This window comes from Salmonella sp. SSDFZ54 (assembly GCF_004010735.1).
Lineage (GTDB): Bacteria > Pseudomonadota > Gammaproteobacteria > Enterobacterales > Enterobacteriaceae > Salmonella > Salmonella enterica.
This window is the reverse complement of sequence record NZ_CP034819.1, coordinates 2,878,433-2,993,775: the sequence shown is the minus strand read 5'-3', so window position 1 is coordinate 2,993,775 and position 115,343 is coordinate 2,878,433. Positions and strand designations below refer to the sequence as shown.

At 53.2% G+C, this 115,343-nt stretch carries 103 protein-coding genes (2 of these 103 running past the window's edge); 46 read left to right on the top strand and 57 right to left on the bottom strand.

Features of this window, described 5'->3' with window-relative positions:
- The 15 genes from rnhB to rpsB all read right to left on the bottom strand — a co-directional run.
- A protein-coding gene (gene rnhB, locus EOS97_RS14780; RefSeq protein WP_000569412.1) for a ribonuclease HII crosses the window boundary here: on the bottom strand, window positions 1–230 show its beginning. The gene continues 367 nt to the left of window position 1, outside the view; only the first 230 of its 597 coding nucleotides appear in the window; its start codon is at window positions 228–230; the stop codon falls past the left edge of the window.
- Window positions 227–1,375 (bottom strand): lipid-A-disaccharide synthase, encoded by a 1,149-nt coding sequence (gene lpxB / locus EOS97_RS14775; RefSeq protein ID WP_000741216.1) that lies wholly within the window; start codon window positions 1,373–1,375, stop codon window positions 227–229. Before lpxB ends, rnhB begins: the two co-directional genes overlap by 4 nt.
- Complete coding sequence (gene lpxA, locus EOS97_RS14770) at window positions 1,375–2,163, bottom strand: acyl-ACP--UDP-N-acetylglucosamine O-acyltransferase (protein ID WP_000565950.1); 789 nt, start codon at window positions 2,161–2,163, stop codon at window positions 1,375–1,377. Before lpxA ends, lpxB begins: the two co-directional genes overlap by 1 nt.
- A 3-nt stretch (window positions 2,164–2,166) precedes the next feature.
- Window positions 2,167–2,622 (bottom strand): 3-hydroxyacyl-ACP dehydratase FabZ, encoded by a 456-nt coding sequence (gene fabZ, locus EOS97_RS14765; protein WP_000210741.1) that lies wholly within the window; start codon window positions 2,620–2,622, stop codon window positions 2,167–2,169.
- Window positions 2,623–2,727: 105 nt separating this feature from the next.
- Window positions 2,728–3,753, bottom strand: coding sequence for a UDP-3-O-(3-hydroxymyristoyl)glucosamine N-acyltransferase (gene lpxD, locus EOS97_RS14760; RefSeq protein WP_001139265.1), 1,026 nt, complete (start codon window positions 3,751–3,753; stop codon window positions 2,728–2,730).
- Window positions 3,754–3,756: 3 nt separating this feature from the next.
- Window positions 3,757–4,242 (bottom strand): molecular chaperone Skp, encoded by a 486-nt coding sequence (gene skp, locus EOS97_RS14755; protein WP_000758966.1) that lies wholly within the window; start codon window positions 4,240–4,242, stop codon window positions 3,757–3,759.
- 122 nt (window positions 4,243–4,364) lie between these two features.
- Window positions 4,365–6,776 (bottom strand): outer membrane protein assembly factor BamA, encoded by a 2,412-nt coding sequence (gene bamA / locus EOS97_RS14750; RefSeq protein WP_001240922.1) that lies wholly within the window; start codon window positions 6,774–6,776, stop codon window positions 4,365–4,367.
- A gap of 31 nt (window positions 6,777–6,807) precedes the next feature.
- Complete coding sequence (gene rseP, locus EOS97_RS14745; RefSeq protein ID WP_000949017.1) at window positions 6,808–8,160, bottom strand: sigma E protease regulator RseP; 1,353 nt, start codon at window positions 8,158–8,160, stop codon at window positions 6,808–6,810.
- Window positions 8,161–8,171: 11 nt separating this feature from the next.
- Complete coding sequence (cdsA, locus tag EOS97_RS14740) at window positions 8,172–9,029, bottom strand: phosphatidate cytidylyltransferase (RefSeq protein WP_000922422.1); 858 nt, start codon at window positions 9,027–9,029, stop codon at window positions 8,172–8,174.
- A gap of 12 nt (window positions 9,030–9,041) precedes the next feature.
- Entirely contained in the window at window positions 9,042–9,800 is a 759-nt protein-coding gene (gene ispU, locus EOS97_RS14735) for a (2E,6E)-farnesyl-diphosphate-specific ditrans,polycis-undecaprenyl-diphosphate synthase (RefSeq protein ID WP_000947413.1), read from the bottom strand.
- A 312-nt stretch (window positions 9,801–10,112) separates the two neighbouring features.
- Window positions 10,113–11,309 carry a 1-deoxy-D-xylulose-5-phosphate reductoisomerase gene (gene ispC / locus EOS97_RS14730; RefSeq protein ID WP_000811905.1) on the bottom strand — a complete coding sequence of 399 codons (1,197 nt, stop codon included), beginning with the start codon at window positions 11,307–11,309 and terminating at the stop codon, window positions 10,113–10,115.
- Between the two features lie 141 nt (window positions 11,310–11,450).
- On the bottom strand, window positions 11,451–12,008 hold the full coding sequence (gene frr / locus EOS97_RS14725) for a ribosome recycling factor (RefSeq protein WP_000622423.1): 558 nt from the start codon (window positions 12,006–12,008) through the stop codon (window positions 11,451–11,453).
- 146 nt (window positions 12,009–12,154) lie between these two features.
- Complete coding sequence (gene pyrH / locus EOS97_RS14720; protein ID WP_000224567.1) at window positions 12,155–12,880, bottom strand: UMP kinase; 726 nt, start codon at window positions 12,878–12,880, stop codon at window positions 12,155–12,157.
- Window positions 12,881–13,024: 144 nt separating this feature from the next.
- Window positions 13,025–13,876, bottom strand: coding sequence for a translation elongation factor Ts (gene tsf, locus EOS97_RS14715; RefSeq protein WP_000808106.1), 852 nt, complete (start codon window positions 13,874–13,876; stop codon window positions 13,025–13,027).
- A 257-nt stretch (window positions 13,877–14,133) separates the two neighbouring features.
- Entirely contained in the window at window positions 14,134–14,859 is a 726-nt protein-coding gene (rpsB, locus tag EOS97_RS14710) for a 30S ribosomal protein S2 (protein ID WP_000246886.1), read from the bottom strand.
- Between the two features lie 450 nt (window positions 14,860–15,309).
- Here rpsB and map point away from each other — a divergent pair, with 450 nt between their 5' ends.
- The 3 genes from map (at window position 15,310) to dapD (ending at window position 19,868) form a co-directional block, all read left to right on the top strand.
- Entirely contained in the window at window positions 15,310–16,104 is a 795-nt protein-coding gene (gene map, locus EOS97_RS14705) for a type I methionyl aminopeptidase (RefSeq protein WP_001018214.1), read from the top strand.
- A 237-nt stretch (window positions 16,105–16,341) separates the two neighbouring features.
- Entirely contained in the window at window positions 16,342–19,014 is a 2,673-nt protein-coding gene (glnD, locus tag EOS97_RS14700; protein WP_001094519.1) for a bifunctional uridylyltransferase/uridylyl-removing protein GlnD, read from the top strand.
- A 29-nt stretch (window positions 19,015–19,043) separates the two neighbouring features.
- Window positions 19,044–19,868 carry a 2,3,4,5-tetrahydropyridine-2,6-dicarboxylate N-succinyltransferase gene (gene dapD, locus EOS97_RS14695; protein WP_001186676.1) on the top strand — a complete coding sequence of 275 codons (825 nt, stop codon included), beginning with the start codon at window positions 19,044–19,046 and terminating at the stop codon, window positions 19,866–19,868.
- Window positions 19,869–19,904: 36 nt separating this feature from the next.
- Here dapD and EOS97_RS14690 read toward each other — a convergent pair whose 3' ends face one another.
- Window positions 19,905–21,206 (bottom strand): MFS transporter, encoded by a 1,302-nt coding sequence (locus EOS97_RS14690; protein WP_000017186.1) that lies wholly within the window; start codon window positions 21,204–21,206, stop codon window positions 19,905–19,907.
- A gap of 246 nt (window positions 21,207–21,452) precedes the next feature.
- On the opposite strand from EOS97_RS14690, the gene EOS97_RS14685 reads away from it, so the two are divergent.
- Entirely contained in the window at window positions 21,453–21,839 is a 387-nt protein-coding gene (locus tag EOS97_RS14685) for a DUF3461 family protein (protein ID WP_000272193.1), read from the top strand.
- 88 nt (window positions 21,840–21,927) lie between these two features.
- Here EOS97_RS14685 and cdaR read toward each other — a convergent pair whose 3' ends face one another.
- From cdaR to dgt, 3 genes are all read right to left on the bottom strand, one after another.
- Complete coding sequence (cdaR, locus tag EOS97_RS14680; protein ID WP_000929420.1) at window positions 21,928–23,085, bottom strand: DNA-binding transcriptional regulator CdaR; 1,158 nt, start codon at window positions 23,083–23,085, stop codon at window positions 21,928–21,930.
- Between the two features lie 152 nt (window positions 23,086–23,237).
- On the bottom strand, window positions 23,238–24,665 hold the full coding sequence (gene degP / locus EOS97_RS14675; RefSeq protein ID WP_000753958.1) for a serine endoprotease DegP: 1,428 nt from the start codon (window positions 24,663–24,665) through the stop codon (window positions 23,238–23,240).
- A 129-nt stretch (window positions 24,666–24,794) separates the two neighbouring features.
- The gene (gene dgt / locus EOS97_RS14670; protein WP_000146444.1) at window positions 24,795–26,312 is read right to left on the bottom strand and encodes a dGTPase; all 1,518 of its coding nucleotides are present in this window, start codon (window positions 26,310–26,312) and stop codon (window positions 24,795–24,797) included.
- Between the two features lie 84 nt (window positions 26,313–26,396).
- Here dgt and mtnN point away from each other — a divergent pair, with 84 nt between their 5' ends.
- The 3 genes from mtnN to EOS97_RS14655 are packed head-to-tail and all read left to right on the top strand — an operon-like array spanning window position 26,397 to window position 28,548.
- Window positions 26,397–27,095, top strand: coding sequence for a 5'-methylthioadenosine/S-adenosylhomocysteine nucleosidase (gene mtnN, locus EOS97_RS14665; RefSeq protein WP_000689822.1), 699 nt, complete (start codon window positions 26,397–26,399; stop codon window positions 27,093–27,095).
- Window positions 27,088–27,888, top strand: coding sequence for a vitamin B12 ABC transporter substrate-binding protein BtuF (gene btuF, locus EOS97_RS14660; RefSeq protein WP_001118838.1), 801 nt, complete (start codon window positions 27,088–27,090; stop codon window positions 27,886–27,888). The genes mtnN and btuF overlap by 8 nt, the downstream gene beginning before the upstream one ends.
- Window positions 27,889–27,924: 36 nt before the next feature.
- Complete coding sequence (locus EOS97_RS14655) at window positions 27,925–28,548, top strand: TRIC cation channel family protein (RefSeq protein ID WP_000964234.1); 624 nt, start codon at window positions 27,925–27,927, stop codon at window positions 28,546–28,548.
- 100 nt (window positions 28,549–28,648) lie between these two features.
- Here the strand turns inward: EOS97_RS14655 and erpA are convergent, their stop codons facing one another.
- Together erpA and clcA are read right to left on the bottom strand one after the other, a co-directional pair.
- A complete protein-coding gene (gene erpA / locus EOS97_RS14650) occupies window positions 28,649–28,993 on the bottom strand; it encodes an iron-sulfur cluster insertion protein ErpA (protein ID WP_001278668.1) in 345 nt (114 codons plus the stop codon).
- Between the two features lie 81 nt (window positions 28,994–29,074).
- Window positions 29,075–30,496: a H(+)/Cl(-) exchange transporter ClcA gene (gene clcA / locus EOS97_RS14645; protein ID WP_000845428.1), complete on the bottom strand. Its 1,422-nt coding sequence runs from the start codon at window positions 30,494–30,496 to the stop codon at window positions 29,075–29,077.
- Window positions 30,497–30,665: 169 nt separating this feature from the next.
- Between clcA and hemL the strand changes: the two genes are divergently transcribed.
- Entirely contained in the window at window positions 30,666–31,946 is a 1,281-nt protein-coding gene (hemL, locus tag EOS97_RS14640) for a glutamate-1-semialdehyde 2,1-aminomutase (protein WP_000045249.1), read from the top strand.
- A gap of 98 nt (window positions 31,947–32,044) precedes the next feature.
- On the opposite strand, the gene stfH is transcribed toward hemL, so the two are convergent.
- From stfH to hrpB, 13 genes are all read right to left on the bottom strand, one after another.
- Complete coding sequence (stfH, locus tag EOS97_RS14635; protein WP_023165784.1) at window positions 32,045–32,884, bottom strand: fimbrial adhesin StfH; 840 nt, start codon at window positions 32,882–32,884, stop codon at window positions 32,045–32,047.
- Complete coding sequence (locus tag EOS97_RS14630; protein ID WP_001129322.1) at window positions 32,884–33,414, bottom strand: fimbrial protein; 531 nt, start codon at window positions 33,412–33,414, stop codon at window positions 32,884–32,886. Before EOS97_RS14630 ends, stfH begins: the two co-directional genes overlap by 1 nt.
- The gene (gene stfF / locus EOS97_RS14625; protein ID WP_000725047.1) at window positions 33,414–33,890 is read right to left on the bottom strand and encodes a fimbrial minor subunit StfF; all 477 of its coding nucleotides are present in this window, start codon (window positions 33,888–33,890) and stop codon (window positions 33,414–33,416) included. The genes EOS97_RS14630 and stfF overlap by 1 nt, the downstream gene beginning before the upstream one ends.
- Entirely contained in the window at window positions 33,887–34,399 is a 513-nt protein-coding gene (locus EOS97_RS14620) for a fimbrial protein (protein ID WP_001250311.1), read from the bottom strand. The genes stfF and EOS97_RS14620 overlap by 4 nt, the downstream gene beginning before the upstream one ends.
- A gap of 18 nt (window positions 34,400–34,417) precedes the next feature.
- Window positions 34,418–35,170: a fimbrial chaperone StfD gene (gene stfD / locus EOS97_RS14615; RefSeq protein WP_000982730.1), complete on the bottom strand. Its 753-nt coding sequence runs from the start codon at window positions 35,168–35,170 to the stop codon at window positions 34,418–34,420.
- Between the two features lie 17 nt (window positions 35,171–35,187).
- Window positions 35,188–37,845, bottom strand: a complete 2,658-nt coding sequence (locus EOS97_RS14610; protein WP_000951664.1) for a fimbrial biogenesis outer membrane usher protein — start codon at window positions 37,843–37,845, stop codon at window positions 35,188–35,190.
- A gap of 85 nt (window positions 37,846–37,930) precedes the next feature.
- A complete protein-coding gene (gene stfA / locus EOS97_RS14605; RefSeq protein WP_001090554.1) occupies window positions 37,931–38,491 on the bottom strand; it encodes a fimbrial major subunit StfA in 561 nt (186 codons plus the stop codon).
- A gap of 938 nt (window positions 38,492–39,429) precedes the next feature.
- The gene (fhuB, locus tag EOS97_RS14595; protein WP_001805118.1) at window positions 39,430–41,457 is read right to left on the bottom strand and encodes a Fe(3+)-hydroxamate ABC transporter permease FhuB; all 2,028 of its coding nucleotides are present in this window, start codon (window positions 41,455–41,457) and stop codon (window positions 39,430–39,432) included.
- A 14-nt stretch (window positions 41,458–41,471) separates the two neighbouring features.
- Entirely contained in the window at window positions 41,472–42,362 is an 891-nt protein-coding gene (gene fhuD / locus EOS97_RS14590; protein WP_001205346.1) for a Fe(3+)-hydroxamate ABC transporter substrate-binding protein FhuD, read from the bottom strand.
- Entirely contained in the window at window positions 42,362–43,159 is a 798-nt protein-coding gene (gene fhuC / locus EOS97_RS14585; protein ID WP_001157198.1) for a Fe3+-hydroxamate ABC transporter ATP-binding protein FhuC, read from the bottom strand. Before fhuC ends, fhuD begins: the two co-directional genes overlap by 1 nt.
- 48 nt (window positions 43,160–43,207) lie before the next feature.
- Window positions 43,208–45,397, bottom strand: a complete 2,190-nt coding sequence (fhuA, locus tag EOS97_RS14580; protein ID WP_000113206.1) for a ferrichrome porin FhuA — start codon at window positions 45,395–45,397, stop codon at window positions 43,208–43,210.
- A gap of 292 nt (window positions 45,398–45,689) precedes the next feature.
- Window positions 45,690–48,212, bottom strand: coding sequence for a bifunctional glycosyl transferase/transpeptidase (mrcB, locus tag EOS97_RS14575; RefSeq protein WP_000918127.1), 2,523 nt, complete (start codon window positions 48,210–48,212; stop codon window positions 45,690–45,692).
- A 140-nt stretch (window positions 48,213–48,352) separates the two neighbouring features.
- Window positions 48,353–50,782 carry an ATP-dependent helicase HrpB gene (gene hrpB / locus EOS97_RS14570; RefSeq protein ID WP_164848158.1) on the bottom strand — a complete coding sequence of 810 codons (2,430 nt, stop codon included), beginning with the start codon at window positions 50,780–50,782 and terminating at the stop codon, window positions 48,353–48,355.
- A 72-nt stretch (window positions 50,783–50,854) separates the two neighbouring features.
- Between hrpB and thpR the strand changes: the two genes are divergently transcribed.
- The 16 genes from thpR to EOS97_RS14490 all read left to right on the top strand — a co-directional run bounded on the left by thpR (window position 50,855) and on the right by EOS97_RS14490 (window position 65,377).
- Window positions 50,855–51,385, top strand: a complete 531-nt coding sequence (gene thpR / locus EOS97_RS14565; RefSeq protein WP_001294175.1) for an RNA 2',3'-cyclic phosphodiesterase — start codon at window positions 50,855–50,857, stop codon at window positions 51,383–51,385.
- Window positions 51,386–51,401: 16 nt separating this feature from the next.
- Window positions 51,402–52,106: a DNA/RNA nuclease SfsA gene (gene sfsA / locus EOS97_RS14560; RefSeq protein WP_000899408.1), complete on the top strand. Its 705-nt coding sequence runs from the start codon at window positions 51,402–51,404 to the stop codon at window positions 52,104–52,106.
- Window positions 52,107–52,282: 176 nt separating this feature from the next.
- Window positions 52,283–52,738 (top strand): RNA polymerase-binding protein DksA, encoded by a 456-nt coding sequence (gene dksA / locus EOS97_RS14555; RefSeq protein ID WP_001155232.1) that lies wholly within the window; start codon window positions 52,283–52,285, stop codon window positions 52,736–52,738.
- Window positions 52,739–52,806: 68 nt separating this feature from the next.
- Window positions 52,807–53,703, top strand: a complete 897-nt coding sequence (gene gluQRS / locus EOS97_RS14550) for a tRNA glutamyl-Q(34) synthetase GluQRS (RefSeq protein WP_000132297.1) — start codon at window positions 52,807–52,809, stop codon at window positions 53,701–53,703.
- 161 nt (window positions 53,704–53,864) lie between these two features.
- Window positions 53,865–55,262 carry a polynucleotide adenylyltransferase PcnB gene (pcnB, locus tag EOS97_RS14545; protein ID WP_204355897.1) on the top strand — a complete coding sequence of 466 codons (1,398 nt, stop codon included), beginning with the start codon at window positions 53,865–53,867 and terminating at the stop codon, window positions 55,260–55,262.
- The gene (folK, locus tag EOS97_RS14540; protein WP_000150777.1) at window positions 55,259–55,738 is read left to right on the top strand and encodes a 2-amino-4-hydroxy-6-hydroxymethyldihydropteridine diphosphokinase; all 480 of its coding nucleotides are present in this window, start codon (window positions 55,259–55,261) and stop codon (window positions 55,736–55,738) included. The genes pcnB and folK overlap by 4 nt, the downstream gene beginning before the upstream one ends.
- 120 nt (window positions 55,739–55,858) lie before the next feature.
- Window positions 55,859–56,650: a 3-methyl-2-oxobutanoate hydroxymethyltransferase gene (panB, locus tag EOS97_RS14535; protein WP_000805488.1), complete on the top strand. Its 792-nt coding sequence runs from the start codon at window positions 55,859–55,861 to the stop codon at window positions 56,648–56,650.
- 125 nt (window positions 56,651–56,775) lie between these two features.
- On the top strand, window positions 56,776–57,630 hold the full coding sequence (gene panC, locus EOS97_RS14530; RefSeq protein ID WP_000905350.1) for a pantoate--beta-alanine ligase: 855 nt from the start codon (window positions 56,776–56,778) through the stop codon (window positions 57,628–57,630).
- Window positions 57,631–57,724: 94 nt separating this feature from the next.
- Entirely contained in the window at window positions 57,725–58,105 is a 381-nt protein-coding gene (panD, locus tag EOS97_RS14525) for an aspartate 1-decarboxylase (RefSeq protein WP_000621526.1), read from the top strand.
- A gap of 280 nt (window positions 58,106–58,385) precedes the next feature.
- Complete coding sequence (locus EOS97_RS14520) at window positions 58,386–58,991, top strand: fimbrial protein (RefSeq protein ID WP_023165785.1); 606 nt, start codon at window positions 58,386–58,388, stop codon at window positions 58,989–58,991.
- A gap of 86 nt (window positions 58,992–59,077) precedes the next feature.
- Window positions 59,078–59,830, top strand: a complete 753-nt coding sequence (locus EOS97_RS14515; RefSeq protein ID WP_000248430.1) for a fimbrial chaperone — start codon at window positions 59,078–59,080, stop codon at window positions 59,828–59,830.
- A gap of 67 nt (window positions 59,831–59,897) precedes the next feature.
- Window positions 59,898–62,495 (top strand): outer membrane usher protein, encoded by a 2,598-nt coding sequence (locus EOS97_RS14510; protein ID WP_000898836.1) that lies wholly within the window; start codon window positions 59,898–59,900, stop codon window positions 62,493–62,495.
- Window positions 62,496–62,517: 22 nt separating this feature from the next.
- Window positions 62,518–63,102, top strand: coding sequence for a fimbrial protein (locus EOS97_RS14505; RefSeq protein WP_001267119.1), 585 nt, complete (start codon window positions 62,518–62,520; stop codon window positions 63,100–63,102).
- 26 nt (window positions 63,103–63,128) lie between these two features.
- Window positions 63,129–63,686 carry a fimbrial protein gene (locus tag EOS97_RS14500; protein WP_000673424.1) on the top strand — a complete coding sequence of 186 codons (558 nt, stop codon included), beginning with the start codon at window positions 63,129–63,131 and terminating at the stop codon, window positions 63,684–63,686.
- A gap of 18 nt (window positions 63,687–63,704) precedes the next feature.
- Window positions 63,705–64,304, top strand: coding sequence for a fimbrial-like protein (locus tag EOS97_RS14495; protein ID WP_001186619.1), 600 nt, complete (start codon window positions 63,705–63,707; stop codon window positions 64,302–64,304).
- An 8-nt stretch (window positions 64,305–64,312) separates the two neighbouring features.
- Complete coding sequence (locus EOS97_RS14490) at window positions 64,313–65,377, top strand: fimbrial protein StkG (protein ID WP_001804770.1); 1,065 nt, start codon at window positions 64,313–64,315, stop codon at window positions 65,375–65,377.
- A 1-nt stretch (window position 65,378) separates the two neighbouring features.
- Here the strand turns inward: EOS97_RS14490 and EOS97_RS14485 are convergent, their stop codons facing one another.
- Both EOS97_RS14485 and EOS97_RS14480 read right to left on the bottom strand, forming a co-directional pair.
- On the bottom strand, window positions 65,379–66,608 hold the full coding sequence (locus EOS97_RS14485; protein ID WP_000245316.1) for a polysaccharide deacetylase family protein: 1,230 nt from the start codon (window positions 66,606–66,608) through the stop codon (window positions 65,379–65,381).
- Between the two features lie 61 nt (window positions 66,609–66,669).
- The gene (locus EOS97_RS14480) at window positions 66,670–67,110 is read right to left on the bottom strand and encodes a PTS sugar transporter subunit IIA (RefSeq protein WP_000901958.1); all 441 of its coding nucleotides are present in this window, start codon (window positions 67,108–67,110) and stop codon (window positions 66,670–66,672) included.
- A 369-nt stretch (window positions 67,111–67,479) separates the two neighbouring features.
- Here EOS97_RS14480 and EOS97_RS14475 point away from each other — a divergent pair, with 369 nt between their 5' ends.
- From EOS97_RS14475 to EOS97_RS14460, 4 genes are read left to right on the top strand one after another with little or no spacing between them, the layout of a single operon-like run.
- Window positions 67,480–68,013, top strand: a complete 534-nt coding sequence (locus tag EOS97_RS14475; protein WP_000779122.1) for a fimbrial protein — start codon at window positions 67,480–67,482, stop codon at window positions 68,011–68,013.
- A 47-nt stretch (window positions 68,014–68,060) separates the two neighbouring features.
- On the top strand, window positions 68,061–68,744 hold the full coding sequence (gene stiB, locus EOS97_RS14470) for a fimbrial biogenesis chaperone StiB (RefSeq protein WP_001086407.1): 684 nt from the start codon (window positions 68,061–68,063) through the stop codon (window positions 68,742–68,744).
- 26 nt (window positions 68,745–68,770) lie between these two features.
- Window positions 68,771–71,317, top strand: coding sequence for a fimbrial outer membrane usher protein (locus EOS97_RS14465; protein ID WP_127836164.1), 2,547 nt, complete (start codon window positions 68,771–68,773; stop codon window positions 71,315–71,317).
- An 8-nt stretch (window positions 71,318–71,325) separates the two neighbouring features.
- Entirely contained in the window at window positions 71,326–72,405 is a 1,080-nt protein-coding gene (locus tag EOS97_RS14460) for a fimbrial protein (protein ID WP_000794033.1), read from the top strand.
- Window positions 72,406–72,517: 112 nt separating this feature from the next.
- On the opposite strand, the gene EOS97_RS14455 is transcribed toward EOS97_RS14460, so the two are convergent.
- A complete protein-coding gene (locus tag EOS97_RS14455) occupies window positions 72,518–73,288 on the bottom strand; it encodes an ABC transporter permease (RefSeq protein ID WP_000983418.1) in 771 nt (256 codons plus the stop codon).
- The gene (locus EOS97_RS14450) at window positions 73,285–74,211 is read right to left on the bottom strand and encodes an ABC transporter ATP-binding protein (RefSeq protein WP_000150619.1); all 927 of its coding nucleotides are present in this window, start codon (window positions 74,209–74,211) and stop codon (window positions 73,285–73,287) included. Before EOS97_RS14450 ends, EOS97_RS14455 begins: the two co-directional genes overlap by 4 nt.
- A 108-nt stretch (window positions 74,212–74,319) precedes the next feature.
- Between EOS97_RS14450 and can the strand changes: the two genes are divergently transcribed.
- Entirely contained in the window at window positions 74,320–74,982 is a 663-nt protein-coding gene (gene can / locus EOS97_RS14445; protein WP_000651590.1) for a carbonate dehydratase, read from the top strand.
- A 57-nt stretch (window positions 74,983–75,039) separates the two neighbouring features.
- On the opposite strand, the gene hpt is transcribed toward can, so the two are convergent.
- Entirely contained in the window at window positions 75,040–75,576 is a 537-nt protein-coding gene (hpt, locus tag EOS97_RS14440) for a hypoxanthine phosphoribosyltransferase (protein ID WP_000683342.1), read from the bottom strand.
- Between the two features lie 205 nt (window positions 75,577–75,781).
- On the opposite strand from hpt, the gene EOS97_RS14435 reads away from it, so the two are divergent.
- Window positions 75,782–78,172, top strand: a complete 2,391-nt coding sequence (locus EOS97_RS14435) for a glucose/quinate/shikimate family membrane-bound PQQ-dependent dehydrogenase (RefSeq protein ID WP_127836163.1) — start codon at window positions 75,782–75,784, stop codon at window positions 78,170–78,172.
- A gap of 77 nt (window positions 78,173–78,249) precedes the next feature.
- Here the strand turns inward: EOS97_RS14435 and cueO are convergent, their stop codons facing one another.
- Complete coding sequence (gene cueO / locus EOS97_RS14430; protein WP_000946049.1) at window positions 78,250–79,860, bottom strand: multicopper oxidase CueO; 1,611 nt, start codon at window positions 79,858–79,860, stop codon at window positions 78,250–78,252.
- Window positions 79,861–80,061: 201 nt separating this feature from the next.
- On the opposite strand from cueO, the gene EOS97_RS14425 reads away from it, so the two are divergent.
- The 3 genes from EOS97_RS14425 (at window position 80,062) to speD (ending at window position 82,191) form a co-directional block, all read left to right on the top strand.
- Complete coding sequence (locus tag EOS97_RS14425) at window positions 80,062–80,409, top strand: YacC family pilotin-like protein (RefSeq protein ID WP_000846613.1); 348 nt, start codon at window positions 80,062–80,064, stop codon at window positions 80,407–80,409.
- Window positions 80,410–80,515: 106 nt separating this feature from the next.
- Entirely contained in the window at window positions 80,516–81,376 is an 861-nt protein-coding gene (gene speE, locus EOS97_RS14420) for a polyamine aminopropyltransferase (protein WP_000829968.1), read from the top strand.
- Between the two features lie 20 nt (window positions 81,377–81,396).
- Window positions 81,397–82,191: an adenosylmethionine decarboxylase gene (gene speD / locus EOS97_RS14415; RefSeq protein WP_000734276.1), complete on the top strand. Its 795-nt coding sequence runs from the start codon at window positions 81,397–81,399 to the stop codon at window positions 82,189–82,191.
- Window positions 82,192–82,220: 29 nt separating this feature from the next.
- Here the strand turns inward: speD and EOS97_RS14410 are convergent, their stop codons facing one another.
- From EOS97_RS14410 to yacL, 5 genes are all read right to left on the bottom strand, one after another.
- Window positions 82,221–82,988 (bottom strand): DeoR/GlpR family DNA-binding transcription regulator, encoded by a 768-nt coding sequence (locus tag EOS97_RS14410; RefSeq protein ID WP_000678254.1) that lies wholly within the window; start codon window positions 82,986–82,988, stop codon window positions 82,221–82,223.
- A gap of 9 nt (window positions 82,989–82,997) precedes the next feature.
- Complete coding sequence (locus tag EOS97_RS14405; protein WP_000448752.1) at window positions 82,998–83,981, bottom strand: D-threonate 4-phosphate dehydrogenase; 984 nt, start codon at window positions 83,979–83,981, stop codon at window positions 82,998–83,000.
- Window positions 83,971–85,242, bottom strand: coding sequence for a D-threonate kinase (locus tag EOS97_RS14400; RefSeq protein ID WP_000782187.1), 1,272 nt, complete (start codon window positions 85,240–85,242; stop codon window positions 83,971–83,973). Before EOS97_RS14400 ends, EOS97_RS14405 begins: the two co-directional genes overlap by 11 nt.
- A complete protein-coding gene (locus EOS97_RS14395; RefSeq protein ID WP_001022089.1) occupies window positions 85,239–86,192 on the bottom strand; it encodes a 2-keto-3-deoxygluconate permease 1 in 954 nt (317 codons plus the stop codon). Before EOS97_RS14395 ends, EOS97_RS14400 begins: the two co-directional genes overlap by 4 nt.
- A 234-nt stretch (window positions 86,193–86,426) precedes the next feature.
- The gene (gene yacL / locus EOS97_RS14390) at window positions 86,427–86,789 is read right to left on the bottom strand and encodes a protein YacL (protein WP_000384308.1); all 363 of its coding nucleotides are present in this window, start codon (window positions 86,787–86,789) and stop codon (window positions 86,427–86,429) included.
- 270 nt (window positions 86,790–87,059) lie between these two features.
- Here yacL and EOS97_RS14385 point away from each other — a divergent pair, with 270 nt between their 5' ends.
- A complete protein-coding gene (locus EOS97_RS14385; protein WP_001101535.1) occupies window positions 87,060–87,383 on the top strand; it encodes a low molecular weight protein tyrosine phosphatase family protein in 324 nt (107 codons plus the stop codon).
- A gap of 416 nt (window positions 87,384–87,799) precedes the next feature.
- Entirely contained in the window at window positions 87,800–88,264 is a 465-nt protein-coding gene (locus EOS97_RS14380) for a membrane protein (protein ID WP_000110433.1), read from the top strand.
- A 39-nt stretch (window positions 88,265–88,303) separates the two neighbouring features.
- Here EOS97_RS14380 and EOS97_RS14375 read toward each other — a convergent pair whose 3' ends face one another.
- Together EOS97_RS14375 and EOS97_RS14370 are read right to left on the bottom strand one after the other, a co-directional pair.
- Window positions 88,304–88,483: a hypothetical protein gene (locus tag EOS97_RS14375; protein WP_001239175.1), complete on the bottom strand. Its 180-nt coding sequence runs from the start codon at window positions 88,481–88,483 to the stop codon at window positions 88,304–88,306.
- Window position 88,484: 1 nt separating this feature from the next.
- Window positions 88,485–89,561, bottom strand: coding sequence for a DUF4431 domain-containing protein (locus EOS97_RS14370; protein ID WP_001805149.1), 1,077 nt, complete (start codon window positions 89,559–89,561; stop codon window positions 88,485–88,487).
- Window positions 89,562–89,692: 131 nt separating this feature from the next.
- On the opposite strand from EOS97_RS14370, the gene EOS97_RS14365 reads away from it, so the two are divergent.
- Window positions 89,693–90,625: a DUF4424 family protein gene (locus EOS97_RS14365; protein WP_000716799.1), complete on the top strand. Its 933-nt coding sequence runs from the start codon at window positions 89,693–89,695 to the stop codon at window positions 90,623–90,625.
- Window positions 90,626–90,639: 14 nt separating this feature from the next.
- Here EOS97_RS14365 and EOS97_RS14360 read toward each other — a convergent pair whose 3' ends face one another.
- Window positions 90,640–90,981 (bottom strand): hypothetical protein, encoded by a 342-nt coding sequence (locus EOS97_RS14360; RefSeq protein ID WP_001230267.1) that lies wholly within the window; start codon window positions 90,979–90,981, stop codon window positions 90,640–90,642.
- On the bottom strand, window positions 90,982–92,004 hold the full coding sequence (locus EOS97_RS14355) for a DUF4431 domain-containing protein (protein ID WP_223195066.1): 1,023 nt from the start codon (window positions 92,002–92,004) through the stop codon (window positions 90,982–90,984).
- A gap of 138 nt (window positions 92,005–92,142) precedes the next feature.
- Here EOS97_RS14355 and EOS97_RS14350 point away from each other — a divergent pair, with 138 nt between their 5' ends.
- On the top strand, window positions 92,143–93,114 hold the full coding sequence (locus EOS97_RS14350; protein ID WP_000220796.1) for a DUF4424 family protein: 972 nt from the start codon (window positions 92,143–92,145) through the stop codon (window positions 93,112–93,114).
- A gap of 31 nt (window positions 93,115–93,145) precedes the next feature.
- Here the strand turns inward: EOS97_RS14350 and acnB are convergent, their stop codons facing one another.
- Window positions 93,146–95,743 (bottom strand): bifunctional aconitate hydratase 2/2-methylisocitrate dehydratase, encoded by a 2,598-nt coding sequence (acnB, locus tag EOS97_RS14345; RefSeq protein ID WP_000888948.1) that lies wholly within the window; start codon window positions 95,741–95,743, stop codon window positions 93,146–93,148.
- A gap of 388 nt (window positions 95,744–96,131) precedes the next feature.
- Between acnB and EOS97_RS14340 the strand changes: the two genes are divergently transcribed.
- Entirely contained in the window at window positions 96,132–97,760 is a 1,629-nt protein-coding gene (locus EOS97_RS14340; RefSeq protein WP_023165786.1) for a DUF3300 domain-containing protein, read from the top strand.
- A gap of 12 nt (window positions 97,761–97,772) precedes the next feature.
- Window positions 97,773–98,564: a DUF2950 family protein gene (locus EOS97_RS14335; protein ID WP_000757452.1), complete on the top strand. Its 792-nt coding sequence runs from the start codon at window positions 97,773–97,775 to the stop codon at window positions 98,562–98,564.
- Between the two features lie 37 nt (window positions 98,565–98,601).
- On the opposite strand, the gene EOS97_RS14330 is transcribed toward EOS97_RS14335, so the two are convergent.
- The 5 genes from EOS97_RS14330 to pdhR all read right to left on the bottom strand — a co-directional run bounded on the left by EOS97_RS14330 (window position 98,602) and on the right by pdhR (window position 106,292).
- Entirely contained in the window at window positions 98,602–98,886 is a 285-nt protein-coding gene (locus tag EOS97_RS14330; protein WP_000765363.1) for an outer membrane protein, read from the bottom strand.
- A 288-nt stretch (window positions 98,887–99,174) separates the two neighbouring features.
- On the bottom strand, window positions 99,175–100,599 hold the full coding sequence (lpdA, locus tag EOS97_RS14325; protein WP_001537804.1) for a dihydrolipoyl dehydrogenase: 1,425 nt from the start codon (window positions 100,597–100,599) through the stop codon (window positions 99,175–99,177).
- A gap of 201 nt (window positions 100,600–100,800) precedes the next feature.
- Window positions 100,801–102,690: a pyruvate dehydrogenase complex dihydrolipoyllysine-residue acetyltransferase gene (gene aceF / locus EOS97_RS14320; RefSeq protein ID WP_000963591.1), complete on the bottom strand. Its 1,890-nt coding sequence runs from the start codon at window positions 102,688–102,690 to the stop codon at window positions 100,801–100,803.
- 14 nt (window positions 102,691–102,704) lie between these two features.
- Complete coding sequence (aceE, locus tag EOS97_RS14315; RefSeq protein WP_000003841.1) at window positions 102,705–105,368, bottom strand: pyruvate dehydrogenase (acetyl-transferring), homodimeric type; 2,664 nt, start codon at window positions 105,366–105,368, stop codon at window positions 102,705–102,707.
- A 159-nt stretch (window positions 105,369–105,527) separates the two neighbouring features.
- Window positions 105,528–106,292 carry a pyruvate dehydrogenase complex transcriptional repressor PdhR gene (gene pdhR, locus EOS97_RS14310; protein ID WP_000331771.1) on the bottom strand — a complete coding sequence of 255 codons (765 nt, stop codon included), beginning with the start codon at window positions 106,290–106,292 and terminating at the stop codon, window positions 105,528–105,530.
- A 562-nt stretch (window positions 106,293–106,854) separates the two neighbouring features.
- On the opposite strand from pdhR, the gene aroP reads away from it, so the two are divergent.
- The 3 genes from aroP (at window position 106,855) to EOS97_RS14295 (ending at window position 110,748) form a co-directional block, all read left to right on the top strand.
- On the top strand, window positions 106,855–108,228 hold the full coding sequence (aroP, locus tag EOS97_RS14305) for an aromatic amino acid transporter AroP (protein WP_001539002.1): 1,374 nt from the start codon (window positions 106,855–106,857) through the stop codon (window positions 108,226–108,228).
- 163 nt (window positions 108,229–108,391) lie between these two features.
- Window positions 108,392–109,798, top strand: coding sequence for a glycoside-pentoside-hexuronide (GPH):cation symporter (locus EOS97_RS14300; RefSeq protein WP_000357539.1), 1,407 nt, complete (start codon window positions 108,392–108,394; stop codon window positions 109,796–109,798).
- On the top strand, window positions 109,798–110,748 hold the full coding sequence (locus EOS97_RS14295) for a family 43 glycosylhydrolase (RefSeq protein WP_000024767.1): 951 nt from the start codon (window positions 109,798–109,800) through the stop codon (window positions 110,746–110,748). Before EOS97_RS14300 ends, EOS97_RS14295 begins: the two co-directional genes overlap by 1 nt.
- A 91-nt stretch (window positions 110,749–110,839) precedes the next feature.
- Here the strand turns inward: EOS97_RS14295 and ampE are convergent, their stop codons facing one another.
- Window positions 110,840–111,694, bottom strand: a complete 855-nt coding sequence (ampE, locus tag EOS97_RS14290) for a beta-lactamase regulator AmpE (RefSeq protein ID WP_000172039.1) — start codon at window positions 111,692–111,694, stop codon at window positions 110,840–110,842.
- Window positions 111,691–112,254 carry a 1,6-anhydro-N-acetylmuramyl-L-alanine amidase AmpD gene (ampD, locus tag EOS97_RS14285; RefSeq protein ID WP_000936326.1) on the bottom strand — a complete coding sequence of 188 codons (564 nt, stop codon included), beginning with the start codon at window positions 112,252–112,254 and terminating at the stop codon, window positions 111,691–111,693. Before ampD ends, ampE begins: the two co-directional genes overlap by 4 nt.
- Window positions 112,255–112,341: 87 nt before the next feature.
- Between ampD and nadC the strand changes: the two genes are divergently transcribed.
- The 4 genes from nadC to hofC all read left to right on the top strand — a co-directional run.
- Complete coding sequence (gene nadC / locus EOS97_RS14280) at window positions 112,342–113,235, top strand: carboxylating nicotinate-nucleotide diphosphorylase (protein WP_001135136.1); 894 nt, start codon at window positions 112,342–112,344, stop codon at window positions 113,233–113,235.
- A gap of 221 nt (window positions 113,236–113,456) precedes the next feature.
- Window positions 113,457–113,894, top strand: coding sequence for a prepilin peptidase-dependent pilin (gene ppdD / locus EOS97_RS14270; RefSeq protein WP_000414988.1), 438 nt, complete (start codon window positions 113,457–113,459; stop codon window positions 113,892–113,894).
- A gap of 9 nt (window positions 113,895–113,903) precedes the next feature.
- Window positions 113,904–115,289, top strand: coding sequence for a type II secretion system protein GspE (gspE, locus tag EOS97_RS14265; protein ID WP_000650599.1), 1,386 nt, complete (start codon window positions 113,904–113,906; stop codon window positions 115,287–115,289).
- On the top strand, window positions 115,279–115,343 hold the 5' end (the start) of the coding sequence (gene hofC / locus EOS97_RS14260) for a protein transport protein HofC (protein ID WP_000114092.1). It continues 1,138 nt past the right edge of the window; only the first 65 of its 1,203 coding nucleotides appear in the window; it begins with the start codon at window positions 115,279–115,281; its stop codon lies off the right edge, out of view. The genes gspE and hofC overlap by 11 nt, the downstream gene beginning before the upstream one ends.

The window sequence follows — 115,343 nt, the reverse complement described above, 5'->3', positions numbered from 1 at the left end:
TCATGCGCTTCCGCGCGTCCCAGACTCCAGCTTAACGCCTTTTCTTTAATCTCGTCATACAATGACAGACGACGCTTTTCAGACAATTTTTTGGAATCATTCAGACCGACGATCGGACGAGCCGGATCGAGGATCACGGCGGCGGTCACTACGGCGCCCACCAGCGGGCCACGGCCCACTTCATCCACACCCGCCACTAAATGGGTGTGTGGATAAACAAATTCGATCATTGCGCTAACTCCAGGACGGCATCTGCCGCCTGCTCATCGGCATTACAGCGGATCTGCTGATGCAGTTCACGGAAGGTGTCGTGCATCGCATGGCTGGTTTTACCGTTCGCCAGTAGCGGCAACAGCGCTTCGGCGAGTTTTTGCGGTTCGCACTCTTCCTGCAACAGCTCTTTGACTAATTCTCTTCCCGCCAGCAGGTTAGGCAAAGACACATACTCCGTTTTCACCAGACGTTTCGCCAGCCAGAAAGTGAAGGGCTTCATACGATATCCCACTACCATCGGGCATTTTGCCAGCATACACTCCAGCGCCGCCGTACCCGAGGCCAGCAGAGCCGCGTCGCTGGCGATCATCGCCTCGCGCGCCATGCCGTCCAGCAAATGAACGGCGAGATCCGGCGCAACCTCCGCTTTAATTTTTTCAAACTGCTCGCGGCGTTTCGCGTTCACCAGAGGCACGACCACTTCCAGATCGGGATAGCGCTGTCGCAGCAATTGTGCGGTTTTCAGGAAGTCGGCGCTGAGCATTTCCACTTCCGCGCCACGGCTGCCTGGCAGTAGCGCCAGACAATGGGCGTCATGCGGGATACCCAGCACGTCGCGCGCCGCATTTTTATCCGGGTCCAGCGGCATGGCATCCGCCATGGTGTGACCGATAAAGCGGCACGGGACGTTAAATTTATCGTAAAACGCTTTTTCGAAAGGCAGAAAAGCCAGCACCATATGGGTGGATCTGCCTATTTTGAAAACGCGTTTCTGTCGCCAGGCCCAAACGGACGGGCTGACATAATGAATGGTCTTAATCCCTTGTTTTTTCAGATTACCTTCGAGGGTAATATTGAAATCAGGGGCGTCAATCCCGACAAAGACATCGGGCTTGAGTTCGGTAAAACGGCGGGTCAGATCGGCGCGGATATGCAACAAACGGCGTAAACGTCCGAGCACTTCAACAATGCCCATGACCGCCAGTTCTTCCATTTCGTACCAGGCTTCACACCCTTCGGCCTGCATACGCGGCCCCGCAACGCCCACAAAACGGGCGTTGGGTACGCGCGCTTTCAGCGCACGAATTAAGCCTGCGCCAAGAATATCGCCGGACGTTTCACCGGCGACCAGGGCAATCGTTAAAGGACGCTGTGCCGCCATTAACGAATCGGACCACGCGTTGAACGCTCAAAGAACTCGGTAAACGCCTTCACTTCCGGATGCTTTTCAGCAAGTTCAGCGATTTCCAGCTTCGCTTCGTCGAGCGTTTTACCACTGCGGTACAACAGTTTGTAGGCATTACGAATCGCCACCAGCCCTTCACGGCTAAAGCCGCGACGCTTCAGCCCTTCGATATTTACCCCGAACGGCGTCGCATGGTTACCCTGCGCAATCACATACGGAGGGACATCCTGCGCCACGCCGGAGCAGCCGCCGACCATCACATGCGCACCGATAATGCAGAATTGATGAACTGCCGTCATACCGCCGATGATCGCAAAATCATCGACTGATACGTGCCCCGCCAGCGTGGCGTTGTTGGCGAGGATACAGCGATTACCTACCGTACAATCATGTGCGACATGCGCATTGATCATCAGCAGGTTATCGCTACCCACCTTCGTCAACCCACCGCCCTGCACTGTACCACGATGAATGGTGACGCTTTCGCGGATGCGGTTACGATCGCCAATTTCCACACGGGTCGGCTCACCCGCATATTTCAGATCCTGGTTCACTTCACCGATGGAGGCAAACTGATAAATCTCGTTGTCGCGGCCGATTTTGGTTTGACCATTCACGACCACATGAGACTTCAGTACGGTTCCCTCACCAATTTCGACCTGCGGCCCAACAATACAAAAGGGACCAATGTGGGCATTAGCGCCAATTACAGCGCCGTCTTCCACAATGGCGGTAGGATGAATAAAGGCGGATTTATCAATCACGAATCAGGCCTCCCGGCTACGAGCACACATCATGGTTGCTTCGCACACAACTTTACCGTCGACCAGCGCAACCCCTTTAAAGCGGGTCAGGCCACGGCGCGTTTTCTCGAAAGTGACTTCCATGATCATCTGATCGCCTGGCACCACCGGACGCTTAAAGCGCGCTTCATCAATACCCGCGAAATAATACAGTTCGCCAGGTTCCAGTTTACCAACGCTTTTAAACGCCAGAATACCGGTTGCCTGCGCCATCGCTTCCAGAATCAGCACGCCTGGCAAAATCGGTTTGCCCGGGAAGTGTCCCTGGAAAAACGGCTCGTTGACGGAGACATTTTTCACCGCACGCAGAAAACGACCTTCTTCAAAGTCCAGCACGCGATCGACCAGTAAAAACGGAAAACGGTGCGGCAGAAGCTCTAAAATCTCTTCAATCTGCAGAGTATGAGTGTTAGTAGTCAAAATACTCTTCCTGTCCAAATATACAAAAAGGCAATAATAACACGGCCTGCCGCAATCGTATGAATGTGACAGGCCGGAAAAGAATGGCAACTACAAGGCGGAACGTTAGTCTTGTTGATTAACCTTGCGCTCAATCGCTTTGAGACGCTTGCTCATATCATCAATGTTCATCACCAGTGCAGCAGTTTTACGCCATACTTTGTTGGGTTGCAGCGGAATGCCTGAGGAGTAGACGCCCGGTTCCGTGATGGGACGCATCACCATACCCATGCCAGTTACCGTGACTTTGTCGCATATTTCCATATGCCCATTGATCACGCTGGCGCCGCCAATCATGCAGTAACGGCCAATCTTCAGGCTACCCGCCATAATGACGCCACCGGCAACTGCCGTATTGTCGCCAATCACGACGTTATGTGCAATCTGGCACTGATTATCAATAATCACGCCATTGCCAATAACAGTATCATCCAACGCGCCACGGTCAATGGTGGTACAAGCGCCGATCTCGACACGATCGCCAATAATGACCCGGCCCAGTTGTGGGATCTTCACCCAGTTGCCACGATCGTTAGCGTAGCCAAAACCGTCCGCGCCGATCACCGTACTGGACTGGATCAGGCAATTCTCACCGATCTGAATGTCGTGGTAAATCGTTACGTTCGCCCACAAGCGTGAACCCGCCCCGATTTTGCTATTTTTTCCGACGAAACAGCCTGCGCCGATAACCACGTTATCGCCCAGTTGTACGCCAGATTCAATCACCGCATTCGCGCCGACTGAAACATTGCTACCCAGCGTTGCCGTCGCATCAATCACGGCGCTTGGCGCGATATTCTGCGCGGGCTGCGGCGTAGTATCTAAAATTTGCGCCATGCGCGCGTAGGTCAGGTAGGGATTTTTAACTACCAGCGCCGCGCTCTTGGCAAAAGGAAGATCGTCCTGCGTCATGACAACCGCAGAAGCCTGGCATAAACCTAAGTGTTCACGGTACTTAGGATTTACCATAAACGTAATGTGGCCTGTTGTTGCAGATTGCATGGACGCAACGCCGGTGATGACGATATCGCCATCACCGTGTAATTCTGCATCCAACTGTTCTGCTAAGTCAGCCAGTCGAATTGAAGGCATTACTTATTTAACCTGTTTCAGTACGTCAGCGGTGATGTCTTTCACATCGCTGCTGTTGTAAGCAACGGTGTTTGCGTCTACCACCAGATCGATACTCTGGTCGTTAGCCACTTTTTTCACCGCAGTCTGGATACGAGTCACCAGTTTGTTGCGTTCTTCGTTGGAACGACGAGCGCGATCTTTCTCAAAAGCCTGCGCTTTTTGTGCGAAAGTCTGGCGCTGAGACATCACGTCTTTTTCCAGCTTAGTACGATCGCTACCTGCTTTCATGGATTGCAGACGCTGCATTTTAGATTGCAGATCGGTTTCCATTTTTTGCAGTTCAGCCGCACGGCCTTTAAATTCGTTTTCCAGTGTATTGGATACACCCGTCTTCTGCGCAACCTGTTGGAACAGATTACCCATGTTGACGATTGCAATTTTGTCAGCAGCCTGTGCGGACGTTACCATCGCCAAACCAAGACCTGCAGCTAATAACCACTTTTTCACAATAAACTCCTTACCATCCCATTTGCACCCGAAGGTACAGCTCTTTGCGTGGCCTGGCGATCCCTGGGGGCATCGCCAAAAGTCATCGCTACACTACCAATGCATTCCTTTGCAGTGAACAATTACCAGGTTTTACCAATGTTAAACTGGAACTGCTCGGCTTTGTCTCCATCGTACTTTTTAAACGGCTGGGCGTAGGAGAAGACCAACGGCCCCAATGGGGACATCCATTGTAATGCGATACCCGCGGACATACGGATGTTGCCTGGATCGCTGTAATCCGGTACATCTGACGGCGCAGATGACGGATCCCAGTTCGTATCCCAAACGGTACCCATATCCCAGAAGAAGGAGGTACGAACCGAGTTGGCATACTTTTCGCTGATGAACGGCGTCGGGGTAATAAATTCCAGGCTGGCGACAGCCATGGCATTACCACCTACCGCATCATCTGATTTACAGCCTGATTCCTGAGTACAGTCTTCGTAATCATCATTATCGTCCCAACTAGTGTGGGCGCCATTTTTATAGACCGCTTTCGGGCCGATAGTATTCGACTGGAAACCACGCACGGTACTGGAACCACCGGCATAGAAGTTCTCATAGAACGGCATTTCCTTGCCGCCTAAACCATCGCCATAACCCCAACGAGTACGCCCCAGAACCACCCACTTGTGATCGTTATCGATAGGCACATAGGTCGCGGTATCCAGCGACACTTTGTAGTATTCGTTGTCGGAACCTGGGATCGTCACCTTACCCGTCAGGTTGACTCGCGAGCCGTCCGTCGGGAAATAACCACGGTCAAGCTTGTTATAGGTCCAGCCGTAGTTAAAGGTGAAGTCGTCGGCAGCAAAATCGCTGGCATCAGGGTCGCCCATCGATTCAAGATAACGATCCATCGCGATCTGCGGCTGCATGTTGGACAGTTTGTTATGGACATAACCCAGACCAGCACGCAACGTGTTGTACTCATTGATGGGGAAGCCAAGCGTCACATCCGTACCGTAACTCTTGTTGGTATAGTCGGACAGGTCGGCATCATCCGCTTCAAAGTCGTTATAGAAGATACGACCACCGAGGCTCACGCCGTCAACGGTAAAGTATGGGTTAGTAACGGACAGTTCGCTGTAGGTCTGGTAGTCGTTTTTGGTACCGTTAATCCCCACGGAATAACCGGTACCTAACCAGTTGTCCTGCTGAACGCCGGCCTGGAAGCTAACGCCGCTTTCTGTACCGTAACCGATACCGAAGTTAAAGCTACCGGTGTTGCGCTCTTTAACCTTGTACACCACATCAACCTGATCCGGGCTACCCGGAACGCGCTGCGTGTCGGTGTCGACGGTTTCAAAGAAGCCGAGACGGTTCAGACGCTCTTTCCCCTGGTCAACCAGGTCGCTGCCCAGCCACGCCCCTTCCATCTGGCGCATTTCACGGCGCAGAACGGAATCTTTTGAGGTATCGTTGCCTTCAAAGCGGATCTTACGCACGTAGAAACGGTTGCCCGCATCGACGTTCACGCGCAGTTTTACGGTTTTGTCAGCATCGTTAATTTCAGGCTGTGACTGCACGCGCGGATAGGCGTAACCATAGCGACCCAGAAGCTTTTTGATGTCATCTTCCATTTTGGTCACTTTGGTGCCGTTATAGAGCTCGCCCGGTTCAATTTTCGTCAGTTTCTCAATTTCAGCGGAATGTCCGGCCAGGTTACCGCTCACCTGAACCCCGGAAAGCTTGTACTGATCGCCTTCTGTGATATTGACGGTGATGTAGATCCCTTTCTTATCCGGCGTCAGACTCACTTGCGTGGAGTCAATATTGAAACGCGCGTAGCCGCGATCCAGATAGTAGCTGCGCAAGGTTTCAAGGTCGCCCGCCAGCTTCTGTTTCTGGTATTTACGATCGCCGACGACGTTCCACCACGGCACTTCGTCACGCAACTGGAAATGAGAAATGAGTTCTTCGGTGCTAAAGGCATGGTTACCGACGATGTTGATCTGTTGGATCTTCGCCGATACGCCCTCCTGGAACACCAGTTTAAGATCAACACGGTTGCGCGGCAGCGGCGTGACGACCGCCTTAACGCTGGCGCTGTATTTACCTACGCTATAGTAAAAGTCTTCCAGACCTTTTTCGATATCAGACAGCGTGGTGCGATCCAGAGACTCGCCAACACGTACGCCAGACGCTTCGAGGTTTTGCTTGAGCATGTCATCTTTCACCGACTTGTTCCCGGAGAAAGTGATGCTGGCAATGGTCGGACGTTCTTTTACCTGAACCAGAAGGGTATTACCATCGCGCAGGACGCGGACGTCCTCAAAGTTGCCGGTGGCGAACAGAGCGCGAATGGTGTTACTGATATCTTCATCATTAACCGTGTCGCCTGTGCGCACCGGCATACTGAGGAGAGCCGCACCAACGGCGACTCGCTGCAGGCCTTCGAAATGAATGTCCTTCACTACGAACCCTTCAGCACCGTATACGGTGGCGCTGCTGAACAGCAGCGACGCTATGAGCAACTTTTTCATCGCCATCGTTATTATGCGTTCTTCCTAACTAACTCTCTTACAACCGAGAGAAATCATTGAAAAGTGCAAGCCCCATTAACAACACCAGCAAAATCGAGCCAATGCGATAACTAAAGTCTTGAACCCGCTCGGATACCGGCCCGCCCTTAAGCTTTTCAATCGCCAGGAACAGCAGATGACCCCCGTCAAGAACGGGCAGCGGAAACAGGTTAATTATCCCTAAGTTCACGCTGATTAGCGCAAGGAACATCAGGTAATAAATCACCCCGAACTCCGCTGACATCCCAGCCCCCTGAGCGATAGAAATCGGCCCACTGAGGTTGTTCAGTTTCACATCACCGGTTATCAATTTACCCAGCATACTGACCGTCAGCTTCATCAACTGCCACGTCTTATCCGTGGCTTCGAGGATGGCGCTAAAAGGCCCATACTGGCGTATAGTCTTGTACTCTTCCGGCAGAGGAATAATTTTAGGCACCACGCCTGCAAACCCTTCCGCCTTTCCGTTAACCGATTTCGTATCCGGCGTTAACGTCAACGACAAGGCGCTCCCCTGCCTTTCAATCTCTAACGCTAACGGCTTACCGGGATTATCGCGTACAAACGTCACGAATTTCATCCACTGCGTTAACGGCTGACCATCGACTTTAACGATCCTGTCGCCCGCTTGCAAACCCGCTTTACTGGCTGCGGAATTCGCCTGCACTTCTGACAGTACCGGTTCAATCTGTGGCCCGCGGGGCCGAATCCCTAAAGAAGATACAGGATCTTGCTTATCAGGCTCAAATGCCCAGTGACGTAAATCAAGCGTTTTGTCCTGCCGCTGGTCGCTACCAAACGGCGCGACGCTCACCGTCGTCTGCTGATCACCAATTTTGGACACCAGTTGTAAACGCACGGCATCCCAATCAGGGGTTTCGATACCATCAACGGCTTTAAGTTCCGTACCAGGCGCAATTTGCGCCTGCGCAGCAATCGAGTTGGGCGTTATTTCGCCAATGACCGGACGAACGCCAGGGACGCCGATGATAAAGACCAGCCAGTAAGCAAAGATAGCAAAAATGAAGTTCGCAACCGGACCTGCGGCAATAATTGCGGCGCGCTGGCCCACCGTTTTGTTATTGAAGGCGTGACGACGCAATTCCGGCGCTACCGGTTCGGCGCGTTCATCCAGCATTTTGACGTAGCCGCCCAGCGGGATCAGGGCGATGACATACTCGGTGCCGTACCGATCGGTACGACGCCAGAGCGCTTTGCCAAAACCGATGGAAAAGCGCTCAACTCGCACACCGCAGCGCCGGGCAACCCAGAAATGACCAAATTCATGCACAGTGATCAGCACGCCCAGTGCGATGATGAATGCAGCCAGATTCCAGAGAATACTCAGCATAAAACCTTCCGTTAGAGCGTCCTGAACACCAGTAACAACAGGCAAGCAAAGACCGGTACGGCAGCCGTCAGGCTGTCAATTCGGTCCAGAATGCCGCCATGGCCTGGAATCAAGTGGCCGCTATCCTTAATTCCTGCTTCGCGCTTAAACATACTCTCGGTGAGGTCGCCCAGTACAGAAGCCAGAGCCGCCACCACAGAGCAAATCAGCAAGATAACAGGCGCAACATTCAGATTCGCCCACATACCGTAACCCCATGAGATCACGGCAGCCGTAGCAAGCCCGCCGATAAACCCTTGCCAGGTTTTACCCGGGGAAACCTTCGGCGCCAGCTTATGTTTGCCAAACAATTTACCAAACATATACGCGCCAGAGTCCGCTCCCCAGACCAGGATCATGACATAGAGTAGCCATATTGCGCCACTGTAATGATTCTCGTCATAGTGCCAGGCGCGCAGCGCCAGCATTCCCCAGAAAAATGGCACAATAGTTAACAAACCGAAAATGAGACGCAATGTTTTTGAGTTGCGCCAGATTGCCGCCGAACCGGGATAAAATAGCACCAGCAGTAGCGCGACAACCCACCATCCTAACGATGCCCAAAGCGACATCTCAACCAGCGGTTGACGAATGTTGTGATGATACTCAGGCAACAAAAATAGCATCAGCGCCAATAACAGACCACACAGCACCGCCAGCCAAACCCGCTGTGAACGCGCGGCGAAACCGCTTAACTGTCCCCATTCCCACGCGGCCAGCATACAGACAACCAGCGTAATAATGGCGAACCCCACCGGCGGCAATAAAAAAAGCGCAGCGATGACCGCGGGTATTAACACAAAAGCAGAAATCAGGCGATACTTCAGCAAAAGCAACCCCCATCAGGCTTTGTCATCACCAGGCTCGGTACCGCCGAAACGACGCTCTCGATTAGCAAAGGCATGCAGCGCACCTTCAAAGTCTTGTTCATCGAAATCGGGCCAAAGAACATCCGTAAAGTAAAGTTCGGCATAGGCAATTTGCCAAAGCAAAAAGTTACTAATGCGATGCTCTCCCCCAGTCCTAATTACTAAATCCACAGGCGCCAGCTCATGCATACAGATTTGCTGGCCTAGTCTCTCTTCATCAATCTGATCGGGGCGCAGCACTCCAGCCTGCACCTGTTCCGCCAGTTGTCGGACTCCCTGGACAATATCCCAACGTCCGCCGTAATTCGCAGCGATATTCAGCGTTAGACCCGTATTATGGGCGGTAAGCGCTTCTGATTTGCGAATACGTTCTTGTAAACGTGAGTTGAATCGACTGATATCGCCGATAATACGCAGGCGAACGTTATGGCGGTGCAGGCTTTTGACTTCGCTATCCAGCGCCCACACAAACAGCTCCATTAACGCGCTCACTTCCTGCGCCGGTCGGTTCCAGTTTTCACTACTAAAGGCATACAGCGTTAACGCATCAATACCGTTATTGGCAGCAAAAGAGACCGCTCGCCGGACGGACTTCGCTCCGGCTTTATGCCCAAAGGCCCGGATCTTCCCTTGCTTTTTCGCCCAGCGACCATTGCCATCCATAATTATTGCAACATGACGGCAGCCATGCGCTGGCAAATTTTCGCTTACTGGTTGAGTTGCAGACAACATAACGCGTTTTTTGTCCCTGAAAGGATTTAGCGGTACTCAGGAATACTGAAGCCTTTATACACATTCTCTTCGGTTCGCTTCGCGGATGACTGCGCGTCATCGCCCCTGTCGTGCGCTGTCTGCGCACGCCGGGAACGTATTCGCCTGCCGTCCCGATGCGTCCTGAATGATTTTGTGTATCCACAAAAAAGCCGTGTAAAACCACGGCTAACCTGACCGAAAAAAGCCAAAAACCTGCGATCAGGTGGCGCAGACTATATCACCGAAGCCCAACGCTAACAAATAGCACGATCTTCTGTCGCGGGATAATCGTCAGCGTGAGAGCCGTATCACTTGTTTTCTGGCTACTTCACGCGCGATGGCGTCAACCTGCAATACGTCCTCAACGCTTGCCGGTTCCTGTAAATCCATCCTCTCCAGCACCGCTAAATTGAGCCCGGCGATATCGGTAAAACGAATCTGTTGCGCCAGAAACGCGGCAACGGTGATTTCGTTTGCCGCATTGAGCGCCGTCGTTGCCGCCTGACCTTGCTCAAACGCCTCCATCGCCAGCTTCAGGCACGGATAACGCTGATAATCTGGCGCGCTAAACGTCAGCGCGCTGAGCTTGCAAAAATCGAGCGGCTGCGCGCCGGACGTGACGCGATTCGGCCATGCCATCGTATGCGCAATAGGCGTACGCATGTCAGGTTCTCCAAGCTGCGCCAGGACGCTGCCGTCCTGATAACGCACCATCGAATGAATGACCGATTGCGGATGGATCAACACTTCCATCTGACGTGCGCTGGCATTAAATAACCAACGCGCTTCAATGTATTCCAGACCTTTATTCATCATGGTGGCGGAGTCGACGGAGATTTTTCGCCCCATCGACCAGTTCGGATGACGACATGCCTGATCCGGCGTCATCGCTGCCAGATCGCACATTGGCGTTTCACGAAACGGGCCACCAGACCCGGTAAGCAAAATCGACGTTACGCCATTTTGCTCAAGGTCAGCGTATCCCAGATTATGCTGAATAGATTGCGGCAAACTCTGAAAAATCGCGTTATGTTCGCTATCGACGGGTAAAAGCCGGGCGTTGCTGCGTTTTACTTCGTCCATAAACAGCCGCCCGCAGGTCACCAGCGATTCTTTATTCGCCAGCAGAATCGTCTTCCCTGCGCGGATCGCCGCCAGGGTCGGCAGTAAACCAGCCGCGCCCACAATGGCCGCCATCACATGCCCGACCTCATCAAGCGCCGCCATCTCACAGGCAGCCTGCTGACCGCTCAGAACCTCGGTGCGGCTGCCATGCTGCTGAAGCATTATTTTGAGCTGTTCTGCACTCGACGTATCGTCCATCACGGCATAACGCGGCGAGAACTCCAGGCACTGCTCCGCCATGCGGGCGACATTTTTACCCGCCACCAGCGCGATAACGCGGAAGCTATCAGGATTATGGCGCACCACGTCCAGTGTGCTGCAACCAATAGAGCCGGTCGAGCCCAGAATGGTTAATTGCTTCATGAAACGTCCAGAAGTGTTGAAACGGAATAAAAAGCAAAACGCCGCACAGGAGACCTGATAATGTCTTCTGCGCGGCGCTTTGTACACCACTCATCCGCCAGGTTTAGCGGTGGAATGAGTTTATATCTGCGTACAGATCAATCAGAACTGCATCAGTTCTGCTTCTTTATCTGCCAACGCCGCATCCACTTTCTTAATTGCCGCGTCGGTCATTTTCTGTACTTCTTCCTGAGAGCGACGATCGTCATCTTCACTGATCGCTTTATCTTTCAGCAGAGCTTTTACTTTATCGTTCGCATCACGACGGACGTTACGAACGGCGACACGCGCCTGCTCCGCTTCGCCACGGACAATTTTCGTCAGATCTTTACGACGTTCTTCGGTCAGCGGCGGCAGCGGAACGCGAATATCGGTGCCCGCAGAGCTTGGATTCAAACCGAGGTCTGACGCCATGATCGCTTTTTCAACGGCTGGCCCCATAGAACGGTCAAACACGTTAATTTTTAAGGTACGGGAGTCTTCTACCGTTACGCTTGCCAACTGACGCAGCGGGGTCGGAGTGCCATAGTATTCTACGACAATACCATCCAGCAGGCTGGGAGAAGCACGACCCGTGCGCACTTTGCTGATTTGGGTTTTGAACGCTTCAACGCATTTTTCCATGCGTACTTCAGCATCTTTTCTGATATCGCTAATCACGTTACGAATCCTTGAAAACTAGTCTCAGTCAGACCAGACGGTCACACAATACAAAGATGTGCTAAGTATAGTCTCGTTTAATTTCTGCCAGGTAATAAGACCCGTCAATAGAACAGAATCTTACCCGTATTTGGCGCTCACGGGAATTATTCCGTGATTAACGTCCCTTCTTTTTCGCCCATCACCACACGACGCAGCGCGCCTGGTTTGTTCATGTTGAAAACACGAATCGGCAGTTTGTGGTCACGAGCCAGCGTGAACGCCGCCAGATCCATCACTTTCAGCTCTTTATCCAGCACTTCGCTGTAAGTCAGCTGATCGTACATGGTCGCGGAAGGATCTTTTGCCGGATCGGCAGTGAATACGCCATCCACTTTGGTCGCTTTCAGTACGACATCCGCTTCAATTTCGATCCCGCGCAGACAGGCCGCAGAGTCGGTAGTGAAGAACGGGTTACCCGTACCTGCAGACAGAATCACAACACGGTTATTACGCAGCAGGCTAATCGCCTCGGCCCAACTGTAGTTGTCGCACACGCCGTTTAAAGGAATTGCCGACATCAGGCGGGCGTTCACATAGGCGCGGTGAAGCGCATCACGCATTGCCAGGCCGTTCATGACGGTGGCCAACATGCCCATGTGGTCGCCCACAACGCGGTTCATCCCCGCTTTTGCCAGACCCGCGCCACGGAACAGGTTACCACCGCCAATCACCACACCAACCTGAATACCCAGTTCAACCAGTTCTTTGATCTCCTGAGCCATACGATCCAGTATGCTTGCATCAATACCGAAGCCTTCCGTACCCTGCAGAGCTTCGCCGCTTAATTTAAGCAGAATGCGTTTATAGACGGGTTTTGCATTGGTAGCCATGTTTCTTTCCTGAGACTGTCAACGATTGATATGAGTTAATTCCGGCGACATTGTACGTCGCATTTCAGCGCAGACGCCAGGCGTCGGCTGATTTTACAAGAGAGGCGCAAAAAGAAGCCGCCCTCAGGCGGCTCCTCAGGAAAATCAGGACTGCTTAGACATCGCAGCAACTTCTGCTGCAAAGTCAGTCTCGACTTTCTCAATGCCTTCGCCCACTTCAAAGCGGATGAAGCCAGTCACGTCAGCGTTGTGCTCTTTCAGCAGTTGGCCAACAGATTTGCTCGGTTCCATGACGAAAGGCTGACCAGTCAGAGAAACTTCGCCGGTGAATTTCTTCATGCGGCCTTCAACCATTTTCTCTGCGATTTCTTTCGGCTTACCGGATTGCATCGCGATGTCCAGCTGTACCTGGTACTCTTTCTCTACCACGTCAGCAGACACGTCTTCCGGCTTAACGAATTCCGGCTTGCTTGCCGCAACGTGCATCGCCAGCTGTTTAACCAGCTCTTCGTCAGCGCCTTTAGCGGCAACCAGAACGCCGATGCGCGCACCGTGCTGGTAAGAACCCAGAACGTCGCCTTCCAGGGAAGCGACGCGACGAATGTTGATGTTCTCGCCAATTTTCGCTACCAGAGCAACGCGCTCTTCTTCGAACTGTGCTTTCAGAACTTCTACGTCAGTGATTTTGCCAGCAACAGCGGCGTCCAGCACTTTGTCAGCAAATGCCTGGAAGCCAGCATCTTTAGCCACGAAGTCAGTCTGGCAGTTAACTTCCAGAATGAAAGCGACGTTGCCGTCGATTTTGGTTTTGATTACGCCGTCAGCAGCCACGTTGCCTGCTTTTTTCGCCGCTTTGATAGCGCCGGACTTACGCATGTTTTCGATTGCCAGCTCAATGTCGCCATTCGCTTCAGTCAGCGCTTTTTTGCAATCCATCATGCCTGCGCCGGTACGCTCACGCAGCTCTTTTACCAGGGATGCGGTAATTTCAGCCATTCTAAAATCCTCGAAAGATTTGATCTGCCCGGCATCAAACCGCACAGATATAAAAGTGAAAAAGGGGGCCATATACAGGCCCCCTAACCAAACGTGATACTACCTGGTCTATAAGGGCTCTCCCCTTCATATTTCGAGCCGCAGGCGCGTTGCCTTCACTCGCTCATCCCGGTCACTTACTGATGTAAGCTCCCGGGAATTCTCGAGCTTGCCGCCTTCCTGCAACTCGAACTATTTTAGGGAGTTATCAAGCCTTATTACTCGGCTTCTACGAAGCTTTCTTCCGCCTGGGAAGCCAGATCCTGAGAACGGCCTTCACGAACGGTTGCAGCGACAGCGCCCAGGTACAGGCTAACAGCACGGATTGCGTCATCGTTACCCGGGATAACGAAGTCAACGCCGTCCGGATCAGAGTTGGTATCAACGATAGCAAATACCGGGATACCCAGGTTGTTCGCTTCTTTGATAGCAATGTGCTCGTGGTCAGCATCGATAACGAACAGAGCGTCCGGCAGACCGCCCATGTCTTTGATACCGCCCAGGCTGTTTTCCAGTTTCTCAAGCTCACGAGTACGCATCAGCGCTTCTTTCTTGGTCAGCTTTTCGAAAGTACCGTCCTGAGACTGAGTTTCCAGGTCTTTCAGACGTTTGATGGACTGACGAACTGTTTTCCAGTTAGTCAGCATACCGCCCAGCCAGCGATGGTTCACGAAGAACTGGTCGCAGCTGTTAGCAGCTTCTTTCACCGCTTCGCTTGCAGCGCGTTTAGTACCAACGAAAAGGATTTTACCTTTACGAGCAGAGATCTTGTTCAGTTCAGCCAGAGCTTCGTTGAACATCGGTACAGTTTTCTCAAGGTTGATGATGTGAACTTTGTTACGCGCGCCGAAGATGAAAGGCTTCATTTTCGGGTTCCAGTAACGGGTCTGGTGACCAAAGTGAACACCAGCCTTGAGCATGTCGCGCATGGAAACAGTTGCCATGATTTAAAACCTCTATAGATTAAGTTGGGGTTATGCCTCCACGTATCCCATATTACCGACCCCAAAGGGCACCCCGGAATATGTGCCGATACGTGTGTGTTGTTACACAAAGTGAGATTTGTCGCTCCCGTCCATCGTGTGTAGTCTTCGAATGGATCGGAAGTCCGGCGCGCTTTATACCACAAATACGCCACCGACACCAATAATTGTTGGCACTCAGTGCTGAATTGAACGATGAATTTCGTGTTACAGGCAGTCGGCAAATTTTTGCATCCCCTGGAGCTTACGGCCAGTAAGTGACTGGGGTGAAAAAATGTCGCCAACGCACCTGTGGCACGAAAGGCGAAGTTCAGAATGATTCTCAATTTGGCAGGGTACACCCCTGACTGATACCATTGTCAGCACTTACACAATTATTGCCGAAATCATCGGCACTGATGGACAGAATTCATGGCTATCTCAATCAAGACATCTGAAGATATCGAAAAAATGCGCGTCGCGGGCCGTCTGGCAGCCGAAGTGCTGGAAATGATCGAACCGTATATCAAACCGGGCGTCACCACCGGCGAACTGGACCGTATCTGTAACGATTACATCGTTAACGAACAACACGCGATCTCCGCCTGCCTCGGCTACCACGGCTATCCGAAATCCGTCTGTATCTCTATTAATGAAGTGGTATGCCACGGCATTCCGGATGACGCTAAACATTTGAAAGATGGTGATATCGTCAACATCGACGTGACCGTGATTAAAGATGAATTCCACGGCGATACCTCGAAGATGTTTATCGTCGGCAAACCGACCATTCTGGGCGAGCGTCTGTGCCGCGTCACGCAAGAGAGCCTGTATCTGGGCATCAAAATGGTGAAACCGGGCATCCGCCTGCGCACCATTGGCGCCGCCATCCAGAAATATGCCGAAGGCGAAGGTTTCTCCGTGGTACGTGAATACTGCGGACACGGTATTGGTCGCGGCTTCCATGAAGAACCGCAGGTGCTGCATTATGATGCAGACGATGGCGGCGTCGTGTTGCAGCCTGGCATGACCTTTACCATTGAACCGATGCTGAACGCCGGGGATTACCGTATCCGCACCATGAAAGACGGCTGGACGGTAAAAACCAAAGACCGCAGCTTGTCTGCTCAGTACGAGCATACTATTGTGGTAACGGAAAACGGCTGTGAAATTCTGACGCTGCGTAAAGATGACACCATCCCGGCGATCATCACACACGACGAATAATGTTTTGCCTGATGGCGATGCCTTCGCATCTTATCAGGCCTACAAATTACACCTTTACTCAAAATCATTCGAGTTGCCTCAAGGCGGCAAGAGAGTGAATCTTCAGGAGCGTACATAAGTACGTGACTGGAGTGAACGAGCGCAGCCAACGTAGAAGCAACTTGAAGGATGAAGAGTAAATACGTAGGCCGGATAAGGCGTTCACGCCACCATCCGGCTTTTTAATGGGTGGCGCATATGAATACTCTTCCTGAACAGCACGCGAATACCGCACTCCCCACCCTCCCTGACCAGCCGCAAAACCCTGGCGTCTGGCCGCGCGCTGAACTGACCGTCGCCGGTATCAAAGCCCGCATCGACATCTTTCAACACTGGCTGGGAGAGGCATTTGACAGCGGCATTTGTGCTGAACAGCTTATTGAAGCTCGTACCGAATTTATCGACCAGTTGTTGCAACGCCTGTGGATTGAGGCCGGTTTCGGTCAGATTGCCGATCTGGCGCTGGTCGCCGTCGGCGGCTATGGACGCGGCGAACTGCATCCGCTTTCCGATATTGATCTGCTCATTTTAAGCCGCAAAAAGCTGCCCGATGAACAGGCGCAAAAGGTCGGCGAGCTGCTGACTTTACTTTGGGACGTCAAGCTGGATGTCGGGCATAGCGTACGTACGCTGGAAGAGTGTCTGCTGGAAGGTCTGTCTGATTTAACCGTTGCAACAAACCTCATCGAAACGCGCCTGCTGATCGGTGATGTCGCTCTGTTTCTGGCACTACAAAAACATATTTTCAGCGAAGGCTTTTGGCCGTCCGACAAATTTTACGCCGCCAAAGTAGAAGAGCAGAACCAACGCCACCAGCGCTATCACGGTACCAGCTATAATCTGGAGCCGGATATTAAAAGCAGCCCCGGCGGCCTGCGCGATATCCATACATTGCAGTGGGTCGCCCGACGTCACTTCGGCGCCACCTCGCTCGATGAGATGGTGGGGTTCGGCTTTTTAACCCCGGCTGAGCGCGCGGAGCTCAACGAGTGCCTGCATATCCTGTGGCGCATTCGCTTTGCGCTACATCTGGTGGTCAGCCGCTACGATAACCGCCTGCTGTTCGACCGCCAGTTAAGCGTCGCTCAACGCCTTAACTACAGCGGCGAGGGCAATGATCCGGTTGAGCGGATGATGAAAGACTACTTCCGGGTTACGCGTCGGGTGAGCGAACTTAATCAGATGCTGCTTCAGCTATTTGACGAGGCGATTCTGGCGCTGCCTGCGGATGAAAAACCGCGTCCTGTTGACGATGAGTTTCAACTGCGCGGCACGCTCATTGATCTGCGTGACGACACGCTGTTTATCCGCGAACCGCAAGCGATCCTGCGCATGTTTTATATGATGGTGCGCAATAGCGCGATCACCGGCATCTACTCTACGACGTTACGCCACTTGCGCCACGCCCGCCGCCACCTGAGCCAACCGCTGTGTTACATCCCGGAGGCGCGCACTCTGTTTCTTAGTATGCTGCGCCATCCCGGCGCGGTCAGCCGCGGTCTGTTGCCGATGCATCGCCACAGCGTACTGTGGGCTTATATGCCGCAGTGGTCACACATCGTCGGACAAATGCAGTTTGACCTGTTCCACGCATACACGGTGGATGAACACACCATCCGCGTAATGCTCAAACTGGAGAGCTTTGCGAAAGAAGAGACGCGCCAGCGCCATCCGCTATGCGTCGATCTCTGGCCGCGGCTTCCCCATCCGGAACTGATCCTGATCGCCGCGCTGTTCCACGATATTGCGAAAGGACGCGGCGGCGACCATTCGGTACTGGGCGCGCAGGATGTACTCACCTTCGCCGAACTGCACGGTTTGAACTCACGCGAAACGCAACTGGTCGCCTGGCTGGTGCGCCAACACCTGCTGATGTCAGTCACCGCCCAGCGCCGCGACATCCAGGATCCGGAAGTCATCAAGCAGTTCGCCGAAGAGGTGCAAACCGAAACACGGCTGCGTTTTCTGGTCTGCCTGACCGTCGCGGACATCTGCGCGACCAACGAAACCTTGTGGAATAGCTGGAAACAGAGCCTGCTGCGCGAGCTGTACTTCGCCACTGAAAAACAGCTCAGGCGTGGAATGCAAAATACGCCGGATATGCGTGAGCGCGTGCGTCACCATCAGCTTCAGGCGCTGGCGCTGCTGCGAATGGACAATATTGATGAAGCCGCGCTGCACAAAATCTGGACCCGCTGTCGCGCTAACTATTTTGTTCGTCATAGTCCAAATCAGCTCGCCTGGCACGCACGCCATTTATTGCAGCACGATCTACGCCAACCGTTAGTGTTGCTCAGTCCGCAGGCCACGCGCGGCGGAACCGAAATTTTTATCTGGAGTCCGGACAGACCCTATCTGTTTGCCGCCGTCTGCGCCGAGCTGGACAGGCGTAATTTAAGCGTCCATGACGCGCAGATCTTTACCACTCGCGACGGCATGGCAATGGATACGTTTATCGTTCTGGAACCAGACGGCAGCCCGCTGGCGGCGGATCGCCATGACGTTATTCGCACCGGTCTTGAACAGACCATTACGCAGCGTAGCTGGCAGCCGCCGCAGCCGCGTCGGCAACCGGCAAAGTTACGGCACTTTACGGTCGAAACGGAAGTCAATTTTCTGCCCACCCATACCGACAGAAAATCATTCATGGAATTGATCGCGCTCGATCAACCTGGTCTGCTGGCCAGGGTCGGACAAATTTTTGCCGATCTGGGAATTTCGCTTCATGGCGCCCGAATTACAACCATTGGTGAACGAGTAGAAGATTTATTCATAATCGCCACAGCGGATCGGCGCGCACTTAATAATGTGCTGCAACTTGAGGTGCAACAACGGTTGACAGCGGCCCTCAATCCAAACGATAAAGGGTAGTGTGTTTATTTATATGAAAGAGTTTAACAATGCAGCAGTTACAGAACGTTATTGAGACCGCTTTTGAGCGCCGCGCCGATATTACGCCGGTTAATGTAGATACCGTGACCCGAGAGGCGGTAAACCAGGTCATTTCTCTACTTGATTCCGGCGCGCTGCGTGTCGCAGAAAAAATCGACGGTCAGTGGGTCACTCACCAGTGGTTGAAGAAAGCGGTTCTGCTCTCTTTCCGTATTAACGATAACCAGGTTATCGACGGTGCGGAAAGCCGCTACTTCGATAAAGTCCCGATGAAATTCGCTGATTACGACGAAGCGCGTTTTCAGAAAGAAGGCTTCCGCGTCGTTCCGCCTGCGGCCGTTCGTCAGGGCGCATTTATCGCCCGCAACACCGTGCTGATGCCGTCTTACGTTAACATCGGCGCCTACGTTGACGAAGGCACCATGGTTGACACCTGGGCGACGGTGGGTTCCTGCGCGCAGATTGGTAAAAATGTTCACCTTTCCGGCGGCGTGGGTATCGGCGGCGTACTGGAGCCGCTGCAGGCTAACCCGACCATCATTGAAGACAACTGCTTTATTGGCGCGCGTTCTGAAGTCGTGGAAGGCGTCATTGTCGAAGAAGGTTCCGTCATTTCCATGGGGGTATACCTCGGCCAGAGCACCAAAATCTACGATCGCGAAACCGGTGAAGTTCACTATGGCCGCGTACCGGCAGGCTCCGTGGTCGTTTCCGGCAACCTGCCGTCAAAAGACGGCAAGTACAGTCTGTACTGCGCGGTGATCGTGAAAAAAGTCGACGCCAAAACGCGTGGTAAAGTGGGCATTAACGAATTATTGCGCACTATTGATTAAGCGAGTGAAAAGCGGGGGCGACAGCCCCCCTTTGCATTACGGCGAATGCGGTAACACGGTTTCCGGCGCAATCTTTGCCGCAAACGCCGAAGCCAGCGCAGTCAAAACGACATAACCGGCAACCAACGTCCAACTGTTATCATAGACTGCGCTTAACGCTTTAGCGATAAACGGCGTGAATCCCCCTGCCACAACCGCCCCCAACTGAGCGCCAATTGATGAACCGCTGTAGCGTACAGGCGGATGAAACAGTCCGGCGAAAAAAGAAGGTTGCACGGCATTCAGTGAATTATGACCAATGTTAATAAGCAGAACGTAGCCCATTGTCATCAGTATGAGCGAACGGCTTTCCAGCAGCCAGAAAAAGGGAAAAGCCATTGCCGCGACAAAAAGCGCGCCGAAAATATACACCTGACGGCAGCCACGCCGATCCGACATGATGCCAAATAGCACGTGCATGGGATACGCCAGCAGACAGGTGAACATTACAATGTACAGAATAGTCAGGCTGGCAATCCCAAGCTGCGTCGTCGCCCAGGAAACCGCGAAGACGGTGGCAAGAAAAAAGGGAACGCTTTCCGCAAAACGTAGAATTATAATCAGCAAAATGCTGCGCCATTGTTCTCGTACCACTTTGACCACCGGCCTTTCTTCTTTTTGCTGCATATGCTTAATGGCCTGCTGCTTTTTAAACGCACGGAAGACAGGCGTCTCATCCAGACGATGACGCATATATAATCCAGGCAGCACCAAAAGCGCACTGAGCAGAAAAGGAATACGCCATCCCCACAATAACAACGCATCCTTCGGTAATTGGGTCACGACTATAAATGCGCCTGTCGCCAATAATTGTCCCGTGAGTCCTCCTGTTTGCGATAGCGCGCTTAACCGCCCCCGGTGCTTTCCAGCAGCATATTCCACGACCATCAACATGGCGCCTCCCCATTCGCCTCCAACCATAAATCCCTGTAGAAAACGCAGAATAACCAGTAAAGCAGGCGCCAGCGCGCCAATACTGGCGTAAGAAGGCAGGCAACCGATGAGAAACGTGACCGCGCCCATCCCCCCTAACGTGATTAATAACGTGTTTTTACGCCCAAGCGTATCTCCCCTGTTGCCAAAAAATAGCGCGCCCAGCGGTCGGGAGATAAATCCCACGCCGAAACTGGCAAAAGAAGATAACGTTGCAGTCAATGGGCTGGCGCCAGGAAAAAAAAGCGGGCCAAATACCAGCGCGCTTGCCAGGCCGTATAATAGAAAATCATAATATTCAATGGAGTTTCCTATCCAGGCGGAAACCACCACCCGGCGAATAGTAGCATTATACGTTCCGGACATAGACTCCGCCTCTCAAGGTTATCGACCACTACCTCCGGTCAATTTCCCACACTGACCTCAAACGCTTTCTCTATAAACGGAATATCACGTTGAATTACTTAAGCTATCAATAACCGCCGCCCTTTTCCTCATTACGTTGCTGAGACGTCTTCTGCGATCAACCGCGCTTTTTTTGTATACACTGGTGGCGAAAAACCAATTTTTCGTTAATTATTCAAAAGTTATAGTGTGATGAAGGATACCGCTATGTATGACAATCTAAAAAGTCTGGGCATTACCAATCCTGAGGAAATCGATCGTTACAGCCTGCGGCAAGAAGCCAATAACGATATCCTGAAAATCTATTTTCAAAAGGATAGAGGTGAATTCTTTGCTAAAAGCGTGAAGTTTAAGTATCCACGCCAGCGTAAAACGGTGGTGGCCGATGGCATCGGTCAGGGTTATAAAGAAGTACAGGAGATTAGCCCTAACCTACGCTATGTGATTGACGAGCTGGACCAAATCTGCCAGCGCGACCGCTCAGAACTCGATCTCAAACGTAAGATCCTCGACGACTTGCGCCATCTGGAAAGCGTCGTCGCGAATAAGATCAGTGAAATCGAAGCCGATCTGGACAAGCTTACCCGTAAGTAAGCTGTGTGTTGCCGGATGGCGACGTGTTACGCCTTATCCGGCCTACAGATATATCCCCGTAGGCCTGATAAGCGTAGCGCCGCCGGGCTTAACGCTGTTCATCCAATTGTAGCGCCACATACAGCAACAGCCGATCGTCAAAATTTCCCAAATCCAGCCCGGTCAGTTCCGAAATACGATTTAGCCGATATTCCAACGTGTTACGATGAATAAACAGCGCCTTAGAGGTCGCCAGCGGCTGGACATTATGGCGAAACCACGCCGTCAGCGTCCGACGTAATAACCCGTTGTTATCCATCGCTTTGAGTTTTACCAGCGGGCGCGCCAGCTCATTGGCCTGCCAGCCGCCACGCAGGCTATCTAACAGAACCGGCAGCATCAAATCCTGATAAAAATAGCTGCGGCTTTCTGGCATCCGCTGTTTGCCGACCATCATCGTGGTGCGCGCCGTGCGGTATGAGCGTGCAATACTGCCCGGCCCGGTAAAGTAATTGCCCAGCGCTACGCGAAAACGTAGCTGACCATTCTCTTTCATTCGCGAGATAAGCTGCTCTACGCGCTTACGATGATCTTCAGCATCCCAGCGACCAAACGAGTTTAAGGCGGGTTTGAGCACCACCATCTCGGTGAGAGAAACAATGGCTATCAGGTTGTTACGCTCCGGCGTGGTAAGCGCATTCTGCAACTGCTGAAGTTCCGCCATTGCGCTATCGACGCCAAGCTGGCCGCTATCGACTTCCACCACCGCCGCCACACGCGGCTGGTTCAAATCGATCCCCAAACGCTGCGCCCATTCCACCAGCGCCGGCGTATTTTCTTCGGCCTGAATCAGGTTCATCACCAGCTCTTCGCGCAAACGGCTATCCTGCGCCAAAAGGTGCATTAACCGCGACTGTTCCAGCATCATTTCGGCAGTCATACACACCAGTTCGCCATATTTACGCAGGTGCTCTGGTTCGCCGGTGAGGCCGATCACGCCGACAATTTCGCCCTCAAGGCGTAAGGGAAGATTAATCCCCTGACGTACCCCGTGCAGGTGTCGCGCCACGGCGTCGTCGATATCCACAACCCGGCCCTGCGACAGCACTAACAGCGCGCCTTCGTGCAATTCACCAATACGTTCCCGATCGCCGCTGCCGATAATACGCCCGCGGGCATCCATTACGTTGATATTGGTATCAATGATGCGCATAGTGCGCGCCACGATATCCTGCGCCATTTTGGTATCAAGATGCCAGCCAGCCATAAATCCCTCCTGTGAGCAGAGCACAAGCATAAGGAAGATGACAGGTCTCGACATTGTGCAAATGCACAAAACGGTGCAAATAAGTATGGAGTTGTGGGGGGTTTCACAGAAAAGTGTTGCCCCCTTCCATGGAGGAAGGGGGACAAAGGTGATTACTGCATCAGCAAATAAATAGAACTATCACCACGCTGAATATTCAGCGCCAGAACCGACGGTTTGCTGTCGAGAATCTTACGCAGCTCGGCGATATTTTTCACCGGCTGCTGGTTAGCGCCGATAATGACATCGCCTTTTTTGAGGCCAATTTGCGCGGCGGGTGAATTCGCTTTCACGCTGCTCACCACAACGCCTTTATCCTGGCCTTTATTGCTCATTTCAGCGCCTTCAATCCCGCTGAAGATGGTGCTGGAATCAACCTGACTCTGGCTGCTCTGCTGCAGTTCCAGATTAACCGTAATCGCTTTACCTTCACGCAGCAGACCGAGGCTGATTTTGCTGCCGACCGGCATAGTGCCGACCTGAGCGCGCAGCGCCGCAAAGCTGCTGATCGGTTTACCGTTCAGCGAGGTAATGACATCCCCGGCTTTGATACCCGCTTTCGCTGCGGACGAATTCGGCATCACCTGGCTGACGAACGCGCCACGCTGGGCGTCGACTTTCATCGCTTTCGCCAATTCGGAATTCAGCTCAGTCCCCATGATCCCCAGTTCGCCGCGTTTCACCTGGCCGTATTCCACCATCTGCGACGTCAGGTTTTTCACCATGTTACTGGGGATAGCGAAGCCGATACCGATGTTGCCGCCGTCCGGCGCCAGAATCGCGGTGTTAATACCGATCAGCTCACCGTTCAGGTTCACCAGCGCGCCGCCGGAGTTACCGCGGTTAATCGCGGCGTCGGTCTGAATAAAGTTCTCGTAATTTTCTACGTTCAGGCCGCTACGCCCCAGCGCCGAAACGATACCTGACGTCACCGTTTCGCCCAGACCAAACGGGTTACCAATAGCGACGGTATAATCCCCCACGCGCAGCGCGTCGGAGTCCGCCAGCTTAATCGCCGTCAGGTTCTTCGGATTCTGAATTTGAATCAGCGCGATATCAGAACGCGGATCTTTGCCCACCACTTTAGCATCGAATTTACGTCCATCGCTAAGCTGTACTTTAATCACGCTGGCGTTATCAACCACGTGGTTGTTGGTGACGACGTAGCCCTTCGCGGCGTCAATAATTACGCCGGAGCCCAGCGCCATGAATTTCTGTTGTTGACCGCCGTTGCCGCCGTTACCGCCGCCCTGGCAGAAGGGAGAATTCTGGAACGGAGAACCGTCCTGGCAGAACGGGGAGTCATCGCCAAAGAACTGCTGGAAATTACGCGGCATACGCGGCGTATTCACCGTGGTGCTACCTTCTACATTAATACTGACCACCGATGGCATCACTTTTTCGAGCATCGGTGCCAGGCTTGGCATCTGCTGGGCAGTCATTGCTGAAGAGGACGTTTCAGCCGCCGTGGCAGACAGAGGCGACAATGCCAAACCTAAACTCAGAGCCAGTGCACTCATTGCTAATGTGGTTTTTTTCATGTGTTTCAATCTCGATTAACAGGTAACGCAAAATTGCTGTGTACGTCAGATTCATTTTATAACGCGAAGTTCCGGAATAAAGTTTCTGGAAAAAGTAAAAATTTATTGTCCATCTTTACAAAAGTCCATTTACTGTTCGACCGCCATCAAACGCCGATATTCATCCCATGCGTAAAGGTCAGTCATCCCGCTGATATAATCCTGAATCAACCGACAGCGATAATAATATTCCAGTACCGGGTACTCCGCCGAATCCGTGGGTAATTTACTGACGACTTCCACGTAGGCCAAACGATGGCGCGTAGAAAGTTTCTGAAATAAGCGCGATTCTATGGGGAAGCGTTTCAACCGTTCTTTTTCCACCAGCTCGCGAAAGTCGTTAAGCGACAGGCTTAATAGCGGCTGATAGATATCTAATAACCCGCTGATCACCCGGTATCCCTGTAGTTCAAGCTGTTCTACATCCGGATGGCTAAACACATGTTCAACCGCCACATTCTTATAGAGTTCAAGCAGGCGGCTAAAACCGCTGGCATCTTCCAGCAACGCCTGATTGAAGGTACCGGCAAAAATCTGCGGCAAATTATCAATAAAACGCTGAGCGGCATAGGGCACCAGTTTATTTAATGTATTTACCCGTAAATACATAAAAAACTGATCTTCGGTACTGCGGCTTAATGTATTGGCGCGTGATTTTTCCCACGCATTTCCTACCACCAGCTCAAACAGCGAATCCTTCTCATGGTGGCCCCACGCGTGATATAAATGGTGATAAAGCTGCTCAACGCTAAAGATTCTTTTCTCTACCGCGTCTTCAAGATCGGCGACACAATAAGAAATATCATCTGCGGCTTCCATAATCCACGTTAATGGAAAGCGACTGTAAGGCGCTAACTGCAGTTCTTTACGTAACCTCGCAATATACTTCTCTTCAGAAAGATAATAGCCCGGTTTCTTCATTAAATAGCGATGGGAATCCGGCACCGGCCCTCGCCACCATGCCGGACGGGTATATTTTAAAATTCCGCCAACCTGCGCCCAGGTAAGATTCATCCGCATGAGCGTATGCACCAGACGAATTCCCTGTGCATTGCCTTCAAAATGGCAGATATCCTGACGTACCTTGCGGCGAATATCGTTCAGATTTTCTTCGCCTTCCTGTAACCGTAGAGAGGAAACCACACAACGATCATGCGTGAGCGGCTGACTTTCCGCATCTTCCGGATGCAGCCGCTGACGAAACCAGTCATTGATCGCCGCCTCGCCAAAATGACCGAACGGCGGATTACCGATGTCGTGCATCAGGCAGGCCATTTCTACAATACTTTCAAAGGGACCGGTCAGCGCGTCCAGGCCGTACTCCTCCAGTCGGTCTTGCTCTTTCAGACGGCTTAAAATCTCTTTCGCGATATAACGCCCTACCTGCTGCACCTCCATCGAATGCGTCAGGCGAGTACGCACCGCGGCATTGCGCTCCAGCGGGAAAACCTGCGTTTTTTGCTGCAAACGGCGTATAGCCGGAGAGTTGATAATCCGCCCGCGATCGCTTTCAAAAATCCGCAGGATCTCATGTTCCGTCTTTACGCCCTGCGGTGAACGATAACGACGATGCCAGTTAATTTTATTTCGGAAATCGATCGATGCCATATCCTCTCCCCGCCTGAGAAATGCGCTTCCCCATAAGCGCATGATAAACTATGCCCCCAAAACTGACTTATCGCGAGTAAATCTATGAAAATCGGCATCATTGGCGCAATGGAAGAAGAAGTTACGCTGCTGCGTGACAAAATTGACAACCGTCAGACGATTACGCTGGGCGGCTGCGAAATTTACACCGGCCAGTTGAACGGCACCGAAGTAGCGTTGCTGAAATCCGGCATCGGTAAAGTCGCGGCGGCGCTGGGCGCAACGTTGCTTCTGGAGCACTGCAAGCCGGACGTGATCATCAATACCGGTTCCGCAGGCGGTCTGGCGTCCACGCTGAAGGTCGGCGATATCGTCGTCTCTGACGAAGCGCGTTACCACGACGCTGATGTGACCGCTTTCGGCTATGAATACGGGCAATTACCGGGCTGTCCGGCCGGATTTAAGGCCGATGATAAGCTGATCGCCGCCGCGGAATCCTGCATCAGGGAGTTGAATCTGAACGCGGTACGCGGCCTTATTGTTAGCGGCGACGCGTTTATTAACGGCTCCGTCGGGCTGGCGAAAATTCGGCATAACTTCCCTGACGCGGTCGCCGTAGAGATGGAAGCCACCGCTATCGCACACGTCTGCTATAACTTCAACGTGCCGTTCGTGGTGGTACGCGCTATTTCTGACGTGGCCGATCAGCAATCGCACCTCAGCTTTGACGAATTCCTCGCGGTGGCGGCGAAACAGTCGACTCTGATGGTCGAAACGCTGGTACAGAAACTGGCGCATGGCTAAGCAAATGTTCAGGGCGCTGGTCGCCCTGCTGCTTACGCTCCCGGTGTGGCTTTACGCTGCGCCGCGCGTCATTACCCTCTCTCCCGCCAATACGGAGCTCGCTTTTGCCGCCGGGATTACGCCCGTTGGCGTCAGCAGCTATTCCGACTACCCGCCCGAAGCGCAAAAAATAGAACAGGTCTCTACCTGGCAGGGAATGAATCTGGAACGCATTGTGGCGCTGAAGCCGGATCTGGTCGTCGCCTGGCGCGGCGGTAATGCGGAACGCCAGGTAAACCAACTGACGTCATTAGGTATTAAGGTCATGTGGGTGGACGCGGTAAGCATCGAACAGATCGCCGACACGCTCCGTCAACTGGCCGCCTGGAGCCCGCAGCCGGAAAAGGCTCAGCAGGCAGCGCAGACATTGCTAAACGAGTACGCCGCGCTCAACGCCGAGTATGCCGGTAAAGCTAAAAAGCGCGTCTTTCTTCAGTTTGGCATGAATCCTCTGTTTACCAGTGGTAAAGGGTCTATTCAACATCAGGTTTTGACGACCTGCGGCGGAGAAAACGTCTTTGCTGACAGCCGCGTGCCGTGGCCGCAAGTCAGCCGTGAGCAGGTGCTGGCAAGGCATCCCCAGGCCATTATCGTGGCCGGAAAAGCGGGCGAAATTCTCAAAATTGAACAATACTGGGGAAACCTGTTAAAAATTCCGGTTATTCCGCTTAACAGCGACTGGTTTGAACGCGCAAGCCCGCGTATTATCCTCGCCGCAAAACAACTCTGTAATGCGCTTTCACAGGTGAATTAGAGCCTGTCTTACCAGGCTCCCAGTGGGGATTCGACAATGCTCGTCTATTGGCTGGATATTGTAGGCACGGCTGTATTTGCTATCTCTGGCGTGTTGCTGGCCGGGAAATTACGTATGGACCCGTTCGGCGTCCTGGTGCTCGGCGTCGTTACTGCCGTCGGCGGCGGGACAATCCGCGATATGGCGCTGGATAACGGCCCGGTATTCTGGGTTAAAGATCCTACCGATTTGGTCGTCGCCATGGTCACCAGTATGCTGACCATCCTGCTGGTTCGCCAGCCAAGACGTCTGCCGAAATGGATGTTGCCGGTACTGGATGCGGTCGGGCTGGCGGTATTTGTCGGCATTGGGGTGAATAAAGCCTTCCTCGCTGAAACGGGGCCATTAGTGGCTGTCTGTATGGGCGTGATTACCGGCGTCGGCGGCGGGATTATTCGCGATGTTCTGGCACGCGAGATCCCCATGATCCTACGCACCGAAATCTATGCCACGGCCTGTATTATCGGCGGGATTGTTCACGCCACCGCGTTTTATACGTTTTCAGTACCGCTGGAAAGCGCCAGCATGATGGGTATGGTCGTCACGCTGTTCATTCGGCTGGCGGCCATTCGCTGGCATTTGAAATTGCCGACGTTTGCCCTGGATGAAAACGGACGTTGATATTGTTTTGCCCGATGGCGCTACGCTTATCGGGCCTGGAACATCTTTCCTGTCGGCCGGATAAGACGCTCGCGTCGCCATCCGGCACAACGAACAGCAATCAAATGCTGAAGGAAGAGCCACACCCGCAGGTACTTTTCGCATTCGGGTTGGTTACAATGAAGCGGGAACCTTCCAGGCCTTCGGTATAATCGACCGAACCACCCACCAGATACTGCAAACTCATCGGGTCAACCACCAGGCCAACGCCCTGTTTTTCGATGGTCATATCCCCTTCGTTAACCTGATCGTCAAAGGTAAAACCATACTGGAAGCCGCTGCAACCACCGCCGGTGATATACACGCGCAGTTTCAGATTCGGGTTATCTTCGTCAGCGATAAGACTTTTTACTTTATTCGCTGCTGCGTCGGTAAACTGCAGCGGCAGCGCTACGTCATCACTCATATTTTGCTCCAAACGACATCGGTAATTGGATAAATTTTCACCCAATATTGGCAGTCATTATCTAATACCCTGGTAATTCGTTCAAGTATTCTCGCCCGCAGGCGCATTCTGGTTTTTCGCCGCCTGTTCCGCATCCTGCTTCGCCAGAGTGCGCGCCAGGATGGTTGAGTATAACGGTTTCCCGCCCAAAAACTGGGCTAATAGTGTCGCGCCAAGACAGGTGATAATCATTGGCAAAATGAGCTGGTAGTTATCGGTCATCTCCAGCACCAGCACAATCCCCGTCAGCGGGGCGCGCACCGACGCCGCCATCAGCGCCCCCATCCCGGCAATCGCAAAGGTACCGGCCTCCAGGTGATACTGCGGGAAAAGCACTGCCGCCGCCATACCGAAGGCCGTACCAAGCAGCGTTCCCAGCGCCAGCATCGGGGCGAAAATGCCCCCCGGCGCGCCGGAAGAAAAGCAAAGCAGCGTCGTGACCACCCGGGCAATAAAGATGAACAGCAGTAGCCCGACGCTAAAATTACCTGCCGCGGCGATAGGAATAAGGTTAAATCCGCCGCCTGCCGCTTCCGGCTCAATCAACCCCAGAATACCGCACAGGCCGCCGATCGCGCCGCCCATAAGCACCCATTTTTTAATTTCGCCGCCATGAAAGCGCTGAAACATATCCTGGGTACGCAGCACCAGCGAATTAAATACCGGCCCGACGCAGCCAAAAATAATACCGAGGATAAGGTATAACCACAGCGTGTTAACCGGCGCATCAGACAGTTTGCCGACTTCAATAATCGGCGCTTCGCCGTTAAATATGCGGAACACAATGCTCGACATGATGACGCCGGTAAACACCGCTTTAATCGAAATCAGGTTGTAGCGAAACTGCGGACGCATCTCTTCAATAATAAACAGGATACCCGCCAGCGGCGCGTTAAACGCTGCAGAGAGCCCCGCCGCCGCGCCGGTCGCCAGCAACGTATGCCGCGCTTCGGCGCTGCGCATACGAAAAACATCCAGCACCATGCGCCCCAGGTTGCCCCCGATTTGCACCGTTGGCCCTTCGCGCCCTAATACCATTCCTGCGCCCAACGTTCCCATCCCACCGATAAATTTCACTGGCAACACGCGCCACCAGCGCACCGGACGTAGCTCCTCCAGCGCGCCTTCAATTTCCGGGATACCCGAGCCGCCGGCTTCCGGCGCAAATTTTCGCACCAAAAAGTAGCCGACCATCGCCAGTAACGCCGAAAGGATAAAGGCCAGCGGCCAAAGCAAAAACGCATGGTCCGCGACCTGAACCAGCGCGCCAATGCGCATGTTTTGTACCCAGGAAACGGCCTTTTCAAAGGCGACGCCAACCAGTCCGGTAAGCGTGCCGACAACGGCCGCCATGAACAGAATGGCCAGCGGCGTTTTATCCCGCTGCATTAACCGGCGAATCTGATCTCTGCGCCGTAAACGCACAATTTGCTGAGCTAAAAAGGTGGAAGTGTCTGTTTTCATCAGAAGATCATTAATTAGTAATACAAATCTAAAGTCGGCATTCTACTCGCCAACGCCGCGAAAATCCCCTGCAAATCGTATTGTTTCAAATGCGTAAAACTTTCATAACCTTCTCTGAATAACTTAGAATAGCGGGTATTCACTTTTTCTACGAACCAGGAATCTTTCCATGAGTAAGTCTGAAAATCTCTATAGCGCGGCCCGCGAGCTGATCCCCGGCGGCGTGAACTCCCCTGTTCGCGCCTTCACTGGCGTGGGCGGCACCCCGCTGTTTATCGAAAAAGCGGACGGCGCGTATCTTTATGATGTCGATGGCAAAGCGTATATCGACTATGTCGGTTCCTGGGGGCCAATGGTACTGGGGCATAATCATCCGGCTATCCGCAATGCGGTGATCGAAGCTGCGGAGCGCGGTTTAAGCTTCGGCGCGCCAACCGAAATGGAAGTGAAAATGGCGGAACTGGTCACCAACCTGGTGCCGACCATGGACATGGTGCGCATGGTGAACTCCGGCACCGAAGCGACCATGAGCGCGATTCGCCTGGCGCGTGGTTTTACTGGCCGCGATAAGATTATCAAATTCGAAGGCTGCTACCACGGCCATGCCGACTGCCTGCTGGTCAAAGCCGGTTCTGGCGCGCTGACGCTTGGTCAGCCGAACTCGCCGGGCGTGCCGGCAGATTTCGCGAAACATACGCTGACCTGCACTTATAACGATCTGGCGTCAGTACGCGCGGCGTTTGAACAATATCCGCAGGAAATTGCCTGTATCATCGTCGAACCCGTGGCGGGCAATATGAACTGCGTCCCGCCGCTGCCGGAATTCCTGCCGGGCCTGCGCGCCTTGTGCGATGAGTTCGGCGCGCTGCTGATTATCGACGAAGTGATGACCGGTTTTCGCGTTGCGCTGGCCGGAGCCCAGGATTACTACGGCGTCGTGCCGGACCTGACTTGTCTGGGTAAAATCATCGGCGGCGGGATGCCGGTAGGCGCGTTTGGCGGTCGTCGCGATGTAATGGATGCGCTGGCGCCGACGGGCCCGGTTTACCAGGCGGGCACCCTTTCCGGCAACCCGATTGCGATGGCGGCCGGTTTCGCCTGCCTGAATGAAGTCGCCCAGCCCGGCATTCATGAAACGCTGGATGAGCTCACCACCCGTCTGGCGGAAGGTTTGCTGGAAGCTGCCGAAGAAGCGAATATTCCGCTGGTGGTTAACCATGTCGGCGGCATGTTCGGGATTTTCTTCACCGACGCTGAGAGCGTAACTTGCTATCAGGACGTGATGGCGTGCGACGTGGAACGCTTTAAGCGTTTCTTCCACCTGATGCTGGAGGAAGGCGTATATCTGGCGCCATCGGCGTTTGAGGCGGGCTTTATGTCGGTCGCACACAGCATGGACGACATTAATAATACTATTGACGCCGCGCGTCGGGTGTTTGCGAAATTGTAAAAGAGAACGTCCAAAAACAACGTAGGCCGGGTAAGGCGAAGCCGCCACCCGGCTTTTTTTTGGTTCATCGCAGGTTAGCCTGAACCGCACCAGACAACCTAAAGCTCATCAATAATATACTGAAAGCTACAGGTCGACGTGAACTGCCCGGAGCCAATGTTGCTGGTGTTCACCGCCACATTAATGTCATGAAGTTCAACATCGGTTATCGGATGATCAACGGCGCTGGTCGTGACGCTCGACTGGTCGCAGCCCAGCACATTGAGCGTAATACCCGATGAGACAAAACGGCAATAAGCGCCACGGTTGTCAAATTTGCTGCCATCGCACAGTTTCCCCCCCTCCATCAAATAGGTATGTAACGTGCGATTCACCGTGCCACCAGTGGCATCAAGCATGAGGGTTGTTTTCTGTTTCGAAACGTTCGCATCCCAGGAGATATCAAAAGTATCAACGGGAACTTTCGGGCAAACTGAACTGCGCGTATCCGGCGGGGAATACGTTTCGTTAGTGATAAAAGCGGTAGCAACGATATGGCTCGACGCCAGCCAGGGGCAACCATAATCATCGCTTTGTACCGTAATCTCCAGGGTAAAAGAGCCACACCCCCTCCAGTTCGAGGGAAGATTCTTGCACGCAGATCGCGAAACAGTGTTATCAAAATCCTTCAATACAACCTTCGGCGCAGGTTCTGGCCCAGACCAGGAGTCTGCGGTTAGCGTTTCTCCTTTACGATGTCCCGAAAGGTTCCAGGAGCCATAGTACACTCCCTCCGGAGTCGCTATCGTCACCTCCGCCACAATAGATTTGTCGCTATTAGGGCCAATACCATAATACATCGTGGTGCTTGAAAATGTCGCTTTCAGCATGGGTCCCGCCGCTATTGAACGGCAACAAACGACCACCAACAGTAAAAATAAAATCTGTATGTTTCTCATCATAAATACTCAAATGTAACCAGGGCGCTTGCGAAGAACGTTCCCGGAACCAGATCTTCGCCAGGAAGGCGTTGTACCCAGGCATTCAGGCTTAGCGCGTTATTCCCCGTCACCAGCGTGAATATCGCACCCTCTTCATCGTTCATGCCCACGGGAACGCCGGATAGCGTTTCAATACCAATCCCGATCCCGGAAGCGCCTGAGTGGCTATCGAGGGCCAGGATACCGCGCATTCCGGTCGCTTCGGTTCCAGTGAAAGTCACCTGCACCCCGTTACTCAGCGCCGAATCGCAATCCGTGAGCTCAAACACTAAAGGCTTACGAGCAGACTGGCCGTCGGGAGTGAAATCAGAACTGTCAAGCGACGAAAAATTGACTTCGGCAATCCCCGTCCCCTGCATCGTGAGCGTGCAAGGACTGGCCACCAGGCTACCGGAAAAATGCAGGTTATCTGCCGCTGAGACCGGCAATATCAGCGCCCCACAGAGGATGCAGGCCGCGCCGTGTAATAACGCCTGTCTTTTAGCCATTACTGATAATCCACCTGTAATGTTGCCGTCGCATCGAAGCCGCCTTCTTTCAGCGAAGCACCGCTCTTTTTAACCGGTATGGCTTTCAGAACAGGTATCGATTGCTCATTCACCGTAATGGTGGACCCCAACGTAAAGGGTTGGTCGTTCTGCCTGAGTTCAATCCCCAGCCCCGCCACGCTGGTGTTTACCGCCGCCGGATTAAAATCACTCACGGAACCGCTTAGCGTCAGGGTCATCGCCATCGTCTCATCGCGTACCGTTGAATCACAGGTGATCTCATACGGAACATTCTGCGCATAACGCGTACCATCTATTTTATTAATCAGCAGGTTACCGAACTCAACGTCGATCGTCTGATCATTGTTAATCGTACAATTCGGCGGTGAAATTAATGTGCCGTGAAACTTAAGGTTCTCAGCCGACTGCGCGGCAAAACTGCTGCTTATTAACACTATCAAAACTATTTTTTTCATTGGTAATCCACCACCAACGTGGCGCCTGCGTTAAACGCGCCACCTGTTAACGTTACGCCATTATTTTTGACGGGAATTGCCTCAATGGCCGGACCGCTGCCGCCGCTGTATTGAAATGACAACCATTGCGTATTGCCGGGTGAAATCAGCGCGCCATCCGTGGCGGTTTGCAGGCGGATACCCAATCCATCGATATCGGTTTGCAATACCGACTCGCCATTGATAGTCACCGCATTCCCCTGAATCTGTAACTTCAGGTAATCGCTCACTCTGCCGTTACAGCTCAGGCGATAGCCCACCGCCTGCCGGTAATTCACCCCGTCCACTTTCGTCGTCAACACATTGCCAAATTCCACCTCACCGCCGGTCACAGTACAGGGCGGCGCGGCATTAACGACTATCGTCAGCGTCATGTTGACCGTCTTACTTCCCGCTGCCAGCGGCATACTGACCGCACTCAGCATGGCCGCACACGTTACCGTGCCCAGCCGTAACCGCCATTGCCTCATCTTGCGTCTCCTTGTCGGTTACGACTTTCTGCTTTTTGCTTCATCTACCGCACAACTGTTGTCAGTACAGTTAAAAATCAGCGGTAACCGCGCGCCATAATCGTTGACGTAAGTCAGCACAGGCGAGCGACCTAATTCACTGGCGTCCCCTCCCAGCGTCACGTTGCTTTTTGGTGCAATCACTAATGGGCTAAAGCCTCTGGCCGGTGTGCCGTCCATGCGGCTGCTGGCGTTGCTTAACACCACGTAGTAACCGGTCGGATTGCTCACCTGATAGCCATTGCCCTGACGCTGAAGGGTGATCTTGTATTGCCATGGATGCTGCATATCGATTTTCGATAGCGCCTGCGGGCGGTAAAAAACTTTAATGCGCGTTTGCAGGGCGATTTGCAGCGTATTGGGCTTGTCGCTTTGCGGCGGAATTTCGCGCACGTTGTAATAAAAAAGGGTTTCCCGATCCTGGGGGAGCGACGCCAGCGCCGGCATCCCCTGAATTTTGACCTGTCCGATTGCCGACGGCTCAATGCGCTGGACCGGTGGGACGACGATTAAAGGTGAGGTGATTTTGACGCCCTTCTCATCTTCCACCCAGGACTGCGCCAGATAGGGCAGTTTGCTGTTGGCGTTTTTCAGATCGACGCTTATCGATTTATCTTCGCCGCGAAACACCAGGCGGGTGCGATCGGGCGCGATGGCGGCCTGGGCGCTACCGTAGCCGCCCAGTAAAAGCAGCAAAACAGCGGCCAGGTTATAACGTTTTAATGGCATCATGAATGCGATTTCCTGAATCAATGTGTTGGATAACGAGAAGAGAGCGCTTCGGGTTGCGTTGAAGACGTCAGCCGCTGCGTATGAAGCTGGAGTAATGGTTTCTCTTCGGGCTGCGTTGCCTTAGGTGATGAAGCGTCGCCGATGCACGGCAGCAGCAGGCCGCTAAACAGATCGCCCGGCAGCGGATCGGGCAACGCCGCTTCACACTGCGTTTTACCTTCCCATGTCACCTGCAACCGCTCGCCGGGGTTAATGCCGATCAGATAAACACTGCCGTCTTCACCTACGATCCCTAACTGTTGCTGGCGACTGTTGTAAACCTCCGCGCCGAAGGGCGGCGTACCGCCATCGCGCAGGCGGATACTGGCCATGGCTTTTTTACCGCTGAGCACCTCCAGGCGGCGATAACCGATCGCCCCTTCCGTCAGGGTCGCCTGAGCGATGGAGAGGGTTGCTTCCGCGTCTTCCGGCAACTGGGTAATGTCGATTTTCACCTGGTTGCGGTAGTAGTCGTTGACGTCGACAATGACGGCTTTACCAAACGCGTTGGTATATACCGGTGTGCTGTAGCCGGAGATGGGTACGTTCGCTTCATCGCCGACATCCACCATCAGCCGCGAGCCGCCGTTGACGCTGGTGCGGTGCAGCGCCCCGCCTTTAGCAGTCAGCGTCGCGCCGCCCTGGATGTTCAGCCCGCCGGAGGTATAGTCGCCTTCCTGATAGTTCGCACTGACGTCAATGTCGGCATAGCTCGCTTGATGACGGTAATAGCCGTCGAGAGTCGCGCCGTTATCCGCGCGGCCAGCGTTGATCTGGTAGTTATTGCGATCGTCAATGCGCTCGTAATAGCCGACCTGATTGCTGTTGTTGTCATCGCTAAAGGAGCCGTTGTAGCTCAGCGTGCGGTTGTTGCCCCACGGAATACTGAGCGAGACGTACACGCCGTCATCACGTTCATTGTCATATTCGTTGCGAAAACCGTTCACCGACAGACTGATCCCGCGCACCTCGCCGACATCGAAATAGTGCAACAGCGTCAGGTTATAGCTGTCCTGGTTAGGTTGATTCCAGTAGGTGCGATGGGTGTAGTTGATATAGGCGTTGACGTTTATTGCCGAAAAGTTCTGGCTGTACGTCAGGGTATACATCTCTTTATCGTGGCCGGTGCGCTGACGATCGTTATCGTCATTATGCGTATCGATAAACTCGTCCATCGTCATGTAGTTTTCTTCGGAAAAGCGATAACCAGCAAACGTCAGACGGCTGTCTATATCATCAAAATCTTTAGCGTAGCTGGCACGGAACGAGTTACCCTGAATGGTGCCGTCGCCGTAGGCGCTACCCTCTGGCAGCGTCGCACGGGAATGGGTGACATCGACGGAAAACGCGCCCAGCAGCGCCAGATCGCGCCCCAGTCCTAACGCCAGCGCCTGATAATCCTGCTCGCCGATGGCGCCGCCGTACAGCGACCAGCCGTTAGCGATCCCCCAGGAGGCTTCGGCTGAAGTGAAAAAGCCGCCTTCCATATTGTGATCCCAGTCCTGCGGTCGCCCGGCTGCTAACTTGTAGCGCACCTGGCCGGGACGGGTCAGAAACGGAATGGAGGCGGTGCTGACGTCATATTCCTGCACCTGACCGCTTTGTTCTTCAATTTTGACGTGTAGATCGCCGGATACCGTTTCATTAATGTCCTGAATGCGAAACGGCCCTGCCGGGACCTGCGACTCATAAATCACCCGCCCGCGCTGGGTCACGGTGACTTTGGCGTTGGTGCGCGCCACGCCTGATATATCCGGGGCGTAGCCGCGCAGATTAGGCGGTAACATCTGATCGTCGGTAATAAGGCTGCCGCCAACATAGTTAAAGCCGTCGAAAATATCGGATTCCAGCGATCCTTCGCCCAGCGTTAGCTGTGCCCGGAGCTGCGGGATCGCCCGCCAGGCGTAATAGCGGTTCCAGTCCCAGTTCTGTTCGGAACTGGAGCCAAAGTTGTCTTTATCTTCGCTGTCATTTTCGTGACGATAGTTAGCCTGCCAGTCCGCGCGCAAACGCCACGCGCCGAGGTTGGCTCCCACCGTGCCGTTGCCGCTGATGTCATATTCATCGCCATCATCATGTTCAGCATGTCGCCACTGGCTGTTAACGTTGTAGTCAAATAACACGCCGGGAATCCCTTCATCCCAGCGGGAAGGTGGATCCCACTCTTCATCGCTGTATTCCAGATAGGCCTGCGGAATAATCACCGTCAGCGTTGACTGGCTTAAATCCGTTTGGGTTTCCATCCCTTCCAGTTGATCTGGTTGCAGACACTGACCGGCATTTATCCAGATCATTTTATCTGCTATTTCAGGTTTTAACCCCAGCAGCGATACCAGTTCAGGCGATAAACAGGGATATGTATTATCAGGATCGTTATTATCAACGGAATACGTAATAATATTATCCTGGGCAATTTGACTCTGATTGACCAGCACCTGGAGATGATAGCTCCCCGGCATAATGTAGCCTTTACGGGAAAAACGGGAGAGATCCAGGCTGGCATCATCTTTAACATCAAGAAATCGGGTATTAAATTGAATGGGCGCTTCCGCGTAGCTATTTTCCGGACCGACAGCCAGAACAATACCCACCACGGCCGCAAGCGTGCTCAGACGAAATTTTTTATAGTGAGCCATCAGACAATCTATCCCTGAAATATATAATCTATTTTTTTACTTTGAGCATTATCCTGCGGCAGACTGCCGCAGGATGATATTTCACTTACAGATAGCTGATCGTGAAGTTTACGGTGCTGCTGAATTCGCCGGTATCGATAGTGGTGGCAGCGGAATCGCCTTTCACCCAGGCTTTGAAGTTAAGAGTCTGTTTCGCCGCCGCAACGCTGCCGTTCATCGTCAGGTTTTCGCTGTAAGCGTCGCCCAATTTGATCGCGGAACCCAGGTGGTTGCCGATAACAATGCTGGAACCCGCCATTTCGCCGCCGCCGATACGCATCAGCGCAACGCTGCCCGGATTAGCGCTGGATTCGTTACCGATGGCAGAGAAAACGGTAGACGCTTCTTTCTCAGTGGTGAATGCGCAGTTTTCCAGACCGATATGGAAATCGACTTTTGAAGATTCTTTACCGCCCATCAGAGAACCGGTACCGATATGGCCCAGGTTAACGGTCTGGTGTTCGTCGCCAACCACGATTGAACACGGTGAATCTTCAATAGTACCGGTAAAAGTAACCGTACCAGTATTACTGCCCGCAGCATTGGCAAAGCTGGAAACACCCATAACCAGTGCGGCAGCAACCGCAGCTTTTACTGCTGTATTCATTTTTCATCCTTATTAAAAGTTGGTGAGTATTTTTACGCTATTCACATGGAGCTATACTCAATACCCCATGTTTATATGGGTAGATATATATTATATGACGAGTTATGAAATTCCCGATGCAACATTCAAAAGAAGCAAACAACACGTTAATAAATAACATCCCTTAGGCGCGGCAAAGTATTTTCCATTAAAAACCCAAAGACAAGCGTTTTTTATTTAAAGGATCATCAGCATTAAATAATAAATATTTTTTACCGTTCAAAAAACAAACAAAGCAAGCAAGACGGGAGAGCCAAAAAAACAATAAACATGTCAAAATGAATAAAAAAAGATCAGAATTACAGTACTGAATGTATAGCAATGACGCATAAGATTTATTTTTGGTATAAATTCCATTAAAAAAATCAAAAAATGCTAAGTTACATTTTTTTTGTTTACTCGTGGCAATTAATTTATTTTAATAGAGTTGTTTTTTATTACTTCGATAAAAAAACAATATTTTATTATCAAAGTTTATAATGAAAACTTATTATTAAATTAAAATTGATTTACGAGATGCATTAAAGATGCGGCATCCACATCTTAATATTTAAAAAGGCTTAATACCGAAACCGGTAATTCTTATTATTGGATAGATCATGCCGCAATTTATCATCAACGTTTCGGGCCTGGATATGTTGAAATTAGTCACCCTGTTCAGGATACAGCGGCGCGCCACTGAAATAGCACATGACTTATCGATACAGAAATAACACCTGCTTCTTGCTGAACATACAAGCAGAGTTCCCTCGATAAAACGTGACAGGACAGCTTTCGCACGCTGATAGCGTTCAGCGATTTTTAGGTCTACAAAATATTGCCACAACATATTGATATTGTGTAATTTGTAGGTCGGGTTGAGCATGGCTGCCACCCGACATAAATGTGGCACAGCTTTTTTACCGGCTCTGTTTACGTAGCAAATAGATAAAGTACGGCGCGCCAATAAAGCTTGAAAGCAGTCCCGCCGGGATCTGATACGGAAATAGCGCCATCCTGCCGCACCAGTCGGCAAAGACCAGTAAAACGCCCCCTGCCAGCGCCGAGATGACCATATGCGGCATCGTCCGGCGAAAACCAAGCATCCGCGCAATATGCGGCGCCATCAGTCCAACGAAACTCAGCGGCCCAATGGTCATCGTCGCGGTTGCCGTCAAACAAGCCGCCAGCGCCAGCAGCGCGATACGCGACGGCGTAAGCGCCATGCCCACCGCGCGCGCAGCATCGCCGCCCAGAGGCAAAATCGTTAACCAGCGGCGACACAACGGCACAATGGCCAGCAAAATCACCATTACGATCGCGGTTCGCGTAACCTGCCCGCCAGTGGCGTTATAGGTAGATCCTGCGATCCAGGTCAATACTTCCGCCATCCGCGGGTCGCCGCTCGCCTGGAGCATCATTAGCAGCATGGTAAACGCGGTGCTGAGCGCCATCCCCGCCAGCAACATCCGTTGCGGCGAGAAACCGCCGCGCCCGGCGGCTATCATAATAATCAACAGTGTCGCCGCCGCGCCCAGGCTTCCGGCGGGCAGTAGCCAACCGAAGGCATTCCCCGGCACCAAAAACAGCATCAACACCACGCCAAACGCGGCTCCGGAACTGATCCCCAGCACTTCCGGACTGGCCATTGGATTACCGGTCAGACGCTGAATAATGCAGCCCGCCACCGCCAGCATGACGCCCGCCATTAACGCCGCCAGTATCCGCGGCCAGCGCCACGGCATCAGTTCTTCAAGCAGCGTTCCGCTCGCCCACGTCCAGCCGTGCGCGTCGCGACCAAAAGAGAGCGCGACCCATGTTGCCAGCAGCAGGAGCGCGCCACCGGCAACGGCAAAAGCGAGGACATGCCGACGCTCCGCCGCCACACGATCGCTGGCGTTCATATCCGGCGCGCTCATGCTTTTAAGCCGCGGCAGCAGCCACAGGAGCAGCGGCGCGCCGATTAGCGCCGTCACTGAACCGGTGGAAACTTCCATCCATACGCGGGTGAGCCAAAGGATAATCTGATCGGATAGCCACAAAATAAGCGCCCCAATGAGCGGCGCCAGCATCAGGCGCGCCAGCAGACGTCTTGCGCCAAGCATTTTCGCCAGCAGCGGCGCAAACAGGCCGATAAAACCGATAATGCCCACCGCGTTGACCAGCAGCGCGCTCAACACAATCGCCAGCGACAGCGCCGCCAGACGCGCTAACGACAGCGCCAGCCCCAGATTACGCGCAACGCCGTCATCCAGCCCCATCAGCGTCATCGGGCGTAACAACAATAACGTGAGCATCACACCGCCCAGCAACTGCGGCCACAGACGCTGCACGCCGCTCCAGTCGGTTTGCGTCAGCGTTCCGGTGCTCCATAAAAACATGCTTTGCAACTGATCGTGGTGGAAAATCACCAGTAACTGGTTGATTGCGCCACAATAGAGGCTGACCACCAGCCCAGCGAGGATCAGGGTCACTGGCGACAGACGTTTGCCCCACGCCACGCCGAACACTAGCGCGCCGACGATACAGGCTCCCGTCAGGGCGGCAAACTGTGTGGTCAGCGCGCCGGGAATCGCCCATAGCGTAGTCACCGTGATCCCCAATTGCGCGCCTGTCGCCACGCCCAGCGTGGTCGGTTCCGCCAGCGGGTTACGCAATACTTGCTGGAACAGGACGCCTACCAGCCCAAGTCCCGCGCCCACCAGTAGCGAAATCGCCAGTCTTGGCAGCAGGCTGTAATGAAAAATCATCTGCTCAATGATGTCGATATCCGGTGACCAGATAGCCTGTTGCCACTGGCTGCGCGGTAGCGCAACGGAGAAGTTAACCCATGTCAGCCAGCAGGCGGCAACAAACAGCAACGCCGGATGGCGGCTTCGCCTTATCCGGCCTACAAAGCGCCCGAACCGTAGGTCGGATAAGGCATTTTTCGCGCCACCATCCGGCATTTCACGTTTTCTGCTCACGCTTTGCCTCCCAACACGTTATTCAGGATGCGGACAAAGTGCATCGTGGAGAGGGTCGCGCCATAGAACCAAACGGCGGGCACCCGATGAAAACGCCCGGCGCGGACAAACGGCATGGCCTGCCACAGCGGCGTTGCCATCAGCGCGTTCATATCGGTGCTATTCCCGTGATCGAAGCAGATCACATCCGCTTCTTTATACATCGCCAGCCGATCGATGCTAACCGCCGTACTGCCCCAAAAGTTGGTTTCCCTCTGCCAGGCATTGACAATGCCATACTCGTCCAGCACCTCCTGGAACAAGCAATTCGGGCCGAGCACCAGCATATGCCGCGGATCGATAAGCGTCGTCATCAGTAACGGACGCCCCCCGCGGCGGATAAAATGCGGCTTCTGGCTGGCGATGAAGCGATCGTATTGCGCCAGATGTTTTTCTGCCGCAGCTTCCAGATTCAGCGTCTGCGCCAGTTCAACCAGCGATCGTCGGGCTATCGCCAGCGGCTTTTTGCCGTCGCTAAAATCGAACCCGCGCCCCGGCGCGATCCGTGCCAGTTTCGCCGGCGAGGGTCCGTAGCCTGCCGACCAGACCATAAACGACGGCTTCATCTCCGTCAGTAGTTCGAGATTGGGTTCAGTGCGAAGACCCACATCAATCACCGAATCCGGCAACGGCGGTTCGCTAACCCACAGCTTATAATTTGGCACGTCCGCCACGCCATACGGCGTAATACCGAGCGCCAGCAGCAGCTCAACCGGCAGCCACTCCAGCGCCACAATCCGGCGGGGATCGATAGCGGCAGCCTGCGCCGTATTCATTTGCCACAGCAGCGGCGAGAGCGCCATCGCCGTTAATAAACGGCGGCGAGTAAGAGGATATAAATCACGCATTAATACACAAAACTCACAGGTGCCGCGCCCGCCGGATGCGGAAGGATACCCATCGGGATACCGTAAATCTTCTCCAGCGTGTCACTGCGCATCAGTTCCGCAGGCGTTCCTTGCGCAATCATTTCACCGCCGCGTAGCGCGACTAAATAATCACAGTAGCGGGCCGCCATGTTGATATCGTGCAGCACCGCAACCACCGTCAGCCCGCGCTGCTGGCTTAAGCGATGCACCAGCGCCAACACGTCAACCTGATGGGCGATATCCAGCGCTGACGTCGGCTCATCCAGCAGCAAACAACGGCTGTCCTGCGCGACCAGCATGGCAATCCACGCGCGCTGGCGCTCGCCGCCGGAAAGGCTGTCTACCAGACGATGCGCCAGCGGTTTTAAGCCGACCAGCGTAATCGCCTCTTCTACTTTTTCCCGGTCCGCGACGCCAAAGCGTCCCAACGCGCCGTGCCACGGATAGCGGCCAATCGCTACCAGTTCGCGCACCGTCATTCCTTCCGCCTGCGGCAATTGTTGAGGCAGATAGGCAACTTTGCGGGCAAACGCCTTGCTGCTCCAGCTCGCCAGCGGCTGATTGTCGAGCAGAATATCCCCTTCGGAAGGCAGCTGATGGCGGCCCAGCATTTTTAACAGCGTGGATTTACCGGAACCATTATGGCCAATAAGTCCGGTGACTCGACCTGCGGGAAACGTTAACGAGAGGGGGTGTAAAAGCGTGCGGCCCGGCACACGAAAAGCGACGCTTCGCAGCGCAAAGGTGGTATCGGAATGAATGTGGTTTTCCTGCATCGCAGCCAACTTGTAAAACGGGCACGGCCAGCCGTGCCCAAAAAGAAATTAGAAACGGAAGGTTGCCGTTGCAACGACCTGACGTTCTGCGCCCCAGAAACAGCCGTAGGTCTGGAAGCAGCTGGCGACGTATTCGCGGTCGAGCAGATTATTAACGTTAACCGCAATGCTGGAGCCCGCCATACCAAAACGCGCCAGATCGTACTTGACGACCGCATCCATCACCGCTGCGCTGCCTACCTTGAAGCTATTGGCCGGATCGCCGTAACTGGAACCAATAAAACGACCGCCTGTTCCCAGCGTTAAACCTGACAACGGACCATCGTTGAAGGTGTAATCGCCCCACAACGACGCCATGTGTTCAGGCACCTGCTCTGGCGTATTCCCTTTCAGGTTAGTGTCTTTCGTGTATTCAGCATCAGTATAAGTGTAAGACGCCGTCATATTGATGTTAGCCGTCAATGCTGCTTTGGCTTCCAGCTCTACACCTCGCGCACGAATTTCGCCTGCCGGCACCTGCGCTAATGGGTTGGTTGGATCGGCGGTCAGGTTATTGGTTTTGGTCAGCTGATAAACGGCACCCGTAACAACAACCGGCATGTCTTTCGGTACATATTTCACCCCTGCTTCATATTGCTCGCCTTTTGACGGCTTGTAAGAAACGCGTGGGGTGCTCCACAAATCGAAGGCGCTTGGCTCGAAAGATTGGCTATAGCTGAAGTAAGGTGAAATTCCATTATCGAATACGTAGTTTACGCCACCGCGCCAGGTGAACTGGTGGTCATTACGTTCAATATATCCTTCTGTCGGCGTAGTGGAATTCTGACGCACCGTTGTCGCTTGTTTAGACCAGTCATAACGGCCGCCGAGAGTAAATACCCACTTATTCCATTCCGCCTGATCCTGAACATAAAGGCCTGTTTGTTTACTTTCGTTCATCTGGTACGGCTCAGCGCCGCCGAAAGCAAAGTATTCAGGATGGTAATTGTTATAGAGATCGATTGACGGCGCGCTACCAAACGTCGCGTTAATATCATTACGCATACGCATGAAATCGACACCCGTCAGCAACGTATGATCAATATCGCCGGTCGCGAATTTACTTTCCAGTTGTGTATCTACGCTGAAATTCTGTAAACGCTCGTTGTCAACGATAGTACCGCGGTTAAGCGTATGGCCGTCCGCCGCAATCCCCGTGCCGTAGACGCTTTTTTGCGCGGTTTTCATTTCGACAAAACGTAAATTCTGGCGCACGGTAAAGGTGTCGTTGAAGCCATGCTCGAAACTGTATCCCACCATTTTCTCGTTACGAGAATAGGTGTTGTTTGACGCCCCTTCATTGAAATCTGTCGGCAAGCGTTTACCATTCGGTAACGGTTCAACCGTTCCCTCTTTCGGCAGCCAGCCGTAGTAGCCGGTCTCTGGTTCGTTCTGGAAGTAAGAAAGGAACGTAAAATTCGTTTTCTCATCAGGACGCCAGGTAAAAGAGGGCGCAATCGCATAGCGCTGCGACTCAGAACTCTTTTGCTGCTCATTTGTCGAACGCGCCAGTCCCGTCAGACGATATGAGAACTCACCGTTGTCATCCAGGGAATCACTAAAATCAAAACCGGTCTGGAACAAATTGTCCGTCCCCATTTTGAATTGAATTTCTTTCAGCGGCTCAATAGTCGGCCGCTTGCTAACCATCGAAATGATACCGCCCGGGTTGCTCTTACCGTAGAGGACGGACGTTGGGCCACGCATCAACTCAACACGCTCAAGCATGTAGGGATCAATAACCGCATCGTTGTAGAAGTTACCCTGCAATTTCAGGCCATCCAGATAGTTGTTCTGGCTCAGGCCGACGGAAGAGAAGCCACGGATAATCACGAAGTCATAGGTATTGGAAGCGCCGCGACTGCTTACCGTTACGCCCGGCGTGTAACCCAACGCTTCTTTTACTGACTGGAATTGATGCATCTGCATCTCTTCGTTAGTGACCACCGAAACCGACTGTGGCGTTTTTTCGATAGGTGTATCAGTTTTGGTGGTAGTGGCGGAACGCTTCGCGGCGATGGTTGCCGCCGGTCCCCAGGCACTTTCCTGCGCGGCAGGCGCTGCGGTTACGGTAATGGTTTCTTCTTTCGGTTGAACCGCCGCCTGTGCATAGACAGACATGCCGCTAACCGCTGTGGCTACTACAACTGCGATTTTACGCAGTGAGGAGTTTGGCTGAGCAGTTTTAAGACGCGCCATTGGTATATCTCTGATGAAAGTGAATGATAACGTAAACGATAATTATTATTATAACCGCAGCATGATAGGCGAAATATCGTCGCAATGGCAAGCGATACGCGGCCCTACGAAAACTAAGGGGTTAAGAAATAACCAGATGAAAAGGAAGGGTTAATAAATTAGACTGAAATGTTATTTATAGGGGATTTGCCGGATGGCGACGTAAGCGTCTTATTCGGCCTACGTCGCACATAATGGGGTCGTAACGGTGTAGACCGGGTAAGCACAGCGCCACCCGGCACTATTACCGTGATTAATTGCCGCCGAACATCTCCTTAATCCAGCCGGCAACGCCGTCGCTCTTCTCTTCTTTCGGCGGCTGTTGCTGCGCAGGCTGCTGCGGCTGAGACGACTGATCGAACGGATTGCCTGACGGCTGCTGTTGCTGCTGCATCATCTCGCCCTGCTGGCACAGCGTATTTGGATCGTCCGTCCAGACCGGCAGAGTGCGCATACCGCCGCTACAGACAAAATTACCGTCGTAATCAACGCCCATATCCACCACATCTTCCGGCGGCGTCAGAACTAAAGGCGTCGGCGTCTGGTTCGCCAGATAACGCTGATAAATCGCCATCGCGCCGCTGGCGCCGTACAATTTCGTCGGCTGGTTGTTATCACGGCCTACCCAGGTGATAGTCACCTGGCTGCCGTCGATACCGGCAAACCAGGTATCGACATTGTTGTTTGTCGTCCCGGTTTTACCCGCCAGATGCAGACCCGGATATTTCGCGCCAAGCTGACGCCCCGTACCACGCTGGACGACCTGCTGCATTGTCCAGAGCGTCAGGTAAGCCGCCTGTGCCGGTACAGCGCGTTCAGCTTGCGGATAACTTTGGTACAGCACCTTACCATCTTCCGCAATAACTGAACGCAGCGCTGATAACGGCGCGCGATTTCCGCCGCTGGCGATAGTCTGGAACGCCTGCGCCACTTCGATCGGCGTCAGGTTCAGCGCCCCTAACAGCATCGCCGGAACCGGATTGAGCTGATCTTTCGGCACGCCGAGCTTCGTCCAGGTATCGGTTACCGCCGGTAAACCTAACGCCATCCCCAGATTGACCGTCGGTACGTTCATTGAGCGAGTTAACGCATCCACCAGCATCACTTTCCCGCTTTCGCTGTAGCGACGATCGTCGTTCTGCGGCGACCAGACCTGACCATTCGGCTGGCGCAGAGAAATCGGCGCATCGGCAATCCAGGTGTTCAGACGGTATAAGTTCGGCTGACTTAACGCGGTCAGATAGGTCGCCGGTTTCGCCAGCGACCCGATGGAACGGCGCGCCTGCATGGCACGGTTATAGCCGGCATACTGCGGCTCCGCCCCGCCAACCATCGCGCGCACCTCGCCGCTAAAGCGATCCACCACCACCATCGCGGTTTCCAGATCGCTCAATTTACGCTGCTTCTTCAACGCCGGAATGCCTTCGACAACGGCTTTTTCTGCGGCATCCTGCGCCACGGAGTCAAAGGTGGTGAAGATCTTCACGCCGGAAAGATCTTTAATTTTATCCCCCAGCTTCGCCTGCAGTTCCTGACGAACCATCTGCATAAACGCTGGCTGCGGTGAAATAACGCCGCCGCGCGGCTGTACGCCAAGCGGACGCGCGCTCAGCATGTCATAGAGTTCCTGATCGATGATTTTCTGCTGCTGTAACAGGCGTAGCACCAGGTTACGACGCTCCAGCGCCAGTTTCGGGTTGCGCCACGGGTTATAAATCGACGCCCCTTTTACCATCCCAACCAGTAACGCCTGCTGATCGAGGCTCAATTCCTCTACCGGACGACCAAAGTAATACAGGCTCGCCAGCGGAAAACCGCGAATTTCATTATCCCCGCTTTGACCGAGGTAGACCTCGTTCATGTACAGCTCAAGAATACGATCTTTACTGTAACGGGCATCCATGATCAGCGCCATGTAGGCTTCATTCGCTTTACGCCAGTATGATCTTTCGCTGGAGAGGAACAGGTTCTTCACCAGCTGCTGGGTTAGCGTACTGGCCCCCTGCACCGTACGTCCCGCCGTCAGGTTGGCCAGTACCGCACGCCCGATAGAGTAAAGACTAATGCCATCATGCTCATAGAAATGACGGTCTTCCGTCGCCAACAGCGTATCGACCAGCAGATCCGGGAAACCGCTGCGCGGGACGAATAAACGCTGCTCGCCATTTGGCGAAGAAAGCATGGTGATAAGCCGCGGATCGAGACGGAAGAAGCCAAACTGGCGGTTGTTATCCAGATTGACGATGGTTTCCAGACGCCCGTCACTGAACGTCAGCCGCGCGCGCACCTGCCCTTCTTTGCTGTCCGGGAAGTCAAACGGACGACGGATCATCTCAATGCTATTGGCCTGCACGGTAAATTCGCCGGGACGGGTCATCTTCGTCACCAGACGATACTGCGTCGCTTCCAGCAATTTCACCATCTCGTTTTTGCTGACAGGCATGTCTGGCTCAAGGTTCACCATCCGACCATATACCGCCGCCGGAAGCTGCCAGACCTTGCCATCAATACGGCTGCGGATTTTTTGATCCAGATAGACGCCGTAAATGGCGAACAGCACCACAAAAACGATAAACAGTTTTAGCAATAGCCACAGCCAGCCGCGCTTGCCACGAGGCTTACGCCCTTTGCCCTTACCTTTACGCGGCATCGGTTCTTCATCCTCATAGTCATCATCATAATCGTCGTCATGCTGCCGACGACGGCTCACCTTTTGTTTCACAGGACGTGACGGTTTCCCCTTACGTCCAATCGGCTCGCGGTCATTCCCCGCCATGCTTTTTCTCCGCAACATACAGGCGCAAAGGCCCGATTCTCTATTCTTCCGCCAGACGACAGAAGAAGAAATCTCTCAATTTACTCTTTTGCCGGATGGCGATTAACGCCTTATCCGGCCTGGAGGCAACGTATAACACGTCACGAATACTTCTTCGTGCGCCGCGTTGGGGCCGTATTCGCCGGATCGTCCGGCCAGACATGTTTGGGGTAACGGCCCTTCATCTCTTTTTGCACTTCGCGATACGCACCCTGCCAGAAAGCGCTTAAATCGCGCGTAATCTGTAGCGGTCGCTGCGCAGGCGAAAGCAGTTCCAGCACCAGCGGCACGCGGCCCTGAGCGATGGTTGGGGTCTTCGCTTCGCCAAACATTTCCTGCATTCTGACCGCCAGTGCGGGCGGGTTATCTTCATGATAACGAATCGTTATTCGGCTTCCCGTCGGCACAGTGTAATGCCCAGGCAGTTCACTATCCAGACGTTGCAGCATGGCATAGTCAAGCAGTCCCCGTAACGCCTGAGTCACATTCAGAGATTTCAGACTCCGTAACGACTGTACGCCTGTCATGTGCGGCAGCAACCAGTTTTCCAGAGTCGCCAGCAGCGACGCCTCATCCACGGCAGGCCAGTCATATTCCGGCAGCCATTTCGCCGCACAGTGCAGACGCAGACGGAACTGCTCCGCTTCCGGCGTCCAGTTAAGGACGGCCAGACCTTTATCGCGGATGCCGTTCAGCATCGCCTGGTGAAGCTCCTCTTCAGACGGTTTCGCCAGTGGCTGAACACTAACCGTCAACTGTCCAATACGCATTCTGCGCCACGCTTTCAACGTTCCCTGCGCTTCGTCCCATTCAACCGTGTCAGACTGGCGAAGTAAATCAGGACACGCCTGAATCAGCGAGGCAATATCCAGCGGCTGCGCCAACAATATTCGGGCGTCCGGCGAGGCGCTACCTTGCAGCAACAGCGGCGCGATCAGCCATTCATGACGTCCCAACGCGTCATCCGCATCTAACATCGCGCCCATACCATTGGCTAACTGATAGCGCCCTTCCTGACCACGACGCCGCGCGATGCGGTCGCTAAACGCTCTGGCCAACAGCGGCATAATAAGCGCGCTATCCGGCTCGCCATTACGCACCTGCAGCCGTTTTAAAAGCTGCTGGCTACGCTGCTGCCAGCCCGGCTGTCGCCGCGAAAATAGCCCGCTTAAATCCGTACCGCCGCCGCGCGGCGGGTCCTCAAGGATGGCCGCGAGCATGGCGGCGGTGGCGGCGCTGTCGCCCTCGTCGGCGTTGACTAACATCGCCGCCAGGCGCGGATCGTTACCCATTGCCGCCATTTTTTGCCCCCGCGCGCTTAATCGCTCGCCCGCCAGCGCGCCTAACATCAATAATAAACGGCGGGCGGCCTGAAGATTCACCTCCGGCGGCCTGTCCAGCCAGAAAAGCGATGCCGGATCGTGACATCCCCACTGCAACACCTCCATCAATAAACCGGAAAGGTCGCTGTGTAAGATTTCCGGATCGCTTTGCGCCGCCGCCCGCTCCGCCTGTTCTTTGGCCAGCAGATGTAAACAGATTCCCGGCGCCAATCGTCCGGCGCGCCCCGCGCGCTGCGTCATTGACGCCTGACTGATACGCTGCGTAACCAGCCGCGTCAGTCCCGTTCGCGCGTCAAATCGCGCCACGCGCTCCTGAGCGCTATCGACGACCAGACGAATCCCTTCAATCGTCAAACTGGTTTCGGCAATGTTAGTCGCCAATACCACTTTACGCATCCCGGCGGGTGCGGGAACAATCGCTTTGCGTTGCGCTTCCAGAGACAATGCGCCATACAGCGGACAAAGCAGGACATCGCTGCCTACCCGCGACGCCAGATGTTCATGAACGCGCTGTATTTCGCCTACGCCGGGTAAAAATAGCAGCAGCGAACCGTTTTCATTGCGCAACAGTTCCGCTGTCGCCATCGCGACGGCTTCATCAAAACGCAAATGCGTCGCGAGCGGCTGATAACGTCGCTCCACCGGGAACGCGCGCCCCTCCGAGACGATCGTCGGCGCATCAGGCAGTCGCTGACAAAGCCTGTCGTTATCCAGCGTCGCAGACATAATTAACAGCCTGAGATCGTCACGGAGCCCTTGCTGGATATCCAGCAACAGCGCCAACGCTAAATCCGCCTGTAAACTGCGCTCATGAAATTCATCCGGTATCACCAGCCCCACGCCGCGTAATTCGGGATCGCGCTGAATCATTCTGGTCAATACGCCTTCGGTCACCACTTCCAGCCGGGTACGCGGCCCCACGCAGCTTTGCGCGCGCATCCGGTAACCTACCGTTTCGCCAGGCTTTTCATTCAACGCTTCCGCCAGACGCTGCGCGACATTACGCGCCGCCAGACGACGCGGTTCAAGCAGAAGGATTTTTCCAGCAACCGGCCCCTGTTGCAGGAGTTGCAACGGCAGCCAGGTGGATTTCCCCGCCCCGGTAGGCGCGGACAACAAAACCTGCGGCGCGGTTTTTAGGGCTGTCAACAATTCAGGCAATACGGCGGCAACGGGCAATGACGTCACAAACGGCTCCACGGGGTTAACTTTCTTTGCGCCGCATTGTAGCATCGTGTTAATCCATAACCGAGTATCCCTATGTCTGAGCCAAAACGGCTGTTTTTTGCGATTGACTTACCCGACGACGCGCGCGCGCAAATTATCGCCTGGCGCGCCGCCCATTTTGCGTCTGAAGACGGACGCCCCGTGGCAGCGGCGAACCTGCACCTGACGCTGGCCTTTTTAGGCGACGTCAGTAACGATAAGCAGCGCGCGCTTGCGCAACTGGCCGGACGAATTCGCCAGCCGGGCTTTACGCTACATCTGGATGACGCCGGTCAGTGGCTGCGTTCGCGCGTGGTTTGGCTGGGGATGCGCCAGCCGCCGCGCGGGTTGTTGCAGTTGGCTAATATGTTGCGCGCGCAGGCCGCCCGCAGCGGTTGTTACCAAAGCCCGCAGCCTTTTCACCCGCATATTACGCTGCTGCGCGACGCCAGCCATACGGTGGCTATCCCGCCGCCGGGCTTTTGCTGGTCATTTCCGGTCACGTCGTTTGCGCTTTACGCCTCTTCGTATGGGCAAGGCCGTACCCGCTATGCCGAGCTGCAGCGCTGGACGCTGGGCGAATAATAATGAAGGAATGTCGATGCTATTCTCACCCCCTTTACAACGCGCTACGCTGATTCAGCGCTATAAACGTTTTTTAGCCGATGTGATCACCCCTGACGGTACAACGCTTACGCTGCACTGTCCTAATACCGGCGCGATGACCGGCTGCGCCACGCCTGGCGATACCGTCTGGTATTCGACATCAGAAAATACTAAACGCAAATATCCGCATACCTGGGAATTGACTGAAACGCAATTCGGCGCATTCATTTGCGTGAATACGCTGCGGGCGAACCAGCTAACGAAAGAAGCGATTCAGGAGAATCGCCTGCCGGCGCTGGCGGGGTACAATATTCTGAAAAGTGAAGTCAAATATGGCGCCGAGCGCAGCCGTATAGATTTTATGTTACAGGCAGATTTCCGCCCGGACTGCTATATTGAAGTGAAATCGGTCACGTTAGCGGAAAAAGAAAACGGTTATTTTCCCGACGCCATCACCGAACGAGGGCAAAAACATCTTCGGGAATTGATGGGCGTTGCGGCGGCAGGTCATCGCGCAGTAGTGGTGTTCGCGGTGTTGCACTCCGCCATTACACGTTTTTCACCCGCACGTCATATCGATATAAAATACGCGCAGCTATTGAGCGAGGCTCAGAATAAAGGCGTGGAAGTTTTAGCTTATAAAGCAGAACTTTCAGCCCAAAAAATGGAACTGAACGAACCAGTACCCATAACGTTGTAGTGGAATAACAGCCTGATTATTAAGTATTCTGGCCGCGTGCGTAAATACGCTTTTCCTCACAGGGTTGTCAAGTGTTACGTTTAGATAATTGCTATCCGGAAAAGCATCTGCTATTTATAGCGACCTGATTTTCCCCCGAACATGGGGATCGATAGTGCGTGTTAAGGAGAAGCAACATGCAAGAAGGGCAAAACCGTAAAACATCGTCCCTGAGTATTCTCGCCATCGCTGGGGTGGAGCCGTACCAGGAGAAACCGGGCGAAGAGTATATGAACGAAGCCCAGCTATCGCACTTCAAGCGTATTCTTGAAGCATGGCGTAATCAACTCCGGGATGAAGTCGATCGCACTGTGACGCACATGCAGGACGAAGCCGCCAACTTCCCCGATCCGGTCGATCGCGCCGCGCAGGAAGAGGAGTTTAGCCTGGAGTTACGTAATCGTGACCGTGAGCGCAAACTGATCAAAAAGATCGAGAAGACGCTGAAGAAAGTGGAAGATGAAGACTTCGGTTATTGCGAGTCCTGCGGGGTGGAGATTGGTATCCGCCGCCTGGAAGCGCGTCCAACAGCCGATCTGTGCATCGACTGCAAAACGCTGGCTGAAATTCGCGAAAAACAGATGGCGGGTTAATCCCGTTCGTTTCTACCCTATTTATGACAGGCGGGAGTTTTCCCGCCTTATTCTTTATTGCCCGCAGCATGACTGACTCACACTATATTGGCCGTTTCGCGCCGTCGCCATCCGGCGAACTGCATTTCGGCTCGTTAATCGCCGCCCTCGGCAGCTATCTACAAGCCCGTGCGCAACGCGGAATTTGGCGCGTTCGCATAGAGGATATCGACCCCCCACGTGAAGTTCCCGGTGCCGCAGCGACCATTCTGCGCCAGCTGGAACATTACGGCCTGCACTGGGATGGCGAGGTCTTATGGCAATCACAGCGTCATGAGGCTTATCGCGAGGCGCTGGCCTGGCTTCACGAGCAGGGACTGAGCTACTACTGCACTTGCCCCCGCTCGCGCATTCAACGTCTGGGCGGTATTTACGACGGCCATTGCCGGACGTTATACCACGGGCCGGAGAATGCCGCCGTCAGAATTAAACAGCAGCATCCGGTGATGCGTTTCCATGATGCCTTGCGCGGCGACATCCAGGCTGACCCACAGCTGGCGAGCGAAGATTTTATTATCCACCGCCGCGACGGACTGTTTGCTTATAATCTGGCCGTGGTGGTCGACGATCATTTTCAGGGGGTGACGGAGATCGTCCGCGGCGCAGATTTAATCGAACCCACTGTCCGACAACTTTCGCTGTATAAACAGTTTGGCTGGCGTGCGCCAGGTTACGTGCACCTTCCGCTGGCGCTCAACGAACAAGGCGCTAAACTTTCCAAGCAAAATCATGCCCCTGCGCTTGCGACAGGCGATCCGCGCCCGGTACTGGTCCAGGCATTGCGCTTTTTAGGCCAACGCGACGTCGTAGCGTGGCAGGAGATGTCTGTTGAGGAGTTGCTGCGCTTTGCGGTGACGCACTGGAGGCTTACAGCCGTACCCACATCGGCTAATGTAAATCCGGCATTCTCAAATGCGTCTCGCTGAGCTATGATTAGCCGCTATTTTTGCTCATCGTCTTTCGCATTGCTGCGGCGTTAATGATGCTTACAGCCCAGGTCGCGTTGCTCTCTTACGCCCGTCTGCCGTAATGCGAAAGACATAGAGTAAGTTGATCTTATTAATGTATGACACTACCGAGGTGCGCTATTTTTACCCGAGTCGCTAATTTTTGCCGTAAGGTGTTAAGCCGCGAGGAGAGCGAGGCAGAACAAGCCGTCGCCCGTCCACATATGACGATTATCCCGCGTGAACAGCACGCTATCTCCCGCAAAGATATCAGTGAAAATGCCCTCAAGGTACTGTACAGGCTGAACAAAGCGGGCTATGAAGCCTACCTGGTCGGCGGCGGCGTCCGCGATCTCCTGCTCGGCAAAAAGCCGAAGGATTTCGACGTGACCACCAACGCAACACCGGATCAGGTACGGAAATTATTCCGCAATTGCCGTCTGGTGGGGCGTCGTTTCCGCCTGGCTCACGTGATGTTTGGCCCGGAAATTATCGAAGTGGCAACGTTTCGTGGTCATCATGAAGGCAGTGAAAGCGACCGTACGACCTCCCAGCGTGGGCAAAACGGTATGCTGCTGCGCGATAATATCTTCGGCTCTATCGAAGAAGATGCCCAGCGCCGCGATTTCACCATCAACAGCCTTTACTACAGCGTAGCGGATTTTACCGTGCGCGATTACGTCGGCGGAATGCAGGATCTGCAAGAAGGCGTGATTCGCCTGATCGGCAATCCGGAAACGCGCTACCGCGAAGATCCGGTTCGAATGCTGCGCGCCGTGCGTTTCGCTGCGAAGCTCAATATGCGTATCAGCCCTGAAACGGCTGAGCCAATCCCGCGTTTGGCTACCTTGCTAAACGACATTCCTCCCGCGCGCCTGTTCGAAGAGTCGCTGAAGCTGTTGCAGGCGGGGAACGGTTTTGAAACCTATCAACAACTGCGGGAATACAACCTCTTCCAGCCGTTGTTTCCTACCATTACGCGTTATTTCACCGAAAACGGCGACAGCGCAATGGAACGCATTATTGCGCAGGTGTTGAAGAATACGGATAACCGCATCCGTAACGAGATGCGCGTTAATCCGGCATTTTTGTTTGCCGCCATGTTCTGGTATCCGCTGCTGGAGATGGCGCAAAAAATCGCTCAGGAGAGCGGTCTGGCCTATTACGACGCTTTCGCGCTGGCCATGAATGACGTGCTGGATGAGGCCTGCCGTTCACTGGCGATCCCGAAACGTCTGACCACGCTTACCCGTGATATTTGGCAGCTTCAGTTACGGATGTCGCGACGCCAGGGCAAACGCGCCTGGAAACTGATGGAACATCCCAAATTCCGCGCCGCGTTTGATTTACTGGAGCTGCGCGCTCAGGTGGAAAATAATACTGAACTGCAACGTCTGGCGCAGTGGTGGGCCGAGTTTCAGGCTTCCGCGCCGCCGGAACAAAAAGGGATGCTCAACGAGCTGGACGACGATCCTGCTCCACGCCGCCGCCGTTCACGTCCGCGCAAACGCGCGCCGCGCCGCGAGGGCACCGTATGACGATCGCGTATATCGCGCTTGGCAGTAATCTGGCCTCTCCGCTGGAGCAGGTCAATGCCGCCCTGAAGGCTATCGCCGACATTCCCGATAGCCGTATCGTCACGGTGTCTTCGTTTTACCGCACGCCGCCGCTTGGCCCACAGGATCAGCCCGATTACCTGAACGCCGCGGTGGCGCTGGATACCGCCCTCGCCCCCGAAGAATTGCTTAACCATACCCAGCGCATTGAGCTGCAACAGGGCCGGGTGCGCAAAGCCGAACGCTGGGGGCCGCGCACGCTGGACCTCGACATTATGCTGTTTGGCGATGAAGTCATTAACACCGACCGTCTGACCGTGCCGCACTACGACATGAAAAACCGCGGTTTTATGCTGTGGCCGTTATTCGAAATCGCTCCTGATCTGATCTTTCCGGATGGTATCAGCCTGCATCAGCATCTCACCCATCTTGGTGCTGCAAAACCCGCCCACTGGTAAAACATCGCCTCCCCTTTAGCGTTTACTGCTTTAGCGCCAAACGATTGCTTAAATCAATTGCCCCCCTGAATATGACTGTTAGAATGCCGGGAAATATAACTTTTACCATCAGGAAACGTTATGAAACCCACCACTATTTCACTGCTGCAGAAATGCAAGCAAGAGAAAAAACGCTTCGCGACAATTACCGCCTACGACTACAGCTTCGCTAAGTTATTTGCCGACGAAGGTATCAATGTGATGCTGGTTGGCGACTCGCTGGGCATGACGATTCAGGGGCATGACTCCACTCTGCCTGTCACCGTGGAAGATATCGCTTACCACACTCGTGCCGTGCGACGTGGCGCGCCCAACTGTCTATTGCTCTCCGACCTGCCGTTTATGGCTTACGCCACCCCGGAACAGGCATGTGAAAACGCGGCTATCGTGATGCGTGCGGGGGCCAATATGGTCAAAATTGAAGGCGGCGCCTGGCTGGTTGATACGGTGAAAATGCTCACCGAACGCGCCGTGCCGGTTTGTGGTCATCTGGGGCTAACGCCACAGTCGGTGAATATCTTCGGCGGCTATAAAATTCAGGGCCGCGGAGATGCAGGACAAGTGCTGCTGGATGACGCGCTGGCTTTAGAAGCGGCTGGCGCTCAACTGCTGGTGCTGGAGTGCGTGCCGGTTGAGCTGGCGAAGCGCGTCACGGAAGCGCTGTCGATTCCGGTGATCGGCATCGGCGCGGGCAACGTCACCGACGGTCAGATCCTGGTGATGCACGATGCGTTTGGCATCACCGGCGGCCATATTCCCAAATTCGCGAAAAATTTCCTTGCCGAGGCGGGCGACATGCGCGCCGCCGTACGGCAGTATATGGCTGAAGTGGAGTCCGGCGCTTATCCGGGCGAAGAACACAGCTTTCACTAATTTTTCTGACCGTGCCGGATGGCGACGCGACGCGTCTTATCCGGCCTACCGATCCTCAACGGATGTAGGCCTGATAAGCGCAGCGCCATCGGGCAGGATCATCAAGCAACTCAAGGAGTTTTGTTGTGCTAATCATTGAAACCCTGCCGCTGCTGCGCCAGCATATTCGTCGTCTGCGTCAGGAAGGTAAACGCGTCGCACTGGTTCCCACCATGGGCAACCTGCACGATGGCCATATGAAGCTGGTCGATGAGGCAAAAGCCCGAGCTGATGTGGTGATCGTCAGCATTTTCGTCAACCCGATGCAGTTTGACCGGCCGGACGATCTGGTGCGTTATCCGCGCACGCTGCAGGAAGATTGTGAAAAGCTGAACAAACGCAAAGTCGATTATGTCTTTGCGCCAGCCGTTGAGGAAATCTACCCACAGGGGCTGGAAGGCCAGACGTACGTTGATGTTCCCGGCCTCTCTACCATGCTGGAAGGCGCCAGCCGTCCGGGCCACTTCCGCGGCGTCTCGACTATCGTCAGCAAGCTGTTCAACCTGATCCAGCCGGATATCGCCTGCTTTGGCGAGAAGGATTTCCAGCAACTGGCGCTGATCCGCAAAATGGTGGCGGATATGAGTTATGACATTGAGATCGTCGGCGTGCCGATTATTCGCGCCAAAGACGGTCTGGCGCTCAGCTCACGTAACAGTTATCTGACCGCAGAGCAGCGCAAAATTGCGCCGGGTCTACACAACGTGATGAATAGCATCGCTGAAAAACTGATCGCGGGTAATCGTGAGCTGCAAGAGATTATTGCCATTGCCGAACAGGAACTGAATGAAAAAGGCTTCCGTGCCGACGACATTCAAATCCGTGATGCCGACACGCTGCAGGAGCTGACGGAAACCAGCAAACGCGCAGTGATTCTGGCCGCCGCCTGGCTGGGTCAGGCGCGTCTGATCGATAATCAAAGCGTTACATTAGCCCAGTAGACAGGGGTTAAAAATCGGGCAATACTGCCTGAGAATTTCCAAAGCAGGCCACAAGCGCCTGCTTAGCCAAGGTAAACGACAGGGTAAAGAAGTTATGATTCGCACCATGCTGCAAGGCAAGCTCCACCGCGTAAAAGTCACGCAGGCGGACCTGCACTACGAAGGTTCCTGTGCCATTGACCAGGATTTCCTTGATGCCTCCGGTATTCTGGAAAACGAAGCGATTGATATCTGGAACGTGACCAATGGGAAACGTTTCTCAACCTATGCGATTGCGGCTGAACGCGGCTCCAGAATCATCTCGGTGAACGGTGCGGCGGCGCACTGCGCTGAAGTTGGCGACATTGTGATTATCGCCAGCTTCGTCACCATGTCTGATGAAGAAGCGCGTACATGGCGTCCGAAAGTGGCCTATTTTGAAGGCGACAACGAAATGAAGCGCACCGCGAAAGCTATTCCGGTACAGGTTGCCTGATTTTCAATAATAGGACAACCCTTCCAGAAAAACATATTTTGGGACGGGTTGTCTTTTTTTTAAATCACCAATAAATAATATTATTTATTATTTATCTTATTGCTTAAATAATAAAACATTAGTTTTACTTAAAAGAACATAAAGTATTTCTAATGGATAACTTTATTCCTTTTCATCGCAACTCTCTATAAAATCCGCCTCGAAATATAATATTTCAACAAATAAGATATATAAATAATATATTTTATTTATATTTATCACTAAAATATGGATATTCTAAATGTTTTTCAGAAAATATAGCGTAGCCGCTTTTATTGCAATGACTTTGGGTGCCGGGTCTGCAATGGCAGCAGATCCAGATACGGGTACTATTACTTTCCACGGTCTGGTTTCTAACAATACCTGTAAAATCTCTCTTGATAATAAAATAGATCAAGACGGTAATGATTTTGACATTACTCTGGATACCGTTTTTGTTAAAAACTTCGCTACCGCACTGGGTACTAACAGTACTCTGGGCGAAAAACAGTTCACTCTGAATCTGAGCGAATGTGATAACGCAACGGTAAAAGATGCCTCCGCTCAGTTTAATTCCTGGGGCGGTTCCAGTTCAACGTCAGGTGGTCTGTTAGTACCACCGGCTAATCTGCAAGGAGCAGCAGAAAACGTTAACCTGGTGCTGGCTAACAACGGTAACGGCGCTACCGATCTGATCAAAATTGACCAGACTAACAACACGCAGAAAGCCACTATTTCCGCTGATGGCACCGGTGACCTGTTCTACCGCGTAGCCTACACCCAGGGCCAGAAGTGGAATGCAGACACCAGCCCGGTAACGGCAGGAACCGTACAGGCGCAAGTTGCCTTCACCGTTATTTATAACTAATCCTTTGTATTTAAAAAGATTAGCCAATCCCTCAGCGGCTGTGCTGGGGGATTTTAATTTTAAAGTATACCTACAGGGAGGGTAAAATGGTCAATACGGTTATTACAAAGGGATTTAAAACCACCTGCTTCGCTGCCGCGGCCTTCACGGCATTTGCCACATTCCAGGCAAACGCGGATATCGTCATTTCCGGAACACGTATTGTGTACCCAGCGTCATCAAAAGACGTGATTGTGAACCTGGATAACCGGGGCAATAAACCTCTACTGGTGCAAACCTGGCTGGATGACGGGCGTGACGGTGTTGACCCGCAGGAGCTAAAACTGCCGTTTGTCATTACGCCTCCGGTATCTCGTATCGATCCACAAAAAGGGCAATCCTTGCGTATTACGTATATGGGTAGCGCATTACCTCAGGATCGGGAATCGCTGTTTTGGTTTAACGTGCTGGAAATTCCGCCAAAATCAAAAGCGAAAGAAGGCGAGAGTTTAAATCAACTTCAACTCGCCTTTCGCACGCGGATCAAATTATTTTTCCGCCCGGATGGCCTGAAAGGCACGCCTGGCGATGCGGCGGCAAACCTGAAATGGTCGCAGAAAAAAGAAGGCAATACGCTTTCACTATTTGCCCAAAATGACAGCGCGTACAACGTTTCTATTTCCAACGTAAAATTTAAAGTGGGCGGTAAAGAATATACCGTCGACAGCAAATCCGTTTTACCCTTTAGCGGGGTCAGCATGCCCGTAAAAGGCCTTTCGAATAATATTAACGGTACCGTTATCTATAACACCATTAATGATAATGGCGGCACAAATAAACGAGAAGCCAAAATAGACTAATCAATTATAACAATTACGTACCAATGTAGTGGGCCATTCTGGCCCACGTTAATTATTCGGAAAAACAATGCTATTTCAACGCTCATTATTATGTCTTACTATTGGCGCTGCACTCCCTTTTTCCGTTTCTGCTGCAACTTCAGCAGCAGAAAAAACCGTTGCTGAGTCGGACGAAGCCGTAGAATTTAACGAACAATTTTTACTTAATAGCAGCGCTAATATCGATATTAGTCGCTATGCATATGGCAACCCGGTGCTTGCCGGAACCTATCGTGTGAAAGTGAATCTTAACAATGCGTTGAAATCTACCTCTGAAATTACCTTTAATGAAAACGGTACGCCACGCGCCAGTGCATGTCTGACGCCGCTTTTACTCACCCAGGCAGGCGTTGATCCCGCCGCAATGCGCGATGACGTCGAGGTCGACGACAACACCACGTGTCTGGATATAAAAAAATACTACCCCGGTGCGACGGCGAATTACGATTCCGGCAAACAGGCCATGGATCTCAACTTCCCGCAGATTTATATCCTGAAGCGTCCTGCCGGGTATGTTGACCCCTCACTGTGGGAAGATGGCGTTCCGGCGGCCATCGTCTCTTACGATATGAACGCCTGGCACAGTGAAGGCAATGGCACAACGTCCGATACCGCTTACGTGGGGCTACGTTACGGTTTAAATATGGGACCGTGGCGTTTGCGTTCCCGAGGTAGCCTTAACTGGAACAAAGATACCGGTAGCGAATACAACAATCAGGACGTTTATTTACAACGAGATATCACCGCGCTGAAAGCGCAAATGGTGATAGGCGACTCCTACACCCGTGGCGATGCGTTTGACTCCTTCAGCCTGAGCGGGATACGGATGTATAACGATGACCGCATGTTACCGATGGGCTCCAGCAACTACGCGCCTGTTATCCGCGGCGTCGCCAACAGCAATGCCAAAGTCACGGTGATGCAAAGCGGCAATAAAATCTACGAAACCACCGTACCGCCGGGGGCGTTCGAGATTAACGACCTTAGCACCACAGGTTATGGTAACGATCTGCTGGTCACCGTAGAAGAAGCGGACGGCAGCAAACGCAGCTTTACCGTTCCCTTTTCGTCAGTCACCCAAATGTTACGCCCCGGCGCGACACGCTGGGATATCGGCGTCGGCGAGCTGAACGATGATTCTTTGCATGATAAACCGCAGGTGGGTTACGCGCAGTTTTACTATGGCCTGAACAACACCTTTACCGGCTATATCGGCGCGCAATATACCGATATGAATTTCTATGCTGGGTTATTAGGTCTGGCAATGAACACCGGTATTGGCGCATTCGCCTTTGATGTGACGCAATCTCACGCCAGTATTGATGATTTAGGCACGCTCAGCGGGCAAAGCTACCGGCTGACCTACAGCAAAATGATCGAGGCGACCAATACCTCATTTAACGTCGCCGCTTATCGTTTTTCTACTGAAGACTACCTCAGCCTGAATGACGCCGCGTCTTTGCAAGACAGCGTTAAACATCAGCAATATGCGCAGCAAAGTTATCGCTCAGGCGATGAGTTATATGACGATTACCAGCGTACCAAAAATCAGGTGCAAATCAGCATCAACCAGCCCTTAAACCAGGGAGAAACAACCTGGGGTTCTGTGTATGTCAGCGGAACATGGCAGGACTACTGGAATGATGCGGGCTCCACGGCCAACTATAGCGTGGGTTACAACAACAGTTTTGCCTACGGCAGCTATAGCGTGTCATTACAACGCGCCTATGACCAGAACGGCAGTAAAGACGACAGCGTCTATTTAAGTTTCAGTATTCCGTTGAGTATGTTCTCCCACAACGGGGAACGCTCTGGCGGTTTCTCCAATATCAACATGGGCCTGCGTTCTGACATGAAGGGCGGTACTAACGTCAACTCCACCGCCAGCGGTAATACCAAAGATAGCGACATCAGCTACTCCGTGAGCGCCACCTCCAGCAGCGGTAATTACGGCAACCTGAATCAGGTAAGTGGCTTTGGCTCCCTTAACAGCAGCTATGGCCCATTAGGGATTTCCGCCTCGTTTGGCGACGACAATAGCCAGCAATATTCCGCCAGTTACAGCGGTGGCATGGTGCTGCATTCTGGCGGCGTGGCGTTCGCGCCGGGCAGCATTGGCGAAACCGACGCCGTCGCGCTGGTGAAAGCCAGCGGCGCACAAGGCGCAGGACTGGGCTACAGCAGCAGCGAAATCGGCAGTTCGGGCTATGGCATTTTACCGTATATGTCAGCCTACCGCGAAAACCGGGTGTCGCTGGATATCAGCACACTGGAGAACGATGTTGAAATCAAAAGCACCAGCACGGTTACCGTACCGCGCAGCGGCGCCGTCGTGCTGGTGAATTTTGAAACCGATGAAGGTCGCTCACTGATTCTGGAATTACTGCGTAGCGATAAAGGCTTTATTCCTTTAGGCGCAGATGTCCTTAACGAGAAAAATGAAACTGTCGGTACCGTAGGCCAGGCCGGACAGGCGTACGTGCGCGGCGTAGAACAGCAAGGCGAACTTCGCGTGGTGTGGGGCAGTGGTAAAGAAAGCACCTGTACAGTGCGTTACCAATTAGCTGAAACCACGGCAAAAGCGGGACTCACCCCCGTACTGAGCAATCAACTTTGTCACATGTAATGACCTGTTTAGGGAAAAACTAATGAGAGTTTATATGAAAAGAAACCGCCTCAGTCTTCCCATCGCGGCACTTGCCGTAATGGCAGCTTCTGGAAGCGCGCTTGCCGCTAACTCCACTAACCTGGATGTTAATTTCACGGCCACAATTTTAGAGACGACGTGTAACATGAAACTGGTCGGTGGTACAGGCTCCGACACGGTACAGGAATTAATCATTGGTAATAGTAGTGGTGAAGTTCGTATTGATGATGTAAGAGCGGGAACAGCAACGGCAGATTTTAAATTAGTGATTGTTGAATGCCCGGCATCGCTTCAATCATTAAAAACATCAATCAACGGAACGCCATCCGGGTATTCAACAAAAATATTAACGAATGGAACAAAAGGCTCAGCCGACTATATGGGGGTGTCAGTAGCGCGCGCATCCAAACCAGATGAACCTTTTGTTATTAACTCCACCGCCGATTCAGAACGTCTGGTCTGGAGTGAGGTAGAAATTAACAATAAAGAGGTTCCGCTGATCGCCATCATGAAAGAGACCAAGGCAAATTCGGCTACCACCGGGGCTTTCTCAGCCGTTGCGACTTTCGTATTTAGCTACGAGTAATTAACGCAGATCTACGGAGCATCACTATGAAATTTACATCAGCTTTAATCACATTATCCGTTTCTGCCGTCTTATTCTCTGGAGTGGTCAGAGCCGCTATTACCGGTACCGACAGTGTACAAATGACCTTTAAGACCACAGTGACAACCGGTACCTGTAAAGCTATCGTCGTTAATGGTGACGGAAAAAATGTCAGCACCATTGGCTATGGTGAGACATATAAATCGGATCTTAACAAGAAAGCGATGCCGCTGAGCATTGTCTTGAGCAATTGTTCCGGCGTAACCATCGCAGAAGTAGAAGCAAAAGCGGGCACCGGCGGCACCTGCTCCGGTGATAATTTAGACGGCGATTCTTACGCGGCGGGCCTGAATACCGCCTTCGAAATTTGGGGCGGCGATGCAGACACGGGGGTGAAACTGTCTTGTAAAACGCCACCAGCCGCACAGAAGGTGACCATTACCAACGGTGCGGGTACCTACCCAATGACGTCACGCATTGTGGTGGCAAACGGTAAAAGCCTGAGCGACGTCACCGCCGGCGATGTCACGGCTCCGGTCACCTTTGTTGTGACATACCCTTAATTTTCAGGTGCTTTGTTCATGCAACAATTACTGTTTCTTTTACGCCAGCCCGGTCTTGTGTTGCTTATGGGTCTGACGGGCGGATTTTGGTCTGGCGTCAGCCAGGCGGGTTCCAATTTGGATATCAATCTGACCGCCAGTATTGTTAACAGCACCTGCAAACTCAGTCTGGAAAACGGGGGGGAAGTCTACCTTCCCAACGTCACGCGGGCATGGTTTTACAATAACGACGGCAGCAGTAAATATGCGCCTACCGACGAAGCGGGCGGCACGCCTTTTAACGTGCGTCTCGAAAACTGTGCAGATAACAGTAGCATCAAGCAGTTGATGTTCAGTTTTACGCCGCAATCCGGTTTTTGGAGCAACCAAAACCAGGTTTTCAAAAATGATGCCACAACAGGCGCGGCGCAAAACGTGGGTATCGTCATTTTCTCGGCAGACTATAAAACTAACGTCTTAAACAGCGATGGCAGTTCTAACGTGGTTTACGACGTCAGCGGAAAAAGCAGTTCGCTGTATTTAACGGATTATCAGTTTTACGCGCGCTATCAGAATACGGGCGCAGTTGTCAGCGGCGTTGTCACCAGCAACGTGTTGGTTGACGTCAGCTACGAATAAAAGGATTTATGATGAAGCTATCCCCTTATCTGGCCGCACTGTTATTGTTGAGCGCATCCGGCGCAGCCTATGGTGCTATGGAATGTAAATTTTACAATGGCGATACACGACAGATAATGTCGCCAGGCGTTCAACCAATCATTACCTTTCACCCCTCGGTGCAAACCGCCACGCTGCTGGCTAGCGGTATTACGATGGAATTAACGCCGGAAATGCATAGCCACTGTGCAGTGGGGGATGATGGAGAGAACATTTACCAGATGACGGACAACACCTTACTTGAAGGGTATGTCGACGGTAAGGCGTTGTTTCGCACTAATATACCCGGCATTACGTATGCCATTGGGTTATACCCCGCAGGGAAAGGCATTACCGGATGGTTTCCCGTCAATTCCGGTCAATATTATATGACCGCTTATGCTGACGACAACGAAGGCTATTTCGACCATGAAAAAAAATGGTACGCCGTGATGGAAATCTACCAGATGCCCGGCTTTAATGGCGTGCCTTCAGGAGTCGGTTTTATTAGCTCAATCGGCGGCCCATTGGGGCGCATTGTTCTCGGAGACCCCGTAGGTTCTGAGTCTGACCATCCTCGCCCGCTAATCACCATTTCTGATATGATGTTTAACATTCCATTCTCCGAACCGACCTGTATTCTTACCGCGCCCACCACCGTGAATTTAGGTGATTGGTACCGAAGCGACCTGGAGAAAGATCAGACCACCGAAGTGCCTTTTCAGATTACCGGAACCTGTACCGGGACGATTGAAGTCTCGTTCGTGGCGAAATCCTCATATACCAATGCGGATAAGAACCTGTTCACCAACTCGATTACCAGCAACTCAAGCGTTACCGCGGCTGGCGGCGTCGGTGTAAAAATAAGCTCACCGGCCTATCCGCAAATTCATGCCGACAGTACGCCAGAAGTCATTGCCGTGGGCGAGATAATCGGGAGGCCGGTGACCTCAGTAAACGCCAACTTTAAGGCAAAGCTGGTCAAAACAGGGACGGAGGCCGTGACACCCGGTATTTTCGGATCGTCTGTCACCTTCCAGGTAACCTACGAGTAAACTACCCTTGCGGCTGGTTGCTGATCAGCCGCGACATGGTTTCCAGCGAATCCGTGCGCAGAATATACAGCCTTTTGAGCAGCATCGGATTATCTCCCGGCTTCACCTTCCCTCTCACCGTGGTGACCGCCAGATGGAAACCGGCGTCTTTTGCTGCTTTGATAGCGGTCGCGTTATAGCCGCCAAAGGGATAAGAAAGATAAAATACGTGCGGAGTAAACTGTGCGAGTGCCCGCCGCGAGCGTTCAAAATCAAACAGAATATTATGGTAGCTGCGGCTATATAAAATCGGGCGACGATGCCCGTCTACCCGATGTAAAAAGTGGGTATGCGACTGAAAATCAAAAACGTCGCTTATCTTGCGCAATTCGGACACGCTCATAAATTGCAGCGATCTGGGATTCCATGTTTGCGGATGGCGCTTAATACGCGATGAGATAATAAATGCCGTCGCTTTCATACCGTACTGCTTTAATACCGGATACGCATAGCGACTCACCGATTTAAGGCCATCGTCAAAGGTGATAACCACCGCGCGCGCCGGGAAATTGGCGCGGTTATGGATGTAATCCTCCAGTTGGTACATCGTCAACGTGGCATAGCCGCGATCGCGAAGCCAGGTCATTTGGTTGCTGAATGCCCGAACCGAAGTCGTGGTGGACGTATGGCGAAAACGGGTATTCTCTTCATCACGTAAGATGTGATGATAGGTCAAAATCGGAATGCCGTTGTCTTCCTGCGCATCCATGGCGCTGACATAAGCCAGCCTGTCGCCAATACGGATCTGATACCAGGTTTGGTGTAGCCGGCCTTGCAGCTTGCTAATAATGGGGTAACGCAAATTATCCACCAATACGCCAAACGGGGCGCTACTGATGTCCGGCGCGTTATACACCGGCGTGTCCTTCCAGGTCACCAGATTCTGATTGCTGAGCGGCTTGTTAAGATCGCCCAGGCCATCTTCCACTTTTTGTTTTCCCTGCACGGATTCCAGATGGCCTTTATCGATAAAGCCCACACCGAAGCCGAATTTAAAGGCATAATAATCAGCCGCAACAGGCGTTACGGAAAGAATTTGTCCGGCGCGGATATTCCCTACGGTCACCATTTTGTCGCCAATCTGCGACCAGATGGCGGCATCTTTCGTCGTTTGCATATAACGAGCGGGCAAGGCAGCCAACACATTACCGGCGAAAAAGAACAGCAAGATAAGAACAACGCGCATAACCATATATCATAACCAAGACGAAAAAACGCCGTTATTGTAGCAAAAGCGTCGTCAATGGTATTGATCAAAACTCATACGAATCATGCAGCAATACAAAAGGCGGATTTTTCTGCTGCTGATGCCAGAGACTGGTGACATCCGGCGCGCCAAGCGCGACAATCTGGTCGCGAAATGCTGAACTGCTCATTGACTCTCGCCAGGGAATCATTTCCTCCATCAATGAATAGCTGACACCGGAAATAACTTCACATTGAGAATGTTTATGGCTCATCAGCGACGCTACACGATAAGGCGCCGCGCCGGAAATGTCGGTTAAAAATATCACGCCTTCACCGGAGTCGGTGGCATGGAGGGCGTCACACATCATGCGGCTGAGCATATTTACGCTTAACCCACGCCAGAAATTGACCGCCCGACACTGCGCCAACGGCCCATATTTCTTTTCAAGACCTTCGAGCATTTCCTGCGCCCGATCGTCATGACAGGAAATGACCCATCCCAGCATAACTTCTCCTCCATTGAGCTCCAATCCTGCATGATGTCAGCATGTTTTTTTGGCCGACAATACACTATGACCACGATCATTTTTTATTCAAAAAAATTTGCATTATTTTTAAAATTGTTAACAGCCTTCATAGAATCTGGCCCATTAAAGGGTAATCACGGCGATTCAATTAAACAAACACTCACCAAAATAATTGATTAAATATATATTATAAATATTTCATATTTATGTATTCTGAATTTTTCTTCGCGCCGCAAAAATCATCGGACATTATATTTACTCATTCGGCAATAAAAAGAACAATAACTTCCCACACTATAGATATTGTTACTATGTCAATATTTATAATATCTTAAAGGATCAAAGATAATGAAACTCACCTTAAAAACACTCACTGTGGCACTGGCTGCCATCACCCTCTCCCCCGCCGCGCTGGCCGACACCGCCAAAGACGGCACCGTACATATCACCGGCCTCATTAAGCAAAACGCCTGTACGGTAAAAACGGATTCAGTAGAGGTGACATTACAGGACGAATTTGCCTCTCTTTTTACTGCCGCAGGGCAGACGGCAGGGGATAAAGACTTCACCATCGAACTCGAAAACTGCGACGCAAACGTCTACAGCAGTGTACAGGCGCGCTTTGAAGGCACACTCGACGGAACCGATGCGACCATCCTGAAAAATGAGGATGATGCTGAGAATATTGGCGTGCAAATTCTTGATAAATCTAGCACCCCTATGACCTTTAACGATCTTCAGGCATGGTCTGCCGCAGTCGCGCTCACAGAGGGGGTGACGGAACTCTCAATGCCTTTCACCGCCCGCTATATCTCCACCGCGGTTCCCGTTAAGTCGGGAACGGTCGATGCAACCGCAACATTCTATCTGCAATATAACTGATCCTGGCGGCCAGCGTCGGCTGGCCCCTTTGTTTATTGAGGTCATCAATGAATTCATTGGCTAAAGCAGGGTTGCTTTGTTGCCTGTTGTGCGGTTCGCTGGCGCATGCCGCAGGGATAAACATCGGCACAACGCGGGTTATTTTTCACGGCGATGCCAAAGATGCGTCCATATCGATAAGCAATAGCGACAACGTTCCCTATTTAATTCAGTCCTGGGCGCAATCGATCAGCGAAACTGGGGCGAGCGGCGATGCGCCGTTTATGGTCACCCCGCCGCTTTTTCGCCTTAATGGCGGGCAAAAGAACGTACTACGAATTATCCGTACCGGCGGCAATTTGCCGGAAGATCGCGAGTCGCTGTACTGGCTGGATATTAAATCGATTCCCAGCAGCAATCCGGACAATAAACACAACACACTCATGCTGGCCGTTAAAGCGGAATTTAAGCTGATTTACCGGCCAAAAGCGTTAACCCAAAAACCAGAAGAGGTTGCCGATCGGTTAACGTGGTCGCGTCAGGGTCGCACGCTCACCGTGAAGAACCCCACGCCCTATTATATGAACTTCGCCACCCTTTCCGTTGGCAGTCAAAAAGTGAAAGCCCCGCGCTATGTGGCGCCTTTCGGCAACGCGCAGTACACGCTGCCTGCCGCCGCCAGCGGCCCGATTGTCTGGTCTATCATCAACGATTTTGGCGGTATTGGCCCCGAACATAAACAAACGCCTTGAGAAGAGTGACAGGGATGAGAGTGCCGATGCGCAAAAGGCAACACCGGGTATTTTATTTATCGCGCTGCGCTGTGTGTATCGCGCTGGGCAGCACGTTCGCACACGTTGCATGGGCGCGCGACTATTTCAATCCGGCATTTATTGAAAACCATGGGCAGGCGAGTCGCACAAGCGTCGATCTGTCGACATTTGATAACGACAAAAGCCAGCTGCCTGGCACCTATTACGTCACTATCAATATCAATAAAACAGAAATCGGCGCGCGAAACGTTGATTTTCAACTCACGACGCTCAGTGACGGTCAACAGGCATTACAGGGCTGTTTACGGCTCCAGGAACTAAAAGATAACAGCGTCAAAACCGACCTTTTTCCAACCCTGGAGAGTGAAAAAGGCTGCGTCGATCTCAGCGTTATCCCCGGCGCCAGCCAGCGGTTTGATTTTCAGCAACAGACATTATCAGTAAGCATCCCGCAACTCTACATCGCCAACAACGCGCGCGGCTACGTGCCGCCGGAAAAGTGGCAGGAGGGGATTACCGCGCTGATGCTGAACTACAGCTTCAGCGGCTATAAAGAGTACGGTTCCAGCGAGGATTCCGACGATGCGGAATCGAAGTATCTCGCTCTCCAGCCGGGTTTTAACCTCGGGCCGTGGCGTTTTCGCAACTACAGTAACTGGAGTTCAAATAACGGCGAGGGCGGTAGCTGGAACAGCGTTTATAACTATTTACAGCGCGACATTATCGCGCTGAAAAGCCAGTTCACCGCCGGAGACAGCAATACGCCATCCGACGTGTTCGACAGCGTACCTTTTCGCGGCCTCCAGCTCACCTCTGACGATCAAATGCAGCCCAACAGCCAGCGTGGTTACGCCCCGACGATTCGCGGCATCGCCCGCTCAAACGCGCAGGTTATCGTGCGGCAAAACGGCTATATCGCCTATCAGACCGCCGTTTCGCCGGGCGAATTTGAAATCAACGATATGTTTCCTACCGGCAGCAACGGCGACTATGACGTAACGGTAAAAGAAGCCGACGGCAGCGAACAGCATTTTATCGTGCCCTACTCTTCGCTGCCGATTCTGCAGCGCACCGGACGGGCAAAATACAGCGTGACCGTGGGTAAATACCGCGATTATAACAACCACACGCTGGACGACTTCGGCCAGGCGACCCTGCTGTACGGCCTGCCGTGGGGCATCACCCTATACGGCGGCAGCCAGATTGCCGGCGATAAATACCAGTCCGTCGCCTTCGGCGTCGGGCAAAATATGCAGATGCTGGGGGCCATTTCCCTGGACGGCATCTGGTCGCACGCCAAATTTGACGATGGCCGCAAAGAAATCGGGCAATCCTGGCGCGTCCGCTACAGCAAGGGCGTCGTCAGTACGGGCACCACGTTTTCGCTGGCCGGCTATCGTTACGCCAGCGAAAACTACAATTCGCTGAGCGAGGTGATCAACGCGGACGACGATTTTTATGATAACTACGGCAAGCGCCATAATCGTTTCGAAGCCTCGGTCAACCAGCAAATTAGCAATACGCTCGGTTCCTTAACGCTAAGTTGGGTCAAAGAAGATTACTGGCACAGCACGCAGCAGATGGAATCTCTGAGCGCCAGCTACAACAATAGCTGGGGTCCGGTGAGCTATATGCTGAGCTACAGCTATAACAAAAACACCTACCAGTACCGTTCGGACAATGACGATGATGATAACGACGACGATCGTTATAACCAGAACGATCGGCTGTTCACGCTGTCGCTGCACGTTCCGTTTACGGTGTTCGATTCCAGGCTATACGCCAGCTATATGCTGAACACGCGTAAGCATGATGCCACGGTGAACAGCACCACCCTTAGCGGCACCGCGCTGCGTGACAGAAACCTGAACTGGTCGTTACAGCAGAGCCACAGCACACAAGACGGTGATTCCGGCGGGGTAAACGCCAGCTACAAAGGTACTTATGCCAACCTCAACGCCGGTTACAATCAGTCGCCAGATAGCCAACAGGTCAGCTACGGCATCAGCGGCGGCATTCTGGCGCACGAAAACGGTATTACCCTGAGCCAGCCGATTACCGGCGCGGCGATTTTAATTAAAGCGCCCGGCGCCAGCGGCGTTTCGGTTGAAAACCAGACCGGCGTCGCCACCGACTTCCGGGGTTATACGGTGATCCCCAACGTCACGCCGTATTATCGCTACGATATCTCGCTCGACAGCAGCACGTTTGCCGACAACGTGGATATTCCGCTCAACAACCAGACCGTCTACCCGACGCGTAATGCGGTGGTGCGCGCGGCGTATGACACGCATAAGGGCTATCGCGTGCTGTTAACGCTGACGCGCAGCAATGGCGAGCCCGTGCCCTTTGGCGCGACGGCAAGCGTCGATGGGCAGGATGCGAACCTGGCCAGTATCGTCGGCGATAAAGGCCAGGTCTTCCTCAGCGGCCTGCCGGAAGAGGGCCTGCTGCTGGTGAACTGGGGAAGCGCCTCTTGCCGCGCGGATTACCACCTGGATATCAGTAAAAATATGAACGGCATCGTGATGGCGAACGCCGTCTGCCAGTGAGGAACACAATGAAGAATTTATGGATGCTGCTGGCGCTGGCGCTATTTTCAGGCCATGCGCTGGCAGAAGGAACGATGGGCAACGGAAGCGGCTGGTGTCAACCCACCAGCGGCACGCATAATTTTCCTTTTAGTTTTAATCAAACCATTACCGATACGGATGGGAACCAGGCAGGGAAAATAGTCAAAGAGAGTTGGTCGGTCGGTGGCGAATACAGCGCCAAGTGCGACTGCGATAATAAAGATTATCGGGGCGTTAACTATTTCACCGCCACGACCGGCGATTTAACACAAAAAGGAACGTACAGCGAAGCGGGTAGCAATGGGCAGCAGATGGATTTTTATGTTCTGGTCGCGGGTAAGCTGGAGATTGGTACGGAAACCTACATCGTCGGTAACCTGAAACAGTATATCCCCGTTCCCTTTTCAGCGATCAGTAATCAGGACCCCACCGCAGGCGGGTGTACGGGCGCGGACATAAACAAAATGTCCGCAGGGAATAAGGGTAACGTGCGTATTTATATTACTCACCCACTGGTAGGTGAAATCACCATTCCTGAGACGACGATTATGAATCTCTATTTGTCAAAAGTGCCGGGCAGCAGCGGAGATAATATTCCCCCTTCCGTTCCACCGATGGCGCACGTCACCCTGTCCGGAACTATTACCGTGCCGCAGTCCTGTTCCATCAACGCCGGGCAGGTTATCGAGGTCAGGCTGCCGGATATTGAGGGCAAAGATATTCGTAATCTCGGCGACAGTCCGCAGAACTCGCACGTCACCACTCAGGTAAACTTTACCTGTAGCAACGTGGCGGACGGCACCAACCTGTCAATGTCATTGAATGGAGAAACCGATCCGCACAACCCGGAATACCTGAAAACCGACAATGAGAATTTAGGGATACGGATTTCCGATAAATACGATAAGACCATCATTCCCGGCGGCAGCGCCGAATTGCCGATTGAAAATTACACAGACGGTAAAGGCAGCACCGAGTTCACCGCCGCGCCGGTCAATACCACCGGACATGTTCCCCACACCGGAGAATACCAGGCTACCGCCACGCTGGAGATTCAGATTCGCTGAGAGAAGCGTTGGGTTTCAGCAAGCCCCCCCCACCTACAGTCCCGTAACCCATTGATATTACGGGCCCGTAGATGGGATGAAGCGAGGTGCAACCCAACGCCCCTGTCAACGCTTAACTGCGCAACCCGCGCCCACGCTGGATCAGCGACCAGCACAGCAGGTAGAAAGCGGCGATAAAGATCACCAGTACGCCAAACGTCGTCACCAGCGGCACATCATGGATACCCAGGAAGCCGTAGCGGAAGCCGCTGATCATGTAGACGATCGGGTTCAGGTGCGACAGCCCTTGCCAGAACGGCGGCAACAGCGTCAGCGAGTAAAATACCCCGCCGAGGTAGGTCAGCGGCGTCAGCACGAAGGTGGGAATCAGGCTGATATCGTCAAAGGTTTTCGCAAACACGGCGTTCAGCAGTCCGGCCAGCGAGAACAGAATCGCGGTCAGAATCAGCGTTAGCGCGACAAATACCCAGGAATGCACCTGGAAAGGCACGAAAAAGAGCGAAATCGCCGTCACCAGAATCCCCACGCACAGCCCGCGCGCCACGCCGCCGCCGACAAATCCGGCGATGATCACATGCGTTGGTACCGGCGCGACCAGCAGCTCCTCAATATTGCGCTGAAACTTGGCGCTAAAAAATGACGACGCGACATTCGCGTAGGAGTTAGTAATAACCGCCATCATAATCAGGCCCGGCACAATAAATTGCATATAGCTAAAACCATGCATTTCGCCGATGCGCGAACCAATCAGGTTGCCGAAAATAATAAAATAGAGCGTCATGGTGATGACGGGCGGCACCAGCGTTTGCACCCAGATCCGCATAAAGCGGTGAATCTCTTTCGCCCAGATGCTTTTAAGGGCAACCCAGTAAAGCTGCATCATGCGCGATCTCCTTGTTTTTCATGCACCAGCGACACAAACAGTTCTTCCAGACGGTTAGCTTTATTACGCATACTTAATACCTGAACCCCCTGCTCGCTCAGTTGGCTAAAGACGCTGTTAACCCCCTGCTCGCGTAACACTTCCACCTCCAGAGTCGAGGTATCCACCAGACGATATTGATAACCCGTAAGCTTAGGTAGCGGGCTTTTTGGCGCTAAATCCAGAATAAACGTCTCCGATTTCAGCTTTGAAAGCAGATTTTTCATGGAGGTATTTTCCACCAGCTCACCGTGCTGAATAATACCGATATTGCGGCACAGCATTTCCGCCTCTTCCAGATAGTGGGTGGTGAGAATAATGGTGGTGCCTTTGGCGTTTAAGTCTTTCAGGAATCCCCACATCGAGCGACGCAATTCGATATCGACACCCGCCGTCGGCTCGTCGAGAATCAATAGCTTAGGCTCATGCATCAATGCGCGGGCGATCATCAGGCGGCGTTTCATCCCACCGGACAGCATCCGCGCGCGTTCATGACGTTTTTCCCACAGATCGAGCTGTTTTAAATACTTTTCGCTACGTAAAACCGCCTCTTTATGTTCCACGCCGTAGTAACCGGCCTGATTCACTACGATCTGCTGCACCGTTTCAAACGGGTTAAAGTTAAACTCCTGTGGCACCAATCCTAGCTGTCGCTTGGCGTTAACCACGTCTTTTTCCAGGTCGTAACCAAAAACGTTAACGCGCCCGGACGTTTTATTAACCAATGAGCTGATAATACCGATGGTGGTCGATTTCCCTGCTCCATTTGGCCCCAGAAGCGCGTAAAAATCCCCCGCTTCGACCTGCAAATCTATGCCGCGCAACGCCTGAACGCCGCCGGGATAGGTTTTTTTAAGTTGTTGAAGTTCCAGCGCAATGGTCATAAATTCTCACTTACTTTACGTTCTTACACTTTATATATGGTTTAAATAATTACGGAGTTGCCCTATATTAGCCCAACGCACTTATTTGGTTACAGGTCGTTAACTTCCATGAAAGACATAGATACACTCATCAGCAACAATGCACTATGGTCAAAAATGCTGGTGGAAGAGGACCCCGGATTTTTTGAGAAACTGGCGCAAGCGCAAAAACCGCGCTTTCTATGGATTGGATGTTCCGACAGCCGCGTTCCCGCAGAGCGTTTAACCGGGCTTGAACCGGGCGAATTGTTTGTTCACCGTAATGTGGCTAACCTGGTTATTCACACCGATCTGAACTGTCTCTCCGTGGTTCAGTATGCGGTAGATGTTCTGGAAGTTGAGCATATTATCATTTGCGGCCACTCCGGTTGCGGCGGTATCAAGGCTGCGGTAGAAAACCCTGAGCTGGGCTTGATTAATAACTGGCTGCTGCATATCCGCGACATCTGGCTTAAACATAGCTCGCTGTTGGGAAAAATGCCCGAAGAGCAACGTCTGGACGCGCTCTATGAATTGAACGTCATGGAGCAGGTCTATAACCTGGGGCATTCCACCATTATGCAGTCAGCGTGGAAACGCGGGCAGAATGTGACCATTCACGGCTGGGCGTACAGTATCAATGATGGCCTGCTGCGCGATCTTGACGTCACCGCCACCAACAAAAAAACGCTGGAGAACGGCTATCATAAGGGTATCTCCGCCCTAAGTCTGAAATACATTCCCCACCAATAAGCCATTAGCTATAGGCCGGATAAGTCGCTTTAGCGACGCCATCCGGCATTTCTGCGCTTACTCGTCCAGCAGCACCACTTTACCAACATACGGTAGATGGCGATAACGCTGGGCGTAGTCGATACCGTAACCGACTACAAATTCGTCCGGAATCGAAAAGCCAACGAACTCAACCGGCACGTCCACTTCGCGGCGAGACGGTTTATCCAGCAGCGTACAAATCGCCAGCGATTTCGGCTCGCGCAGGCCCAGGATTTCACGGACCTTCGACAGCGTATTACCGGAATCAATAATGTCTTCAACAATCAGCACGTCTTTACCGCGAATATCCTCATCCAGATCTTTGAGGATTTTCACGTCGCGGGTGGTGGACATGCCGCTACCATAACTGGAGGCGGTCATAAAATCGACTTCATGAGGAACCTGAACTTCACGGCACAGGTCCGCCATAAACATAAATGAGCCACGCAACAGACCTACCAGCACCATTTCACTGCCGCTGTCTTTATAACGTTCGGTAATCTGACGACCCAGCTCGGCAATACGTGCTTTGATCTCCGCTTCGGGGATCATGACTTCAACAGTATGTTTCATATTTATAACCATATGATTTAAAAACAAATCACTCAATGCCGGTGACTAATAACGCCGCATTGACGCGCAAGGCACGCAGTATAACAGCAAACGTATCCATTCGCGGCATTTGATAAGAAAGCTCATTTTGTGATGACGATCACACATGTTAATTCCTATACTTAATTGCTACTAAAAAATTAACAATTTGGGATGGTGTCTTTTTATGGCAGAAAATAACGCACGATCGCCACGATTACTCGTGACGCTGACGGCCCTCTTTGCAGCACTTTGTGGGCTGTATCTTCTTATCGGAGGTGTCTGGCTGGTTGCTATTGGCGGTTCCTGGTACTACCCCATCGCGGGCCTCGTGATGCTGGTTGTGGCCGGATTGCTATGGCGCAGTAAACGTGCCGCGCTGTGGCTGTATGCCGCCCTGCTGCTGGCGACAATGATTTGGGGCGTGTGGGAAGTCGGGTTCGACTTCTGGGCGCTCACGCCGCGTAGCGATATCCTGGTGTTTTTCGGCATCTGGCTAATATTGCCGTTTGTCTGGCATCGGCTGGTGGTTCCTTCCAGCGGCGCAGTGGCGGCGCTGGTCGTGGCGCTGCTGATTAGCGGCGGCATTCTGACCTGGGCTGGCTTCAACGACCCGCAGGAGATCAACGGTACGCTTCGCGCCGACGCCACGCCCGCCGCAACAAGCTCGTCGATCGCCGACGAAGACTGGCCGGCCTATGGACGTAATCAGGAAGGCCAACGCTATTCGCCGCTGAAACAGATCACTGCGGATAACGTTCACCAACTGAAAAAAGCGTGGGTCTTCCGCACCGGCGATCTGAAACAACCCAACGATCCGGGCGAAATCACCAACGAAGTGACCCCGATTAAAGTCGGCGATACGCTTTATCTGTGTACAGCTCACCAGCGACTGTTCGCGCTGGACGCCGCCAGCGGTAAAGAGAAGTGGCATTTTGATCCTCAGTTGAAGACCGATTCGTCTTTCCAGCATGTGACCTGCCGCGGCGTCTCTTATCATGAGGCCAAAGCGGATACCGCCTCGCCGGAGGTCATCGCCGACTGTCCGCGCCGCATTATCCTTCCGGTCAATGACGGTCGCCTTTTCGCGGTGAATGCCGAAACCGGCAAGCTGTGTGAAACCTTCGCCAATAAAGGCGTCCTGAATCTGCAAACCAATATGCCGGACACCACGCCGGGACTGTATGAACCGACGTCGCCGCCGATTATCACCGATAAAACGATTGTCATTGCCGGTTCGGTCACGGATAACTTCTCTACCCGCGAAACGTCCGGCGTTATCCGTGGTTTTGATGTTAATAGCGGTAAACTCATGTGGGCCTTCGATCCTGGGGCGAAAGATCCGAACGCGATTCCAGCCGATGAGCACGCTTTTACCTTTAACTCGCCGAACTCCTGGGCGCCTGCCGCCTATGATGCGAAACTGGATCTGGTCTATCTACCGATGGGCGTGACCACGCCGGATATCTGGGGCGGTAACCGCACGCCGGAGCAGGAACGTTATGCCAGCTCCATCCTGGCGCTGAATGCCACCACCGGGAAACTGGCCTGGAGTTATCAGACCGTCCATCACGATCTGTGGGATATGGACCTGCCGGCACAGCCGACGCTGGCAGATATTACCGTTGACGGTACTACCGTTCCGGTTATCTATGCGCCAGCGAAAACCGGTAATATCTTTGTGCTCGACAGACGTAATGGCGAGCTGGTCGTGCCCGCTCCGGAAAAACCGGTCCCACAGGGCGCGGCAAAAGGCGATTACGTCGCCAAAACTCAGCCGTTCTCTGATTTAACCTTCCGCCCGAAAAAAGATCTCTCCGGCGCGGATATGTGGGGCGCGACCATGTTCGACCAACTGGTGTGCCGCGTTATGTTCCACCAGTTGCGCTATGAAGGTATCTTCACCCCGCCGTCCGAGCAGGGGACATTGGTATTCCCTGGCAACCTGGGGATGTTTGAATGGGGCGGTATTTCCGTCGATCCAGACCGTCAGGTCGCTATCGCTAACCCGATGGCGCTGCCGTTTGTCTCGAAACTGATCCCACGCGGCCCTGGCAATCCAATGGAACCGCCGAAAGACGCGAAAGGTACCGGAACAGAAGCGGGTATTCAGCCACAGTACGGCGTACCGTTCGGCGTCACGCTGAATCCGTTCCTTTCGCCGTTTGGCCTGCCGTGTAAACAACCGGCCTGGGGCTATATTTCCGCGTTGGATCTGAAGACCAATGAAATCGTGTGGAAGAAACGTATAGGGACGCCGCGCGACAGTATGCCGTTCCCGATGCCGGTTCCGGTGCCGTTCAACATGGGGATGCCCATGCTCGGCGGGCCAATCTCAACCGCCGGTAACGTGCTGTTTATCGCCGCGACCGCCGACAACTACCTGCGCGCTTATAACATGAGCAACGGGGAAAAACTGTGGCAGGGACGTTTACCCGCCGGAGGCCAGGCAACGCCGATGACCTATGAGGTAAACGGTAAGCAGTACGTGGTCGTTTCTGCCGGAGGCCACGGTTCGTTTGGTACGAAGATGGGCGACTATATCGTGGCCTATGCTTTGCCTGACGACGCGAAATAACCATTAATGCCCGGCGTATGCCGGGCATTGTGCCGGGTGGCGGCTTCGCCTTACCCGGCCTGCGTCGGAGACATCGATTAGACCGTAAATCCTAACATCATTCCCGTATCTTCATGTTCTAACAGATGACAGTGCGCCATATAGGCATGTTCCTTCGGCGCGTCGTGATCGAACTTGACCAGCACTTCGCTGATACCACCCTCAACGCGTACCGTATCCTTCCAGCCCGTTCTGTGCGCCGCTGGCGCTTTGCCGTTCTCTGACAGAATACGGAACTGCGTGCCGTGAATATGGAAAGGATGCAGCATCATGTCGCCCACGCCGGAAATGACCCAACGTTCATGTCGGCCTTTTTGCGCCGCGAACATCGGTTTGTTCATATCGAAGACCTGGCCGTTGATAAAGTTAGCGTTATGGAAGTCGAATTTTCGGCCGTGATTCATATTGCCCATCGCGCCATGATTCATCCCGCTGTGATCCATGTTGCCATGATCCATCTCGCCATGCCCCATATTGCCGCCCTGCATATGCGCGTTCATGCTGTCATGATCCATGCCGCTCATCGCCTGAGCGCCATATTTCTTCATCAGCATTTGCATCCCCATCATATCAAGGCGCGGGTCCATCGACAGTTTCAGGTTGCGCACCGTCAGCCCTTCCAGCGACGGCAGCGCCGGCATCGTCGTCAACGTATCCGGCAGCGTACCGGAGGCGGTAATCCGCAGCGGCTGGATACGCATCACCGGATGCGGTTTATCAAACGGAGCGATCGCCATTCCCATCTGGCTGACCGGCAGGGTCACCAGATCAAAGGCTTTCCCGTCGCTGATATCCACCAGCACTTCAAAACGCTCGCCCATTAATAACGGCAGTTCGGTGACTTTCACCGGCTCCGCCAGCAGGCCGCCGTCGCTGGCGATCACATAAAGCGGACGATTATCGCTGGCGGCGATATTCAGCGAACGCGCATTACAGCCATTTAGCAAGCGCAGACGTAGCCAGCCTTTCGGTGCGGAATGCTGCGGATAGATAGCGCCATTGGTCAGCAGCGTATCGCCAAACCAGCCGACGGCGGCGGTCATAATATCCAGTTGATAATCAATCTGGCCATCGGCGGAGAAGCGTTTGTCCTGAATGATCACCGGTACATCGTCGATGCCCCACTGTTTCGGCAGGCGCAATTTGAGAATCTCGTCATCTTCAATCAGCACCAGTCCGGCAAGGCCCATCGCCACCTGGCGCCCGGTTTTGCCGTGTTTGTGCGGATGAATCCAGCAGGTCGCGGCGCGTTGCTGCGGCGTAAACGTCACCGTGCGGGTTCCGCCTGCGGGAATAATCCCCTGCGGACCGCCGTCGACGATGCCCGGAATCTCCAGACCATGCCAGTGAAGCGTCGTGTCTTCGGCCAGTTGGTTATGGATATCAACGGTCACGCTTTTTCCTTTGTGAAGCTGTACCGCTGGCCCCAGCAAATTACCGTTGTAGCCCCAGGTTGTCGCGTTCTTACCGGCGAATGTCGACTGTCCGGCTTTAACAATTAACTGCATACGGTTGCTCGCATCTGCCGTTAACAGGTCAGGAATAGGCAACGCGGGACGTTCGGCGGCAAAAGCGGCGCGGCTCCACAGCGGCAGCGCTGATGCAACCCCCAGCGCCACTGAATATTTTAAGAAATCACGGCGTAACATAATCATTTCCTTATAATGAACAGGCGGGTGTCTAAGCTTAGACCCTGCCCTAACGGGAAGGTCAAGCCAGCAACACGTCTTTACCATTCCTGACAGCAATACAATAAGAATGAAAACGCCGCGACCAATCCTGATAATAAAAGTCGTCGCTACGTTCTCAGTATGCTAACGTTGACTTTCCCTGATGCCGTGGTAGAAGCAATGAAGACGTTTTTCAGACCCGTGTTGTTTGGCAGCCTGATGGCCTTATGCGCAAATAGCTATGCGCTTACTGAATCCGAAGCTGAAGATATGGCCGATTTAACGGCGGTTTTCGTTTTTCTGAAAAATGACTGTGGTTACCAAAATTTACCCAACAGTCAGATTCGCCGTGCGCTGGTCTTTTTTGCCCAGCAGAATCAGTGGGACCTGAGTAACTACGACACCTTCGATATGAAATCGTTGGGCGAAGACAGCTACCGCGATCTTAGCGGCATCGGTATTCCGGTCGCTAAAAAATGCAAAGCTCTGGCCCGCGATTCTCTGAGCCTGTTAGCCTACGTTAAATAATCCTCCGCGATCCTATTGCTGAAATAATGACCGTGCATCCACGGTCATTGTTAGCTATGATGTTGCGCCCTTTTTTTACGGGTGTTAACAATGGAGGTATCAGCCAATGGCCGAAAATACGATGTGGCATGAAACGCTACACGACCAGTTTGGTCAGTACTTTGCCGTAGACAACGTTCTGTATCATGAAAAAACCGATCACCAGGATTTAATCATCTTTGAAAACGCCGCTTTTGGCCGCGTGATGGCGCTGGACGGCGTGGTACAGACCACCGAACGCGACGAGTTTATTTATCATGAAATGATGACCCACGTCCCGCTGCTGGCGCACGGTCATGCGAAACACGTTCTGATTATCGGCGGCGGCGACGGCGCAATGCTACGTGAAGTCACCCGGCATAAAAACGTCGAAACCATCACCATGGTAGAGATAGACGCTGGCGTAGTCTCGTTTTGCCGCCAGTATTTACCCAACCACAATGCCGGCAGCTACGACGATCCGCGCTTTACGCTGGTGATCGACGACGGCGTGAATTTCGTCAATCAGACCCATCAGACCTTTGATGTGATCATTTCCGACTGTACCGATCCGATCGGCCCCGGCGAAAGCCTGTTTACCTCCGCCTTTTATGAAGGCTGTAAGCGTTGCCTGAATCCGGGCGGCATTTTTGTCGCCCAGAACGGCGTGTGCTTCCTGCAACAGGATGAAGCGCTCGACAGCCACCGCAAGCTGAGTCATTACTTCAGCGATGTCGGCTTCTACCAGGCGGCGATTCCGACCTATTACGGCGGCATTATGACCTTCGCCTGGGCGACGGACAACGACGCTCTTCGTCACCTGTCGAGCGAAATTATTCAGGCGCGTTTTCATGCCGCCGGCCTCAAATGTCGCTATTACAACCCGGCTATTCATGCCGCTGCATTTGCGCTACCGCAATATCTACATGACGCACTGTCCGCACAGTGACGTTAAGGAGGTGATAAAAATTGAAAAAGCTGAAACTGCATGGCTTTAACAATCTGACGAAAAGCCTGAGTTTTTGTATTTACGATATCTGCTACGCCAAAACCGCAGAAGAGCGCGATGGCTATATCGCCTATATCGATGAACTCTATAACGCCAACCGACTGACCGAGATCCTGTCGGAGACCTGCTCCATTATCGGCGCGAACATCCTGAACATCGCCCGTCAGGATTATGAACCCCAGGGCGCCAGCGTCACGATTCTGGTGAGCGAAGAGCCGATCGACCCGAAACTTATCGATCAAACCGAACATCCCGGCCCGCTGCCGGAAACCGTGGTGGCGCACCTCGATAAGAGCCATATCTGTGTGCATACCTATCCGGAAAGCCATCCGGAAGGCGGGCTATGCACCTTTCGCGCCGACATCGAAGTGTCAACCTGCGGGGTGATTTCACCGCTAAAAGCGCTCAATTACCTGATCCACCAGCTAGAGTCCGATATTGTTACCATCGATTACCGCGTGCGCGGCTTTACGCGCGACGTCAACGGTATGAAGCACTTTATCGATCATGAGATTAATTCTATTCAGAATTTTATGTCGGAAGATATGAAGTCGCTGTATGACATGGTGGATGTAAACGTGTATCAGGAAAATATTTTCCATACCAAGATGCTGCTTAAAGAGTTCGATCTTAAGCACTACATGTTTCACACCAAACCGGAAGATCTCACTGAAACCGAACGCCAGGAGATCACCGCCGCGCTGTGGAAAGAGATGCGCGAGATTTACTACGGCCGCAATATTTCTGCGGTCTGATTCACCACTGGCAGCGCCTGACGGCGCTGTCACTCCGGCTGCACCAGCGTTAGCGCAAAAGCGCGCCCTTTCAGTTCAACCTGCGCTGACGGCGGCAGATTGACGTCGGTAATCACGTCATTAAAGCGCTCAAGCGGCACCACATTAAAGAGCGAATGCGCGCCATACTTACTGCTGTCCGCCAGCAATACTTTGCGCTGCGCATTAGCAATAATCTCCTGTTTAAGCCCGGCCTTATCTTCCGTTGGGGTCGTCACGCCCGTTTTTACCCCCCATGAATTACAGCTCATAAACGCGATGTTCGGATACACGCTGCGCAACAGCTTACGCCCATGCTCACCGATACAGGACTGACTGCTGTCATCGATACGACCGCCGACAATCGTCACTTCAATTTGCCGGAACTCAGCTAAAAACAGCGCAATATGCAGATCGACGGTGATGACCCGCAGCGGAAGATGGGTTAAGCATTTCGCCAGTTCCATCATTGTCGTACCGGCATCCAGCACGACGGCATCGCCAGCATTCACCAGCGATGCGGCAACGCGTGCGATCGCCCGTTTTTCAGCGGGCGATCGCAGTTGTTTTTCATTGGTGGTGGGCTGGGCGGGTTCAAAACGCCGCAGCGCCACGCCGCCATGACTACGGCTGATCACGCCCTGCTCATCCAGCTTGATCAAATCGCGACGGATAGTGGCTGGCGATGCGTCAACCGCCTCAACCAGCTGTTCTACCGTAACCAGCGTATGGTTTTTCAGATACGCCACAATGAGATCCAGACGGTGTTGTCCTTTCATAACAGGGAATTATGCCAGTTGCATTGCCAGTTTGATCGATACGGCCATGCTCTCAGATTTTGCTTTTCCCGTCCAGGCGATATCAAATGCGGTGCCATGATCGGCAGAGGTCCGAATAAACGGCAGCCCCGCGGTGATATTCACGCCATCATAAAAGCCAAGCAATTTCAACGGGATATGTCCCTGGTCATGATACATCGCCACCACCATATCATACTGCCCCTCATAAGCCTGGAGAAATACAGTATCCGGCGGACACGGCCCATAAACGTCCATACCTTTTGCGCGGGCATCGGTAATGGCTGGCGTCAGGATACGCGTCTCTTCATCGCCAAACAGGCCATTCTCGCCCGCATGAGGATTCACGCCTGCCACGGCGATACGCGGTTTAACGTAACCCACACGCTTGAGGAAAGTATCAGCAATACCAATCACCGTTTCGACACGCGTGGTACTTAACGTATCAAGGAATTTACGCAGCGCGATATGCGTTGAAACGTGAATCACTTTTAGTTTATCGGTGTAAAGTACCATCGCGTAATCGCGGCTATGGGTCAGGGTCGCGAGCAGCTCGGTATGGCCCGGATAGTTGTGCCCTGCCAGGTGCAGCGCCTCTTTATTCAGCGGCGCGGTAGCGATAGCCTGTACGTCGCCCCGTAGCGCTAACTCGGTGGCGCGCTTCACGCAGCGATACGCTAAATCCCCCGCCTGCGCCTGAACTTTCCCGGCCTCCAGCGCCTCCGGCTGCGCCAGCGGCTCATCAATCACATGAATGATGCCGGGCGCAAAACGCGCTTCGGCGACCCGTTCAATGGCCCGTAACTCGACGTTCGGCGTGATGCCCTTCACCTGTAAACGTTTCAACGTTGCGAGGCATCCAATAACCACCAGCGGCGCGCCGTTGAGACCGTCTTCGCTTAGCGCTTTAACAATAATTTCCGGCCCAATGCCCGCTGGATCGCCCATAGTAATGGCAACGGTTTTAGTCTCCACAATACATCTCCTCAATATAATAAAGCGCGTCACACAACGTACTGTCTGAACCGAATCCGCCCGCTTTGGTAATGACCGGCAGATCGTCAATTTCGCTGTTTACAAACGTTCCACAGGGAATACAGGGCGCCACCTCGCTCTGAATGCGATAACCTTCAGCGCCAAGCGCGCCGGCGACGGCGGTAGCGATATCGCCGCCGGTCAGAAACAACCCGCCAATCCGCGCCTGCTCGATAATGTTTAACGTGACGACGCCAAGCCGCTGGCTCAGTCGCTCGCCCAATTGCTGACGGCTCATCGCGGATTTTTCGCACAGCGCGTCGATTAACTGTCGATCTTCTGCGCGACGGCTGGTGCGTAAAATCGTATGTCGATGCTGACTTAACAGCGCGCAGGCCTGCTCTACGACAGACGCGATTTCCTGTTCCGCGCTATCCGACACCATGCGCGCGGCATCGATATCCACGACCTCCGCACGTCCCCGGCACAGCGCATTATCCACCTGACGTCGCGTGGCTTCGCTCATCGAACCGGCCACCACCAGCACCGGCAGCCGCTGCCGGTCTTGCATAAAAAGTTCAACCGGCAACGCATTCGCCAGACCCGCTGCGCCGACGAGCAGCGGCATCGACGGTTGTTCGCACGCCGCTTGCGCAATCAACGTCAGATCCCGCTCTTCCACCGCATCCACGACGATAATCCCTTCGCCCTCAGCCGCATAAGCCGTAAGTAAGGCGCTTAACCCACCGCGTCGGACATCCTGCAAAAAGGCTTCATACACAGGGATCTCACTTTGCAACGCCACTATCTCGGCAATGCGGGAAGAGACAATGGGCGTTTTCGGATCGCTGGCAAATTCGGTTTCCAGTAGCGGGACGCCATTAACCAGACATTTTCCTTCAAGCGTCGTGCGTCCGGCCGCAGGGATCGCGGCGGCGATAACGGCCAGTTTTCGCTGACTGGCGCGCATGGCCGCCGTCACTTCGGCGCCGATATTGCCGCGAAATGTAGAGTCGATTTTTTTGTACACCAGCGGCGCTGGCGATGTCTCACACCACGGGGAAAGCGCGGCATAAACGGCAGATGCCGCCTGATCTGCGGGCATCGCCCGGCTTTCGGTGTTAATGACTAACACATCGGCACGGCGGGACGGTTTTTGCGACGCGCTCAACATGACTTCCGTTCTCGCCCCCTTCTTCGCCAACTGGACGCCGGTATCATTCGATCCGGTAAAATCGTCGGCGATAACTATCATTTTCATGCGTTTTTCTCCAAAGAAGCCTGACGCGCCTGTTTTTTCGCAACCCAGGAGGTCAACACTGGCGTCAGGATTGCCGTGGTGATCACCGAGGCGGCAATCAGCGGAGCGGCAGCAGCGGCCACCTCGGCGAGCGAAGGGTCGGCCTGCGCAATAGCCAGCGGCGTCGCAACGGCATTACCCGCGGTGCTGGAGGCCGCCGCCCCAGCAATGCCAGTTCCGCCAACCAGACGATCTGCGCGAATATTAAAGAAACCGCCAACGAACGTTGTCAGCACGCCGAGCAGAATTCCGGCAAGTCCGCCTTGCAGTAACATTTCCAGATTGATGCCCGCCCCCAGCGCAAAAGCAAAGAAAGGAATGAGCAGCGGGCCGCCTTTGGTCAAAAAATCGCGCATATGAGGATCAAGATTGCCGAGGATCATGCCGACAACCAGCGGAACCAGCACCGCCACCAGCGCCATAATGGGAATGTTCGCCATCCCTGCCGCGCCAAGCGCAATCATCGTAAAGAAAGGGCCATCATTAAGAGACAAAATAGAGATAGCGCCGACGTCGCGCTCATTGCCGAATTCGCCTACCAGCGCAGCATAAAGTCCGCCATTCGAATTGCTCATCGCCGCGATAATCGCCACGCCGCTCAGGCCAAAAATACCCTCCGCGCCGAAAAGATGCTCCACGCCCAGGCCAATGCCGATGGCGACAAGCAACTTAGTGAGCGTAATCGTCCCACCCTGCAATAACGCCTGGGGCGCGGCTTTCACACTGATACCGGCTCCCATACACAGCAGAAAAGCGCCAATCAGCGGCGCCGCGCCGTTTTTAAATAAGGCGGTGGTAAAACCGCCGATCTCAAGCGCCTGTGGAGCGAAGGTGTTAATGACTGCGCCAATAACGAGCGGTACGACCATCATGCCGCCGGGTACGCGCTCTATTGCTTTTTTGATGTTCATGGTCTTACCGCCTGTTGCTTGCTGTGATTGAATAAAATCATAACGATTATATTCAATCAAATTAAGATCACAAACGCGTCAGATCACAGTTTTAAAATGATTAATAAAAATCAAAAAATCATTCTGCAATAAAAAAGCCGGGATACTCCCGGCTGGAATGTGTGGTGATTTCGTTTCCACTACCGCCCCCAACTGTCCGTCGACTGGCGTTGCGGGACAATAACGAAGAGAGGGTCAGGCTTTACTGACGAATTCCCGATACGCGGCGACGACCCGTAGAAAATCCTCCATGCCGCACAGGGATAAACTCTCTTCATCGTAATAACTCATCCCCTCTTCCATCTCATCGCCGGAAAAATCCAGCTGATTGGCGCGAATCATCACCTCTTCGCCGTCCATCCAGATCGTGTATTCATGCCCTGCTCGTTGCCAGGAGCGTTCGCTGCCTTTGACCGTACGCGCGGCTTGTTCTACTTCATCCAGTAGCGATAGGTTGTCTTTAACCTCTTCATTAAACCAGTGACCGACCACCTCGTGGCCCATCGACATTCGTACTTTTACCCCTCCGGTAACGTCGCGCAGAAATTCGTAATCCATAATTGTTTTCCTCTGCCCTGGCAATGCGCCAATACCGCATTGCGCCTTGAGGTAATTATCGCAGCACGGTGAAAGAAAAACAGCGGGGCGCACAAAAGATAAAATAAAAATGCCAAAACGGTTTATTATTCATACAGAAAGTCACTCTAGCGCTTCAATATATCTACACGCGCTCCGACAAAGTGCTACGTGCCGCACCGTGGGGTATTGAGTCTCCACGACTGACAAACTCGCCGTTAGCGAAGCGCGATCTGGAAGAGTATTTATTTAATGAATGTGCTTTTCATATGCAGCCGTAATCAGTGGCGCAGCCCCACGGCGGAACAGGTGTTTCGCCGCTATCCAGGCCTTAGCGTCCGTTCCGCCGGCACCAGCCGCAACGCCAAAAAAAGCGTGTCGTGCGGGTTACTTCAGTGGGCTGACGTTATCTGCGTTATGGAGCAGAAACATAAAGACCGGTTGATGGCTGAATATCGTCGTATTATTGAAAATAAGCCCCTGCACGTACTCGATATCCCCGATGACTACCGCTATATGGACCCTGAGCTGGTCAGGCAACTGGAAGAGCTGGTGCCGGACATGCTGGGGATATAGACATTACCGATAGCTGCAAGAAAATTTCCCTCATCCATCACGTTTACATTCACTTAATCTCCGTTAAGCGAAAACTCGACGACAAATTTCACATCAGGCAGCGCGCCGTTTAGATGACCTTTTATTATGCGCCGGAAGAGCGCAGTCATTAAAAACGGCTGCCCCTCATCCAGTTATAGCATTACCAGCCCGGTGTCCCTCTGGCGTTTTTTCAGAAATCATCAATACCCTGCCCACGCCGACGCCTGCTAGTCTTTCAGACGCTTCCTTATCATCCGGGTCGTTGTCATGAAATTGTTGGCTACTTGATAAGCGCTTTTCAACTGAGCTCCAGCAATGGGCGATATCAGCAGAGAAGCCGTAGTGAGTTGTATTTTTTGTCAGACGGTTGAAGGAAAATTCAGGAAGGATACATTATGTCTGTATTTCGACGAATAATTTATCATAGCGGTTGGTTTATTCTGTTTGGGCCGTTAATAGGCGCAGCCATCGCGATAGGTATCATAAACTTTTTACCCGCCATTATTGGCGGACCAGACTCATTTTTGTTCTATTTCTGCAGAACAATACCAGAATTAGTGATTATTACCGGCTGGATATACAGTCTCCTCCCCGCATGGTTAACCGGTGTCGCCTGCGCGCTGATACCCCTGAAATTATATCAAAAAATAATTAACAGGATGATCCTTTGCGCCATTGCAGGTGGTCTGATCACGACGCTGTTTAATTTTGCGCGATATGATTTTGACATAAGCATACTGCCATTAATATATGGTGAAGTATTGATTATGCTTATTCCAGCGATTGTAGCCGGGACAATAATGGGCGGGGTAATTACGTATTTGCCGGGGCTACGGGAAGTGAAGCGTAATAATAAATAAGAAGCGCCATTCGGGCCCGGGAATCCGGGCCCGTCTCTGTTACACCGCCGTCTGGAAAATCACGCCGTCCGCTTTCTCAGTGTACTGAGAGAGCTGGTCGAAGTTCAGGTAACGGTAGGTATCCACCGCCGCCAGCTCCGCAGAAGCCGGAAAACGATCTGTCGATGACCTTTTATTATGCGCCGGAAGAGCGCAGTCATTAAAAATGGGGAGTCTCACATCACCAGCCCGGCCCCTCCATCACGGGCATGAGTTTCACAATATTCTCCAGTACCAGTGGCGTGTGGTGATCTGAACTTAATGCCAGTAAAACATCACCTGTGACAACAATTTCTTGGTTTAACAAATCGTCGCCGTACTGTACTTTAACTCTTTCTATGATCTCATCGCTCAACAAGAGTTGCACTTGCCCATTCCAGTCGGCTGTCTGCATGTCGGCATCCTGGACGCAGGTTAACGGTTCTTCGAGTTTAACCACCCAATAACGCTGCGCGCCGCTTTTTTGCTCTGCCAGTATTCCGCGCAATGACACGGTATCGCCTTCCCGCACGCAACGCTGTTGCCGTTTTTTCGCCATTTCTTCAACCGTTTTGACTGGCAAAATGTCGGTGCTGTGGTTACACCAGGCCAGTGAGCTTTGGCGACTAATGCCCTGAAATTGAGGAACGGGCAACCACCATGTGTTATTAGCGTCTTTCTGCAATACCACATCCAGCTTTTTACTATCCTGACTATACCAGTCAGCATCGGCATTGGCAGGTTCGCCACAAAAATAGGCATATTTTTGCGCCGCGCATAGCTGCGTCACCACGAAGGATGGCACAGGCGTATTATTCAGCGTTGTTTTACGATTAAGATCGCCAACGTAGTTTTCACGTACCGCGTCAAGCAGTTGCGTGCGCAACGGATCGCCTTTTTCTACCGGCAGGCAAGCTGCGATGCGCCCGTACTGTTTCACCAGCGCGCGTAATTCCTGTGACTTCAGGTCAACATTCCCGGCAAAGTGGCACTTCGCTTGCTCCGGCGCGCTAAACTCTTCATCCAGGTAAACCGTACTCACCCACCCTTCGGTACCGCTGTCCAGCAGAATACGATCGAAGAGATAATATTTATCATCTTCATCTTTAATATACTGACCGTCAGTATCTTTTAGCAGGCCGCAAAAATAGGCCAGTTCGCGCGTCTCGTTGATTTCAATCCGCTTGATATCGAAGCGGGCGTTTAATAGCCCAATCTCCTCGCGTAGCGTTAATGCAATAGCGCCGCGTGGATTTTCATCAGGCTTCAGCGGGAACATATCTGATGCATATAAATTGCAACAAACCATCATCAACACCAATATAAAATAACGCATGAACGTGACCGTCGAAAAATTGCATTGAGGGTGCCATAATAGCGCTTTGCGTTATTATCAGTAATCATTTGCTCATGAAAAAGATCGCGTTCGGTTTCCCGTTATTGCTGGCAGTATTGCCTCATCCGGCGCAAGCCAATGAGGCCGTGGCGAATAGTTCATTGCATTTACTGGCACAGAGCGATATTCAACTGGCGAAAGAGCGTCTGTTAATTGAACGCGAGCGGATTAATGCTGTTTATTTGTTTGTGAATCCGACCGCGCAGGATATTATCGTTCCTGTCGTTTTCCCCATGCCGCCGCTGTCATTTAGCGACGTTGACGAAGCCGGTGAAGATTACATCCCCGGCATCCGCAACATTAAAATCCGCGTCGATGGTCAGATCGTGACCCCGCAACCACGCTGGACCGTAGTACTGAATGCTCCGCAGGAAGAGATCACCGATAAACTTCAGCAGGCTGGCTGGACGGTGGAGCAACTGATCGCCGCGCTAAGCGACGGTGAATTTTCGCCTCCGCCGGATCTCCCGGCGCTGCCGCCGGAATGGTTTAAGGATAATCAGCCGCAGTTTACTATCCAGCGCAACTTCATCTGGCAGCAGAGCTTTCCGGCGGGGAAAGCGGTGACTATCCACCAGGTTTATACCCCGAGCGTGTCACTCAGCGCGCTAATGTCAACGGATGAACTGGACAATGACAACACCTGCCCGACGGCGGAAAACCGCCAGCAAATACAGCAGGCGCTGGATCAGTTAATGACGAAGCAAGGCCCGGCAGGCGCTTTGGGGCAAAACCGGATGGATGTGGTGCTAACCGGTGATCCCGCGTGGAAAGAGGGGGACATCGGCGAGTTTACGCTGCGCCTTCACGGCGACGTGATCACCACCTGCTTTCAGCCGCCGCTGACGCGGGTTAACGCCACTACGCTGGAATTTAAGCAGAAAAATTTCCGGCCTGCGGAAAATCTGGCAGTGACGTTTTATTCTTTATCGTCTATGTACGAATGATGGCATAAAACGCTTTACTCACTCAAATCCACGAGCGCATGAAGCGTCTTATAATTAAAAATCCACCAGGTAGAAAGAATTTCACCCTGCTGGTAAAATTCATAATCACTCTCGCCATTTGGCGACTTCAGTTTTATGACATCCCCCATCTGTTTCCAACGGGCATAAGGCGCCTTGTTATTCATTGATTTGAGATTCTGTACCATCGGTTCGCAGCGCGCGCACATTTTTGCGTTACCGTCATCGTAAAATGCCATCATCCCACCGTTAGTAACGTGTAAATACTGTAATTTAGCCGCCGCATCAGCGTTGCCGCATAGCATCAATAGCATTCCTATAACCCATAGCTTTCTCATTCACTTTATTTCCGTTAAGCGAAAAATATTATCCAGTAACAGCGGCGTATGATGCGAGGCGCTCAGCGCCAGAAAAATATCGCCGCCGACGCTGACTTTTTTACCGACCAAATTGTTGAGCGATTCCCGCTCTTGTGGGGTTAGCACCAGTTGCATCGTCTGGTTCCAGCCAGGCTGCTGCTTATTGGCATCGCGCACGCAGGTAAGGGGGCTATCCGGGGTCAGGGTCCAGTAAGCGGACTCGCCGTCACCCTGCTGGCGAAGCGTGCCGGTGAGGTTAACGGTGTCTCCCTCCACCCTGCACGCCTGCGCCAGTTGCGCTAAATCGGTTTCTCGCAGCGTGCCATCGCTATAGTACCCGCCGCTCACTTTAGATTGTTGTGTCAGCAGGTTGTTTTCCGGCTGCGGGCGCCACACGCCATCCGGGGATTTTTTCAACACGACGCGAAGCCGATTATTGGCGTCATCATGGATAAAAAAACTCGTTTTATCTCCCGTCGCCTTACCCAAAAAGTAAGCATAATCTTCCGTGGCGCAAAGGTCTTCGACGATAAATTTTACCGTCGGCAGCGGGCCGTTAAGGGTTAAGCTATTGCTGTCGCCAATATAACTGGCGCGCAGGCCGTTCAGAATATCGCTTCGCAGCGGGTCGCTGGCTTTTACCGGCTGGCAAATATTTTTGCGCCCTTGCGCGGCGACCTGCTCACGTAAGAGCGCAGACGTTAACGGTACGTTTTTACCATAATGGCAGTGAACATCCTGCGGCGAAGCAATGGTTTTATCAAAGCGCACAACGCTGCCCCAACTCCAGCGATAACCTATCGCCATCACGCGGTCATAAAGATGATATTGATTTTGCCCATCCGTCAGAAAATTATCGTTTTTGTCTTTTATTAAGCCACAAACGTAAGCAATGCTACTGTTTGCTTCAATCCGCCGCAGGTTAAACAGCCCATCCTCAAGCCCTTCTTCATCGCGCAGCGACAGGGCAATATATTTGCGCCAGGTATCACCTTGTGGCAATGGTTTTATTTCTTCGGCAAATGTATTTTGGCAAATTATTAATAATAAAAATAAATAATACCGCACTTTTCTTCCCTCGAAAAACGGCACTCGCCGGATTATGATAATGATTATGTTTCGGACATGGAATGCACTGGTATGACATATTTTAAGTGGCTGAGCGTACTCCTGTGTTTTATTACCAGTTACCATGCTTATGCAAACGACTCGGCGGTCGGGGAAACCAATGGTTCCATTGAATTTCTGCAACAAAATGAGATCAGTATGGCGAAAGAGCGATTGTTGATTGCCAGCGATCGTATCAATGTCGATTATGTATTTATTAATCATTCGGCGCAGGATATTACCGTTCCGGTAGCCTTTCCGATGCCGGCTATTTCCCAAAGATATATGGGAGATAGTACAGAAGGTATTGCCAACTTTAAGATCAGCGTGGACGGTAAACCGGTTAAAAGCGAGTCCCGCTGGCGAGTCATCCATGACTTAGGCGGTAAAGGTGAAGAAGACATTACGGCGAAACTACTGCAAACCGGCTGGACGATCCCACAGCTACGCCATGTCCTCAATCGCGAGGGCAAAGCCTCTATTGAAGAAGGATATAAAGAGGGAAAACAGCAATTACCGTCAGAGTGGTTTGATGACGGCTATCTGAATATTGCCGTTCAACAATATTTTATCTGGCAACAACGTTTTCCGGCGGGCAAGGAGATCGTTATTCACCACTCATACACGCCCAGTACGTCCACCGGCGTGCCTGACAGCCTTGACAGTCTTCTTGGTGATGAGTTCGGCGATCAATGCCTGACCGCCGCCACTCGCAAGGCGTTAAAACAGCTGGATGCAGGAATAAAATATAAAAACGAGGACGGTAGCGCGAATATCGGCTGGGGCTATCTGGGCTATATTCTGAAAACTGGCGCTAACTGGAAAGAGGGTGTCATTGGCGACTTTACCTTGCGCATTCATAAAAAGGATGAGACTGAAGTGGTCGTCCCCTGCTTTAATTACCCGCTAAAACAAATTGATCCGTTAACCCTGGAGTTTAAACAAAAAAACTTCAAGCCCGATGAAAACCTGGATATCCATTTTTATTACGATTCTTCGCTGTAAAAACTGGCCCGGAAATCCGGGCCACTCACTTTTATACCGCAGTCTGGAAAATCACACCGTCCGCTTTCTCAGTGTACTGAGAGAGCTGGTCGAAGTTCAGGTAGCGGTAGGTATCCACCGCCGTCTTATCCACCTGCGCCACAAAGGTCTGGTACTCTTCCGGCGTTGGCAGTTTGCCGATCAGCGCTGCAACCGCCGCCAGCTCCGCAGAAGCCAGGAAGACGTTCGCACCGGTACCTAAACGGTTCGGGAAGTTACGGGTAGAAGTGGAAACCACCGTCGCACCGTCAGCCACACGCGCCTGGTTACCCATACACAGGGAACAGCCAGGGATCTCAATACGCGCACCGCTCTTACCGAACACGCTGTAGTAACCTTCTTCGGTCAGCTGCGCGGCGTCCATACGGGTTGGCGGCGCCACCCACAGGCGGGTTGGCAACTGGCCTTTGTGGTTATCCAGCAGCTTACCAGCCGCGCGGAAATGGCCGATGTTGGTCATGCAGGAGCCGATGAACACTTCGTCGATCTTCTCGCCCTGCACGTCAGACAGCAGACGCGCGTCGTCCGGATCGTTCGGCGCACACAGGATTGGCTCTTTGATATCCGCCAGATCGATGTCGATCACCGCCGCGTATTCCGCGTCGGCATCGGCTTCCAGCAGTTGCGGGTCCGCCAGCCATTTTTCCATGCCCTGGATACGGCGTTCCAGCGTACGACGGTCGCCGTAGCCTTCCGCAATCATCCACTTCAGCAGGACGATGTTGGAGGTCAGGTATTCAACGATCGGCTCTTTGTTCAGCTTGATGGTACAACCCGCAGCGGAACGCTCGGCAGAAGCATCGGTCAGCTCAAACGCCTGCTCCACTTTCAGATCCGGCAGACCTTCAATTTCCAGAATGCGGCCAGAGAAGATGTTTTTCTTGCCTTTCTTCTCAACGGTCAGCAGGCCCTGTTTGATGGCGTACAGCGGGATGGCATGGACCAGATCGCGCAGGGTGATGCCCGGCTGCATTTTGCCTTTGAAGCGTACCAGAACGGATTCCGGCATATCCAGCGGCATCACGCCGGTCGCGGCGGCAAACGCCACCAGACCAGAGCCCGCCGGGAAAGAGATACCAATCGGGAAACGGGTATGGGAGTCACCGCCGGTCCCCACGGTATCTGGCAGCAGCATACGGTTCAGCCAGGAGTGGATCACGCCGTCGCCCGGACGCAGAGAGACACCGCCACGGTTCATAATGAAGTCTGGCAGCGTGTGGTGCGTGGTCACGTCAACCGGCTTCGGATACGCGGCAGTGTGACAGAAGGACTGCATCACCAGGTCAGAAGAGAAGCCCAGGCACGCCAGGTCTTTCAGTTCGTCACGGGTCATCGGGCCGGTAGTATCCTGAGAACCGACGGAGGTCATCTTCGGTTCGCAGTACGCGCCCGGACGGATACCTTTCACGCCGCAGGCGCGGCCCACCATTTTTTGCGCCAGCGAGAAGCCACGGCTGCTTTCCGCCACGTCTTTTGCCTGACGGAATACGTCGCTGTGCGGCAGGCCCAGCGCTTCACGCGCTTTGGTGGTCAGGCCACGGCCGATAATCAGCGGAATACGACCACCGGCGCGTACTTCGTCGATCAGCACGTCGGTTTTCAGTTCGAAGGTTGCCAGCAGTTCATCGGTTTCATGATTGCGCACTTCGCCTTTGTACGGGTAGACGTCAATGACGTCGCCCATATTCAGCCTGGATACGTCCACTTCGATTGGCAGCGCGCCCGCATCTTCCATAGTGTTGAAGAAGATAGGTGCAATTTTACCGCCAAGGCACAGGCCGCCGCCGCGCTTGTTCGGTACATGAGGGATATCGTCACCCATAAACCACAGCACGGAGTTGGTCGCTGATTTACGGGAAGAACCGGTACCCACCACGTCGCCCACGTAGGCCAGCGGGAATCCTTTTTTCTGCAATGCTTCGATTTGTTTGATCGGGCCGACAACGCCTGGCTGATCCGGCTCAATGCCTTCACGGGCGTTTTTCAGCATCGCCTGCGCATGTAACGGGATATCCGGTCTCGACCACGCATCCGGCGCCGGAGAGAGATCGTCGGTATTCGTTTCGCCGGTCACTTTGAAAACGGTGACGGTGATTTTTTCCGCCAGCGGCGGACGGCTCAGGAACCATTCGGCGTCGGCCCAGGATTGCATCACCTGTTTGGCGTATTCATTGCCCGCTTTGGCTTTCTCTTCTACGTCGTAGAAGTTATCGAACATCAGCAGGGTGTGAGACAGCGCTTTGGCCGCAATCGGCGCCAGTTTCGCATCGTCCAGCGCATCAATCAGCGGATGAATGTTGTAACCACCCTGCATAGTGCCCAGCAGTTCAATGGCTTTTTCTGGGGAGACCAGCGGGGAGGTGGTGTCGCCTTTCGCGACAGCAGCGAGAAAACCGGCTTTAACATAAGCGGCTTCATCTACGCCAGGAGGAACGCGGTTGATCAACAGGTCTAACAGGAATTCTTCTTCGCCCACAGGCGGGGTCTTCAGCAGCTCGACAAGCGCAGCCATTTGGGTTGCGTCTAAAGGTTTTGGCACAATCCCCTGGGCAGCACGCTCAGCTACGTGCTTACGGTATTCTTCTAGCACGACGATATCTCCTCGCTCTCATTGTCATAATGCGGCGCTTTTGTTGATGGGCGATTCTCTTCACGCTCCTGTGAGACAGTAGTTAGTAGGGTAAATGCCCGGTACCGCATAAGGCACAATAACAGGATTTTCTTTAAGTGTTAATCTGTTTACAAAAAAGCAACATAAAAAAGTGGCTGAATCGTTAAGGATGGTCTAATGCTCTACTGAGACGGGAGCTGCAGCCATAAATGCTTACCTCATTTCGTGCTTTGATCGTCACGTAACGTTATCGATCCCAACATTAGCTAAAAATTAAACTATCGTCCCTTTATACTCACGCGAAACTGCACCCCGTCGGCGGCAGGCATAATGACCATAGCGATTCTCTGGAATCGGGAGAGATAAAATGACGTTGCCCTTTAAACCCCATCTCATTGCCCTTGTGTGCAGTGCCGGGTTATTTGCCGCTTCGGGCGTACTGTATGTTAAAAGCCGCGCTCCCGAAGCGCCCGCGCAGGCGGCAGCTCCCGCCTCTGAGCCAACGCAGACCGCTGTGCCCGCGCCTGTCGCGAAAACGACCTTTACCACTGCGCAAATTGATCAATGGGTCGCGCCTGTCGCGCTTTATCCCGATGCCCTGCTGTCGCAGGTGCTCATGGCCTCCACCTACCCGGCGAACGTGGTTCAGGCCGTCCAGTGGTCGCGAGATAACCCCACGCTGCAGGGCGATGCCGCTATTCAGGCGGTGGCCAGCCAACCGTGGGACCCCAGCGTCAAATCGCTGGTCGCCTTTCCCCAGTTGATGGCGCTTATGGGCGAGAATCCGCAATGGGTGCAAAACCTGGGCGATGCGTTCTTAGCCCAGCCACAGGATGTGATGGATGCGGTGCAAAGGTTGCGTCTGCTCGCTCAACAAACCGGTTCGCTAAAATCAACGCCGCAGCAAACCGTCACCAGCGTGCCGAAGTCCAGCGCTTCTACCGCCGTCACGACGACAACAACCACCACCACATCCGCCAGTACGCCAGCGACACCGTCGACCGTCATCAAAATTGAACCCGCGAATCCGCAGGTGGTGTACGTGCCGAACTATAACCCCGCGACGGTGTATGGCGCCTGGCCCAATACCGCTTATCCGCCGGTGTATTTACCGCCCCCTCCGGGGCAGCAGTTTGCCGACAGTTTTGTTAAAGGTTTTGGTTATAGTCTGGGCGTCGCCACCACCTATGCGTTGTTCAGCAGCATAGACTGGGATGACGACGATCATCACCACCATGACGACGACCATCATGATGATGATTACCATCATGGTGGTAGCGGTTATCAACATAATGGCGATAATATCAACATCAATGTCAATAATTTCAACCGGATATCCGGGCAAAACCTGCCGGGCCAAACGATGGGCTGGCAGCATAATCCCGCCTGGCGCAATGGCGTCCCCTATCCGAATAATACCGTTGCGCAACAGTTCCATCCCACCAATGTTAGCGGCGGGTTAAGCGCAACGCAGCAAGCGCCAGTGTCTCGCGACAGTCAGCGCCAGGCGGCCATGGCGCAATTCCAACAACGCAGCCATACATCACCCGCTAACCTGTCAGGCGAGACATCCCGCGATAGACAGCGCAAAGCGGCATCGCAGCAGTTAAATCAAATTGCCCAGCGTAATAATTACCGTGGCTATGACGGAACACAAAACAGCAGTCGTCGCGAGGCTGCGCAGCAGACACTGAATAAATCCACCACGCAGCAGCATCGTTCCGAGCTGAAGGCTAAAGCCCAGCAGCACCCTGTTTCACAGCAGCAGAGAGACACCGCCCGCCAGCGTATTGAATCCTCTACGCCGCAGCAGCGTCAGGCATTTCGCCAGAATATGCACGCCAATGTGTTTAGCGGGAACGACAGTCGATCGCCGTCATGGCAATCGCAACAGCTACGCGGCCTGGAAAGCCGTCGCGGCAGTCACTTAAACACCGAGCAACGCGCCGCCGCGCGGGAACATTTTTCTGAACATCATGAATTTCATCGCCGTTAACCGGAGCAGATAATGAAAAAGGTTATGTTAAGCGCTCTGTTACTGTCGTTACCCTTGCTGGGCTACGCGCAGGAACGGTTCCCCTCCCCGGAAGCGGCCGCCAGCGCCTTCGCCGCGGCGGTAGCCGGAAAAAACGAAACGCAGCTTACCGCGCTACTGGGCGATGACTGGCGGCAATTTCTGCCGCCGGAAGGTGCCGATCCCGAGGCCGTGGCCCGCTTCAATCGTGACTGGCGCGAAGGCCATCGCATTGTACAGAAAGACAATACGGCGCACCTGAATGTCGGACGAGAAGACTGGCAGCTCCCGGTGCCCATGGTGAAAGAGACTGGCGGCTGGCGCTTTGATATGGCGGCAGCCGGGAATGAGATCCTCACCCGTACTATTGGGCGAAATGAACTTTCTACCTTACAGGCCATGCATGCTTACGTTGATGCGCAGCAGGATTATTACTTACAAAACCATCGCTGGGCGCACAGGATAATCAGTAGCGAAGGCCAAAAAGATGGCCTGTACTGGCCAACCAAAGCAGGCGACGTCCCCAGTCCGTTAGGCCCAAACTTTAGCCCCGCAGCGCCAGACGAGGGTTACCACGGCTACCATTTCCGTATTATCAGCGATAACGACGGTCACGGCGCGGCGCTTCTGGCCTGGCCGATGCATTACGGCGAAACCGGGGTGATGAGTTTTATGGTCAACCAGGACGATCGTATTTATCAGGCGGATTTAGGCAAGGAGACGGAGAGTAAAGTTCAGGCTATCACGCGTTTTGCGCCAGACGCGCAGTGGCAGGTCGCCGAATAACCCGTAAGCGCCTGGCGTTATCGCCAGGCCATGATCATTAGCCCTGATGCGGCATTAATTCCGGGTGGCCTTGTACCGGCGGCTTGTTGCTGGTCAGCGCGGCTTCATCAGCCTGAATGCTGCCGGAATTGGCCGCCCATACGCCTTCATGCGTGTGGGTGATCTGCTGATGCTGCGCATTCAAATCCTCGCCCATTGCCGCAATATGCGTGCTTTCCGTACCGCCGCTGTTAGTCGCCCAGGGGATGACGGGATCGCTGGCAAATGCCATGCCGGAAATCAACGTCGCAGTTAGCGCTGCTGTTGTCAGAAAAAGTTTCATATATCAAACCTCATAATTAGCTCGCTATTATTTTATAGCGTTACTAATTTCAGGGTGATGACAAAGTAAGGAGAGGTATTTCTTATGAAACAATTAGTTGGTCGAAAATGACAAACAAAGGCACTACCGACGGCATAAGCTTTGAAAAACGCACTGCTGCGGAAAAGATAAATTTTGCGGTTTCGTTATCCTTCGCCATCATTTGACACATCTGATTTGCCATGCATAAAAAAAGCGGCTGTAAAGCCGCTTTTTTGTATCGGGTGGCGCATTGCCACCTACAGAAGATTATTTCTTCTTCGCTTTCGGGTTCGGCAGGTCGGTAATACTACCTTCGAACACTTCAGCAGCCAGACCGACGGACTCGTGCAGAGTCGGGTGCGCATGAATGGTCAGCGCGATGTCTTCCGCATCACAGCCCATTTCGATCGCCAGACCGATTTCACCCAGTAGCTCGCCGCCGTTGGTACCGACAATCGCCCCGCCGATCACGCGGTGAGATTCTTTGTCGAAAATCAGTTTGGTCATACCGTCTGCGCAGTCAGAAGCGATAGCACGGCCAGAAGCTGCCCACGGGAAGGTGGCGGTTTCATAGCTGATGCCTTTTTCTTTCGCTTCTTTCTCGGTCAGGCCAACCCATGCCACTTCTGGCTCGGTGTACGCGATAGACGGGATAACTTTCGGATCGAAGTAGTGTTTCTTCCCGGCGATAACTTCAGCGGCAACGTGGCCTTCGTGAACGCCTTTATGCGCCAGCATCGGCTGACCGACGATATCGCCGATAGCGAAGATGTGCGGCACGTTGGTGCGCAGCTGTTTGTCGACGCGGATAAAGCCACGGTCGTCAACTTCCACGCCAGCTTTGCCCGCGTCGAGGTTTTTACCGTTCGGCACACGACCGATCGCTACCAGAACCGCATCATAACGCTGCGCTTCAGCCGGGGCTTTTTTGCCTTCCATCGAAACGTAGATACCGTCTTCTTTCGCTTCAACGGCAGTTACTTTGGTTTCCAGCATCAGGTTGAATTTCTTGCTGATGCGCTTGGTGAAGACTTTAACGATGTCTTTATCAGCCGCCGGGATAACCTGGTCGAACATTTCAACCACGTCAATCTCTGAACCCAGCGCGTGGTATACGGTACCCATTTCCAGACCGATGATACCGCCGCCCATGACCAGCATACGCTTCGGTACTTCTTTCAGTTCCAGAGCGTCGGTAGAATCCCATACGCGCGGGTCTTCATGCGGAATAAACGGTAATTGGATCGGACGAGAACCTGCCGCGATGATCGCGTTGTCGAAGTTGATCACGGTTTTGCCGTTTTCGCCTTCAACTTCCAGGGTGTTCGCCCCGGTGAATTTACCCAGACCGTTGACCACTTTCACTTTACGGCCTTTGGCCATACCCGCCAGACCGCCGGTCAGCTGCGTGATCACTTTCTCTTTCCAGGTACGAATCTTGTCGATATCGGTTTTCGGCTCACCGAAGACGATACCGTGTTCAGCCAGCGCTTTGGCTTCTTCGATAACTTTTGCTACGTGCAGCAGCGCTTTAGAAGGGATACAGCCGACGTTCAGACAAACACCGCCAAGGGTGCTGTAGCGTTCTACAATTACGGTTTCCAGACCTAAATCAGCGCAACGGAAAGCGGCAGAATAGCCTGCCGGGCCCGCCCCAAGTACCACGACCTGAGTTTTGATTTCAGTACTCATCATGACCTCTTTATTTGTATCCGGCGGTCCGGGGTACTTGATCGCCCATCATCCACCGGGTCGTTCTATCCGCCCGTATCTTACAAAATTGTTAACAATTTTGAAACAACAAACGGATCACGAATTATCGCTTTCGCTAATAACCTCACAAACTCCATGAGATTATCAAAAAAAAGCCGGCCGTCGGGCCGGCTTTTTCGCTTACATCACCAGACGGCGAATGTCAGACAACATATTGTTGATAATGGTAATGAAACGCGCACCATCAGCACCATCGATCACACGGTGGTCGAAGGAAAGAGAGATAGGCATCATCAGACGCGGCACAAACTCTTTCCCATTCCACACCGGTTCCATCGCCGACTTAGAAACGCCGAGGATAGCCACTTCCGGCGCGTTAACAATCGGCGCGAAGTGGGTAGTTCCCAGACCGCCGATGCTGGAGATAGTGAAGCAACCACCCTGCATTTCGCCAGCGGTCAGCTTACCATCACGCGCTTTTTTGGAGATGGTGGTCAGTTCACGAGACAGCTCGGTCACGCTCTTCTTATTCACGTCTTTAAAGACCGGAACCACCAGGCCATTCGGGGTATCAACCGCCACGCCGATGTTGATGTATTTCTTCAGGGTCAGACGCTGACCGTCTTCGGACAGAGAGCTGTTGAAGCGCGGCATCTGTTCCAGAGCAGCGGCAACCGCTTTCATGATGAAGACCACTGGCGTGTATTTCACATCCAGTTTGCGCTTCTCAGCTTCGGCGTTCTGCTGTTTACGGAACGCTTCCAGATCGGTGATATCGGTTTTGTCGAAGTGCGTAACGTGCGGGATCATCACCCAGTTACGGCTCAGGTTCGCGCCAGAGATTTTCTGGATACGGCCCAGTTCCACTTCTTCAACTTCACCAAACTTGCTGAAGTCCACTTTCGGCCACGGCAGCATACCCGGGATACCGCCGCCAGTTGCTGCCGGAGCCGCTTCTGCACGTTTGATAGCGTCTTTCACGTAAGCCTGAACGTCTTCGCGCAGAATACGGCCTTTACGACCGGTGCCTTTCACTTTCGCCAGGTTGACGCCAAACTCGCGCGCCAGACGGCGAATCAGTGGGGTAGCGTGAACGTAAGCGTCGTTTTCAGCGAACTCAGATTTGCCTTCCGCTTTGGCAGCCGGGGCAGCAGGCTTCTCAGCTTTCGCCGCCGGAGCCGGCGCCGCCGCTTCCTGTTTAGCCGGAGCGGCCGCAGGCGCTGCGCCTTCTACTTCGAAGACCATAATCAGAGAACCGGTTTTCACTTTATCGCCGGTGCTGATTTTGATTTCTTTCACGGTGCCCGCGAACGGCGCAGGAACTTCCATAGAGGCCTTGTCGCCTTCCACGGTGATCAGCGACTGTTCAGCGGCAACTTTATCGCCGACTTTGACCATCACTTCGGTGACTTCAACTTCGTCGCCGCCGATATCCGGTACGTTAACGTCTTTCACGCCCGTCGCTGCTGCTGGAGCAGCCGCAGCCGGAGCGGCTTCCGCTTTCGCTGGTGCTGCGGCAGGCGCTGCGCCCGCCACTTCGAAGACCATAATCAGTGAGCCGGTAGACACTTTATCACCGGTGTTCACTTTGATCTCTTTCACGGTGCCCGCGAACGGCGCCGGCACTTCCATAGAGGCCTTGTCGCCTTCGACGGTGATCAGCGACTGTTCAGCTTCAACGGTGTCGCCCACTTTCACCATCACTTCAGTCACTTCAACTTCGTCACTGCCGATATCCGGTACGTGAACGTCTTTCGCCGCTGCCGCAGCAGGTGCTGCTGCCGGAGCCGCTTCTTTCTTCTCTTCTGCCTTAGCAGGTGCAGCGTCGGCTGCACCGTCGGCGGAATCGAAAATCATGATAAGTGCACCGGTCTCGGTTTTGTCGCCGACAGAGACTTTGATCTCTTTCACGACGCCAGCCTGCGGAGACGGGACTTCCATAGAGGCTTTGTCGCCTTCTACGGTGATCAGCGACTGTTCAGCTTCAACTTTGTCGCCCACTTTGACCAGAATCTCGGTGATTTCAACTTCATCTGTCCCGATGTCCGGTACTTTGATTTCGATAGCCATTATTCTTTTACCTCTTACGCCAGACGCGGGTTAACTTTATCTGCATCGATGTTGAATTTGGTAATCGCATCCGCTACCACTTTCTTGTCGATTTCGCCACGTTTAGCCAGTTCGCCCAGCGCTGCAACAACCACATAAGAAGCATCAACTTCGAAGTGGTGACGCAGGTTCTCACGGCTGTCGGAACGACCGAAGCCATCCGTACCCAGTACGCGATAGTCGTCAGCCGGTACGTAAGTACGAACCTGCTCGGCGAACAGTTTCATATAGTCAGTAGATGCCACTGCCGGAGCGTCGTTCATCACCTGAGCGATGTACGGAACGCGCGGGGTTTCCAGCGGGTGCAGCATGTTCCAGCGTTCACAATCCTGGCCATCACGCGCCAGTTCGGTGAAGGAGGTCACGCTGTACACGTCAGAACCTACGCCGTAGTCGTTCGCCAGAATCTGTGCCGCTTCACGCACGTGACGCAGGATAGAACCGGAGCCCAGCAGCTGAACTTTACCTTTGCTACCTTCGAGGGTTTCGAGTTTGTAGATACCTTTACGGATACCTTCCTCGGCACCTGCTGGCATGGCCGGCATGTGGTAGTTTTCGTTCAGCGTGGTGATGTAGTAGTAAACGTTCTCTTGTTTCTCACCGTACATACGCTCCAGACCATCATGCATGATGACAGCCACTTCGTAAGCGTAAGCCGGGTCGTAAGAGATACAGTTCGGGATAGTCAGCGACTGAATGTGGCTGTGACCATCTTCGTGCTGCAGACCTTCGCCGTTCAGCGTAGTACGACCGGAAGTCCCGCCGATCAGGAAGCCGCGAGCCTGCTGGTCGCCAGCCTGCCAGCACAGGTCGCCGATACGCTGGAACCCGAACATGGAGTAGTAGATATAGAACGGGATCATCGGCAGATCGTTGGTGCTGTAAGAGGTCGCCGCAGCCAGCCAGGATGCGCCTGCGCCCAGCTCGTTGATACCTTCCTGCAGAATCTGGCCTTTCTCGTCTTCTTTGTAGTAAGCAACCTGCTCACGGTCCTGCGGGGTGTACTGCTGGCCGTTCGGGCTGTAGATACCAATCTGACGGAACAGACCTTCCATACCGAAAGTACGCGCTTCGTCGGCGATGATCGGTACCAGGCGATCTTTGATCGACTTGTTCTTCAGCATCACGTTCAGGGCACGCACGAAAGCGATCGTAGTGGAAATCTCTTTACTTTGCTCTTCCAGCAGCGCGCCGAAATCTGAAAGTTGAGGCAGCTCTAACTTCTCGGTGAAGTTCGGCTGACGGCTTGGCAGGTAGCCGTGCAGCGCCTGACGGCGTTCATGCAGGTATTTGTGTTCTTCAGAACCTTCCGGGAAGGTAATGTACGGCAGTTTTTCGAGATCAGCATCGGCAACCGGCACGTTGAAACGATCGCGGACGTAACGCACGCCGTCCATGTTCATTTTCTTAACCTGGTGAGCGATGTTTTTACCTTCCGCGGTGTCGCCCATGCCGTAACCTTTAATGGTATGGGCCAGGATTACGGTCGCTTTGCCTTTGGTTTCCTGCGCTTTTTTCAGTGCAGCATAGACTTTCTTCGGATCGTGACCACCGCGGTTCAGCGCCCAAATCTGCTCATCGGTCCAGTCGGCCACCAGCGCGGCGGTTTCCGGATATTTACCGAAGAAGTGCTCACGCACGTAAGCGCCGTCTTTGGATTTGAAGGTCTGGTAGTCGCCGTCAACGGTTTCGTTCATCAGCTGGATCAGTTTACCGCTGGTGTCTTTACGCAGCAGTTCATCCCAACGACCGCCCCACATGACTTTAATAACGTTCCAGCCAGCACCTGCAAAGATGCCTTCCAGTTCGTTAACAATCTTGCCGTTACCGGTGACCGGGCCGTCAAGACGCTGCAGGTTACAGTTGATAACAAAGACCAGGTTGTCCAGTTTTTCACGGGTGGCGATGGTGATCGCGCCTTTGGATTCCGGCTCGTCCATCTCGCCGTCGCCGAGGAAGGCGTAAACGGTCTGTTTAGAGGTATCTTTCAGGCCGCGGTGTTCCAGATATTTCAGGAATTTCGCCTGGTAGATAGCACCGATTGGGCCCAGACCCATAGAGACGGTCGGGAACTGCCAGAATTCCGGCATCAGTTTCGGGTGCGGATAGGAAGAGAGGCCATTGCCGTGAACTTCCTGACGGAAGTTATCCATCTGTTCCTGGGTCAGACGACCTTCCAGGAACGCGCGAGCGTAGATGCCCGGAGAGATGTGGCCCTGGAAGTAAACCAGGTCGCCGCCATCCTGTTCGTTGCGCGCACGGAAGAAATGGTTGAAACAGACATCATAGATCGTGGCGGAAGACTGGAAGGACGCCATGTGGCCGCCCAACTCAAGGTCTTTTTTAGACGCGCGCAGCACGGTCATGATGGCGTTCCAGCGGATAGCAGAACGAATGCGACGTTCCAGCTCCAGATTGCCCGGGTATTCCGGTTCGTCTTCAACGGCAATAGTGTTGATGTAATTACTGGCCCCTGCGCCTGCCGCGACTTTCACGCCGCCTTTACGAGCTTCAGAAAGCAGTTGGTCAATCAGATACTGAGCGCGCTCAACACCTTCTTCACGGATGACCGATTCGATCGCCTGTAGCCAGTCGCGAGTTTCGATCGGATCCACGTCATTTGGGAAACGTTCTGACATGGGGGTATTCCTTATCTATCTAATACGTTGAGTTATCTGGAACCTGTCCCATTAAACTTTCGTCAGAAAGCTTAATAAGACAGGTTCTGCGTTTAGTTGCCGCGCACATTTTTGCGCGTTATTCACAACATCTTCTGGTTAACGTTCTGCCAGAAAAAACTAATTCTTGCGCTGTTCCAGACGGCGTAAAGCGCGTTCACGACGGCTCTCCTCACGGCTTCTGTCCAACATAATCTCTTCGATAAACGCCAGATGGCGGTGTGACGCTTCACGCGCTTCTTCTGGTTTTCCGGCCATAATGGCTTCAAATATACGGGTGCGATGCGTACTCACCAGCGGCAGCATCTCCCGACGCGCATACAGCAATTCGAAGTTCTGCCGCACGTTTTGCGCCAGCATCGGCTCCATACACCTTAGCAGATGAAGCAATACCACGTTGTGCGCCGCTTCGGTGACGGCGATTTGATACTGGAGCACGGCTTCGGACTCGGCATCCAGATCGCCGGACTCTTGCGCCAGCTCAATAGCGTGGTGCAGCTCGCGAATACGGTCTTTATCTTCGTCGGTGCTGCGCAGCGCCGCGTAATAAGCCGCAATGCCTTCCAGCGCATGGCGCGTTTCGAGCAGGTCAAACTGGGATTCAGGGTGATCGGAGAGCAGTTCCACCAGCGGGTCGCTAAAGCTCTGCCACAGGCTGCTCTGCACGAAGGTTCCGCCGCCCTGGCGACGAAGCAACAATCCCTTCGCTTCGAGACGTTGAATCGCCTCGCGCAAGGAGGGACGGGAGACGTCGAACTGTTTTGCCAGTTCACGTTCCGGTGGGAGTTTTTCTCCGGGACGCAATGTTCCCTCAAGGATTAAAAACTCCAGCTGCTGCTCGATCACATCGGAGAGTTTTGGTTGGCGGATTTTGCTGTAGGCCATGATTTCCTGTCTTAAGCCATTTGCCCGGAGTCAATTGGTCTTACCAATTTCATGTCTGTGACGCTAAAGTAACAAAGTATTCACCTTCTGTCCATACAGGTTTTGATTGAAATCAGTAAAGGAGGCACATTTTAACAATTTTACAGAAATCATGTTTCAAAACTGTAACTGTGCACAAATGTTAAATTTACCCACCAGGAGGTAGATTTAACGTATTTGAAACGATAAAAAATCTCATCTGAACCGATTCAACAGTAGATTAAATGCATTTTTATGCATAAATAACGAATAAAAACAAATTAACATCTGTAAGGGAAAATAAAAGGAGGTATTTACAAGTGCTTTCTTTTTACGCAACTCGTCATCACCCCTGCACAAAGCAGGTGCATTCGCGGCCACATACCATTATTCTGATCAAGACGAAAGAGTTGAAGTGACATTTAAAAAAACGAATCTGTAAATAAATCAATACAAAAAGCGGAATTGCAAACTTACACACGCACTACTGCATCGTTCAAAATAAGCGCGTTATGAATAAACCGCGCCCGATACACGAGGTTTTATAATGGACAGTCAGCAGCACGGCGAGCAGCTCAAGCGCGGCCTGAAAAACCGCCATATTCAGCTTATCGCATTGGGCGGCGCGATAGGGACAGGCTTGTTCCTGGGAAGCGCCTCCGTTATTCAGTCGGCGGGGCCAGGAATTATCCTGGGCTATGCGGTTGCAGGTTTTATTGCCTTTCTGATTATGCGCCAGCTGGGGGAGATGGTGGTTGAAGAACCGGTCGCCGGCTCTTTTAGCCACTTCGCCTATAAATACTGGGGCGGCTTTGCCGGATTCGCTTCCGGCTGGAACTACTGGGTGCTGTACGTATTAGTTGCCATGGCGGAACTGACCGCAGTGGGTAAATATATCCAGTTCTGGTATCCGGAGATCCCCACCTGGGCTTCTGCGGCAGCCTTCTTTGTGATTATCAACGCCATCAACCTGACCAACGTTAAAGTGTTCGGTGAGATGGAGTTTTGGTTCGCCATTATTAAAGTGATCGCCGTCATCGCTATGATTCTGTTCGGCGCGTGGTTACTCTTCAGCGATACCGCTGGTCCGCAGGCCACCGTGCGCAACCTGTGGGAACAGGGCGGCTTTCTGCCGCATGGCTGGACCGGGCTGGTGATGATGATGGCCATTATTATGTTTTCGTTCGGCGGACTGGAACTGGTAGGGATCACCGCCGCTGAAGCCGATAACCCGGAACAGAGCATCCCCAAAGCTACCAATCAGGTTATCTATCGCATCCTGATTTTTTATATCGGCTCGCTGGCGGTTCTGCTTTCGCTGCTGCCATGGACTCGCGTCACCGCCGATACCAGCCCGTTTGTCCTTATCTTCCATGAGCTGGGCGATACGTTTGTCGCCAATGCGCTGAATATCGTGGTTCTCACCGCCGCGCTATCGGTTTATAACAGCTGCGTTTACTGCAACAGCCGTATGCTGTTCGGTCTGGCCCAGCAGGGAAATGCGCCGAAAGCGCTGCTGAACGTCGACAAACGCGGCGTGCCGGTGAGCTCCATTTTGGTTTCCGCCGTCGTGACGGCGTTGTGCGTGCTGCTCAACTACCTGGCCCCAGAGTCCGCATTCGGACTGCTGATGGCGCTGGTGGTCTCCGCGCTGGTCATTAACTGGGCGATGATTAGCCTTGCCCATATGATGTTCCGTCGCGCGAAACAGCAACAGGGCGTGAAAACCCGCTTCCCGGCCCTGTTTTATCCGTTCGGCAACGTTCTCTGCCTGCTGTTTATGGCGGCGGTATTGATCATTATGCTGATGACGCCAGGTATGGCGATCTCCGTGTGGCTGATTCCGGTATGGCTGCTCATCCTGGGCGTCGGCTACCTGTGTAAAGAAAAAACGGCAAAAACGGTGAAAGCCCACTGATCGTGGCGTTACTTTTCCGCCCTCCCCGTCCGGGGAGGGTGTTATCTGCCTCACAGTTTCCCACGTATAACCATTTTATCCATATCAGCGGCGTGATCCTGCTACGCAAATAAAAGCTCGCAGGCGAATAATTACCGCCATCATCTGATGGGGAGAAGTCTCAATGGATAAGGGCAGACTTTCGGTAAGAGAGAAAATCGGGTATGGCATGGGCGACGCCGGATGTAACATTATTTTTGGCGCTATCATGCTGTTTGTTAATTATTTTTATACGGATATTTTTGGTCTTGCCCCGGCGTTAGTCGGTGTTTTACTCCTTTCAGTACGCGTTATCGATGCCGTTACCGATCCGGTGATGGGCGCGCTTGCCGATCGTACCCAAAGTAAATATGGTCGTTTCCGCCCCTGGCTACTGTGGATTGCATTTCCCTACGCGCTGTTCAGCGTGCTGATGTTCACGACGCCGGACTGGGGCTATAACAGCAAAGTTGTCTATGCTTTCGTCACCTATTTTCTGCTTTCTGTGACCTACACCGCCATCAATATTCCCTATTGCTCACTGGGCGGCGTGATCACCAATGATCCAAAAGAGCGCGTGGCCTGTCAGGCTTATCGCTTCGTGTTAGTCGGCATCGCGACGCTGTTGCTATCGTTAACGCTATTGCCGATGGTGGACTGGTTTGGCGGCGGCGACAAAGCCAAAGGCTATCAGTTGGCGATGACCGTGCTGGCGATTATCGGCATGGGTATGTTTCTGTTCTGCTTTGCCAGCGTCCGCGAACGCGTTCGCCCTGCCGTTCCGACGCACGATGATATGAAGAATGATTTCAAAGACGTGTGGAAAAACGATCAATGGGTACGCATTCTGCTATTGACCTTATGTAACGTCTGCCCGGGGTTTATCCGTATGGCGGCGACCATGTATTACGTCACCTGGGTGATGGGACAAAGCACCCATTTCGCTACGCTTTTTATTAGCCTTGGCGTGGTCGGTATGATGATCGGCAGTATGCTGGCAAAAGTCTTAACCGATCGCTGGTGTAAATTGAAGGTATTTTTCTGGACCAATATCGCGCTGGCGATTTTCTCCTGCGCGTTCTATTTCTTTGATCCGAAAGCTACCGTGATGATAGTGGCGCTCTACTTCCTGCTCAATATTCTGCATCAGATCCCTTCCCCGTTGCACTGGTCGCTGATGGCGGATGTCGATGATTACGGTGAATGGAAAACCGGCAAACGCATTACCGGTATTAGCTTCTCCGGTAATCTGTTCTTCCTGAAACTGGGCCTGGCGATTGCCGGGGCGATGGTCGGCTTTTTGCTCTCCTGGTACGGTTATGACGCCAGCGCCAAAGCGCAAAGCGCCTCGGCGATGAACGGTATTATGCTGTTGTTTACCGTTATCCCCGGCGTTGGCTATCTGATTACCGCAGGCGTGGTACGTCTGCTGAAAGTTGACCGTGAACTGATGAAAAAAATCCAGGACGATTTGGAAAAACGTCGCACTAATTACCGCGAATTGAGTGAGTTGCAGGAGCTCAAAGCCGCTGAAAGCGTAAGGAAAGCCTGATGGCAAACTGGCCAAACCCGTTTATTGAACAACGTGCCGATCCGTTTATTTTACGCGACGGCAGCGATTACTACTTTATTGCCTCCGTACCGGAATATGACAGGCTGGAAATCCGCCGGGCTGATTCGCTGGAAGGGTTGCGCGCCGCTGACCCCGTTGTCGTCTGGCGCAAACCGGAAAGTGGCCCGATGAGCCAGCTCATCTGGGCACCGGAAATGCACCGCATCAACGGTAAGTGGTACATCTATTTTGCCGCTACCCATACTCAAGCGCTTGATAAGCTGGGAATGTTCCAGCACCGTATGTTTGCCCTGGAGTGCGCCGATGCCGACCCACTCACCGGCAAGTGGACGGAGAAAGGTCAAATTAAAACACCGTTTGATACCTTCGCCCTCGATGCCACCACTTTTTATCATCAGGGAAAACAGTGGTATCTGTGGGCGCAAAAAGCGCCGGATATTGCCGGTAACTCAAATATTTATCTGGCTGAACTGGAAAATCCGTGGACGATTAAAGGCGAGCCGGTAAGGCTCAGTAAGCCAGAGTACGACTGGGAGTGTCGGGGTTTTTGGGTTAACGAAGGTCCGGCCGTCGTGGTGCATGGCGACAAGCTGTTTATCAGCTATTCAGCCAGCGCCACCGATGAAAACTACTGTATGGGGTTACTGTGGATTAACGTAAACGACGATCCGCGCGATCCGGCCAACTGGCATAAATCACCGCGCCCGGTCTTTACCACCAGCTATGAAAATCGCCAGTATGGGCCGGGACACAACAGCTTTACGCAAACGCCGGAAGGTGAAGATGTACTGGTGTACCACGCGAGAAATTACACCGAAATTGAAGGCGATCCGTTGTACGATCCCAACCGCCATACGCGTCTGAAACGGGTGCGCTGGGACGAAAACGGGATGCCTGATTTCGGCGTGCCGCCAGCCGATACGATCTAAGCCGTTGCACTGCCCGGTGGCGCTAACGCTTATGCGGCCTACAATGGAAAAACCTGTAGGCCCGGTAAGCGTTAGCGCCATCGGCACAACATTACACTAATGCCCCATAAATGGTGAGCAACGCAATAATCACCACCACCACAAACGAGGCCTTCTTCGCCATCGACACCGCCGCTTTGGGGGTTTCTACTTTGTCAGTATGCGGTTCGCGCGCCAGTGAGAACTGCGCCAGACGTGTGAGCACCTGATACTGCGAAGTATGCAGATCCGCCAGCGAGGCAAACCAGGCCGGCAACGCTTTCTCGCCATGCCCCAGTAATGCATACACTACGCCCGCCAGACGTACCGGAATCCAGTCCAGCACATGAAGAATAGCGTCAATGCCGGATTGCAAACGTTGGTGCGGCGTCTGATAGCGCGCCAGCCAGGTCTGCCAGGCCCGTAAAAACGCATAGCCCACCAGCGTTACCGGCCCCCACGGACCGCCAACGATAAACCAAAATAGCGGTGCGAGGTAAAAACGGAAATTTATCCATAACAACGCATTTTGCAGCTCACGCAAAAATTCACGCTCATTACAATCCGGCGGCACGCCGTGAATCAGCGTAAGCTCGCTGGCCATCGCCTCGCAAGGATGCGGATCGTTACGGGACGCCGCTTTCAGCCAGGCGTGATAATGTACTCGCACTTTGCCCGCGCCGATACACAGCACGCCCAGGAGAATCCACACCACCAGCGTCGGCACGTTAAATAGCAGCCCTTTTAACGCCTGGAGCAGTAGAAAAGTCACCACCATCGCGATCGCCGTCATTCCCATCGTGCGCAACATCGAAAAATGCGTAATCCGACGGAATAGCGCCTCCAGCCGATGATCGAGCTGCCAGTGCTCGCCCAGCTTAAACAGGCGCTCGACAATCAGCACCAGTAATGTCGTAAACAGCGTCATGTCATCTCCTTGTGCGACGAAAGAGCTACCAAAGCGCGAAAGCGCGGCCAGTCAAAGGCAGGGCCAGGGTCCGTTTTGCGGTCAGGCGCAATGTTGCAGTGTCCGGTCATATTGTCGGCGATCGCCGGATAGCAAGCGATAAGCGTGCGCGTCACGGCGGCTAGCTGCTGATACTGCGCATCGGTATAAGCCAGCGTATCCGTCCCCTCCAGCTCAATACCAATGGAGAAATCATTACAACGTTCCCGCCCCTGATAGTTTGACACGCCCGCATGCCACGCACGCTTATCAAAAGGCACATACTGGACGATTTCACCGTCGCGACGAATCAGACAATGGGCCGAAACACGAAGATGAGCGATTTCTGCAAAAAAAGGATGGGCGTCTGGATCTATCGTTCCGGTGAATAATGCATCGATCCACGGACCGCCAAACTCGCCGGGGGGCAGGCTAATATTATGCACCACCAGCAAGGACGGTTTTTCGTCATCCGGACGGCAATCATAATGCGGAGAAGGGACGCGTCGCGCCTCTACCAACCAACCCTTATCTGGCAACATGCGGAGTCTCCTTTTGAGTGGTGCTTATAGCTGCTTCAGAGTAGCATGTTTCTACCTTATGATTCGTTAGCAATTTGGAGTTTTATCATGCCGCCTCGCCGTTATAACCCAGACGACCGACGTGACGCGCTACTGGAACGCATTAATCTCGATATCCCTGCCGCCGTTGCTCAGGCGCTGCGTGAAGATTTAGGTGGAGAAGTCGATGCTGGCAACGATATCACCGCGCAACTTTTGCCGGCAGATACGCAAGCCCATGCCACGGTGATCACTCGTGAAGACGGCGTTTTCTGCGGCAAGCGCTGGGTTGAAGAGGTCTTCATCCAACTGGCGGGCGATGATGTGCGCCTCACCTGGCATGTCGATGACGGCGACGCCATTCATGCCAACCAAACAGTGTTTGAACTGAACGGCCCGGCTCGCGTATTGCTGACCGGCGAGCGCACGGCGCTAAACTTTGTCCAGACCCTTTCCGGCGTCGCCAGTGAAGTACGCCGCTACGTTGGACTATTGGCTGGCACCCAAACCCAGTTGCTCGACACGCGTAAAACGCTGCCGGGTCTGCGCACCGCGCTCAAATATGCGGTTTTATGCGGCGGCGGCGCCAATCATCGTCTGGGCCTCACTGACGCGTTCCTGATTAAAGAAAACCATATCATCGCCTCCGGTTCGGTTCGTCAGGCGGTGGAAAAAGCGTTCTGGCTACATCCGGACGTGCCGGTAGAAGTCGAGGTCGAAAATCTGGATGAACTGGACGATGCGCTGAAAGCAGGCGCGGATATTATCATGCTGGATAATTTCAACACCGACCAGATGCGCGAGGCGGTGAAACGCGTCAACGGCCAGGCGCGGCTGGAAGTATCCGGCAACGTCACCGCGGAAACCTTACGCGAATTTGCTGAAACCGGGGTGGATTTCATCTCCGTTGGCGCGCTGACCAAGCACGTACGCGCGCTCGATCTCTCCATGCGTTTTCGCTGATCCTCTCCACCCGATGGCGCTGCGCCGTCGGGTCTATAAATCACCTGTCCGTAGATCCGCGTCGTGATTCGGTAAAATATTCGTAGCGCCTCGCAATAACGTTGCCGTGTCATGTAACGCAGCAAAAATCTTCAGAATCCGCCTTCCCGTTTTACCTTTTGCCGCTCGCCCGCTCTTCCCGCGTTTGCCACAGTAGCGCCAGCTAACTCAAGGAGCGAACAATGGAAAAACAACGCGGTTTCACGCTTATCGAACTGATGGTCGTTATTGGCATCATCGCCATTTTAAGCGCCATTGGCATTCCGGCTTACCAGAACTATCTGCGTAAAGCGGCGCTGACGGATATGTTGCAAACGTTTGTCCCCTACCGTACCGCCGTCGAACTCTGCGCTCTGGAACATGGTGGGACGAGCACATGCGATGCGGGCGTCAACGGTATCCCCTCGCCCGTCATCACCCGTTATGTTTCGGGCATGAGCGTGGAAAAAGGCGTCATCACGCTTACCGGCCAGGAGAGTCTGAGCGGGCTTAACGTCATCATGACGCCCGCCTGGGACAATGCTAACGGCATTACCGGCTGGACGCGTAACTGCAATATTCAAAGCGACAGCGCGTTACAACAGGCTTGTGAAGATGTCTTCCGTTTTGACGCCAACTAAGGAGACAAGATGAAAGACGCTCAGCTCAACACCTTGTGTCAACGTCATCAGGCTGTACTGATCAATAGCGCCAGCAACAGTATCACTGTTGCGGTGGTCGACGCGCCCTCTCATGCGTTACTGGACGCTCTGCATTTCGCCACGCAAAAACAGATTGATATTGTGTGCTGGACTCGCCAGCAAATGGAAAATCATCGGCATAAGCCGGATCAGGCTCCCTCGGCAAACGCCGCGAAAGGCGGAGAAACCGCAGCCCAGCTTCTCAATCAGACATTACGCTCGGCGATGGCGAAACGCGCTTCTGATATCCATCTCGAACCAGGCGCCAGCCGCTACCGAATAAGACTCCGCATCGACGGCGTTCTTCATATTCTGCAGGACATCGCCAAAGAGACGGGGCTTGCGCTGACGGCCAGATTGAAAGTCCTGGGAAATTTGGACATCGCTGAACATCGGCTGCCGCAGGACGGGCAATTTACCGTTGACCTGTCGGGAGACAGCATCTCTTTTCGTATCGCCACGCTTCCCTGTAAAGAAGGCGAAAAAGTCGTCTTACGGTTGTTGCATCAGGTTGAACAAACGCTGGATCTGGACACGCTGGGCATGTACGGGGCACAACTTACCGCTTTTAGACAAGCCCTACAGCAACCTCAGGGGCTGGTACTGGTGACTGGCCCCACCGGTAGCGGAAAAACGGTCACGCTATACAGCGCGCTACAAACGCGGAATACGCCGGGTATCAACCTCTGTAGCGTTGAGGATCCGATAGAAATTCCACTGGATGGGATTAACCAGACGCAGATCCATCCCCGCGCCGGGCTCACCTTTCAAAATGTGCTGCGCGCGCTTTTACGCCAGGACCCTGACATCATCATGGTAGGTGAAATTCGTGACGGCGACACCGCAGAAATCGCCATTAAGGCGGCACAAACGGGCCATCTGGTACTTTCAACGCTCCATACGAACTCCACCAGCGAAACCCTGATACGTTTGCAGCAAATGGGCGTAGCACGCTGGATGATCTCATCGGCGCTTACGCTGATGGTAGCGCAACGCCTGGTAAGGAAGCTTTGCCCGCACTGCAAACAGCGTCTGAGCGATCCCGTGGTGCTATCGCCCAATCTTTGGCCCAGCGCGCTACCGCGCTGGCAGGCAAGCGGCTGTCAGCATTGCTACCACGGCTTTTATGGCCGAACCGCGTTATTCGAAGTGTTAACCGTTACCCCGGCATTACGTCAGTTAATTGCGAGCGGCGCATCGGCGCAAGCACTGGAAGCCCACCTCCAACAGACCGGTACAGGGACGCTTTTTGAAAATGGCTGTCGCGCCGTTGAGCAAGGCATGACGTCCTTTGAAGAGATACTGCGCGTTCTGGGAATGCCCCATGAGCGTTAAACAGCTCTGGCGCTGGCAAGGCGTTAACGATAAAGGTCAACTGGAACAAGACGT

Bases quoted from the DNA above. Each gene is read 5' to 3' on its own strand.
- lpxB (WP_000741216.1), bottom strand. From the start codon at position 1,375: ATGGCGGCACAGCGTCCTTTAACGATTGCCCTGGTCGCCGGTGAAACG.
- lpxD (WP_001139265.1), bottom strand. From the start codon at position 3,753: ATGCCTTCAATTCGACTGGCTGACTTAGCAGAACAGTTGGATGCAGAA.
- bamA (WP_001240922.1), bottom strand. From the start codon at position 6,776: ATGGCGATGAAAAAGTTGCTCATAGCGTCGCTGCTGTTCAGCAGCGCC.
- rseP (WP_000949017.1), bottom strand. From the start codon at position 8,160: ATGCTGAGTATTCTCTGGAATCTGGCTGCATTCATCATCGCACTGGGC.
- ispU (WP_000947413.1), bottom strand. From the start codon at position 9,800: ATGTTGTCTGCAACTCAACCAGTAAGCGAAAATTTGCCAGCGCATGGC.
- ispC (WP_000811905.1), bottom strand. From the start codon at position 11,309: ATGAAGCAATTAACCATTCTGGGCTCGACCGGCTCTATTGGTTGCAGC.
- pyrH (WP_000224567.1), bottom strand. From the start codon at position 12,880: ATGGCTACCAATGCAAAACCCGTCTATAAACGCATTCTGCTTAAATTA.
- tsf (WP_000808106.1), bottom strand. From the start codon at position 13,876: ATGGCTGAAATTACCGCATCCCTGGTAAAAGAGCTGCGTGAGCGTACC.
- rpsB (WP_000246886.1), bottom strand. From the start codon at position 14,859: ATGGCAACTGTTTCCATGCGCGACATGCTCAAGGCTGGTGTTCACTTT.
- map (WP_001018214.1), top strand. From the start codon at position 15,310: ATGGCTATCTCAATCAAGACATCTGAAGATATCGAAAAAATGCGCGTC.
- glnD (WP_001094519.1), top strand. From the start codon at position 16,342: ATGAATACTCTTCCTGAACAGCACGCGAATACCGCACTCCCCACCCTC.
- dapD (WP_001186676.1), top strand. From the start codon at position 19,044: ATGCAGCAGTTACAGAACGTTATTGAGACCGCTTTTGAGCGCCGCGCC.
- EOS97_RS14690 (WP_000017186.1), bottom strand. From the start codon at position 21,206: ATGTCCGGAACGTATAATGCTACTATTCGCCGGGTGGTGGTTTCCGCC.
- EOS97_RS14685 (WP_000272193.1), top strand. From the start codon at position 21,453: ATGTATGACAATCTAAAAAGTCTGGGCATTACCAATCCTGAGGAAATC.
- cdaR (WP_000929420.1), bottom strand. From the start codon at position 23,085: ATGGCTGGCTGGCATCTTGATACCAAAATGGCGCAGGATATCGTGGCG.
- degP (WP_000753958.1), bottom strand. From the start codon at position 24,665: ATGAAAAAAACCACATTAGCAATGAGTGCACTGGCTCTGAGTTTAGGT.
- dgt (WP_000146444.1), bottom strand. From the start codon at position 26,312: ATGGCATCGATCGATTTCCGAAATAAAATTAACTGGCATCGTCGTTAT.
- mtnN (WP_000689822.1), top strand. From the start codon at position 26,397: ATGAAAATCGGCATCATTGGCGCAATGGAAGAAGAAGTTACGCTGCTG.
- btuF (WP_001118838.1), top strand. From the start codon at position 27,088: ATGGCTAAGCAAATGTTCAGGGCGCTGGTCGCCCTGCTGCTTACGCTC.
- EOS97_RS14655 (WP_000964234.1), top strand. From the start codon at position 27,925: ATGCTCGTCTATTGGCTGGATATTGTAGGCACGGCTGTATTTGCTATC.
- erpA (WP_001278668.1), bottom strand. From the start codon at position 28,993: ATGAGTGATGACGTAGCGCTGCCGCTGCAGTTTACCGACGCAGCAGCG.
- clcA (WP_000845428.1), bottom strand. From the start codon at position 30,496: ATGAAAACAGACACTTCCACCTTTTTAGCTCAGCAAATTGTGCGTTTA.
- hemL (WP_000045249.1), top strand. From the start codon at position 30,666: ATGAGTAAGTCTGAAAATCTCTATAGCGCGGCCCGCGAGCTGATCCCC.
- stfH (WP_023165784.1), bottom strand. From the start codon at position 32,884: ATGAGAAACATACAGATTTTATTTTTACTGTTGGTGGTCGTTTGTTGC.
- EOS97_RS14630 (WP_001129322.1), bottom strand. From the start codon at position 33,414: ATGGCTAAAAGACAGGCGTTATTACACGGCGCGGCCTGCATCCTCTGT.
- stfF (WP_000725047.1), bottom strand. From the start codon at position 33,890: ATGAAAAAAATAGTTTTGATAGTGTTAATAAGCAGCAGTTTTGCCGCG.
- EOS97_RS14620 (WP_001250311.1), bottom strand. From the start codon at position 34,399: ATGAGGCAATGGCGGTTACGGCTGGGCACGGTAACGTGTGCGGCCATG.
- stfD (WP_000982730.1), bottom strand. From the start codon at position 35,170: ATGATGCCATTAAAACGTTATAACCTGGCCGCTGTTTTGCTGCTTTTA.
- EOS97_RS14610 (WP_000951664.1), bottom strand. From the start codon at position 37,845: ATGGCTCACTATAAAAAATTTCGTCTGAGCACGCTTGCGGCCGTGGTG.
- stfA (WP_001090554.1), bottom strand. From the start codon at position 38,491: ATGAATACAGCAGTAAAAGCTGCGGTTGCTGCCGCACTGGTTATGGGT.
- fhuB (WP_001805118.1), bottom strand. From the start codon at position 41,457: ATGCCGGATGGTGGCGCGAAAAATGCCTTATCCGACCTACGGTTCGGG.
- fhuD (WP_001205346.1), bottom strand. From the start codon at position 42,362: ATGCGTGATTTATATCCTCTTACTCGCCGCCGTTTATTAACGGCGATG.
- fhuC (WP_001157198.1), bottom strand. From the start codon at position 43,159: ATGCAGGAAAACCACATTCATTCCGATACCACCTTTGCGCTGCGAAGC.
- fhuA (WP_000113206.1), bottom strand. From the start codon at position 45,397: ATGGCGCGTCTTAAAACTGCTCAGCCAAACTCCTCACTGCGTAAAATC.
- mrcB (WP_000918127.1), bottom strand. From the start codon at position 48,212: ATGGCGGGGAATGACCGCGAGCCGATTGGACGTAAGGGGAAACCGTCA.
- thpR (WP_001294175.1), top strand. From the start codon at position 50,855: ATGTCTGAGCCAAAACGGCTGTTTTTTGCGATTGACTTACCCGACGAC.
- sfsA (WP_000899408.1), top strand. From the start codon at position 51,402: ATGCTATTCTCACCCCCTTTACAACGCGCTACGCTGATTCAGCGCTAT.
- dksA (WP_001155232.1), top strand. From the start codon at position 52,283: ATGCAAGAAGGGCAAAACCGTAAAACATCGTCCCTGAGTATTCTCGCC.
- gluQRS (WP_000132297.1), top strand. From the start codon at position 52,807: ATGACTGACTCACACTATATTGGCCGTTTCGCGCCGTCGCCATCCGGC.
- folK (WP_000150777.1), top strand. From the start codon at position 55,259: ATGACGATCGCGTATATCGCGCTTGGCAGTAATCTGGCCTCTCCGCTG.
- panB (WP_000805488.1), top strand. From the start codon at position 55,859: ATGAAACCCACCACTATTTCACTGCTGCAGAAATGCAAGCAAGAGAAA.
- panD (WP_000621526.1), top strand. From the start codon at position 57,725: ATGATTCGCACCATGCTGCAAGGCAAGCTCCACCGCGTAAAAGTCACG.
- EOS97_RS14520 (WP_023165785.1), top strand. From the start codon at position 58,386: ATGTTTTTCAGAAAATATAGCGTAGCCGCTTTTATTGCAATGACTTTG.
- EOS97_RS14515 (WP_000248430.1), top strand. From the start codon at position 59,078: ATGGTCAATACGGTTATTACAAAGGGATTTAAAACCACCTGCTTCGCT.
- EOS97_RS14510 (WP_000898836.1), top strand. From the start codon at position 59,898: ATGCTATTTCAACGCTCATTATTATGTCTTACTATTGGCGCTGCACTC.
- EOS97_RS14505 (WP_001267119.1), top strand. From the start codon at position 62,518: ATGAGAGTTTATATGAAAAGAAACCGCCTCAGTCTTCCCATCGCGGCA.
- EOS97_RS14500 (WP_000673424.1), top strand. From the start codon at position 63,129: ATGAAATTTACATCAGCTTTAATCACATTATCCGTTTCTGCCGTCTTA.
- EOS97_RS14495 (WP_001186619.1), top strand. From the start codon at position 63,705: ATGCAACAATTACTGTTTCTTTTACGCCAGCCCGGTCTTGTGTTGCTT.
- EOS97_RS14490 (WP_001804770.1), top strand. From the start codon at position 64,313: ATGATGAAGCTATCCCCTTATCTGGCCGCACTGTTATTGTTGAGCGCA.
- EOS97_RS14485 (WP_000245316.1), bottom strand. From the start codon at position 66,608: ATGGTTATGCGCGTTGTTCTTATCTTGCTGTTCTTTTTCGCCGGTAAT.
- EOS97_RS14480 (WP_000901958.1), bottom strand. From the start codon at position 67,110: ATGCTGGGATGGGTCATTTCCTGTCATGACGATCGGGCGCAGGAAATG.
- EOS97_RS14475 (WP_000779122.1), top strand. From the start codon at position 67,480: ATGAAACTCACCTTAAAAACACTCACTGTGGCACTGGCTGCCATCACC.
- stiB (WP_001086407.1), top strand. From the start codon at position 68,061: ATGAATTCATTGGCTAAAGCAGGGTTGCTTTGTTGCCTGTTGTGCGGT.
- EOS97_RS14465 (WP_127836164.1), top strand. From the start codon at position 68,771: ATGCGCAAAAGGCAACACCGGGTATTTTATTTATCGCGCTGCGCTGTG.
- EOS97_RS14460 (WP_000794033.1), top strand. From the start codon at position 71,326: ATGAAGAATTTATGGATGCTGCTGGCGCTGGCGCTATTTTCAGGCCAT.
- EOS97_RS14455 (WP_000983418.1), bottom strand. From the start codon at position 73,288: ATGATGCAGCTTTACTGGGTTGCCCTTAAAAGCATCTGGGCGAAAGAG.
- EOS97_RS14450 (WP_000150619.1), bottom strand. From the start codon at position 74,211: ATGACCATTGCGCTGGAACTTCAACAACTTAAAAAAACCTATCCCGGC.
- can (WP_000651590.1), top strand. From the start codon at position 74,320: ATGAAAGACATAGATACACTCATCAGCAACAATGCACTATGGTCAAAA.
- hpt (WP_000683342.1), bottom strand. From the start codon at position 75,576: ATGAAACATACTGTTGAAGTCATGATCCCCGAAGCGGAGATCAAAGCA.
- EOS97_RS14435 (WP_127836163.1), top strand. From the start codon at position 75,782: ATGGCAGAAAATAACGCACGATCGCCACGATTACTCGTGACGCTGACG.
- cueO (WP_000946049.1), bottom strand. From the start codon at position 79,860: ATGTTACGCCGTGATTTCTTAAAATATTCAGTGGCGCTGGGGGTTGCA.
- EOS97_RS14425 (WP_000846613.1), top strand. From the start codon at position 80,062: ATGAAGACGTTTTTCAGACCCGTGTTGTTTGGCAGCCTGATGGCCTTA.
- speE (WP_000829968.1), top strand. From the start codon at position 80,516: ATGGCCGAAAATACGATGTGGCATGAAACGCTACACGACCAGTTTGGT.
- EOS97_RS14410 (WP_000678254.1), bottom strand. From the start codon at position 82,988: ATGAAAGGACAACACCGTCTGGATCTCATTGTGGCGTATCTGAAAAAC.
- EOS97_RS14400 (WP_000782187.1), bottom strand. From the start codon at position 85,242: ATGAAAATGATAGTTATCGCCGACGATTTTACCGGATCGAATGATACC.
- EOS97_RS14395 (WP_001022089.1), bottom strand. From the start codon at position 86,192: ATGAACATCAAAAAAGCAATAGAGCGCGTACCCGGCGGCATGATGGTC.
- yacL (WP_000384308.1), bottom strand. From the start codon at position 86,789: ATGGATTACGAATTTCTGCGCGACGTTACCGGAGGGGTAAAAGTACGA.
- EOS97_RS14385 (WP_001101535.1), top strand. From the start codon at position 87,060: ATGAATGTGCTTTTCATATGCAGCCGTAATCAGTGGCGCAGCCCCACG.
- EOS97_RS14380 (WP_000110433.1), top strand. From the start codon at position 87,800: ATGTCTGTATTTCGACGAATAATTTATCATAGCGGTTGGTTTATTCTG.
- EOS97_RS14370 (WP_001805149.1), bottom strand. From the start codon at position 89,561: ATGTTCCCGCTGAAGCCTGATGAAAATCCACGCGGCGCTATTGCATTA.
- EOS97_RS14365 (WP_000716799.1), top strand. From the start codon at position 89,693: ATGAAAAAGATCGCGTTCGGTTTCCCGTTATTGCTGGCAGTATTGCCT.
- EOS97_RS14360 (WP_001230267.1), bottom strand. From the start codon at position 90,981: ATGAGAAAGCTATGGGTTATAGGAATGCTATTGATGCTATGCGGCAAC.
- EOS97_RS14350 (WP_000220796.1), top strand. From the start codon at position 92,143: ATGACATATTTTAAGTGGCTGAGCGTACTCCTGTGTTTTATTACCAGT.
- EOS97_RS14340 (WP_023165786.1), top strand. From the start codon at position 96,132: ATGACGTTGCCCTTTAAACCCCATCTCATTGCCCTTGTGTGCAGTGCC.
- EOS97_RS14335 (WP_000757452.1), top strand. From the start codon at position 97,773: ATGAAAAAGGTTATGTTAAGCGCTCTGTTACTGTCGTTACCCTTGCTG.
- EOS97_RS14330 (WP_000765363.1), bottom strand. From the start codon at position 98,886: ATGAAACTTTTTCTGACAACAGCAGCGCTAACTGCGACGTTGATTTCC.
- lpdA (WP_001537804.1), bottom strand. From the start codon at position 100,599: ATGAGTACTGAAATCAAAACTCAGGTCGTGGTACTTGGGGCGGGCCCG.
- aceF (WP_000963591.1), bottom strand. From the start codon at position 102,690: ATGGCTATCGAAATCAAAGTACCGGACATCGGGACAGATGAAGTTGAA.
- aceE (WP_000003841.1), bottom strand. From the start codon at position 105,368: ATGTCAGAACGTTTCCCAAATGACGTGGATCCGATCGAAACTCGCGAC.
- pdhR (WP_000331771.1), bottom strand. From the start codon at position 106,292: ATGGCCTACAGCAAAATCCGCCAACCAAAACTCTCCGATGTGATCGAG.
- EOS97_RS14300 (WP_000357539.1), top strand. From the start codon at position 108,392: ATGGATAAGGGCAGACTTTCGGTAAGAGAGAAAATCGGGTATGGCATG.
- EOS97_RS14295 (WP_000024767.1), top strand. From the start codon at position 109,798: ATGGCAAACTGGCCAAACCCGTTTATTGAACAACGTGCCGATCCGTTT.
- ampE (WP_000172039.1), bottom strand. From the start codon at position 111,694: ATGACGCTGTTTACGACATTACTGGTGCTGATTGTCGAGCGCCTGTTT.
- ampD (WP_000936326.1), bottom strand. From the start codon at position 112,254: ATGTTGCCAGATAAGGGTTGGTTGGTAGAGGCGCGACGCGTCCCTTCT.
- nadC (WP_001135136.1), top strand. From the start codon at position 112,342: ATGCCGCCTCGCCGTTATAACCCAGACGACCGACGTGACGCGCTACTG.
- ppdD (WP_000414988.1), top strand. From the start codon at position 113,457: ATGGAAAAACAACGCGGTTTCACGCTTATCGAACTGATGGTCGTTATT.
- gspE (WP_000650599.1), top strand. From the start codon at position 113,904: ATGAAAGACGCTCAGCTCAACACCTTGTGTCAACGTCATCAGGCTGTA.